Annotated in this window: 109 protein-coding genes, 10 pseudogenes and 1 riboswitch (2 of these 120 cut by a window edge); of the genes and pseudogenes, 87 read left to right on the top strand and 32 right to left on the bottom strand. The window is 54.3% G+C overall.

Annotated elements, in window-relative coordinates; all coding sequences use genetic code 11:
* From SP99_RS13670 to rlmA, 5 genes and pseudogenes are all read left to right on the top strand, one after another.
* Positions 1–444: the final stretch of an MBL fold hydrolase gene (locus tag SP99_RS13670; RefSeq protein WP_047959828.1), read on the top strand. Its footprint begins 546 nt before the window's first position; 444 of the gene's 990 nt are visible here — the last part of the coding sequence; its start codon lies off the left edge, out of view; its stop codon occupies positions 442–444.
* Positions 445–969: 525 nt separating this feature from the next.
* Positions 970–1,114: pseudogene (locus SP99_RS23195) on the top strand (DUF2627 domain-containing protein).
* Between the two features lie 12 nt (positions 1,115–1,126).
* Positions 1,127–1,336: a transcription antiterminator/RNA stability regulator CspE gene (gene cspE, locus SP99_RS13665; RefSeq protein ID WP_001062678.1), complete on the top strand. Its 210-nt coding sequence runs from the start codon at positions 1,127–1,129 to the stop codon at positions 1,334–1,336.
* A 219-nt stretch (positions 1,337–1,555) separates the two neighbouring features.
* Complete coding sequence (gene ftsI, locus SP99_RS13660; protein WP_047958941.1) at positions 1,556–3,274, top strand: peptidoglycan glycosyltransferase FtsI; 1,719 nt, start codon at positions 1,556–1,558, stop codon at positions 3,272–3,274.
* Between the two features lie 65 nt (positions 3,275–3,339).
* A complete protein-coding gene (rlmA, locus tag SP99_RS13655; protein ID WP_047958940.1) occupies positions 3,340–4,155 on the top strand; it encodes a 23S rRNA (guanine(745)-N(1))-methyltransferase in 816 nt (271 codons plus the stop codon).
* On the opposite strand, the gene mntP is transcribed toward rlmA, so the two are convergent.
* From mntP to manX, 5 genes are all read right to left on the bottom strand, one after another.
* On the bottom strand, positions 4,152–4,718 hold the full coding sequence (gene mntP / locus SP99_RS13650) for a manganese efflux pump MntP (RefSeq protein WP_025756892.1): 567 nt from the start codon (positions 4,716–4,718) through the stop codon (positions 4,152–4,154). The two genes, rlmA and mntP, sit on opposite strands and share 4 nt — an antisense overlap.
* Positions 4,719–4,728: 10 nt before the next feature.
* Positions 4,729–4,918, bottom strand: a riboswitch (yybP-ykoY riboswitch).
* Positions 4,919–5,115: 197 nt separating this feature from the next.
* Positions 5,116–5,574: a DUF986 family protein gene (locus SP99_RS13645; protein WP_047958939.1), complete on the bottom strand. Its 459-nt coding sequence runs from the start codon at positions 5,572–5,574 to the stop codon at positions 5,116–5,118.
* A 55-nt stretch (positions 5,575–5,629) separates the two neighbouring features.
* A complete protein-coding gene (locus SP99_RS13640; RefSeq protein ID WP_047958938.1) occupies positions 5,630–6,481 on the bottom strand; it encodes a PTS mannose transporter subunit IID in 852 nt (283 codons plus the stop codon).
* A 12-nt stretch (positions 6,482–6,493) separates the two neighbouring features.
* The gene (gene manY, locus SP99_RS13635; protein WP_003859914.1) at positions 6,494–7,294 is read right to left on the bottom strand and encodes a PTS mannose transporter subunit IIC; all 801 of its coding nucleotides are present in this window, start codon (positions 7,292–7,294) and stop codon (positions 6,494–6,496) included.
* Between the two features lie 47 nt (positions 7,295–7,341).
* Entirely contained in the window at positions 7,342–8,307 is a 966-nt protein-coding gene (gene manX, locus SP99_RS13630; RefSeq protein ID WP_025756890.1) for a PTS mannose transporter subunit IIAB, read from the bottom strand.
* A gap of 460 nt (positions 8,308–8,767) precedes the next feature.
* Here manX and yoaE point away from each other — a divergent pair, with 460 nt between their 5' ends.
* A complete protein-coding gene (gene yoaE / locus SP99_RS13625) occupies positions 8,768–10,327 on the top strand; it encodes a CNNM family cation transport protein YoaE (RefSeq protein ID WP_047958937.1) in 1,560 nt (519 codons plus the stop codon).
* 6 nt (positions 10,328–10,333) lie between these two features.
* On the opposite strand, the gene SP99_RS13620 is transcribed toward yoaE, so the two are convergent.
* The 4 genes from SP99_RS13620 to pabB all read right to left on the bottom strand — a co-directional run bounded on the left by SP99_RS13620 (position 10,334) and on the right by pabB (position 15,523).
* Positions 10,334–11,932 carry an EAL domain-containing protein gene (locus SP99_RS13620; protein WP_047958936.1) on the bottom strand — a complete coding sequence of 533 codons (1,599 nt, stop codon included), beginning with the start codon at positions 11,930–11,932 and terminating at the stop codon, positions 10,334–10,336.
* A 130-nt stretch (positions 11,933–12,062) separates the two neighbouring features.
* The gene (sdaA, locus tag SP99_RS13615; protein ID WP_025756887.1) at positions 12,063–13,427 is read right to left on the bottom strand and encodes an L-serine ammonia-lyase; all 1,365 of its coding nucleotides are present in this window, start codon (positions 13,425–13,427) and stop codon (positions 12,063–12,065) included.
* A gap of 185 nt (positions 13,428–13,612) precedes the next feature.
* Positions 13,613–14,191, bottom strand: coding sequence for a CoA pyrophosphatase (locus SP99_RS13610; protein ID WP_025756886.1), 579 nt, complete (start codon positions 14,189–14,191; stop codon positions 13,613–13,615).
* A 6-nt stretch (positions 14,192–14,197) separates the two neighbouring features.
* A complete protein-coding gene (gene pabB, locus SP99_RS13605; RefSeq protein WP_047958935.1) occupies positions 14,198–15,523 on the bottom strand; it encodes an aminodeoxychorismate synthase component 1 in 1,326 nt (441 codons plus the stop codon).
* Positions 15,524–15,584: 61 nt separating this feature from the next.
* Between pabB and SP99_RS13600 the strand changes: the two genes are divergently transcribed.
* On the top strand, positions 15,585–15,767 hold the full coding sequence (locus SP99_RS13600; protein WP_025756884.1) for a YoaH family protein: 183 nt from the start codon (positions 15,585–15,587) through the stop codon (positions 15,765–15,767).
* 5 nt (positions 15,768–15,772) lie between these two features.
* Here the strand turns inward: SP99_RS13600 and SP99_RS13595 are convergent, their stop codons facing one another.
* Positions 15,773–16,117, bottom strand: coding sequence for a RidA family protein (locus SP99_RS13595; protein WP_008500498.1), 345 nt, complete (start codon positions 16,115–16,117; stop codon positions 15,773–15,775).
* 133 nt (positions 16,118–16,250) lie between these two features.
* Between SP99_RS13595 and SP99_RS13590 the strand changes: the two genes are divergently transcribed.
* The 5 genes from SP99_RS13590 (at position 16,251) to rnd (ending at position 22,630) form a co-directional block, all read left to right on the top strand.
* On the top strand, positions 16,251–18,161 hold the full coding sequence (locus SP99_RS13590) for a DNA repair helicase YoaA (protein WP_047958934.1): 1,911 nt from the start codon (positions 16,251–16,253) through the stop codon (positions 18,159–18,161).
* 66 nt (positions 18,162–18,227) lie between these two features.
* The gene (tsaB, locus tag SP99_RS13585; RefSeq protein ID WP_047958933.1) at positions 18,228–18,923 is read left to right on the top strand and encodes a tRNA (adenosine(37)-N6)-threonylcarbamoyltransferase complex dimerization subunit type 1 TsaB; all 696 of its coding nucleotides are present in this window, start codon (positions 18,228–18,230) and stop codon (positions 18,921–18,923) included.
* A 37-nt stretch (positions 18,924–18,960) separates the two neighbouring features.
* Positions 18,961–19,542: a Slp family lipoprotein gene (locus tag SP99_RS13580; protein ID WP_014884269.1), complete on the top strand. Its 582-nt coding sequence runs from the start codon at positions 18,961–18,963 to the stop codon at positions 19,540–19,542.
* 203 nt (positions 19,543–19,745) lie between these two features.
* Positions 19,746–21,431, top strand: coding sequence for a long-chain-fatty-acid--CoA ligase FadD (fadD, locus tag SP99_RS13575; protein WP_123072414.1), 1,686 nt, complete (start codon positions 19,746–19,748; stop codon positions 21,429–21,431).
* A gap of 71 nt (positions 21,432–21,502) precedes the next feature.
* Positions 21,503–22,630, top strand: a complete 1,128-nt coding sequence (gene rnd, locus SP99_RS13570) for a ribonuclease D (protein WP_095441644.1) — start codon at positions 21,503–21,505, stop codon at positions 22,628–22,630.
* Between the two features lie 72 nt (positions 22,631–22,702).
* Here rnd and minE read toward each other — a convergent pair whose 3' ends face one another.
* The 3 genes from minE to minC are packed head-to-tail and all read right to left on the bottom strand — an operon-like array spanning position 22,703 to position 24,519.
* Positions 22,703–22,972 (bottom strand): cell division topological specificity factor MinE, encoded by a 270-nt coding sequence (gene minE / locus SP99_RS13565; protein ID WP_008500504.1) that lies wholly within the window; start codon positions 22,970–22,972, stop codon positions 22,703–22,705.
* A 3-nt stretch (positions 22,973–22,975) separates the two neighbouring features.
* The gene (gene minD, locus SP99_RS13560) at positions 22,976–23,788 is read right to left on the bottom strand and encodes a septum site-determining protein MinD (protein ID WP_013096144.1); all 813 of its coding nucleotides are present in this window, start codon (positions 23,786–23,788) and stop codon (positions 22,976–22,978) included.
* A 23-nt stretch (positions 23,789–23,811) separates the two neighbouring features.
* On the bottom strand, positions 23,812–24,519 hold the full coding sequence (minC, locus tag SP99_RS13555) for a septum site-determining protein MinC (protein WP_025756879.1): 708 nt from the start codon (positions 24,517–24,519) through the stop codon (positions 23,812–23,814).
* Positions 24,520–24,642: 123 nt separating this feature from the next.
* Between minC and SP99_RS13550 the strand changes: the two genes are divergently transcribed.
* From SP99_RS13550 to SP99_RS13540, 3 genes are all read left to right on the top strand, one after another.
* Positions 24,643–24,918: a YcgL domain-containing protein gene (locus SP99_RS13550; protein ID WP_025756878.1), complete on the top strand. Its 276-nt coding sequence runs from the start codon at positions 24,643–24,645 to the stop codon at positions 24,916–24,918.
* 47 nt (positions 24,919–24,965) lie between these two features.
* Positions 24,966–25,625, top strand: coding sequence for a fumarylacetoacetate hydrolase family protein (locus SP99_RS13545; RefSeq protein ID WP_047958931.1), 660 nt, complete (start codon positions 24,966–24,968; stop codon positions 25,623–25,625).
* Positions 25,626–25,718: 93 nt separating this feature from the next.
* On the top strand, positions 25,719–26,159 hold the full coding sequence (locus tag SP99_RS13540) for a YcgN family cysteine cluster protein (protein WP_032672443.1): 441 nt from the start codon (positions 25,719–25,721) through the stop codon (positions 26,157–26,159).
* Between the two features lie 128 nt (positions 26,160–26,287).
* Here SP99_RS13540 and dsbB read toward each other — a convergent pair whose 3' ends face one another.
* Both dsbB and nhaB read right to left on the bottom strand, forming a co-directional pair.
* The gene (gene dsbB / locus SP99_RS13535; protein WP_045285485.1) at positions 26,288–26,818 is read right to left on the bottom strand and encodes a disulfide bond formation protein DsbB; all 531 of its coding nucleotides are present in this window, start codon (positions 26,816–26,818) and stop codon (positions 26,288–26,290) included.
* Positions 26,819–26,890: 72 nt separating this feature from the next.
* A complete protein-coding gene (gene nhaB, locus SP99_RS13530; RefSeq protein WP_047958930.1) occupies positions 26,891–28,429 on the bottom strand; it encodes a Na(+)/H(+) antiporter NhaB in 1,539 nt (512 codons plus the stop codon).
* A 201-nt stretch (positions 28,430–28,630) separates the two neighbouring features.
* Here nhaB and fadR point away from each other — a divergent pair, with 201 nt between their 5' ends.
* Positions 28,631–29,350, top strand: a complete 720-nt coding sequence (gene fadR, locus SP99_RS13525) for a fatty acid metabolism transcriptional regulator FadR (protein WP_025756873.1) — start codon at positions 28,631–28,633, stop codon at positions 29,348–29,350.
* 110 nt (positions 29,351–29,460) lie between these two features.
* Here fadR and SP99_RS13520 read toward each other — a convergent pair whose 3' ends face one another.
* Positions 29,461–30,993, bottom strand: coding sequence for a SpoVR family protein (locus SP99_RS13520; protein WP_025756872.1), 1,533 nt, complete (start codon positions 30,991–30,993; stop codon positions 29,461–29,463).
* A 321-nt stretch (positions 30,994–31,314) separates the two neighbouring features.
* Here SP99_RS13520 and SP99_RS13515 point away from each other — a divergent pair, with 321 nt between their 5' ends.
* From SP99_RS13515 to SP99_RS25370, 3 genes and pseudogenes are all read left to right on the top strand, one after another.
* On the top strand, positions 31,315–32,613 hold the full coding sequence (locus SP99_RS13515) for a D-amino acid dehydrogenase (RefSeq protein WP_025756871.1): 1,299 nt from the start codon (positions 31,315–31,317) through the stop codon (positions 32,611–32,613).
* Positions 32,614–32,622: 9 nt separating this feature from the next.
* Complete coding sequence (gene dadX, locus SP99_RS13510) at positions 32,623–33,693, top strand: catabolic alanine racemase DadX (protein ID WP_025756870.1); 1,071 nt, start codon at positions 32,623–32,625, stop codon at positions 33,691–33,693.
* 14 nt (positions 33,694–33,707) lie between these two features.
* Positions 33,708–33,854: pseudogene (locus SP99_RS25370) on the top strand (hypothetical protein); the annotation flags it as partial.
* Here SP99_RS25370 and SP99_RS13505 read toward each other — a convergent pair.
* Complete coding sequence (locus SP99_RS13505; protein WP_025756869.1) at positions 33,786–35,519, bottom strand: potassium/proton antiporter; 1,734 nt, start codon at positions 35,517–35,519, stop codon at positions 33,786–33,788. The pseudogene SP99_RS25370 and the gene SP99_RS13505 sit on opposite strands and share 69 nt — an antisense overlap.
* A gap of 97 nt (positions 35,520–35,616) precedes the next feature.
* Positions 35,617–36,531 carry a muramoyltetrapeptide carboxypeptidase gene (ldcA, locus tag SP99_RS13500; RefSeq protein WP_047958929.1) on the bottom strand — a complete coding sequence of 305 codons (915 nt, stop codon included), beginning with the start codon at positions 36,529–36,531 and terminating at the stop codon, positions 35,617–35,619.
* 106 nt (positions 36,532–36,637) lie between these two features.
* Here ldcA and emtA point away from each other — a divergent pair, with 106 nt between their 5' ends.
* A complete protein-coding gene (emtA, locus tag SP99_RS13495) occupies positions 36,638–37,249 on the top strand; it encodes a membrane-bound lytic murein transglycosylase EmtA (RefSeq protein WP_025756867.1) in 612 nt (203 codons plus the stop codon).
* A 38-nt stretch (positions 37,250–37,287) separates the two neighbouring features.
* Here emtA and ycgR read toward each other — a convergent pair whose 3' ends face one another.
* Positions 37,288–38,019: a flagellar brake protein YcgR gene (gene ycgR / locus SP99_RS13490; protein WP_025756866.1), complete on the bottom strand. Its 732-nt coding sequence runs from the start codon at positions 38,017–38,019 to the stop codon at positions 37,288–37,290.
* A gap of 206 nt (positions 38,020–38,225) precedes the next feature.
* Between ycgR and SP99_RS13485 the strand changes: the two genes are divergently transcribed.
* Positions 38,226–38,480, top strand: a complete 255-nt coding sequence (locus tag SP99_RS13485; RefSeq protein ID WP_008502662.1) for a GlsB/YeaQ/YmgE family stress response membrane protein — start codon at positions 38,226–38,228, stop codon at positions 38,478–38,480.
* Positions 38,481–38,593: 113 nt separating this feature from the next.
* Entirely contained in the window at positions 38,594–40,696 is a 2,103-nt protein-coding gene (locus SP99_RS13480) for a TonB-dependent siderophore receptor (RefSeq protein WP_047958928.1), read from the top strand.
* A 61-nt stretch (positions 40,697–40,757) separates the two neighbouring features.
* On the opposite strand, the gene SP99_RS13475 is transcribed toward SP99_RS13480, so the two are convergent.
* Complete coding sequence (locus tag SP99_RS13475) at positions 40,758–42,443, bottom strand: alpha,alpha-trehalase (RefSeq protein WP_047958927.1); 1,686 nt, start codon at positions 42,441–42,443, stop codon at positions 40,758–40,760.
* Between the two features lie 366 nt (positions 42,444–42,809).
* Here SP99_RS13475 and SP99_RS13465 point away from each other — a divergent pair, with 366 nt between their 5' ends.
* Both SP99_RS13465 and SP99_RS13460 read left to right on the top strand, forming a co-directional pair.
* On the top strand, positions 42,810–44,168 hold the full coding sequence (locus tag SP99_RS13465; protein WP_047958925.1) for a glycoside-pentoside-hexuronide (GPH):cation symporter: 1,359 nt from the start codon (positions 42,810–42,812) through the stop codon (positions 44,166–44,168).
* A gap of 94 nt (positions 44,169–44,262) precedes the next feature.
* Entirely contained in the window at positions 44,263–45,642 is a 1,380-nt protein-coding gene (locus SP99_RS13460; RefSeq protein WP_047958924.1) for a carbohydrate porin, read from the top strand.
* A gap of 13 nt (positions 45,643–45,655) precedes the next feature.
* On the opposite strand, the gene SP99_RS13455 is transcribed toward SP99_RS13460, so the two are convergent.
* On the bottom strand, positions 45,656–46,612 hold the full coding sequence (locus tag SP99_RS13455) for an AraC family transcriptional regulator (protein WP_047958923.1): 957 nt from the start codon (positions 46,610–46,612) through the stop codon (positions 45,656–45,658).
* Positions 46,613–46,727: 115 nt separating this feature from the next.
* Between SP99_RS13455 and SP99_RS13450 the strand changes: the two genes are divergently transcribed.
* Positions 46,728–47,915 (top strand): MFS transporter, encoded by a 1,188-nt coding sequence (locus SP99_RS13450; protein WP_025756859.1) that lies wholly within the window; start codon positions 46,728–46,730, stop codon positions 47,913–47,915.
* A 47-nt stretch (positions 47,916–47,962) separates the two neighbouring features.
* On the opposite strand, the gene SP99_RS13445 is transcribed toward SP99_RS13450, so the two are convergent.
* The 5 genes from SP99_RS13445 to SP99_RS13425 all read right to left on the bottom strand — a co-directional run bounded on the left by SP99_RS13445 (position 47,963) and on the right by SP99_RS13425 (position 51,718).
* Positions 47,963–48,442, bottom strand: coding sequence for an Hcp family type VI secretion system effector (locus SP99_RS13445; RefSeq protein WP_047958922.1), 480 nt, complete (start codon positions 48,440–48,442; stop codon positions 47,963–47,965).
* A 4-nt stretch (positions 48,443–48,446) separates the two neighbouring features.
* Positions 48,447–48,638: a hypothetical protein gene (locus SP99_RS13440; protein ID WP_231584248.1), complete on the bottom strand. Its 192-nt coding sequence runs from the start codon at positions 48,636–48,638 to the stop codon at positions 48,447–48,449.
* 26 nt (positions 48,639–48,664) lie between these two features.
* On the bottom strand, positions 48,665–49,369 hold the full coding sequence (locus SP99_RS13435) for a hypothetical protein (RefSeq protein ID WP_047958920.1): 705 nt from the start codon (positions 49,367–49,369) through the stop codon (positions 48,665–48,667).
* 279 nt (positions 49,370–49,648) lie between these two features.
* A complete protein-coding gene (gap, locus tag SP99_RS13430) occupies positions 49,649–50,659 on the bottom strand; it encodes a type I glyceraldehyde-3-phosphate dehydrogenase (protein WP_047958919.1) in 1,011 nt (336 codons plus the stop codon).
* 78 nt (positions 50,660–50,737) lie between these two features.
* The gene (locus SP99_RS13425) at positions 50,738–51,718 is read right to left on the bottom strand and encodes a GlxA family transcriptional regulator (RefSeq protein ID WP_045285496.1); all 981 of its coding nucleotides are present in this window, start codon (positions 51,716–51,718) and stop codon (positions 50,738–50,740) included.
* Between the two features lie 148 nt (positions 51,719–51,866).
* On the opposite strand from SP99_RS13425, the gene SP99_RS13420 reads away from it, so the two are divergent.
* Together SP99_RS13420 and SP99_RS13415 are read left to right on the top strand one after the other, a co-directional pair.
* Entirely contained in the window at positions 51,867–52,838 is a 972-nt protein-coding gene (locus SP99_RS13420) for a fatty acid desaturase (protein ID WP_045285497.1), read from the top strand.
* Positions 52,831–53,589 (top strand): phosphate/phosphite/phosphonate ABC transporter substrate-binding protein, encoded by a 759-nt coding sequence (locus SP99_RS13415; protein WP_047958918.1) that lies wholly within the window; start codon positions 52,831–52,833, stop codon positions 53,587–53,589. The genes SP99_RS13420 and SP99_RS13415 overlap by 8 nt, the downstream gene beginning before the upstream one ends.
* On the opposite strand, the gene SP99_RS13410 is transcribed toward SP99_RS13415, so the two are convergent.
* The gene (locus tag SP99_RS13410) at positions 53,568–54,464 is read right to left on the bottom strand and encodes a LysR family transcriptional regulator (protein WP_047958917.1); all 897 of its coding nucleotides are present in this window, start codon (positions 54,462–54,464) and stop codon (positions 53,568–53,570) included. The two genes, SP99_RS13415 and SP99_RS13410, sit on opposite strands and share 22 nt — an antisense overlap.
* A 22-nt stretch (positions 54,465–54,486) precedes the next feature.
* Positions 54,487–56,775 (bottom strand): FdhF/YdeP family oxidoreductase, encoded by a 2,289-nt coding sequence (locus SP99_RS13405; protein ID WP_047958916.1) that lies wholly within the window; start codon positions 56,773–56,775, stop codon positions 54,487–54,489.
* Between the two features lie 1,001 nt (positions 56,776–57,776).
* On the opposite strand from SP99_RS13405, the gene SP99_RS13400 reads away from it, so the two are divergent.
* The 15 genes from SP99_RS13400 (at position 57,777) to SP99_RS13325 (ending at position 72,834) form a co-directional block, all read left to right on the top strand.
* Positions 57,777–58,271 carry a hypothetical protein gene (locus SP99_RS13400; protein WP_025756852.1) on the top strand — a complete coding sequence of 165 codons (495 nt, stop codon included), beginning with the start codon at positions 57,777–57,779 and terminating at the stop codon, positions 58,269–58,271.
* Positions 58,272–58,292: 21 nt separating this feature from the next.
* Positions 58,293–58,796, top strand: a complete 504-nt coding sequence (gene tssJ, locus SP99_RS13395; protein WP_047958915.1) for a type VI secretion system lipoprotein TssJ — start codon at positions 58,293–58,295, stop codon at positions 58,794–58,796.
* A 28-nt stretch (positions 58,797–58,824) separates the two neighbouring features.
* Positions 58,825–60,168 (top strand): type VI secretion system baseplate subunit TssK, encoded by a 1,344-nt coding sequence (tssK, locus tag SP99_RS13390; protein ID WP_047958914.1) that lies wholly within the window; start codon positions 58,825–58,827, stop codon positions 60,166–60,168.
* A 17-nt stretch (positions 60,169–60,185) separates the two neighbouring features.
* A complete protein-coding gene (locus tag SP99_RS13385; RefSeq protein ID WP_025756849.1) occupies positions 60,186–61,424 on the top strand; it encodes a DotU family type VI secretion system protein in 1,239 nt (412 codons plus the stop codon).
* A 2-nt stretch (positions 61,425–61,426) separates the two neighbouring features.
* Entirely contained in the window at positions 61,427–65,047 is a 3,621-nt protein-coding gene (tssM, locus tag SP99_RS13380) for a type VI secretion system membrane subunit TssM (RefSeq protein WP_047958913.1), read from the top strand.
* 16 nt (positions 65,048–65,063) lie between these two features.
* Positions 65,064–65,780 carry a type VI secretion system-associated protein TagF gene (gene tagF / locus SP99_RS13375; RefSeq protein WP_047958912.1) on the top strand — a complete coding sequence of 239 codons (717 nt, stop codon included), beginning with the start codon at positions 65,064–65,066 and terminating at the stop codon, positions 65,778–65,780.
* Between the two features lie 11 nt (positions 65,781–65,791).
* A complete protein-coding gene (tssA, locus tag SP99_RS13370) occupies positions 65,792–66,808 on the top strand; it encodes a type VI secretion system protein TssA (RefSeq protein ID WP_047958911.1) in 1,017 nt (338 codons plus the stop codon).
* A 75-nt stretch (positions 66,809–66,883) separates the two neighbouring features.
* On the top strand, positions 66,884–67,408 hold the full coding sequence (gene tssB / locus SP99_RS13365) for a type VI secretion system contractile sheath small subunit (protein ID WP_008502644.1): 525 nt from the start codon (positions 66,884–66,886) through the stop codon (positions 67,406–67,408).
* Positions 67,409–67,411: 3 nt separating this feature from the next.
* Positions 67,412–68,911, top strand: a complete 1,500-nt coding sequence (gene tssC, locus SP99_RS13360; RefSeq protein WP_047958910.1) for a type VI secretion system contractile sheath large subunit — start codon at positions 67,412–67,414, stop codon at positions 68,909–68,911.
* A 341-nt stretch (positions 68,912–69,252) separates the two neighbouring features.
* The gene (locus SP99_RS13355) at positions 69,253–69,684 is read left to right on the top strand and encodes a Rap1a/Tai family immunity protein (protein ID WP_047959827.1); all 432 of its coding nucleotides are present in this window, start codon (positions 69,253–69,255) and stop codon (positions 69,682–69,684) included.
* A gap of 101 nt (positions 69,685–69,785) precedes the next feature.
* A complete protein-coding gene (locus tag SP99_RS13350; protein WP_047959826.1) occupies positions 69,786–70,175 on the top strand; it encodes a T6SS amidase immunity protein Tai4 family protein in 390 nt (129 codons plus the stop codon).
* Between the two features lie 180 nt (positions 70,176–70,355).
* Entirely contained in the window at positions 70,356–70,838 is a 483-nt protein-coding gene (locus tag SP99_RS13345) for an Hcp family type VI secretion system effector (RefSeq protein ID WP_008502640.1), read from the top strand.
* Positions 70,839–70,896: 58 nt separating this feature from the next.
* Positions 70,897–71,388, top strand: a complete 492-nt coding sequence (locus SP99_RS13340) for a type VI secretion system amidase effector protein Tae4 (protein ID WP_045285507.1) — start codon at positions 70,897–70,899, stop codon at positions 71,386–71,388.
* Positions 71,385–71,738, top strand: coding sequence for a T6SS amidase immunity protein Tai4 family protein (locus SP99_RS13335; protein ID WP_047958909.1), 354 nt, complete (start codon positions 71,385–71,387; stop codon positions 71,736–71,738). Before SP99_RS13340 ends, SP99_RS13335 begins: the two co-directional genes overlap by 4 nt.
* A 697-nt stretch (positions 71,739–72,435) precedes the next feature.
* Positions 72,436–72,834 (top strand): hypothetical protein, encoded by a 399-nt coding sequence (locus SP99_RS13325; RefSeq protein ID WP_047958907.1) that lies wholly within the window; start codon positions 72,436–72,438, stop codon positions 72,832–72,834.
* A 62-nt stretch (positions 72,835–72,896) separates the two neighbouring features.
* Here SP99_RS13325 and SP99_RS25220 read toward each other — a convergent pair whose 3' ends face one another.
* Complete coding sequence (locus SP99_RS25220; RefSeq protein ID WP_269431366.1) at positions 72,897–73,031, bottom strand: hypothetical protein; 135 nt, start codon at positions 73,029–73,031, stop codon at positions 72,897–72,899.
* Between the two features lie 400 nt (positions 73,032–73,431).
* Here SP99_RS25220 and tagH point away from each other — a divergent pair, with 400 nt between their 5' ends.
* The 25 genes from tagH to SP99_RS23850 all read left to right on the top strand — a co-directional run bounded on the left by tagH (position 73,432) and on the right by SP99_RS23850 (position 103,661).
* Entirely contained in the window at positions 73,432–75,192 is a 1,761-nt protein-coding gene (gene tagH / locus SP99_RS13320; protein ID WP_047958906.1) for a type VI secretion system-associated FHA domain protein TagH, read from the top strand.
* Entirely contained in the window at positions 75,189–75,986 is a 798-nt protein-coding gene (locus SP99_RS13315; protein ID WP_025760036.1) for a PP2C family protein-serine/threonine phosphatase, read from the top strand. Before tagH ends, SP99_RS13315 begins: the two co-directional genes overlap by 4 nt.
* A 16-nt stretch (positions 75,987–76,002) precedes the next feature.
* Complete coding sequence (locus SP99_RS13310; protein WP_045285512.1) at positions 76,003–76,995, top strand: hypothetical protein; 993 nt, start codon at positions 76,003–76,005, stop codon at positions 76,993–76,995.
* A 9-nt stretch (positions 76,996–77,004) separates the two neighbouring features.
* Entirely contained in the window at positions 77,005–77,817 is an 813-nt protein-coding gene (locus tag SP99_RS13305) for a type VI secretion system accessory protein TagJ (RefSeq protein WP_047958905.1), read from the top strand.
* Positions 77,810–78,373, top strand: a complete 564-nt coding sequence (tssE, locus tag SP99_RS13300; protein WP_025760034.1) for a type VI secretion system baseplate subunit TssE — start codon at positions 77,810–77,812, stop codon at positions 78,371–78,373. The genes SP99_RS13305 and tssE overlap by 8 nt, the downstream gene beginning before the upstream one ends.
* Positions 78,374–78,375: 2 nt before the next feature.
* Complete coding sequence (gene tssF, locus SP99_RS13295) at positions 78,376–80,247, top strand: type VI secretion system baseplate subunit TssF (RefSeq protein ID WP_047958904.1); 1,872 nt, start codon at positions 78,376–78,378, stop codon at positions 80,245–80,247.
* A complete protein-coding gene (gene tssG, locus SP99_RS13290; RefSeq protein WP_025760031.1) occupies positions 80,244–81,287 on the top strand; it encodes a type VI secretion system baseplate subunit TssG in 1,044 nt (347 codons plus the stop codon). Before tssF ends, tssG begins: the two co-directional genes overlap by 4 nt.
* Positions 81,288–81,325: 38 nt before the next feature.
* The gene (gene tssH, locus SP99_RS13285) at positions 81,326–83,941 is read left to right on the top strand and encodes a type VI secretion system ATPase TssH (protein WP_047958903.1); all 2,616 of its coding nucleotides are present in this window, start codon (positions 81,326–81,328) and stop codon (positions 83,939–83,941) included.
* Positions 83,942–83,965: 24 nt separating this feature from the next.
* A complete protein-coding gene (locus tag SP99_RS13280; RefSeq protein WP_047958902.1) occupies positions 83,966–85,399 on the top strand; it encodes a serine/threonine protein kinase in 1,434 nt (477 codons plus the stop codon).
* A 25-nt stretch (positions 85,400–85,424) separates the two neighbouring features.
* The gene (locus SP99_RS13275; RefSeq protein WP_047958901.1) at positions 85,425–86,843 is read left to right on the top strand and encodes a Tle-like phospholipase domain-containing protein; all 1,419 of its coding nucleotides are present in this window, start codon (positions 85,425–85,427) and stop codon (positions 86,841–86,843) included.
* A 35-nt stretch (positions 86,844–86,878) separates the two neighbouring features.
* On the top strand, positions 86,879–87,604 hold the full coding sequence (locus SP99_RS13270) for an ankyrin repeat domain-containing protein (RefSeq protein WP_402515991.1): 726 nt from the start codon (positions 86,879–86,881) through the stop codon (positions 87,602–87,604).
* A 29-nt stretch (positions 87,605–87,633) separates the two neighbouring features.
* On the top strand, positions 87,634–88,107 hold the full coding sequence (locus tag SP99_RS13265) for a hypothetical protein (RefSeq protein WP_231584246.1): 474 nt from the start codon (positions 87,634–87,636) through the stop codon (positions 88,105–88,107).
* Positions 88,108–88,203: 96 nt separating this feature from the next.
* A complete protein-coding gene (locus SP99_RS13260; RefSeq protein ID WP_047958898.1) occupies positions 88,204–90,132 on the top strand; it encodes a type VI secretion system Vgr family protein in 1,929 nt (642 codons plus the stop codon).
* Positions 90,133–90,393: 261 nt separating this feature from the next.
* A complete protein-coding gene (gene tri1, locus SP99_RS13255) occupies positions 90,394–91,464 on the top strand; it encodes an ADP-ribosylarginine hydrolase Tri1 (protein WP_047958897.1) in 1,071 nt (356 codons plus the stop codon).
* Positions 91,465–91,607: 143 nt separating this feature from the next.
* A complete protein-coding gene (locus SP99_RS13250) occupies positions 91,608–91,955 on the top strand; it encodes an immunity protein Tsi6 family protein (protein WP_080337399.1) in 348 nt (115 codons plus the stop codon).
* A 116-nt stretch (positions 91,956–92,071) separates the two neighbouring features.
* Complete coding sequence (locus tag SP99_RS13245; RefSeq protein WP_047958895.1) at positions 92,072–92,452, top strand: immunity protein Tsi6 family protein; 381 nt, start codon at positions 92,072–92,074, stop codon at positions 92,450–92,452.
* Between the two features lie 35 nt (positions 92,453–92,487).
* The gene (tri1, locus tag SP99_RS13240; protein ID WP_047959825.1) at positions 92,488–93,588 is read left to right on the top strand and encodes an ADP-ribosylarginine hydrolase Tri1; all 1,101 of its coding nucleotides are present in this window, start codon (positions 92,488–92,490) and stop codon (positions 93,586–93,588) included.
* Positions 93,589–93,833: 245 nt separating this feature from the next.
* Positions 93,834–94,271, top strand: a complete 438-nt coding sequence (locus tag SP99_RS13235) for a hypothetical protein (protein ID WP_231584245.1) — start codon at positions 93,834–93,836, stop codon at positions 94,269–94,271.
* Between the two features lie 59 nt (positions 94,272–94,330).
* Positions 94,331–96,253, top strand: coding sequence for a type VI secretion system Vgr family protein (locus tag SP99_RS13230; RefSeq protein ID WP_047958893.1), 1,923 nt, complete (start codon positions 94,331–94,333; stop codon positions 96,251–96,253).
* Positions 96,246–96,740 carry a hypothetical protein gene (locus tag SP99_RS13225; RefSeq protein ID WP_231584244.1) on the top strand — a complete coding sequence of 165 codons (495 nt, stop codon included), beginning with the start codon at positions 96,246–96,248 and terminating at the stop codon, positions 96,738–96,740. Before SP99_RS13230 ends, SP99_RS13225 begins: the two co-directional genes overlap by 8 nt.
* 67 nt (positions 96,741–96,807) lie before the next feature.
* Complete coding sequence (locus SP99_RS13220; protein ID WP_047958891.1) at positions 96,808–97,371, top strand: hypothetical protein; 564 nt, start codon at positions 96,808–96,810, stop codon at positions 97,369–97,371.
* Positions 97,372–97,389: 18 nt separating this feature from the next.
* Complete coding sequence (locus SP99_RS13215; protein WP_231584243.1) at positions 97,390–98,451, top strand: hypothetical protein; 1,062 nt, start codon at positions 97,390–97,392, stop codon at positions 98,449–98,451.
* Between the two features lie 60 nt (positions 98,452–98,511).
* A complete protein-coding gene (locus tag SP99_RS13210) occupies positions 98,512–98,952 on the top strand; it encodes a DcrB-related protein (protein WP_047958889.1) in 441 nt (146 codons plus the stop codon).
* A gap of 3 nt (positions 98,953–98,955) precedes the next feature.
* Positions 98,956–103,287 (top strand): RHS repeat-associated core domain-containing protein, encoded by a 4,332-nt coding sequence (locus SP99_RS13205; RefSeq protein WP_231584242.1) that lies wholly within the window; start codon positions 98,956–98,958, stop codon positions 103,285–103,287.
* Entirely contained in the window at positions 103,284–103,661 is a 378-nt protein-coding gene (locus SP99_RS23850; protein WP_072060276.1) for an Imm8 family immunity protein, read from the top strand. The genes SP99_RS13205 and SP99_RS23850 overlap by 4 nt, the downstream gene beginning before the upstream one ends.
* A gap of 46 nt (positions 103,662–103,707) precedes the next feature.
* On the opposite strand, the gene SP99_RS23845 is transcribed toward SP99_RS23850, so the two are convergent.
* Entirely contained in the window at positions 103,708–104,070 is a 363-nt protein-coding gene (locus SP99_RS23845; RefSeq protein WP_072060275.1) for a SymE family type I addiction module toxin, read from the bottom strand.
* A gap of 99 nt (positions 104,071–104,169) precedes the next feature.
* Here SP99_RS23845 and SP99_RS25365 point away from each other — a divergent pair.
* The 3 genes and pseudogenes from SP99_RS25365 to SP99_RS13195 all read left to right on the top strand — a co-directional run.
* Positions 104,170–104,319 (top strand): annotated as a pseudogene (locus tag SP99_RS25365) (RHS repeat-associated core domain-containing protein); the annotation flags it as partial.
* 33 nt (positions 104,320–104,352) lie between these two features.
* Positions 104,353–104,661 (top strand): hypothetical protein, encoded by a 309-nt coding sequence (locus SP99_RS25100; protein ID WP_231584241.1) that lies wholly within the window; start codon positions 104,353–104,355, stop codon positions 104,659–104,661.
* Position 104,662: 1 nt separating this feature from the next.
* Positions 104,663–105,091: a hypothetical protein gene (locus tag SP99_RS13195; RefSeq protein WP_047958887.1), complete on the top strand. Its 429-nt coding sequence runs from the start codon at positions 104,663–104,665 to the stop codon at positions 105,089–105,091.
* 49 nt (positions 105,092–105,140) lie between these two features.
* Here the strand turns inward: SP99_RS13195 and SP99_RS13190 are convergent.
* Positions 105,141–105,389 (bottom strand): annotated as a pseudogene (locus SP99_RS13190) (SymE family type I addiction module toxin); the annotation flags it as partial.
* Positions 105,390–105,761: 372 nt separating this feature from the next.
* Between SP99_RS13190 and SP99_RS23840 the strand changes: the two are divergent.
* From SP99_RS23840 to SP99_RS13175, 5 genes and pseudogenes are all read left to right on the top strand, one after another.
* The gene (locus tag SP99_RS23840) at positions 105,762–106,019 is read left to right on the top strand and encodes a hypothetical protein (RefSeq protein ID WP_072060274.1); all 258 of its coding nucleotides are present in this window, start codon (positions 105,762–105,764) and stop codon (positions 106,017–106,019) included.
* Between the two features lie 178 nt (positions 106,020–106,197).
* Positions 106,198–106,287 (top strand): annotated as a pseudogene (locus SP99_RS25360) (RHS repeat-associated core domain-containing protein); the annotation flags it as partial.
* Between the two features lie 45 nt (positions 106,288–106,332).
* A complete protein-coding gene (locus tag SP99_RS23835) occupies positions 106,333–106,644 on the top strand; it encodes a NucA/NucB deoxyribonuclease domain-containing protein (RefSeq protein WP_072060273.1) in 312 nt (103 codons plus the stop codon).
* A complete protein-coding gene (gene comJ / locus SP99_RS13180; RefSeq protein ID WP_047958884.1) occupies positions 106,644–107,126 on the top strand; it encodes a competence protein ComJ in 483 nt (160 codons plus the stop codon). Before SP99_RS23835 ends, comJ begins: the two co-directional genes overlap by 1 nt.
* A 368-nt stretch (positions 107,127–107,494) precedes the next feature.
* Positions 107,495–107,782 carry a hypothetical protein gene (locus SP99_RS13175; RefSeq protein WP_082137937.1) on the top strand — a complete coding sequence of 96 codons (288 nt, stop codon included), beginning with the start codon at positions 107,495–107,497 and terminating at the stop codon, positions 107,780–107,782.
* A 75-nt stretch (positions 107,783–107,857) separates the two neighbouring features.
* Here the strand turns inward: SP99_RS13175 and SP99_RS23830 are convergent.
* Positions 107,858–108,083 (bottom strand): annotated as a pseudogene (locus tag SP99_RS23830) (IS5/IS1182 family transposase); the annotation flags it as partial.
* A 7-nt stretch (positions 108,084–108,090) separates the two neighbouring features.
* Between SP99_RS23830 and SP99_RS25095 the strand changes: the two are divergent.
* The 12 genes and pseudogenes from SP99_RS25095 to SP99_RS25080 form a co-directional block, all read left to right on the top strand.
* Positions 108,091–109,033: pseudogene (locus tag SP99_RS25095) on the top strand (RHS repeat-associated core domain-containing protein); the annotation flags it as partial.
* Positions 109,030–109,386: a hypothetical protein gene (locus tag SP99_RS13165; RefSeq protein ID WP_047958882.1), complete on the top strand. Its 357-nt coding sequence runs from the start codon at positions 109,030–109,032 to the stop codon at positions 109,384–109,386. The pseudogene SP99_RS25095 and the gene SP99_RS13165, both read left to right, overlap by 4 nt.
* A 223-nt stretch (positions 109,387–109,609) precedes the next feature.
* Positions 109,610–109,904, top strand: a pseudogene (locus SP99_RS13160) (YciI family protein).
* Between the two features lie 102 nt (positions 109,905–110,006).
* A pseudogene (locus SP99_RS25090) lies at positions 110,007–110,615 on the top strand (RHS repeat-associated core domain-containing protein); the annotation flags it as partial.
* Between the two features lie 510 nt (positions 110,616–111,125).
* Positions 111,126–111,479 (top strand): hypothetical protein, encoded by a 354-nt coding sequence (locus SP99_RS13150; RefSeq protein WP_231584240.1) that lies wholly within the window; start codon positions 111,126–111,128, stop codon positions 111,477–111,479.
* A 25-nt stretch (positions 111,480–111,504) separates the two neighbouring features.
* Positions 111,505–111,975: pseudogene (locus tag SP99_RS13145) on the top strand (type IV secretion protein Rhs); the annotation flags it as partial.
* Between the two features lie 26 nt (positions 111,976–112,001).
* Positions 112,002–112,199: a hypothetical protein gene (locus SP99_RS23810; RefSeq protein ID WP_072060271.1), complete on the top strand. Its 198-nt coding sequence runs from the start codon at positions 112,002–112,004 to the stop codon at positions 112,197–112,199.
* A 91-nt stretch (positions 112,200–112,290) separates the two neighbouring features.
* Positions 112,291–112,983 (top strand): Imm43 family immunity protein, encoded by a 693-nt coding sequence (locus SP99_RS13140; protein ID WP_231584239.1) that lies wholly within the window; start codon positions 112,291–112,293, stop codon positions 112,981–112,983.
* Positions 112,984–113,128: 145 nt separating this feature from the next.
* On the top strand, positions 113,129–113,692 hold the full coding sequence (locus SP99_RS13135) for a hypothetical protein (protein WP_047958878.1): 564 nt from the start codon (positions 113,129–113,131) through the stop codon (positions 113,690–113,692).
* 229 nt (positions 113,693–113,921) lie between these two features.
* Positions 113,922–114,242: a DUF7660 family protein gene (locus SP99_RS13130; protein ID WP_231584238.1), complete on the top strand. Its 321-nt coding sequence runs from the start codon at positions 113,922–113,924 to the stop codon at positions 114,240–114,242.
* 98 nt (positions 114,243–114,340) lie between these two features.
* The gene (locus tag SP99_RS25085; RefSeq protein ID WP_269431374.1) at positions 114,341–114,442 is read left to right on the top strand and encodes an RHS repeat-associated core domain-containing protein; all 102 of its coding nucleotides are present in this window, start codon (positions 114,341–114,343) and stop codon (positions 114,440–114,442) included.
* An 81-nt stretch (positions 114,443–114,523) separates the two neighbouring features.
* Positions 114,524–114,754, top strand: the 5' portion of a protein-coding gene (locus SP99_RS25080) for a hypothetical protein (RefSeq protein ID WP_231584237.1). 87 nt of this gene lie beyond the right edge of the window; 231 of the gene's 318 nt are visible here — the first part of the coding sequence; the start codon lies at positions 114,524–114,526; its stop codon lies off the right edge, out of view.

Genomic DNA, 114,754 nt, shown 5'->3' with positions numbered 1-114,754 from the left:
ACCTGGCAGGGAATGACGCTTACCGCTGTACCGGCGCAGCACTGGAGTATGCGCACGCCGTGGAACCGCAATCGCTCGTTATGGTGCGGCTGGGTCATGGAAGGACGGCACCACCGTTTCTGGTTCAGCGGTGACACCGGGTATTCTCCTGAACTGCTGTTGATACCGGAACGTCTGGGGCCGGTTGATGTGGCCGCATTACCGATTGGTGCCTATGCCCCAAGATGGTTCATGGCTGTCCATCATATGGATCCGCAATCGGCAGTGGCGTTATGGCAGCAGCTGGGGTCTCCACTGGCGTTTCCCATTCATTGGGGCGTGTTTGAACTGGCGGATGAAGCGCTGGATGAACCCGTGCAGGAGTTAATTACTGTGCTGGATAATTTAGCACCAGTTAACCATTCCTTCAGAATATTGAAAATTGGTGAATATTTATCCTTATAAACGAAGCGACAGGTTTGAGCATATATTCTGTATAAACGGGTGCGTGAGATTGTTTTATTTTTATCGAAACGTTTTGCTTGCCTTCTTTTGATGCAGCGTCATAAAAATTTCATTATTTTGGTGCATAACACTGTTTATAACCTGGTGCATTTTAATACAGCAGCGGGCAGATTATTAACACGGTTTTTTCCCTGAAACAATTTTGTCGCGTTACAATGATTTAAGCATAACTTTTCACAATTTGTTCTAACTCAATCATTGCGTAAGATTTCTTTTCCCGTTCGCTGGACGCTTTGGAATGATTGAGCTATGTTAAAAATGTCTTAGATAACAGCGACTGTGAGAGCGGCGCTGGGGCTTTGTAACGTAGCAGGGCTGTCTGTTCGCGATGCGCATAATTGTGCAGAACCTGGCAGGCACTGTTCGAATTTGTGCGGCGGATCGAGACATGTTTAAAAATGGCTTGCCATATTAAACATTGTGTGTGATAACACGTTTTGGGTCAAACGAGGTACAGTTCTGTTTATGTGTGGCATTTTCAGTAAAGAAGTCCTGAGTAAACACGTTGTCGTTGAATACCGCTTCTCTGCCGAACCTTATATTAGTGCCTCATGCAGTAATGTCTCAGTTTTATCTCAGTTAATGCCTGCGGGCTAAGAAAACACTCTAAGGAATTTTGCAAATGGCAAAGATTAAAGGTCAAGTTAAGTGGTTCAACGAGTCTAAAGGTTTTGGTTTCATTACTCCTGCTGACGGCAGCAAAGACGTGTTCGTACACTTCTCTGCAATCCAGGGTAACGGCTTCAAAACTCTGGCTGAAGGCCAGAACGTTGAGTTCGAAATTCAGGATGGCCAGAAAGGCCCTGCTGCAGTTAACGTAACTGCTATCTGATCGAACCGCTGCTGACTGAAACGCGCCGCGTTTCAATCTCAGATATAAAGCCTCGCATCACGCGGGGCTTTTTTATGTCCCTTATCTTTCAAAATATTACGATCTGCGGCCTTGTTAGTAACTTGTTGCAAAGCTGCGAGGTTCGTAGCACTGTTTTGCCACCTTCTTACCGGCTTTTCCCGTTAAATCAGGGCGTTGTTTTACAGCCCTGGGGTACAGGTGAAAAAGAAATTGATAACGGCCGCCGGAAATTTCACCCCGGCGCGTTTTGCTCTGCTCTGTCTGGCGATTTTTTGTAGTCTGGCGTTTCTGTTGGGCCGCGTTGCCTGGCTGCAAATCGTCAAGCCTGACAATCTGGTGAAGCAGGAAGATATGCGCTCCCTCCGTCAGCTGGCGATTGATGCGCCGCGCGGCATGATAATGGATCGTGAAGGTCGCCCGCTGGCGGTGAGTGTGCCCGTCAGGGCCGTCTGGGCCGATCCCAAAACGGTGCTGGCAAAAGGAGGCGTCGGCGTTGATGAACGCTGGCAGGCGTTAGCGAACGCGCTACATCTCTCGCTGGATACCCTCTCGGCTCGCATCAACGCCAATCCCCAGGGGCGTTTCATTTACCTTGCCCGCCAGGTGGATCCCGCGCAGGCAAAGTGGATCGACAAACTGAATTTGCCCGGCATCAATTTACGCGATGAGTCCCGCCGTTTTTATCCGGCTGGCCATGTGGCTGCGAACCTGATTGGTTTCACCAATATCGACGGGCAGGGCATTGAAGGCGTAGAGAAGAGCTTCAATACGCAACTGACGGGCAAGGCGGGGGTGCGGCAGGTGAGGGAGGACCGTTATGGTCGCGTGGTTGAAAACCTGACCGAAGTTGCCCCCGTACCGGCGCATAACATCCAGTTGAGTATTGACGAGCGGCTGCAAACTATCACCGAAGATGCACTCGATAACGCCGTGGCCTGGAATAAGGCCGAGTCGGGCGCCTCCGTGTTAATTAATATCCCCACCGGGGAAATACTCGCCATGGCCAGCTATCCGGATTTCAATCCCAATAATCGGGAAGGGGCGACAATAAACGATTTCCGTAATCGCGCAATCAGCGATACGTTCGAACCTGGTTCGACCGTCAAACCGCTGGTGCTGATGACCGCCCTGCAGCAGGGGCTGGTCAAGCCGGACAGTGTGATTGACACGCACCCGTACACCCTTGACGGGCATCGTATCCGCGACGTCGGTTATTATCCCGAACTGACCATGACAGGCATTCTGCAAAAATCGAGCGACACAGGCGTGTCCCGCCTCTCCCTGGCAATGCCGGTCCAGCATCTTCTCGACACCTACCGAAACTTTGGTTTTGGCACCCCAACCGAGCTTGGCCTGACGGGGGAGAGCGCGGGACTGTTGCCGCAGCGTAAATACTGGAGCCAGCTCGACCGCGCGACCTTTGCTTTCGGCTACGGGCTGATGGTCACGCCGCTGCAGCTGGCGCACGTCTACGCCACCATTGGTGGCTTCGGGCTTGAGCGTCCTCTTTCCATTACCCGTATTGATCCCCCCGTTATGGGCCACCGCGTTATGCCAGAAGAGATTGCGCATGAGGTAGAGCACATGATGGAGAGCGTCGCGCTACCCGGCGGCGGCGGGGTGAAGGCCGCCGTGCGCGATTACAGGGTAGCGGTGAAAACCGGTACGGCAAAGAAAATTGATGATAGCGGAAAATATGTCGATAAATACGTCGCCTACACCGCGGGCGTTGCTCCTGCCAGCGATCCGCGCTTTGCCCTGGTGGTGGTGATTAACGACCCGCAAAACGGGGCATACTATGGGGGGGCCGTCTCTGCTCCCGTGTTCAGCGAGATTATGGGTAACGTGCTACGTCTGGAAAATGTGAAACCTGACGGCTTACCGGCGGGCTCCGATCACCTGATCGTTATGCGCTAACCGGGCGTTTATAACCAGGGCGAATAGCGGTACACTTCGCCCTTTGATTATGCTCCGGAGTCACCATGTCCTTCAGTTGTCCCCTTTGCCACGCGGCCCTGACGCGTTCAGATAAAAGTTATACCTGTCCGCAGGGGCATCAGTTTGATATGGCGAAAGAAGGCTACGTAAATCTTCTGCCGGTGCAGCACAAGCGCTCCCGCGATCCAGGCGACAGCGCAGAGATGATGCAGGCGCGCCGTGCGTTTCTTGATGCCGGGCATTATCTGCCGCTGCGTGAGACGGTCGCACATACACTGAATGACATCCTCGCTGGCTCAGCAACCGCCCTGCTCGATATCGGCTGTGGGGAAGGGTACTACACCGCACGGTTTGCGGAGATTGCACGTGAGAAGGGCGCGCAGACCTTCGGTCTGGATGTATCGAAAGTGGCGATTCGCGCGGCGGCAAAGCGTTACGCTGACGTGACGTTCTGTGTGGCGTCCAGCCACCGGCTGCCGTTTGACGATGCCAGCATGGACGCGGTTGTGCGCATTTACGCGCCCTGTAAGGCCGAGGAACTGGCGCGCGTAGTGAAGCCTGGCGGATGGGTGGTTACCGTGACGCCAGGACCGCGTCATCTGATAGAGCTGAAGGGGCTAATCTACGATGAGGTGCGTCTGCATGCTCCCCATTCAGAACAGCTGGCCGGTTTTGCCCTGAAGCAGGCGCAAACCGTCGCGTATGAGATGACGCTGAAGGGAGAAGAGGCCAGCGCGCTGTTGCAGATGACGCCGTTCGCGTGGCGGGCAAAACCGGAGGTGTGGGAAACGCTAGCGGCGCAGTCCACATTCCGCTGCCAGACGGATTTCAGTATCCACATCTGGCAGCGCGAAGATTAACCAGCGAAGTGTGCCCAGAGGATCTGGGCGCCAATGCCAATTAACACAATCCCCCCCAGGATCTCGGCGCGTTTACCCAGCAGCGGGCCGATAAACCGTCCGACCATCATGCCCAGCGTGGACATAATCAGCGTGGCACAGCCAATGGCCAGCGCGGTGGCGATAATATTGACCTGCAGGAATGCCAGACCGACGCCGACGGCCATCGCATCCAGGCTGGTGGCGATGGCCGTCGTGACCAGCAGCCAGAATCCGTGGCGGTGCTGAGGCTCCTCGGCGTCATCATCACTACCGCGAAAACCTTCAATCACCATTCGACCGCCGAGAAATACCAGCAGGACAAACGCAATCCAGTGGTTCCACTCTAATATAAACTGGCTTGCGAGCATGCCCAGGCCCCAGCCGATAAGCGGAGTCAGCGTTTCGATAGCGCCAAAAATGAGACCGGTACGCAGGGCTTCTGAGAATTTAGGTTTGTGAAGCGTGGCGCCTTTTCCGATGGAAGCAGCAAACGCGTCCATGGACATGCCAAAAGCGAGAAGGATCGTAGCGGAGATATTCATAACAGCGTCCAGACCGGGGATATCCATATGACACATCACTGCCCCCAGTAAACAGCAGTTGATGTATCTATGGTCTCGCCTGATCGCACTGCACAGAAAATGTGCTGATAGCGATCCGTACGTGCCACGTTTTTCAACGAGTATGTTGACACGCACATTTCCTGCGCACAGGAAATCGGCTACTCCCCAACGACGGGCGCAACCTTAACATATTTTGAGAATATAAAACAACAATGAAGAAGCATTATTTAGACTGATGATTGATAACGATTTTCATTTGTCTTTAAGCGTGAAAATAACGTTAAAAAAAGCGATCAAATTAACGGTTGGGATATAGCTCAGGCTATATTTCGTGTGCGAATCAGACACAGAATATAGCCGATGCTATATATCTAACTCACTGAGTTTTAACAAGTAAGTGGTATATCTTTTCCAGGTCGTCAATATTCTTCACCCGAATAAGCAGGCGGCGCTGTTCTAATTGCATCACCAGCACACCGTCTTCGGATAAATTCATCTCTTTAATACGGTTATATTCTATCCAGACATTGGCGAAGAAAAACCCACGGGATTTAAAAATGATTTTTGGCGTGCGGATCCAGAACAGATAAATCGCCATTAATGCCAGCGCACATAATAACCATGTGGTTAATATTGCACCATGGCTGGTAACGTTATTGTAAATCAGAATGACGATCAGACCCGCGAAGATAAACGCATCCACGCGTCCGCGTCGCAGAAGGGGAAGGGAGAGCAGCGTCTCGCCGTGGCGGCGGGGCATGATGAACTCGTCATAGATCGCGTAAGCCAGAAGGGCAACAATAAATAAAACCAGTACGATGTCCGTGACAGCCATTCATCCTCCAGATAAAAAAAGCCGGGGGCATGCCCCCGGCGGTTAACGCATTGTATTACAGACCCAGCAGACCGACAGCGTAGCCCGCGATACCGATGACGAAGAAGCCAACGATAATCCACAACGGGTTCACTTTTTTACGCAGCAGCCACATACAGGCGAAGGTTAACAGCAGCGGCACCAGGCCAGGCATCAGCTGGTCGAGGATGGTCTGCACGGTGGTCACACGGATTTGACCATCCTGGCCCGTGATGGTCGACACCACCAGCGGGATGTTCACGTGCGTCCACTTGTTGACCAGCGCCCCCATGACAAACAGGCCGAGGATGGATGCCCCCTCAGTCAGTTTCTGCAGGAAGCCGCCGCCCATGTCCTTAACAATGTCCACCCCTTTACGGTAGCCGTAGGCCACGCCGTAATAACGGGTCAGCAGACGCACGGCGTTGAACAGAATGAAGAATAGCAGTGGGCCAAGCAGGCTGCCGCTCATCGCGATACCGGCACCCAGCGCCGCGAAGACCGGACGAACGGTACCCCAGAAGATAGGGTCACCCACGCCTGCCAGCGGACCCATCAGACCGACTTTGATACCGTTGATGGCACCATCGTCAATCTCTGCGCCGTTCGCACGCTGCTCTTCCATCGCAAGCGTTACGCCCAGAACGGGAGCCGCGACATAGGGATGAGTGTTAAAAAATTCCAGGTGACGCTTAATCGCCTGACGGCGGGCTTCGTTATTTTCCGGGTACAGGCGTTTGATCGCCGGCACCATGGAGAAGCAGAAACCGAGCGCCTGCATACGTTCGAAGTTCCATGAACCCTGAAACAGGTTAGAACGGATGAACACGCCACGAATATCACCCGGAGTGAGTTTTTTCTCGGTGGTAGTTTTTGTCATATCAACCATTTCGCTCACCTGTTAGTCCAGTTCGTTATCGAGATCGTTGTTACCAGCAGCCTGCGCTGGGGCACCCGCGACGCGGTTATATTTCGGGCTGAGCTGGATGTAGAGAATCGCCATCACTGCACCAATCACACCCAGTGCAACCAGGTTGAAGTTGGTGAATGCCGCAGTCACGAAGCCGAGGTAGAAGAACGGCATCAGGTAGCCTGCGCGCATCATGTTGATGACCATCGCATAACCGACAACCACGATCATACCGCCCGCGATGTTCAGACCGCTGGTGACCACTTCAGGGATGGCGTTGAGCATGCCCTGAACTTCGCTGGTCCCCACAGAAATCGCGACGATCACGGCCGGAATGGCGATACGCATCGCCTGCAGGAACAGGGACGATACGTGGATCCAGGAGAGCGCCGTGAGGTTGCCGTTTTCGGCCGCCTTATCCGCTGCGTGCTGGAAGGCTACGGTGATAGTACGCACTATAATGGTCAGTACCTGGCCTGCTGCGGCCAGCGGGATCGCCAGGGCGATACCGGCACCGATACTCTGATGACCGGCAATAACCAGAACGGTAGAAATAATGGACGCCAGTGCGGCATCAGGCGCAACCGCCGCACCGATGTTCATCCAGCCCAGGGCGATCATTTCCAGGGTACCACCGATGATGATACCGGTTTTCATGTCACCCAGAACGGCACCAATCAACGTACAGGCCACCAGAGGGCGGTGGAACTGAAATTCATCAAGTACGGACTCCATACCCGCAATACACGCGACGATGAACACCAGCACAATCTGAAGAGTGGTAATCTCCATTGTACTTCTCCTATTACATAAGCATTATGTGAAAAACCGGCGCGGGCTTATTTCCCAACTTTGCCGATCAAATCCATCATTTTCAGTTTCGGGTCCGTGGAAACCTTACGGGCTTCCAGTTCAATACCGCGCGCATTCAGCTTGTTAAATGCCTCGATATCTTTCGCATCGACTGAAATGGCGTTGTTGACCTGCGTTTTGCCCTGACGGAATGCCATCCCCCCAATGTTCACGGAAGTGATTTTCACGCCGCCTTCAACAATGCGCTCAACGTCTGTCGGGTTAGTGAACAGGAGCATCACGCGTTCGCCCGCGTATTTCGGGTTGTTGTAAACGCGAATCATCTTGGCGACATCCACGACGTGCGCGGTAACGCCAGGAGGAGCAACCTGCGTGAGAAGGGTTTTACGAACGGTGTCGGCGGCCACTTCGTCACTGACCACGATAATGCGACGAACGTTGGTCTCCTTGGTCCAGCGTGTTGCCACCTGGCCATGGATTAAACGGTCATCAATACGCGCCAGGCCGATGACCATGTAATCGTTCGGTCCCATCGGTTTTGCTGGCGCTGCCGCTTTCGGTGCCGCAGCAGGCGCAGGGGCGGGTTTTTCAACCGGCTGTGCTTTCAGGGCTTTCACCCCTTCGCGGCCGGTTTCAACGGCCAGAGCCACCAGTTCATCGAAAGATGGATTGTCGTCGCGTGCCATGAAGGTTTCCACCAGCATCGGGATATTGACCCCGGCGACAACTTCATAATGCTCTTTATCGACGACAATGCGGCTGGCAGCGTTGAACGGGCTGCCGCCCCATGTATCAACGAGAAACAGCACCCCTTTGCTGGTATCCAGCTTCTCGAGTTGAGCATTGTACTTCTCAATCAGCGTCTCGGCGTTTTCACCGGGAACGAAATCGATCCAGCCGACGTTTTCCTGCTCGCCCAACAGCATCTCTGCCGTTTTGAGTAGCTGCTCAGCAGCCCAACCATGTGTGCCTATGACAATAGCAATGGTCACTTGCTACCTCCTTTTATTATCATTAATACGCCTGCCGGGCAGACGTACTGAGAATCGTATTGGCGAACCGAATCGATTCAGATAAGGGTTAGAGTTAAAAGACTAAGACTTCCGCGAATTATTTTAGATAGTGAAAAAATAATTTATGTGATGAAGATCCGTAATTTAGGTTTCGAAAATCAGAAATTACTCAACACATATTTCGTCTTTTCGCGTTTTTGCAAAGGAACGTAAATCTTTGCTAAAAACATATTGTCTCTGATATGTTTAGCCTCCGTTTACTTGTTCAGGAGTATAGGGCTACAGCCCACTATATGGACCGTCACCGACGTCAGTCATCTTTCAGGCCATCTCGCGCCTTTTTCATCGGCGATCCTCGCCACGTATCAACGCTGTCTGCCTCTGTTTTGCCCACATTGCGTGGGGCACCGTTTCGTCATTCCTTTAGCAGGAGCTTTACATGGAATTCTTAATGGACCCGTCAATCTGGGTGGGATTGCTCACGCTGGTGGTGCTGGAGATTGTTCTCGGCATCGATAACCTGGTGTTTATCGCCATCCTCGCGGACAAACTGCCGCCAAAACAGCGTGATAAAGCGCGTCTGATTGGACTCTCGCTGGCGCTGGTCATGCGACTGGGCCTGCTGTCCGTCATCTCCTGGATGGTCACGCTGACCAAACCGCTCTTCTCCGTCATGGATTACACCTTCTCCGGCCGTGATTTGATCATGCTGATCGGGGGGATATTCCTGCTCTTTAAAGCGACAACAGAGCTCCATGAGCGGCTGGAAAACCGCCAGCATGATGATGGGCACGGTAAAGGCTACGCCAGCTTCTGGGTGGTAGTGCTGCAGATCGTGGTGCTTGATGCAGTGTTCTCGCTGGATGCGGTGATCACGGCGGTCGGCATGGTGAATCATCTGCCGGTGATGATGGCCGCGGTGGTCATTGCGATGGCGGTCATGCTTCTGGCCTCGAAACCGCTGACGCGTTTCGTGAACCAGCATCCGACGGTGGTGGTACTGTGTCTTAGCTTCCTGCTGATGATTGGTCTGAGTCTGGTGGCCGAAGGCTTTGGCTTCCATATTCCGAAAGGCTACCTGTACGCCGCGATTGGCTTCTCGATCCTGATAGAGCTGTTCAACCAGATTGCGCGCCGTAACTTTATTAAGCAGCAGTCCAGTCAGCCGCTGCGCGCCCGTACCGCAGATGCCATTCTGCGTCTGATGGGCGGCCGTCGCCAGGTGAACGTTCAGTCTGATTCCGAAAACCATAACCCGGTTCCGGTCCCGGAAGGGGCGTTTGTGGAACAGGAACGTTACATGATTAACGGCGTGCTCTCCCTGGCCTCGCGGTCTCTGCGCGGGATCATGACTCCGCGCGGAGAGATCAGCTGGGTCGATGCTAACCTGAGTGTGGATGAAATTCGCCAGCAGCTCCTCTCTTCCCCGCACAGCCTGTTCCCGGTGTGTCGTGGTGAGCTGGACGAGATCATCGGCGTCGTACGGGCGAAAGAGATGCTGGTTGCCCTGGAAGAGGGCGTCAATGTCGAAGCCGTTGCGGCGGCATCGCCGGCGATTGTCGTGCCGGAAACGCTTGACCCGATCAACCTGCTCGGGGTGCTTCGCCGCGCGCGTGGCAGCTTTGTTATCGTCACCAACGAGTTTGGGGTGGTGCAGGGGCTGGTCACGCCGCTGGACGTGCTGGAAGCCATAGCCGGTGAATTCCCGGACGAGGACGAAACCCCGGAGATCGTCGCCGATTGCGATGGCTGGCTGGTGAAAGGGACCACCGATCTGCACGCGCTCTCGCACACGCTGGGGCTGGAAAACGTGGTCAACGATGAAGAAGACATCGCGACCGTTGCCGGTCTGGTTATCGCCGTTAACGGGCAAATCCCGCGTGTCGGCGATGTGATTGAGCTGCCGCCGTTGCACATCACGATTGTCGAAGCCAACGACTATCGCGTTGATATGGTCCGCATTGTTAAAGAACAATCTGCCCACGACGAAGATGAGTAAGCCTGCTTAACGCAGCGGCATTAAGGGCACAATGTGCCCGTTATGGCGGGCTGGCGGGGGAGATCTTCCCGCCAGCCAGTCCGGAAAGTCCCGTAGCGGCATCGGCCGCGCATAGAAAAACCCCTGCAGGACAGGAACGCCATGGCGGCGTAAATATCGTGCCTGCTCCTCCGTCTCAACCCCTTCTGCAACCAGTTCGATATTCAGCCGCTGACCCAGCGCAATAATGATATCCGTCACCGTTGAATTCACGGCATCAGTACCGATGGCGGTGGTAAAGGACTGGTCAATTTTCAGCACGTCCGGGTGGAGCTTCTCAAGCCAGGAGAGGGAGCTGTTTCCGGTACCAAAATCGTCAATGGCGAGCTTCACCCCTTTGCGATGCAGCTCGCGCACGATGCGATAGTCCGCATCCAGCAGCGCGTCCCGTTCCGTTAATTCGATCACCAGCTGCTGTTGAGGGTTGGCGCTGAACCACAGACGGTTCAGGTCCTGCAGCAATACCGCGCGACGAAAATGGCTGGCGGCGACGTTAATGCCGATGTGAAAACCCGCGCTTGCCGGGAAGTAACCTATCTGGCGTACGGTTTCGGCGATCACATAACGGGTCAGGGGGACAATCTGGTTATGTTCTTCTGCCAGCGGAATAAACACTTCCGGGGAGATCCACCCCTGACGGGGATTGTTCCAGCGCAGCAGGATCTCAACGCCGGTGCACTTCTGGGTACGGGCATCCATCAGCGGCTGGCAGAAAAGTTCAAATTCCCGCGAGGCAATCCCCATATCGATCTCCCACGTGAAGCTCATCCGGTTTGCCGTGGCCAGCCAGGCGAGATAGCCCAACAGCAGGCTAAGTATGAGCCCCAGCGGCAGCTGGGCGGGGAGACTTTTCAGGGCCAGTTCTCCGGGACCCGGCCCGCTGATCGTGATGGTGAAAGGATGTCGGGATGAGGACTGCTGGACAATCGAGCCCTCCTCATCAAATGACAGGCTGTCGGTGACGCGCTGGCCGTAACGCAAAAAACGATCGCCCACGGTCAGCGCCACGTCATTGATAAGCGGGCGCTGGGGCTCGAGGATCATTTTAGTGATCAGGTCGATATTGATGATCTCCATGATGCCATCTTCCCCGTCCTGAGAGACAGGAAACCACTGGATCAGTATCGGGCTGCCCTTAAGCAGCCACTGGTCAGTCGATAAAATGAGCTTCGCCGCGCTGGCGGGGAGTTCCCTCAGGAAATCACGCACGGGCACATTGCGGCTGCCGAAAATACTCGAGCAGTAGAGGATACCGTCTTTAACCAGGGCGATAGAGCGTACTGTCTGCAAAATGGCGGCCTGCTTTCTCAGGGCCAGGTGCGCCTGCTGACAAGGCTGACCCACCAGCGGCTGCAGCACGTTGCGGCGCTTATCTAAAGCGAGCAGCACGTTATCAAGGGCGCGAACGGTATGGCTGGTAAAGGCGAGGATCTGCTGTTGGTTAACATTGCGCTGTGAAATAAAGCGAACGCCCAACGTCAGGATGAGCGTCAGGAGCGCAATCGTCACGCAGACGATAACGCGTTTTCGGCGATAGTGTTTAATGATCGTCTGCGCAGTTTGCATGAACGAACGCCTGATAAGCCACCAGCCACAAAAGCCGGACGCAACTGTGAAAGTGTAGTGGGGAAAGCGGGAGGAGACGAGAATGAAGAGGAAATTTCGCCCATCCGTTGCAGATGGGCGAAAGGCAGTATTAGTCGCACTGCACCTTAATGGCCAGGCCACCACGGGACGTCTCGCGGTATTTCGCGTTCATGTCTTTGCCCGTTTCGTACATAGTTTCAATCACCTTATCCAGCGATACGCGAGGTTCGCTGGTACGGCGCATCGCCATACGTGAGGCGTTGATGGCCTTCACCGACGCAATCGCGTTACGCTCGATACACGGCACCTGCACCTGGCCCGCGACCGGGTCACAGGTCAGACCGAGGTTGTGTTCCATACCGATTTCTGCCGCCACGCAGACCTGCTCAGGGCTTGCACCCAGCAGCTCTGCAAGACCCGCCGCCGCCATAGAACAGGCGACACCCACTTCACCCTGACAGCCGACTTCAGCGCCAGAGATAGACGCGTTCATCTTGTACAGGGCACCGATGGCACCTGCCGCCAGGAAATAACGGATATAGATGTCTGGCGTCACGGGTTCAATAAAGTGGTCGTAATAGGCCAGCACGGCCGGAACAATTCCGCACGCGCCGTTGGTCGGCGCCGTCACGACGCGGCCACCGGCGGCGTTCTCTTCATTAACCGCCAGGGCAAACATATTCACCCAGTCGACCACGTTCATCGGGTCGTTGGAGAACTTGTCGGTGGTCACCAGCATACGGCGCAGGGCAGAGGCACGACGTGGTACGCGCAGTGGACCCGGCAGCACGCCTTCGGTGTTCATCCCGCGATCGATACAGGCGCGCATGGTTTGCCATACGTTCGCAAAATAGTCTTCAATCTCTTTTTTGCTGTGCAACGCCAGTTCGTTCTGCATCACCATGCCGGACAGCGACAGACCGGTCTGTTTGCAGTAACCGAGCATCTCGGTTGCGGATTTGAAAGGATACGGAACGCTGACGTCGCCGACGCTGTCTTTGCCAAAATGCTCTTCATCCACGATGAAACCACCGCCGATGGAGTAGTACGTTTTGCTGTAAATCTCTTTTTCACCGCTAAATGCGTGAATGGTCATGCCGTTTTCATGCAGCGGCAGGTTGTCGCTGCGAAAACGCATGCCGTCATCCTGCGGGAAGTCAACTTCCTGCTGGCCGTTTGCCAGCAGCAGACGGCCACGCGTTTCCACGTCGCGGATGAATGCCGGGATGGCATCAATATCCACGGTATCCGGCATATTGCCTGCCAGACCCATAATAATGGCGATATCGGTGTGGTGGCCTTTACCCGTCAATGACAGTGAGCCGTAAACATCCACGGCGACACGGGTAACGCTTTCCAGTAATCCTTTTTCGACCAGATCATCGACGAACTGTTTACCGGCCTTCATCGGGCCAACAGTATGGGAAGACGAAGGGCCAATTCCCACTTTGAACATGTCGAATATACTAATCACTTTCACACTCCTGACAGGGTTACCGGGGTTCCAGTAACGATGTTATAACTGCGCATAGTGTAAGAGGGAACACCGACCTCGGCTTAACTATTCACATGAATTAAACTAATGGTTGACGATGGGTTTTGCTAATAGCGCGACGCAGATCGCAAACCAGGAAAAAGAAGGTGGAATGTAAAGTATAGTCAAGGCTTCAGGCCGATTTGCAACGCCAGTTCACGAATAATGCCCGCCGTCATGCCCCAGACAAAATAATGCTGATACCAGGACAACCACACCCGATGGTCATGACCCCGGCGGTGGATATCCAGCGGGTGATAACGGCTCAACCGAAGGGCTTCTTCCAGCGGCATCTCAAACACGGCGGAGACTTCATCCACGCTGGCATGATACTGCAGGTCCGGCGGGATAATGCCCACCACCGGCGTGACCTGAAAGCCAGTGACGCTGTCGACAGGCGGCAGCACGCCAATGACCTCTACCGCCTCCGGCGGAATCGCCACCTCTTCCTGCGCTTCCCGCAGCGCGGCGGCAATCAGCGAGGCATCGGAACTGTCGACGGCGCCGCCAGGAAAAGCAACCTGACCGGCGTGTTTGCGCAGATGGGCAGAGCGCTGGGTGAGCAGCAGGCCCGGCTGTGCACGCCGCACGACCGGGATCAGCACCGCCGCCTGGCGCTGATTCAGCGCTTCGCGGTTGACCTGGGGCCGTAGTAGCTGAAAGCGCGATAAAAAGGCATCCAGCGTCAGGTTCTCTTTTTCCACCCGTGGTTACTCCAGTTGTTTCAGAATACGGTTAACTTTATCAAAGGTTTCCTGATATTCCGCATCGACCTGGCTGTCGGCCACGATGCCGCCGCCAGCCGAACAGTAAAGGTTTCCGTTACAGGCAGTCAGCGTGCGGATGGTAATGCTGGTATCCAGGGTGCCGCACAGGCTGATGTAGCCAATACTCCCGCACCAGGCGTTGCGGCGGTGGGGCTCCAGCTCATCGATAATCTCCATCGCCCGCACTTTCGGTGCGCCGGTTATCGAGCCGCCCGGGAAGGCGGCGCGCAGAAGATCGCAGGCCGTCCGCGCGGCCGGCAGCCGCGCGGTAATGGTGCTGACCAGATGATGGACCGCCGGGAAAGGCTCGACGACGAACAGTTCCGGCACCCGCACGCTGCCCGGCACGGCCACCCGGCCAATATCGTTGCGCATCAGATCGACAATCATCAGGTTTTCAGCGCGGTCCTTCGGTGAGGCGGCCAGTTTTTCCGCCTGCTGGCGGTCAGCATCGGGATCGGCAAGGCGTGGCAATGTGCCCTTAATCGGCCGCGTCTGAATGTTGCCCTCCGCAAGATGGATAAAGCGCTCAGGCGACAGGCTGACAATGGCCCCCTGTTCGAGACGGATAAAGGCGCTGAACGGTGCCCGGTTAGTGGCGTTAAGGCGGGTAAAAGCCTGCCATTCATCGCCCTCATAGGTTGTCTGGAAACGCTGGGCGAGATTTACCTGATAGCAGTCGCCGCTTTGCAGATACGCCTGCACGCGGGCGAATTTTTCTGCATATGCCTCGGGTGTCATGTTTGAACGCCAGTCAGAGGTCAGGCGGAAATCCGGCGCGGCGGCAGGCTGCTGCGCTTCCAGCCAGGCCAGGCGCGCGTCGACATCCGAATGGCTGAGCAAAGAGACCACCTGCTTATGGTGGTCGACAATCAGCGCCCAGTCATAAAGCCCTACGGCCATATCCGGCAGCGGAATATCCGCTTTCGCCACCGAGGGCAGCGTTTCAAAGCGACGGCCCAGATCGTAGCCAAACAGGCCCAGCGCACCGCCCTGGAAGGGGAGATCGGGATTCGGCATAGTAGCCAGGCCCAGCGCATCGATAGCCTCCTGAAGCCGCAGCAGCGGATCGTCCGTGGACGGCAGGTCATGGGTCGTCAGCGTCTTTAGCGGATCGGCGACCAGGATATCAAAGCGGCTATAGGGATGATCCGCATGGCCGGAATGCAGCAACATCGCAAAAGGAAGATGGCTCAGACGGGCAAACCAGAACTCAGCGGCGTCAGTACGCCAGGGCAGGGTAATAACAGTGGGCAAGCGCATGTTCATGTGTGGCATACTACCGGGCAGCGTGAAATAATTAGCGCGAATAATTTAGCAGGAGTTGACGATGTTTGCAGGTTTACCTTCTCTGAGCCACGAGCAACAGCAGAAAGCGGTTGAGCGAATTCAGGAACTGATGTCCCAGGGGATGAGCAGCGGGCAGGCCATTTCCCAGGTGGCGGAAGAACTTCGCGCCACCCATACCGGCGAGCGGATCGTGGCGCGTTTCGAGGATGAAGAGGAAGAGTAACCGGCCTACACTGCCGCGATAATCTTAATCTCTACCTTGTATTCCGGCTTCATCAGCGTGGCCTGTACGGTACAACGTACAGGCGCGTGACCCGCCACCACCCAGGCATCCCAGGCTTTGTTCATGGCCGCGAAATCGTCTTTGTTTGCCAGAAAAATCGTCGCATCCAGAATGCGCGATTTATCGCTACCTTGCTTTTCAAGCACCGCATCGATCTGCGCCAGGGTGTTCGCCGTTTGCTCGAACGCATCCGCGTCCAGATTCGCCGGTACGCCGGTGTAGTAGAGCGTCTGGTTATGAATGACTACATCAGACCAGCGGGCTTCGGCATCAATGCGCACAATTGTCATAAACGTTTCCTCGTTATTTTTCGTCATCAGGCCGCAAGACTGCCATATTGTTCCGTCGTCGTCACTATTTGGGGTGGCACTTGAGAGGATGGGCTGACATAATCCCTGTGCAAAAATACAGTGAGAGAGCACCGTGGCAGACGATTTTTCCCCTGAAGGTCAGTTAGCACAAGCCATTCCCGGCTTCAAACCGCGTGAACCTCAGCGGCAGATGGCACACGCCGTGGCGCGGGCCATTGATAAGGCGCAGCCGCTGGTGGTGGAGGCTGGAACCGGCACGGGGAAAACTTACGCCTACCTTGCCCCGGCGCTGCGGGCGAAAAAAAAGGTGATCATCTCGACCGGCTCGAAAGCGCTGCAGGATCAGCTCTACAGCCGGGATTTGCCGACGGTGGCAAAAGCGCTGAAATACAAAGGCCGGCTGGCGCTGCTGAAGGGGCGCTCTAACTATCTCTGCCTCGAGCGTCTTGAGCAACAGGCGCTGGCGGGCGGCGATTTGCCGGTGCAGACCCTGAGCGACGTCATTATCCTTCGCGCCTGGGCCAACCAGACGGAAGAGGGGGATATCAGCACCTGCGCGAGCGTGCCGGAAGACTCGCCGGCCTGGCCGCTGGTGACCAGTACCAACGACAACTGCCTCGGCAGCGACTGCCCGCTGTACAAAGACTGCTTTGTGGTGAAAGCGCGCAAAACGGCGATGGATGCCGATGTGGTGGTGGTCAACCATCACCTGTTCCTTGCGGATATGGTGGTCAAGGACAGCGGCTTTGGTGAGCTGATCCCGGAGGCGGAGGTCATGATCTTTGATGAAGCCCACCAGCTCCCGGATATCGCCAGCCAGTATTTTGGCCAGTCGCTCTCCAGCCGCCAGCTGCTGGATCTGGCGAAAGATTTCACCATCGCTTACCGCACCGAATTAAAAGATACCCAGCAGTTGCAGAAGTGTGCCGATCGCCTGGCCCAAAGCGCGCAGGACTTCCGGTTACAGCTCGGCGAGCCGGGCTATCGCGGGAACCTGCGCGAGCTGCTGGCAGATAAAAATATCCAGCGCGCGCTGCTGCTGCTCGATGACGCCCTGGAGCTCTGCTACGACGTCGCGAAACTGTCGCTTGGCCGTTCCGCGCTGCTGGATGCCGCATTCGAGCGCGCCACGCTCTATCGCGGGCGGCTCAAACGGCTAAAAGAGATTAACCAGCCGGGGTTCAGCTACTGGTATGAATGTACCTCGCGCCATTTCACGCTGGCGCTCACGCCGCTGACGGTGGCGGATAAATTTAAAGAGGTGATGGCGCAAAAGCCTGGCAGCTGGATCTTCACGTCGGCAACCCTGTCGGTGAATGACGATCTGCATCACTTCACGGAACGGCTTGGCATTGAACAGGCGGAGTCGCTGCTGCTACCCAGCCCGTTTGATTACGAAAAACAGGCGCTGCTTTGCGTGCCGCGTAATCTTCCGCTGCCAAACCAGCCGGGTGCGGCGCGACACCTGGCGGCAATGCTAAAACCGATGATCGAGGCCAACAACGGCCGCTGCTTTATGCTTTGCACCTCTCACGCCATGATGCGCGACCTCGCTGAGCAGTTCCGTGCCACCATGACCCTGCCGGTACTGCTGCAGGGAGAAACCAGCAAAGGGCAATTGCTGCAGCAGTTCGTCAGCGCCGGTAATGCTCTGCTGGTGGCCACCAGCAGTTTCTGGGAAGGGGTGGATGTACGCGGAGACACCCTGTCGCTTGTGATCATCGATAAGCTGCCGTTTACCTCCCCGGACGACCCGTTGCTGAAGGCGCGGATGGAAGACTGCCGCCTGCGCGGCGGCGATCCGTTTGACGAGGTACAGCTGCCGGACGCGGTGATCACCCTTAAGCAAGGGGTAGGGCGATTGATCCGCGACGTCACCGATCGCGGCGTGCTGGTCATCTGTGATAACCGACTGGTGATGCGCCCGTACGGCGCAACCTTCCTCGCCAGCCTGCCGCCCGCACCACGGACGCGGGACATAAAACGCGCGGTGCGTTTCCTGGCAAACCCAACGGCGGAGTAATTTACCCCGGAGTGTGCTAAGATGCGCGCCATTTTGTGACTGACCCTTGCGAGAGCGCGACGACTGATGCGAATTCTGGCTATTGATACCGCAACAGAGGCTTGCTCTGTTGCTCTGTTGAACGACGGTGCTGTTTCTGCTCATTTCGAAGAGTGCCCACGGGAACACACCCAGCGCATTCTGCCCCTGGTTAAAGCGATCTTAACCCGGAGCAATACCGCCTTAACTGACCTCGACGCGCTGGCCTTTGGCCGTGGCCCGGGCAGCTTTACCGGCGTGCGTATTGGCATTGGCATTGCGCAGGGGCTGGCGCTGGGCGCTGAGCTGCCGATGATTGGCGTCTCTACCCTCGCCACCATGGCGCAGGGCGCCTGGCGTATGACCGGGGCCACCCGGGTCCTGGCCGCGATTGACGCCCGTATGGGCGAAGTCTACTGGGCTGAATACACCCGCGACGCGCAGGGCGTGTGGCACGGTGAAGAGACGGAAGCCGTACTTAAGCCACAATCGGTGACCGAACGACTGAAACAGCTCTCCGGTGAGTGGGCGACCGTCGGCACGGGCTGGCCTGCGTGGCCTGAGATGGCGAAGGATACCGGGGTGACGCTGGTGGACGGCAACATGCTATTGCCTGCGGCAGAAGATATGCTTCCCATTGCCAGCCAGCTGCTTGCAGCAGGAAAAACCGTTGCCGTGGAACACGCGGAGCCGGTTTATTTGCGAAACACCGTCGCATGGAAGAAACTTCCGGGCCGCGAGTGAATCTCAGTAACAGGAACTGAGAAAAAGGAGTCGCATCATGGCAGTTCAGACTAAAGTAGTACGCCTTTTTATGGCAGGCGCTGTTGCCATAGCACTGAGCGGATGTGTTTCCGTTCCTGATGCGATTAAGGGCTCCAGCCCGACACCACAGCAGGATCTGGTGCGGGTGATGAATGCCCCTGAGCTCTACGTCGGCCAGGAAGCGCGCTTCGGCGGGAAAGTGATTGAAGTGCAAAACCAGCAGGGAAAAACCCGTCTGGAGATCGCGACCGTTCCCCTGGACAGCGGCGCACGCCCTGTGCTGGGTGAGGCCTCCCGCGGACGTATCTATGCCGACGTCAGTGGTTTCCTCGATCCGGTCGATTTTCGCGGACAGCTGGTGACCGTCGTCGGGCCGATAACCGGCGCGGTGCAGGGCAAAATCGGTAATACGCCGTATAAATTTATGACCATGCAGGTTAACGGCTATAAACGCTGGCGGCTGGCACAGCAGGTGATCATGCCGCCTCAGCCGATCGATCCGTGGATGTGGGGTCCACACCCTTACCGTTACGGCTACCCGGGCTGGGGCTGGTATAACCCGGGACCTGCACAGGTACAGACCATCGTTACTGAGTAACTTACTGTTATTGTTAGAAAAGAGACAGCGGCTCAGCCGCTGTCTCTGTTTTTTTACGGCTACAACGAAAAAAAAGAGTGACGCGCTTCGCAACCTTAAATCTGGACAATTAATAAACTGGTACGCTGAGTTAATATAATGTTAACAAACTGTTTATTATCGGGGTTGTGATGACGACGAACACTCAGTTCAGAGGTGATGCATTGAAAAAGGTTTGGCTTAACCGTTATCCCGCAGATGTGCCTGCGGAGATCAATCCTGACCGTTATCAATCCCTGGTGGAATTATTTGAGCATTCGGTAAGGCGCTACGCGGACCAGCCCGCATTTGTGAATATGGGCGAGGTGATGACGTTCCGTAAGCTTGAGGAGCGTAGCCGGGCGTTTGCGGCTTATCTGCAGGAAGGACTGGGGCTGCAAAAAGGGGACCGCGTCGCGCTGATGATGCCAAACCTGCTGCAATATCCGGTGGCGCTGTTTGGTATCCTGCGTGCCGGGATGATTGTCGTCAACGTCAACCCGCTATACACCCCGCGCGAGCTGGAGCATCAGCTGAACGACAGCGGCGCGGCCGCGATTGTGATTGTCTCCAACTTTGCCCATACCCTGGAAAAAGTGGTCGACAGAACCCAGGTTAAACACGTCATCCTGACGCGCATGGGGGATCAACTCTCCACCGCCAAAGGCACGCTGGTTAACTTTGTCGTTAAATACATCAAACGTCTGGTGCCAAAATACCACCTGCCGGATGCCATCTCTTTCCGCCGAGCCCTGCATGCGGGCTACCGTATGCAGTACGTTAAGCCGGAGTTGGTATCGGAAGACCTGGCGTTCCTGCAATACACCGGCGGTACCACCGGCGTGGCCAAAGGGGCGATGCTGACCCACCGCAACATGCTGGCAAACCTTGAGCAGGTGAATGCCACTTACGGGCCGCTGCTGCATCCTGGCAAAGAGCTGGTCATTACCGCGCTGCCGCTGTATCACATTTTCGCACTGACCATGAACTGCCTGCTGTTTATTGAGCTCGGTGGCCAGAACGTTCTGATTACGAACCCGCGCGATATTCCGGGGCTGGTGAAAGAGCTGGCGAAATACCCGTTCACCGCCATGACCGGGGTAAACACCCTGTTTAACGCGCTGCTGAACAACAAAGAGTTCCAGCAGCTGGACTTCTCTACGCTGCACCTCTCTGCGGGCGGCGGCATGCCGGTTCAGCAGGCGGTCGCTGAGCGCTGGGTAAAGCTCACCGGGCAGTATTTGCTGGAGGGCTACGGTCTGACGGAATGTGCGCCGCTGGTCAGCGTGAACCCGCATGATATCGACTATCACAGCGGCAGCATTGGTCTGCCGGTGCCGTCCACGGAGGCCAAACTGGTCGATGATAACGATAATGAAGTCGCGCCGGGTGAACCGGGCGAACTGTGCGTCAAAGGTCCACAGGTCATGCTGGGGTACTGGCAGCGTCCTGATGCCACCGACGAAATCATCAAAGACGGCTGGCTCCACACCGGCGATATCGCGGTGATGGACGAAGAGGGCTTCCTGCGCATTGTCGATCGTAAGAAAGACATGATCCTGGTCTCCGGCTTCAACGTCTATCCGAATGAGATCGAAGACGTGGTGATGCAGCACAGCGGCGTACTCGAAGTGGCGGCCGTCGGGGTGCCTTCCGGTAGCAGCGGTGAAGCGGTCAAAATATTTGTGGTCAAGAAAGATCCTTCTCTCACCGAGGAGGAGCTGGTCACGTTCTGTCGTCGTCAGCTGACGGGCTACAAAGTGCCGAAACTGGTTGAATTCCGCGATGAGCTGCCGAAATCCAACGTCGGAAAGATATTACGACGAGAATTACGTGACGAAGCCCGTGGCAAAGTAGACAATAAGGCCTGAGCTTCACGCTAATCGCCCAGACGCCGGTTAAGCCGGCGTTTTTTATGGGCGCAAACAAAAGAGAACCCGTTTTGAATTACCAGATGATCACGACCAATGACGAGCTGGCTTCGCTGTGCGAAGTGACGCGCGACTTTCCTGCCATTGCCCTGGATACCGAGTTTGTCCGTACCCGGACATACTATCCGCAGCTGGGGTTGATACAGATGTACGACGGTAAACACGTGTCGCTGATTGACCCTCTTGGTATTACCGACTGGACGCCGATGCGCGACCTGCTGCTCGATACCGCCGTGACGAAATACCTGCACGCAGGCAGTGAAGATCTGGAAGTCTTTCTGAACACCTTTGGCATCATGCCCCAGCCGCTGATTGATACGCAGATCCTTGCCGCGTTCAGCAATCGTCCTCTCTCATGGGGCTTTGCCGCCATGGTGGAGGAGTACACGGGGCTGACGCTGGATAAAAGCGAATCCCGTACCGACTGGCTGGCGCGTCCGCTTACCGAGCGTCAGCTGGAATATGCGGCCGCAGATGTGTTTTACCTGCTGCCGATTGCCGGACAGCTGATGAAAGAGGCGGAAGCCTCTGGCTGGCTGCCTGCCGCGCTGGATGAGTGCCGTATGACCCAGCAGCGTCGCCAGGAAGTGGTGGACCCTAAAGAGGCCTGGCGCGATATCAGCAACGCATGGCAACTGCGTACGCGTCAGCTGGCCTGCCTGCAGCTGTTAGCGGACTGGCGTCTGCGTAAAGCGCGCGAGCGCGATCTGGCGGTTAACTTTGTGGTGCGTGAAGAGCATCTCTGGGCGGTGGCACGCTATATGCCGGGCAGCCTGGGCGAACTGGACAGCATTGGGCTTTCGGGCAGTGAGATCCGTTTCCACGGTAAAACCCTGCTGGCGCTGGTTGCGAAAGCGCAGGAATTGCCTGATGACAAGCTGCCGGAACCGCTGCTGAATCTGATGGATATGCCGGGCTACCGCAAGGCGTTCAAGGACATTAAAGCCCTGGTTCAGGCCGTTGCTACGGAAAGCAAGCTGAGTGCTGAACTGCTCGCATCACGCCGACAGATTAATCAGCTGCTGAACTGGCACTGGAAGCTGAAGCCGCAGACTGGCTTACCGGAAATGATGGCGGGCTGGCGTGGGGAATTGATGGCCGATCGCCTGAATACGCTGCTGGAAGGTTATCCGAGATAAAAATATGCCGGGTGATAACCCGGCATATTCCCCCGGTGGCGCTGCGCTTACCGGGGCTATGAAATCACAAACCTACGGACGGGACTCTTCCGCTTCCGGGAGCGTCACGTTCAGCTCCAGAATCGAAATATCCCCGTCTTTTTGTTCCAGCTGCACCGTCACCATCTCCGGGTCAATCTGCACATACTTACAGATCACTTCCAGGATGTCCTTACGCAGCTGCGGCAGGTAGTGAGGCTCGGCGTCGCTACGACGACGCTCCGCAACGATAATTTGCAGACGTTCTTTTGCGATGTTGGCGGTGTTCTTTTTCCGCGAGAGAAAAAAGTCCAGTAATGCCATAACTTATCCTCCGAACAGGCGTTTGAGGAAACCTTTCTTCTCTTCTTCAATGAAGCGGAAAGGACGTTCTTCTCCCAGCAGACGGTCAACAGTATCAGCATACGCTTTACCTGCATCTGCCGTTGTATCCAGGATCACGGGCTCACCCTGGTTAGAGGCGCGTAACACGGACTGATCTTCCGGGATAACGCCCACCAGTTTAATGCGCAGGATCTCCAGCACGTCTTCCATGCTCAGCATATCACCTTTGTTCACGCGACCCGGGTTATAGCGGGTAAGCAGCAGGTGTTCTTTAATCGGGTCTTCGCCATTTTCCGCACGACGGGATTTAGAGGCGAGGATCCCCAGAATGCGGTCTGAGTCACGCACGGATGACACTTCAGGGTTGGTGGTGATGATCGCTTCATCGGCGAAGTAGAGCGCCATCAGGGCACCGGTTTCGATGCCGGCAGGGGAGTCGCAGACAATGAAGTCGAACTCCATTTTTTTCAGCTCGTCGAGCACCTTTTCCACCCCTTCGCGGGTCAGGGCGTCTTTGTCACGCGTCTGAGAAGCCGGGAGAATGTAGAGGTTCTCGGTGCGTTTGTCTTTAATCAGCGCCTGGTTCAGCGTGGCATCGCCCTGAATGACGTTAACGAAGTCATACACGACGCGACGCTCACATCCCATGATGAGGTCGAGGTTACGCAGACCGATATCGAAGTCGATAACGACGGTTTTCTTTCCCTTCTGGGCCAAACCAGTAGCGATGGCCGCGCTGGAGGTGGTCTTGCCAACGCCTCCTTTACCCGAAGTAACAACAATAATGCGTGCCATAGAAATTCCTTGTTAAAAAGGGATCAATTCAACGGTTGAACGGTCAACGCGTCGTCTGCCAGAAGCAGGCGAGCCGCTTTGCCATAAAATTCGGCTGGGATCTTGTCGCTCAGCCAATATTCACCTGCGATGGAGACCAGTTCCGCCGTCAGATGAGTACAAAAAATTTGCGCGTCCCGATCGCCACTTGCCCCGGCGAGCGCACGTCCACGCATCATACCGTAAACGTGAATATTGCCATCTGCAATCAGCTCAGCGCCAGCGCTGACGTGGCTTGTAACAATTAGATCACAGTTTGGCGCATAAATGCGCTGACCGGAACGAACCGGCACATCAATCATTCGCGTTTTTGTGATGGTTGTAACGTTTTGCACCGCAGGAGGGGGCGTTTCGACGGCAACGGGGGCCGCTCGCGGGGTTTTTTCTTTGCCTTCATTCAGAAGCGGCAGCCCCGCACGGTCGATTTCCGCTTTCAGCTCGGGATCTTTACAGCCGCTGATGCCCACAATACGCAGTCCGGTAGAGGAGACCGCCTGCTGGAGAAGCTTCCAGTTAACCGGCGCCTCAAGACCGCTGACATTGATCACAACAGGGGCATGTTTCAGAAAGGCGGGAGCCTGGGCGATTTTGTCTTCTAACGCCTGACGAATAACCTCGGGTTTTGCATCATGCAAATGTACCACTGATAAGGTGAAGCTACTGCCTTTAAGCTCGATGGGCGTGTTTGACATCCTGGCCTTACTCAATTTGCTATTAACCGCAACCACTCGCTGCGATATTCCGAAGAGTATCAGGCATGTTATAGTCAGGAGTATATTGAGGCAAGCAACCACCCATTAATTCAGAGTAAAAACATGTTTTGTGTGATCTACAGAAGTACAAGCCGTGACCAGACCTATCTTTATGTCGAAAAGAAAGACGATTTTTCACGCGTGCCTGAAGAATTAATGAAGAACTTTGGCCGACCACAGCTGGTGATGCTGCTGCCGCTCGATGGTCGTAAGAAACTGGTGAATGCCGATCTGGATAAAGTGAAAACGGCATTAGCCGAACAAGGCTATTATTTACAGCTTCCACCGCCACCCGAGAATTTATTAAAACAGCATCTTGAGGCGAACGGGAAAAAATAGCCTCAACTGTTTTCGGGCACAACACATCAACCGTTTAGGGGTCGACCATGTATCAACATCATAACTGGCAAGGGGCATTACTGGATTATCCCGTCAGCAAAGTGGTTTGCGTGGGCAGCAACTATGCCAAACATATCCAGGAGATGGGCAGCGCGACGCCAGAAGAGCCGGTCCTGTTCATCAAGCCAGAAACGGCGCTGTGCGATATCCGCCAGCCGCTGGCGCTGCCGCAGGGGCTTGGTTCGGTGCATCACGAGGTTGAACTCGCCGTGCTGATTGGCGCGACGCTGCGACAGGCCTCTGAAGAGCATGTGCAGAAAGCGATTGCCGGATACGGCGTGGCGCTGGATCTGACCCTGCGCGATGTCCAGGGCAAGCTGAAGAAAGCCGGGCAGCCGTGGGAAAAAGCCAAAGGGTTTGATAATTCCTGCCCCATCTCGGCGTTTATTCCGGTGAGCGAATTTACCAACGATCCGCAGAACACAGAGCTCAGCCTGAAGATTAACGGCGAGATCCGCCAGCAGGGCACCACGGCAGACATGATCCATAAGATTGTGCCACTGATTGCCTACATGAGCCGCTTCTTTACCCTGAAGCCGGGGGATGTGATCCTGACCGGTACCCCTGAAGGCGTGGGCCCGCTGGCGAGCGGTGATGAACTGGAAGTCGGTTTTAACGGCCTGGCGCTGAAAACCCGCGTGCTGTAATCCCACTTTGCCGCCTGAAGAGGGCGGCAAAACTTGCAACAACGTGCCAGACTCGTTATAAGGTGCGCTTTCTTTTGACGTGTGGACATCCCGATGAACGACATCCCTTTCTGGCAAAGCAAAACTCTCGACGACATGACTGACGCGGAATGGGAATCATTGTGCGACGGCTGCGGGCAGTGCTGCCTGCACAAGCTGATGGATGAAGACACGGACGAAATTTACTTCACCAACGTGGCCTGCAAGCAGTTAAACATTAAAACCTGCCAGTGCCGCAACTATGAGCGCCGCTTCGAGTTCGAGCCAGACTGCATCAAGTTAACCCGTGAGAACTTGCCCACCTTTGAATGGCTGCCGCATACCTGCGCGTATCGCCTGCTGGCGGAGGGGAAAGATCTGCCGGCATGGCATCCGCTGCTCACCGGTTCAAAAGCGGCGATGCACGGCGAACGTATCTCAGTACGCCACATTGCGGTGAAAGAGTCCGAGGTGCGTGACTGGGAAGACCACATCATGAATCACCCGACCCGTTGAGAATAAAAAAAAACCGCCGAGGCGGTTTTTTTATTTGTGTTTGTGCTGCCTGATGCCCTCAGCCCAACCTTCTCCCACGGGAGAGGGCGCAAACACTAAAAACGGCAACCGAGGTTGCCGTTTTGCGTTTACCTTCCAAAAAGATCGCGTTTCTTCGGTTTGAACGGCTGAGCAATCAACACCAGCAGCGCCACGACGAAGTAGGCGGCAAAAATACCCACCAGCCACTGCGGCATCTCCAGGGTCAGGAATTCCCACTGACGAACGGAGCAGTCACCGGATGCAACAAAAACCTGTGGCAGCCATTTATCCAGCGGCAGCCAGCTCGGGAAGCGGGCGGCAAAATCACAGGTCATAAACGGTGACGGATGCAGCTGCATCATGGTGTGCTGCCAGGAGAGTTCAAGCCCTTTCCAGGCGCTGTACAGCCAGATCGCAATCGCGGCATAACGAAGCGGCGATTTCGGCGCAATGGCGCCGACCAGGCCTGCACCCATAATGCCAAATAGCGCGCAGCGTTCGTAAATACAAAGCACGCAAGGCTTGAGCCCCATAACATGCTGGAACCACAGCGCGACCATTTCCAGCGCAAAGGCGGTCAGGGCCATTAACAACCACGCTCCGCGACCGCGGGAGCACTGGTTTAAAAATCTCAACATAATCATTTCCCTGGAACATGCTTAGAAAGCGCATTGTAAACTAATTCATTTATCGCGCCACCGATACCTGTTTTACTGCGCCGCAAGTATACCCGCTTGTATCATCCACTGCGTACAGGGAATGAGGGTAATTTTGACGCAAAGCAATCCCACGAACGTGAGCACCAGCGTATAGGGCAGCGCCATCCATACCATCCTTCCATAAGAAAGCCGTATGAGTGGCGCGAGGGCAGAGGTCAACAGGAACAGGAAAGCGGCCTGGCCATTGGGCGTTGCCACCGACGGCAGGTTGGTGCCGGTATTGATCGCCACGGCCAGCAGCTCAAACTGACCGGCGCTGATGACGCCTTGCTCCATGGCGGCTTTGGCTTCGTTGATGTAGACCGTCCCGACAAAGACGTTATCGGAGATCGACGAGAGCAGGCCATTAAACAGATAAAACAGCGAGAGCTGCGCGTCCGGTGCGGCCTGTAAAACAAAGGCTATAATCGGCGCGAACAGGTGCTGGTCGATAATCACCGCCACGACGGCGAAGAATACCGCCAGCAGGGCGGTAAACGGCAAGGCTTCGGTAAAGGCTTTACCGATGGCATGTTCATCGGTCACGCCGGTAAAGGTGGTGGCGAGAATAATGACCGACAGGCCAATCAGCCCCACTTCGGCAAGATGGAGCGCCAGCGCCGCAATCAGCCAGACGCCGATAATCCCCTGGGCAATCAGACGCAGCGTCTCCTGGCGCGTCCGCTGGCTTCGGCTCTGCAGATCGAATTTATGCAGCTCCTGGCGCACCGGCTCCGGGAGTTGCGCCCCATAACCAAAGAGGCGAAATTTCTCCACCAGCAGACAGGTCGCCAGACCGCAGAAAAGCACCGGTACGCTCACCGGTGCCATTCTCAGGAAGAAATCGCCGAAGTGCCAGCCTGCCGCTTTGGCAATGATCAGGTTTTGCGGCTCACCCACCATCGTCATAACGCCCCCCAGGGCGGTACCGACGCCGGCATGCATCATCAGGCTGCGCAGGAAGGCGCGAAACTGTTCCAGGACTTCACGGTTATGCGCTTCGACGTGGCTGTCATCCTGCAGATCCTCGCCCGGACGAGATGAAGCGACACGGTGATAGATTCCGTAGAATCCCACCGCGACGCTTATCACCACCGCGACAACCGTCAGCGCGTCCAGGAAGGCTGACAGGAAGGCAGCCGCCAGGCAAAACGCCAGCGAGAGGAACATTTTCGACGGAATGCTGAGCAGCAGACGCGTGAAGATAAACAGCAGCAGCTGTTTCATAAAGTAGATGCCCGCCACCATAAACATCAGCAGCAGAAGCACTTCAAGATTTGACGCCAGCTCCGCTTTGACGTGCTCCGCGCGGGTCATGCCGATAACCACGGCTTCAAACGCCAGCAAGCCGCCGGGCAACAGAGGATAACATTTCAGCGCCATCGCCAGGGTGAAGATAAATTCCGCCACCAGCAGCCACCCGGCAACGAACGGGTTCACATAAAAGAGGAGAGGGTTAACAACCAGGAACACCAGAAGTATCAGTTTGTACCAGTCAGGAGACTGGCCTAAAAAATTGCGCCACAGTGCGCGACCAAAAGAAATTTCCACGACAGACGTCCTTCCCCGTCAAGTAAGACAAAACATCAGTATACGCAAAAATCACGGCCCGGACGCGGATCAGCGCGCATTGTAAATTTCACAAAAATGAAACGGTGATCCCTCTTTTCTCTCGTTGCCGCGCTACCTGCCACTGCGTGCCTCTGGTATGATGAGTCCAATTTGCTAAAGCTGTGTAATGGAAATCTCACTATGGTCATTAAGGCGCAGAGCCCGGCGGGTTTCGCGGAAGAGTACATCATTGAAAGCATCTGGAATAATCGTTTCCCTGCGGGGTCCATTCTTCCTGCTGAACGCGAACTCTCTGAACTGATTGGCGTCACTCGCACCACGCTGCGTGAAGTGCTCCAGCGGCTGGCGCGCGATGGCTGGTTGACGATCCAGCACGGTAAGCCAACAAAAGTAAACAATTTCTGGGAAACCTCCGGGCTGAATATTCTTGAAACGCTGGCGCGCCTCGATCATGAAAGCGTGCCGCAGCTCATTGATAATCTGCTCTCCGTTCGCACCAACATCGCGACGATCTTTATTCGCACGGCTTTTCGTCAGCACCCGGACGATGCCCTTGCGGTGCTGGCCAGCGCGAACGAGGTGGAAGATCACGCCGACGCGTTTGCCACCCTCGATTACAACGTGTTTCGCGGTCTGGCGTTCGCCTCCGGCAACCCGGTATACGGTCTTATCCTCAACGGTATGAAAGGGCTCTATACCCGCATCGGCCGCCACTACTTTGCCAACCCTGAGGCGCGTAGCCTGGCGCTGGGCTTCTACCATAAGCTGAGCAAGCTCTGTTCCGAAGGCCTGCACGATCAGGTTTATGAAACGGTGCGTCGCTACGGCCACGATTCCGGTGAAATCTGGCACCGGATGCAGAAAACCCTGCCGGGCGATTTAGCGATTCAGAGTCGCTGAAATAAAAAACCTCTCCTATGAGAGGTTTTTTTTCGCCCGATGGCGCTTCGCTTACCGGGCCTACAAAATCCGTAGGCCGGGTAAGGCGTAGCCGCCACCCGGCAAAAAAACTACAGCGTATTCAACCGCGCCGGGCAACGCTCCAGTAGCTCGACGCTCCCGTCTTCATTCTGCTGCTCCAGCAGCACGTCAAAGCCCCACAGGCGATGCACATGCTTCAGCACCTCTTTTCGTCCTTTATCCAGCGGCGCACGGTTGTGCGGAATATAGCGCAGCGTCAGGGAACGGTCTCCGCGCAAATCCACATTCCATACCTGAATATTCGGTTCAAGGTTGCTCAGGTTGTACTGGGAAGAGAGGCGAGAGCGGATCTCCCGGTAACCCTCTTCGTTGTGGATCGCTGAAATCTCCAGGTAGTTGTTACGGTCATCATCCAGCACGGTGAAGAAGCGGAAATCACGCATGATCTTCGGCGACATAAACTGGCTGATAAAGCTCTCATCCTTAAAGTCACGCATCGCAAAATGCAGCGTTTCCAGCCAGTCAGAGCCGGCGATATCCGGGAACCAGTACTTGTCTTCTTCGGTTGGCGACTGACAAATACGTTTAATGTCCTGGAACATGGCAAAACCAAGCGCATACGGGTTGATACCGCTATACCATGGGCTGTTATAGGGCGGCTGGAACACCACGTTGGTGTGGCTGTGGAGGAATTCCATCATAAACCGCTCGGTGACTTTTCCCTCGTCGTAAAGATGGTTGAGAATGGTGTAGTGCCAGAATGTCGCCCAGCCTTCGTTCATCACCTGGGTCTGCTTTTGCGGGTAGAAATACTGGCTCACCTTGCGCACGATGCGCAGGATCTCACGCTGCCACGACTCCAGCAGCGGGGCGTTCTTCTCCATAAAATAGAGCAGGTTTTCCTGCGGTTCAGACGGATAACGACGCGCTTCGGCAACCGCTTTCTCCTCCTCACGCTTCGGCAGGGTACGCCACAGCATATTCACCTGGCTTTGCAGATACTCTTCGCGGCTTTTCTGCCGGGCTTTCTCCTCCTGCAGGGAGATTTTCTGCGGGCGTTTGTAGCGGTCAACGCCGTAGTTCATCAGCGCGTGACAGGAGTCGAGCAGTTTTTCCACTTCGTCCACGCCGTAGCGCTCTTCGCAGTCGGTAATGTATTTACGCGCGAAGATGAGGTAATCGACGATGGAGCTGGCGTCCGTCCAGCTGCGGAACAGGTAGTTGTTCTTGAAAAAAGAGTTATGCCCGTAGCAGGCGTGTGCCATCACCAGTGCCTGCATGGTAATGGTGTTCTCTTCCATTAAATAGGCGATACACGGATTGGAGTTTATAACAATCTCATACGCCAGCCCCTGCTGGCCATGCTTATACAGCCGCTCCGTTTCAATGAATTTTTTACCGAACGACCAGTGCGGATAGTTAATTGGCATCCCGACGCTGGAGTAGGCGTCCATCATCTGTTCGGACGTAATGACTTCAATCTGATGGGGATAGGTATCCAGGCGATACAGCTTCGCGACCCGGTCGATTTCGGCGAGGTAGACATCCAGCAGCTCGAAGGTCCAGTCGGGTCCATCGCTCAGACGTGTGTTGTCCTTGTTCAGGGAATCAATAGTAGCCATTAGCGCGCCCTCGTTGTGGGTGCTCTCTCTGTCTGGAGAGCCTCCTTTCAAGCATAGATCAACGTGTTAAAAAGCGTGCTGGGGCAGAAATTTTTTCTTTGCGATTTCGCGTTTTTGATACGGCAAAAAAACGGTATCTCTCAGCATATTATGCTGGCTAAAAATAACGCGCAGCAGGAGATCCCAAATTAGCCCTATCCCCTGATGCTGGGGGATGTGTGAGGCAAGTCACCATAAAAAAGTCGTATGTTGAATAATATTTTCAACTAGGTTATCAATCTGTAATTAGAAGATTGTTCTTTTGCACATAATGGAGTGGCTATGCGTGTTGTCATACTGGGAAGTGGTGTCGTTGGGGTAACCAGCGCCTGGTATTTAAGTCAGGCGGGACATGACGTCACCGTTATCGATCGTGAGCCAGGCCCTGCGCTGGAAACCAGCGCGGCGAACGCCGGGCAAATCTCCCCGGGCTATGCGGCGCCGTGGGCGGCTCCGGGTGTTCCGCTGAAAGCGATTAAATGGATGTTCCAGCGCCATGCGCCGCTGGCCATCAGCCTTGACGGCACGCAGTTCCAGCTCAAGTGGATGTGGCAGATGCTGCGCAACTGCGACACCCGCCACTATATGGAGAACAAAGGGCGCATGGTGCGCCTGGCCGAATACAGCCGCGACTGCCTGAAAGCGCTGCGCGCATCGACCGGGATCGAGTATGAAGGTCGACAGGGCGGGACGCTGCAGCTGTTCCGCACGGCGCAACAGTACGAAAATGCGACCCGTGACATCGCCGTGCTGGAAGATGCCGGCGTACCGTATCAGCTGCTGGAAGCCAGCCAGCTCGGACAGGTTGAACCGGCCCTGGCGGAAGTGGCGCATAAACTGACGGGCGGTCTGCGTCTGCCGAATGACGAAACCGGTGACTGCCAGCTCTTTACGCAGCGTCTGGCGCAAATGTGCGAGCAGGCGGGTGTGAAGTTCCGCTTCAACACCTCTGTCGACAAACTGCTGTCGGAAGGGGAAAAAATTTATGGCGTGAAATGTGGTGAAGAGGTGATCAAAGCCGATGCCTACGTCATGGCGTTTGGCTCGTACTCCACCGCGATGCTGAAAGGCATTCTCGATATTCCGGTTTATCCGCTGAAGGGCTACTCGCTGACCATTCCGGTGAAAGAGGAGAGCGGGGCGCCGGTCTCGACCATTCTGGATGAGACCTACAAAATTGCCATTACCCGCTTTGATAACCGCATTCGCGTAGGCGGCATGGCGGAGATTGTCGGCTTTAACACCGAACTGCTGCAGCCGCGCCGTGAGACGCTGGAGATGGTGGTGGGCGACCTCTTCCCGCGCGGCGGTTTTGTCGAGCAGGCCACCTTCTGGACCGGTCTGCGTCCAATGACGCCTGACGGCACGCCGATTGTCGGGCGCACGCCGTACAAAAACCTGTGGACCAATACCGGACACGGTACGCTTGGCTGGACGATGGCCTGCGGCTCGGGCCAGCTGCTGAGCGATCTGATCTCCGGGCGCACGCCGGCAATTCCGTTTGACGATTTAAGTGCAGCACGCTATCAGTCGGGGTTTACGCCTTCGCGTCCACAGCACCTGCACGGCGCGCATAACTAAGGAGCTGTCATGTCCCGTCCTGTTCTCGCTCAGCTGAACCTGCAGGCCCTGAAGGATAACCTGCAGATTGTTCGCCGGGCAGCACCTGGCGCCCGCGTGTGGTCGGTGGTGAAAGCCAATGCCTACGGCCACGGCATTGACCGTATCTGGAGCGCGCTGAGCGCCACCGACGGCTTCGCGTTACTGAATCTGGAAGAGGCCATTCTGCTGCGCGAGCGCGGCTGGAAAGGGCCCATTCTGCTGCTGGAGGGGTTCTTCCATGCCGACGACCTGCCGCTGCTGGATAAGTACCGGCTGACCACCAGCGTTCACAGCAACTGGCAGATTAAGGCGATTCAGGATGCGAAGCTCCATGCGCCGCTGGATATTTATCTCAAGGTGAACAGCGGCATGAACCGCCTGGGCTTCCAGCCTGAGCGGGTACATACCGTCTGGCAGCAGCTGCGCGCCCTGAAGAACGTGGGTGAAATGACGCTGATGGCCCATTTTGCCGATGCGGAAAAACCGGACGGTATTGCTGATGCCATGGTCCGTATTGAGCAGGCGGCAGAGGGGCTGGACTGCCCGCGCTCGCTGTCTAACTCCGCGGCGACGCTGTGGCATCCTGAGGCGCATTACAACTGGGTGCGTCCGGGGATTGTACTGTACGGTGCGTCACCCTCAGGCCAGTGGCAGGATATTGCCAACAGCGGCCTGAAGCCGGTGATGACGTTGCGCAGTGAAATCATTGGCGTACAGACACTGAAGGCCGGCGACACGGTGGGCTACGGCAGCCGCTACCGGGCGACGGGTGAGCAGCGGATTGGTATTGTGGCAGGCGGCTATGCTGACGGCTACCCGCGCATCGCCCCGACCGGGACGCCGGTATGGGTGGATGGCGTCCGCACGGGAACGGTGGGCACCGTATCGATGGATATGCTGGCCGTTGACCTGACGCCATGCCCGCAGGCGGGCATCGGCTCACCGGTTGAACTGTGGGGTAACGAAATCAAAATTGATGACGTGGCCGCCGCGGCGGGGACGGTAGGGTATGAACTGATGTGCGCGCTGGCACCGAGAGTGCCTGTTGTGACGGTGTGACTTGAGTTCGCCGGGTGGCGCTAACGCTTACCCGGCCTACGTTCGAGGGTTTTGTAGGCCGGGTAAGGCGAAGCCGTCACCCGGCAAAAAAACTACTCCACGTCCTCTTCCCTCGGCCTCAAGCCGACTTTCCGTACCGCGTTATCTTCTTTTTCGGCAACTGTCCAGATCATCCCGGCAAACTCCACCTGGTCACCCACTACCGGGGCCGCGCCAAGCCGCTGCTGGATGATTTCGCCCAGCGTTTGCTGGTTATCACCGTCTTCAGCCCCCTCATCCAGACCGTAAATCAGGGCCACATCCGCAAATTTGGCGCTGGCTTCCAGAATAAAATCGCCGAAGAAACGCTGGTCCAGCGCCACCGGCGGCGACTGGCTGAACAGCTTGCCCAGCGCGGGCAGGTCGCGCTCGCGGCCTATCACGCACAGAATGTCCCCTTCGCGCAGACGGGTGCTGCCGGTCGGGTGCAGCAGGACATTATCGCGGAACAGGGCTGCAATCCGCGTGTCGGCGGGCATGTGCAAATCGCGCAGTGAGGCGCCCACGCACCATTTGTCGGCGCTGAGCTGATAGACAAACTGTTCCCACGGGTTTTCCGGGTGGATGTCCAGCCCGACGCGGGATACCGGCCAGCCCACAGGCGGTACCACCACTTTGGCTTTTTTCGCCGCCCACCCGAGGGACGTTCCCTGGAAGAGCAGCGAAATCAGCACCACGAAGAACGCCACGTTAAAGAACAGCCGGGCGTTATCCAGACCGGCCATCATCGGGAAGACGGCAAGGATAATCGGCACCGCGCCGCGCAGGCCCACCCAGCTGATAAAGACGCGCTCGCGCAGGTTGAAACCGCGAAACGGCAGCAGCCCCGCAAACACCGACAGCGGACGGGCGAAGAAGATCATCCACGCCGACAGCAGCAGCGCCGGAATGGCGATGGGAAGCAGGTCCGAGGGCGTCACCAGAAGCCCCAGCACCAGGAACATGCCGATCTGCGCCAGCCAGGCCAGTCCGTCGAAGTTTTGCAAAATGGCATGACGGTTGCGGATAGGGCGGTTGCCCATCAGGAACCCGCACAGATAAACGGCGAGAATGCCGCTACCGTCCAGCGCTGTGGTGACGGCGAAAATAAGAATGCCGCCGCTCAGCGCCAGCAGCGGGTAGAGTCCCAGCGGCAGCGATATGCGGTTGATGGTCTGCTGTAACAGATACCCTCCCGCCAGGCCGATGAGTATCCCCAGGCCGAACTGCTGCAGGATATGCCACGCAAACATCCAGCTCAGCCCGCTTTCGTGCTGCTGAATCATCTCGATAAGCGTGATGGTGAGAAACACCGCCATCGGATCGTTACTGCCGGATTCAATCTCAAGCGTGGAGCCCACGCGTTCGTTAAGCCCTTTACCGCCGAGCAGGGAGAACACGGCTGCCGCATCGGTTGAGCCGACGATAGCGCCAATCAACAGTCCTTCCATGATATTGAGATGGAAAAGCCAGGCGGCCATCATCCCGGTGAGGCCTGAGGTTATCAACACGCCGACGGTTGCCAGCGACAGTGCAGGCCCTAAGGCCACGCGGAAGGAGCTCGCCTGGGTGCGCATCCCGCCGTCAAGCAGGATCACGGCCAGCGCAAGGTTACTCACCATATAGGCGAAAGGGTAGTTATCGAAAGGAATACCACCGATGCCATCAATGCCAGCCAGCATGCCGATGGCAAGGAAAATAACAAGAATAGGTATGCCGAGACGCGATGAAAATGAACTTAATAAAATACTGCTGGTTACAAGGACCGAACCCAGAATGAAAAGACTGATTATCGCTGCGGCATCCAATGTTCTCTTACTCCCACCTCAATGTTAACGCTGTTACTAAAACCCTAACATATTAACCACGGCAACAGCGTTTTATTAAGCGGGTTTGACGGCTTTTTTATGCCTTTATGACAGGATGGCCGCTGAGGGTGAGCCGGCTGCCCGAATCATTATGAATCAGGGAGGCGTGCGCCCCCAGCGGCAGGGTGACGGTTTGCTGCTCATGACCGAAATCCAGACCGGTAATGACCGGAATATCCAGCCGCGAGCGAACAAAGTCGATCATGGTCTCAAGGGTGTAACCCGCGTCATAATCATTAGGCGCAGCGCCGCTAAAGCTGCCCAGAATAATGGCGGACTGGCGCTCAAGAATACCGGCATGATAAAGCTGCAACAGCATGCGCTCGACGCGGAACGGATGTTCGTTGATATCTTCCAGCACCAGAATGCCGTCCTCGATGTGCGGCAGCCACGGCGTGCCAATGAGCGAGACCAGCATCGCCAGATTGCCGCCCCAGAGCTGGCCTTCACACTCCCAGTGCGGTCCATTGCCTTGCCATTCCACGCTGTAGGTCGGATTGCGCAGCGCGCGCCAGAAATGGTCCATGGTAAACGTATCCAGCTCCGGCGCGCCGATGTTACCGGCCAGCATCGGGCCGCTGAAGGTGATGACGTTATGCAGGGCCAGCAGCCCAAGCTGGATGACGGTGAAATCGCTGTGGCCGCAGATCAGCAGCGGATCCTGCTGCTGACGCTGTGCCAGACCCTGCCAGTCAATGCTCTCCAGCAGACGGCTCGCGCCATATCCGCCGCGTACTGCCAGAACGATCTGGTTTGCACCCTTCAGGTTCACCAGGCTGTTGATATCATTCAGCCTCTGCGCCTCCGTGCCGGCAAAACGCTGCTGGCGGCGGGGGATAATCGTCTGATTTTCTACCTGATGGCCGGACGCCAGCAAACGCTGAACGCCCCGCTGTGCCGCGTCCTGGTTAATGCAGTAGCCGGATGGCGCGATGAGATGAAACTGAGACATGGCAATTCCTTGCTGAATGAGAAACTAATTGTCTATATCATGCCGCTTATACGCTGCCTGCTTCAAGGGCGGCGCACCGCGATGACCGGCTATAAGGATAGATGACGTGAAATTAAGATGGTTTGCTTTTTTGATTGTGTTGCTCGCTGGCTGTAGTTCAAAGCATGATTATCAAAATCCGCCGTGGAACCCGGAAGTGCCTGTGAAGCGGGCGATGCAGTGGATGCCGATCAGTGAACAAGCCGGGAAGGCCTGGGGCGTCAGCCCGCGTCTGATCACGGCGATTATTGCGGTGGAGTCCGGAGGTAACCCCACGCTTGTCAGCAAGTCCAACGCGGTAGGGCTGATGCAGCTTAAAGCGTCAACGGCGGGGAGAGAAGTGTACCGCTATATGGGCTGGAGCGGCCAGCCGTCAACCAGCGAGCTGAAGAACCCGGAGCGCAACATTTCAATGGGCACAGCCTATCTGAGCATTATGGAACATGGCGTGCTGAAGGGCATTGAGGATCCGGATGTGATGCAGTACGCGCTGGTGGTCTCTTACGTCAACGGTGCCGGCGCGTTGCTCAGGACCTTCTCATCAGACCGCAAAGAGGCAATAGAAGAGATTAACGGCATGGACAAAGACGAATTCTTTGAGCATGTGGTGAAAAATCATCCGGCACCACAGGCGCCTCGTTATATCTGGAAAGTACAGAAAGCGATGGATGCCATGTAATGCCGCAGACGGGCGGCGGTCACGCTGCCCGATTTTCCTTACAGAATTTTATTGGCGCGCTCCCGCGCCTCTCGCTCCAGTGAGTAGATAATGCGCTGCAGCTCACGCTCTGCACCGGGGCCGACGTTGAGGAAACGGAAACTCAGACGCGGGGTGGTGATGGTTTCATTTTTGCTGTCCACAACGGTGCGATCGCTGATAGCAATCAACTGCGCGTCGAAATAAAAACGGCCCCAGCCACCCATATCCAGTTCGATTTGTGTAAACCGCATGCCTTCTACCAGTCCGTCAGGTTTCGGCGTATCCATCAGTGCGCCCATACCGCCGAGCGACAGATCGAAGAGACGGAAGCGGATCTCTTTTTTGTCCGGCATTTTGGCCTTACAAAAATAGGCGGGATGAAGCGGGGCGTTGATGCGGAAATATTCACGACGCTGAACAAACCAGAGATTGGAGGGAAGCGGGGTCACAAAGGCCGGAAGTCCCTGGTATTCGCGCAGTTCCAGTCGCGACAGGACAAACTCCACTTTAGCTCCCTGGGTTTCGGCCATCACCGCGAGATTCTCTGCTTTCAGCGCCGCACGGTTTTCATACTCCTGACTGCCTAAATCAATCACCAGCCGCTCCTGCGAGGCGTCCAGGATCTTGCTGATGAACTGATTATTCGACCAGCTGATGCGCAGCGGCACTTCGCCTTTTTGCAGGTCGCGTAATACCCCTAATACAGCCAGCGGATTTTGCTTGAGGAACTGCTCACTGTAATGACTCACGCCGGATGGCTCCTTGATAAATGACAGACTGTCTTAGCGTTATCGGCACGCCGCAATGAAACTTAATACAAACCGGTGAGTTTTTTTTCGGCTTAAGCAAAGATAAGTCGGTGAGATGAAAATGGTTTTCTGGCGATGACCTATACTTAAGTTAGCTGCGCAGAAGGTTTTCTGCGCATGCGTTAAACCTGCAAGAGGGCATCGCTATGGGTATCATCGCCTGGATTATCTTCGGTCTTATTGCTGGCGCTATCGCGAAATTGATCATGCCGGGAAACGACGGCGGCGGCTTTATTTTGACCTGCGTACTCGGGGTCGTTGGTGCGGTTGTGGGCGGCTGGCTGGCGACGATGTTTGGCTTTGGCGGCAACATAAGTGGTTTTGACCTGCACAGTTTTCTGGTCGCTGTTGTGGGCGCCATTGTGGTGCTGGGCATATTCAGGTTACTGCGACGAGCATAAATTAACGGAAACGGCTCTCTGCGGAGGGCCGTTTTTTTTGCCTGAATATTGATTTGTTAATCTAAATGATAATAATTGTCGTTCCGAATTACATTCAACAACAAGACGACATTATGCATACCTCACGTTTTACGCTATGCGCCCTGGCGGGCGCTATCACGCTGGCATTACAGGTTCAGGCGTTCGCCGAAGAATCAACCCTCGTCGTCACGGGCTCAGAGCAGGGCAGCGCGCTGCCGGCCTGGACAAACAGCGCCACGAAATCGGCCGTGGCAGAAAGTAAAACGCCGCAGGTCATCACGACCCTCTCTGCCCCGGAAATTGAAAAGCGTCACGCGAATTCGGTGAATGAAATTCTGCGCTATGCGCCGGGCGTCTCGACGGAGGTGAGGGGGAATACCTCCTATTTGAGCGAATATAAAATTCGTGGCTTTACCGTCGACCAGGAGTTCTACAACGGGCTGCAGTTGCCCTACAACGTGACCGGCAATACCCAGGCCCGTATCGATCCGCTGTTGATTGACAGCGTGGATATCTTGAAAGGCCCTTCATCGGTGCTCTACGGCGGCGCCTCGCCGGGCGGGCTGGTGAATATTCAAAGTAAAAAGCCGCAGCGGGAGGCCCGAACCGAGTTCGGCTTCAACACCGGCAACCGCAATCTGAAAGAGGGTTATCTTGACTCAACCGGGCAGATTGCCGGCAGCGACTGGAACTACCGACTGCTGGGCAAAGCGACGGAAAATGACGATCAGCCGCACACCACCCGCTATGAAAACTACCTGGTTGCCCCGTCCGTCACCTGGCAACCTGACAGCAAAACCCGCCTCACCGTGGATGCGCTGGCGCAGAACAGCCCAGGCCTGACGCCGTCGAACCCGCTGCCGCTCTCTTACCTGCGCTCGAAATACGCGGGCAAGCGCGATTACGCCGGGGATGAGTGGAGCGGGTTTAAGCAGCGGCAGTGGATGCTGGGCTACAGCTTTGAACACGCGTTTGACAGCGGCTGGGGCTTTAACCAGAAGGCACGCTATTTCGACGTCGACACACATCAGCGCAGCGTCTATGCAACGGGCACGGGAAGCGAGGTCTATCAGCTCAACCGCTTTGCCTATACCACGGATGAAGATCTGCAGAGCTTCAACATCGATAACCAGGTCACTAAAACCGTGGCGCTGGGCGACTGGGAACATCACTTGCTGGCCGGGTTTGACTATCAGAAGCTGAACTCCCACTTCCACTACCGGTATGCGACGGACACGCCGGGTATCGATATGCGCGATCCTGACTATTCGCAGATCCATGAAAACGCGCTGGGGCTTTATACCGCCCAGAAAAACCGTCTGAGCTATCAGCAGAATGGCTATTACCTGCAGGATCAGGTCGCGTTTGGCGGCTTAAATCTGCTGGCCAGCCTGCGCTACGATGATTATCGCTCCGTTACCACAAACTACCTGCAGAACGGCGACAAGGCATGGGTATCCCAGGATCGCGTCACTAAACGTCTGGGCGCGCTTTACGCTTTCGATAACGGAATTTCACCGTTTATCAGCTATTCCGAAGGTTTTGCGCCGGTGTCGCCGAAGGGAACGCTCACGGCGAAAGAGGTGAAACCGACCACCAGTAAACAGGTGGAAGGTGGGGTGAAATACCTGCTGGCCGATTATGCCACCACCCTGACGGCGTCGGTGTTTAAGATCCGTCAGAAAAATGTCGTCACCTCCGATCCGGGGTTCCTGAATTACAGCCAGACCGGTGAGGTGGAATCCAAAGGGGCAGAGCTCTCGGTCGTCAGCCGTCCGACGGATAATCTGACGCTCATTGCCAACTATGCTTACACCCACGCAATCAATACCGAAGATGATAAGTACCAGGGCAAACGCCCGACGCAGGTGCCAGAGAATGCTTTTAACCTCTGGGGAGATTACACCTTTGAAAACACGCCGCTGAAAGGGCTGATGCTGGGTGCGGGGGCGCGTTACACTGGCTCCATGGAGATTTCACCAGCTAACGATGCGGGTAAACTGGGCGGGACCACGCAGTACGATCTGTCGGCCTCTTACCGGATGGGCGAAATCCTGCCGTCGCTTGCGGGGCTAACGCTTAAAGCCAGCGCGCAGAACATCACCAACAAAGAGACGCTTACCTGTTACGACGCAACAAACTGCTGGATTGGGCGTGACCGGACGTATCAGTTAGGGGCGAGTTACAGTTTCTGAGCACAGCCCTTTGAGGGCAAAATGTAGGCCGGGCGGCGTAGCCACCACCCGGCAATACACGTTACTGCGCCGTAGCTTTCACCGGCGCAACCTCGTCATTCGCTGCAGGCCGGTTCTCCGGCACGCTGTCGCACGGTTTCTCTTGCGGGCATACCAGGTCCAGCATCTTCAGCGTCACGCCGTTGCTCCAGCCGAAGCCATCCTGAAGCGGATACTCTCCACCGCCGCCGCCAGTACCGGTAGTCGACACGTCATACTTCTCGACCAGTTTCTTTTCGCGGTCGTACGTATGCTGAACGTTCTTCAGGAAGCGCCAGGTCACGTCCATCGCGACCTTATCTTGTCCGTAATTCTGCAATCCTTCCGTGGCCACCCACTGTAGCGGAGCCCAGCCGTTTGGTGCATCCCACTGCTGGCCGCTGTTGACGGTGGTGGTCGCAATCCCGCCCGGTTGTAACAGGCGCGATGAGGTTGCCGCTGCGACTTTATCGGCACGATCCTGCGCCGCGGCCTTCACGTAAAGCGGGAACAGGGCCGCGGCGGTGAGCTGATTACGTACCTTTTTGCTCTTCAGATCGTAATCAGCGTACCAGCCCTCTTTATCATTCCACAGGTGGCTCTCGATGGCTTTCTGGCGTGCCGTTGCCAGCGCCTCATATTTGCTTGCGCTGGCGGCATCGCCACTCTCCTGGCTTGCCCGGGCCAGAAGTTTTTCCATTTTGAACATCAGGGCGTTCAGATCCACGGGCACGATGCTGGTGGTCCGGATAGTGGCGAGCTTTTGCGGGTCATCCATCCAGCGGGAGCTAAAGTCCCAGCCCGAGGCCGCAGCGGAACGCAAATCACGGTAGATCTCGGTCGCAGGACGGTTCGGGTTACTTTTGGCGGTATTCACATCATCAAGCCAGGATTCCGGGCGCGGCGTATCGCGGTCATCCCAGTAGCGATTGAGGATAGCGCCATCATCCAGCTTCACCACGCGTTTGTTGGCCTGCCCGGGTTGCAGGGCGTCGACGCCATCCATCCAGTAGGCATACTCTTTTTCCATCTGCGGACGATATTTCTTCAGCGCATCGCTGTCGTGGGTCGCCAGCAGTTCAACCATCAGCGAGAAGAACGGCGGCTGGGAGCGGCTCAGGTAATAGCTGCGGTTGCCGTTGGGAATATGCCCGAAAGTGTCAATTTCATACGCAAAGTTGTCCACCATATCGCTGATTTTGTCCCAGTGGTCGCTCTCCGCCAGGCCCAGCATGGTGAAATAGCTGTCCCAGTAGTAGACCTCACGGAAACGTCCGCCAGGCACAACGTACGGCTTCGGTAACGGCAGAAGGGAATCCCATTTATTGCTGGCTTTGTCGGTGGTGCGCGTCAGCACCGGCCAGAGATCGTCAATGTGCTCACGTAAACTTTGTCCTGCGGGCGGAACATATTTTTCTCCTTCACCCGGCAGCGTAAAGTTCACCTCGACGAAATGGCGTAAGTCAAACCCGGACTGACGACGTTGCATACGGTAGTCGGCAAGGATTGTCAGGGGATCGCTGTTTGGCACCGCGTCGGCAAAGGTTTTTTGATCGGGAAAGAGTTTGGCGCTCTGAACGTCGCTGAAGAGGGGCCCGAGCAAAATATCCGGTGAATTCGTCTGGCCTGCGTTCATCTCTTCCGCGTAGCCAGAAGCGGCCACCGCGAGCAGCGCACTGCCCAGAACCACAGGTAAGAGGCGAGGGCGCAGCTTTTGTGGGATTATCATTGGTGCTTCTCCTTATTTCACTGAGCAGCAGTTACGCTGTCATCAATCACCAGAAAACCTTAGTCGAATATGCCGCGCTTCGCGTGCCGAACATCGCATTTTGCACAAATCCAGACTATTTACCGTTGCGTTTCATGCCCGGTATGACGCGCTGGAATATTGATTTTGTGAATATCTAACGGCACAGAAAATAAAGTGCGATCCGTTGCACAGAATGTGTCCGATGAACGCTTTCTTTTAATTATCACGATCACATAAAGCAAAAAACATAAGTTCGAGGTGAAAAAACATAATGGATCGCCGCATGGCTCTCAGGCGAAATTGTCGCTACGAAAGAAACCGGTTTCATAAATGAGGAGTCACGCGATGTCAATTGCAGAGAAAATTCCGGTCAAAGAGAAAATAGGCTATAGCCTGGGCGATGCAGCGAGTCATATTGTATTTGACTCATCGGTGGCCATTCTGGCTTATTACTATACGGATATCTATGGATTACCCCCGGCCGTCATGGGAACCATGTTTCTTCTGGTGCGTTTATTAGATGCGATTACCGACCCGATTATGGGCGCAATTGCTGATGCAACCTCCACGCGCTGGGGCCGTTTTCGGCCCTGGCTGCTGGCAATATGCGTTCCTTTTGCGGTGAGTTGCGTGCTGGTTTATTCCATTCCGGATTTTACCGAAACCGGAAAAATTTATTATGCCGTCGGCGCATATATATTTATGACCCTGATGTATACCGCCATTAATATCCCGTATTGCTCCCTGGGGGCGGCGTTAACGTCCGACCCACGCGAAAACCTCTCGTTGCAGTCCTGGCGTTTTGCCATCACCCCGATTGGCGGGGCGCTTGGCACCGCCCTCATTCTGCCCCTGGCTGATTACCTCTACCCGGGCGACAGAGCAACAGGTATTCAGGTGGCGATGGCGCTCTTCGGCGCGATCGGCTGCCTGATGTTTATCGTCTGTTTTGTCACCACCAAAGAGCGGGTGCAGCCCATCAAAGAGGAGAATCTCAACATTGCCCGTGACGTTAAGATCCTCTTTCGTAACGATCAGTGGCGCATTCTCTCCATCTACAACTTTATGATGCTGGTAGCGGTGGTGATCCGTGGCGGCGCGGTGGTCTATTACGTTAATACCGTTCTGAACAAAGGAGCCGACATCATCTCGTACTTTATGCTGGGCGGGATGCTGGCCTCGATGTTAGGCTCCGTACTGGCACAGCCATTTGGCACCCGTTTTTGCAAGGTCAAACTCTCGTTCTGGATCAATATTCTGAATGCGGTGTTAGGCGTGGCCTGTTTCTGGCTGCCGCTGGAATTTTGGGTTATTCCCTTAATTGCCCACATTCTTATTCAGATTGTTCAGGGCGGTAACGGTGCGCTGCAGTGGTCGATGATCACCGATGCAAATAATTACGGTGAATGGAAAACCCAGCGTCGAATTACAGGTATGAATGTTGCGGCCAATATATTCGTCATTAAATTAGGGGTGGCGGTCGGCGGTGCTATTCTGGGCTGGGTACTGGCCTGGTACAATTATGAATCCAGCAGCACGGTACAATCGGAATCCGCCGTTCAGGGCGTCATTCTGCTGTTTACCTTGATTCCCTCTCTCTTTTATTTACTCACTGCTTTCTCCATTAAGTTTTATAAATTAACGGAAAACGTCATGAATGGCGTGGTGAATGATTTAAATAAAGGCGAATTCGCTAACTCTTAATGCTTTCAGTAGTAAGCCGATAATTCATGCGAATTATCGGTGAGGTTCTCTGTGTCCGTCAGGAAATAATGATTAACTCACGAGGATGGAGTCGATGAAAGTGAAAACCCTTGCACTCATTGTCAGTGCGTTTTGTACTACCGGAGCAATGGCAGCAAACGATACCCAGCGTCTGGAAGATAAACTGGCGCAACTGGAGGCGCGTCTCGAAAAAGCCGAAAGCCGGGCGGCAAAGGCGGAGGCACAAATTCAGGTGCTGGAAAAACAGCAGCAGACGGCCGCCGTCGCAAATCCTGTTGTGGTGGAAGCGAAGGAGCCTGCGACAGCACAAGCGGCACCGAAGCTGACGTTATCCGGCTACGGTGATATTAAGTTTTATGGCGACGTTGAATTTAATATGGACGCAGCCAGCAAGACCGGCAGTTTAACCTCCATGAAAACGACGGCCAACAAAGACTGGGCGCCCGGCAGCCATGAACGCTGGGATATTAACGGGCGTCTGCTGTTAGGTTTTGACGGCTATAAACGGATGGCAAACGGCAATTTCGCCGGCTTCTCCGTGCAGCCGCTGGCTGACTTAACGGGCAAAATGAACCTCGATGATGCCGTTTTCTTCTTTGGCACAGAAAACGACTGGAAGGTGAAAGTGGGCCGCTTCGAAGCCTATGACATGTTCCCGCTTAATCAGGATACCTTCGTTGAATATTCCGGCAACACCGCCAACGATCTCTACAGCGATGGCTACGGCTACATCTACATGATGAAAGAGGGGCGCGGGCGTAGCGACAGCGGCGGTAACTTCCTGCTCAGCAAAACGCTGGGTAACTGGTATCTCGAGGTAAACACCCTGCTGGAAGATGGCAGTTCGCTGTTTGTGGACCAGCAGTATCACGGTGTGGACCTGGATAACGATAAAAACGTCGCCTATGTCCGGCCGGTCATTGCCTGGCAGGAAGGGAACTTCTCGACGGCCATCGCGATGGAGAGCAACCTCGTCAACAACGCCTATGGCTACCGTGATGCGTCAGGAAAATGGATAGACCAGTCTGAACGCACCGGCTACGGTTTCACCATGACGTGGAATGGGCAAAAAACCGATCCGGATGACGGGATCGTGGCGAACCTGAATACCGCCTACATGGATGCCACAGATGAGACGGATTTCACCGCGGGTGTGAATGGCTTATGGCGCAATTTCGAACTGGGCTATATCTACGCGCATAACCAGATCGACAATTTCAACACCGCAAACTTCGACGCGGACTGCGACGGCTACTGCTGGGTGACCGATCCCGGGGATTATGATATTCACACCATTCATGCGTCATACCTGATCCCTAACGTGATGCAGATGAAGAATTTCAACATCTATCTTGGCGCGTATGCTTCTTGGGTGGAAGCACATCCGAACGATGGCGATGACCGAAGCGACGATCGCTACGGCGGGCGCGTGCGCTTTAAATACTATTTCTGATGCCGTACGCCGGTCAGGCCTCTTCCGGGGTCTGGCTGGCTTCCCGCAGTATCCCCGGCGCATGGCCGATAATCCGCTTAAACGCCCGGCTGAACGCCGCGAGCGATCCATACCCCAGCCGCAGCGCTACCGTTTCAATGGGCTGATTCTCATGGCGAATATACTGAATGGCCAGCCGCATTCTCAGCTCGCTGAGATATCTGGCCGGCGTCGTTCCCGTCGCCGCAAGAAAGCGTTCTGCAAACACGGAGCGGGAAGTGCCGGCTTCTTTCGCCAGATCCGCCACGCTCCAGTTCAGCCCCGGCTGCTGGTGCATGGCGTAGATCGCCCGGCTCAGACGTGGGTCGCGCAGAACCTGCACCCAGCCGGTGGCTTTCCCACAGCCGCCTTCCACCCAGCCGCGCACGATTAATGCCGCCACCACGTCGGCCAGGCGCGCGAGGATCCCGGCGAAACCGGCCTGGCGCGTCAGGGATTCACGCTCCATCGCCGCCAGCAGCGGGTGGATCTCCGGCCACGTGGACATCAGTCGGCTGACCATCATCACCTCCGGCATCGCTTTGATCAGCGGCTGCATCCCGCCCAGTTCAAAATCCATACAGCCGCTAAAGATGATGGTGTTCTCGCTGTCCGGACACGGCTCGCAGGTGATCGCGCAAACTGAGCTGCAGATGGGCTCGCTGGGAAACGCGGTGACCGGGGTGAGGGTGGCCTGTTCGTCCGACAGCAGGGCGTGTGCGTCGCCATTCGGAATAAAGAGGGCATCACCGCTGCTTAAGGTGAACGTTGCGCCACTCTCCATACGCAGCAGGGCGCTGCCGCGGCTGACGAAATGAAACTGCGCTCGGCCGGGGGCCTGGTTGAACGCCACTCCGAACGGCGCGCTGGCTTCAATGCGACGATATTTCACGCCCGACAAGCGCATGCCGTGCAAAAGTTCGCTGATCAGATCGGGGGACTGAGCGGTCATGGCAAAACTTCGGACGAATAATCAATAAGTGGAGATTATATGTCATAGATCGTCCACGGTGAACCCTCTATGCTTTTGCGACAGTTGTCACATTTTCATAACGGGAGATCAACAGATGAGTTCATGTGTCGCGGCGAGAGAGGCTGTTGCGCCTGCAAAACCCGCCTGGCGGGCCGTCTATTCACTGGGGCTGGGGGTGTTTGGTTTGATCACGGCAGAATTTCTGCCCGCCAGTTTGTTAACGCCAATGGCCGCAAGCCTGGGCGTCACCGAGGGGATGGCCGGGCAGGCGGTAACCGCCACCGCGCTGGTGGCGCTGGTCACCGGGTTGCTGATTACTCCGGCGACCAAGAGTATCGACCGCCGCTGGGTGCTGATGTTTTTCTCGGTGCTGCAAATCATCTCCAGTCTGCTGGTAGCCTTTGCGCCCACGCTGCACGTTCTGCTGATGGGACGCCTGCTGCTGGGGATTGCCATCGGGGGATTCTGGGCAATGTCGACGGCCACGACGATGCGTCTGGTTCCTGCCGATAAAGTGCCGAAGGCGCTGGCGGTGATCTTCTCCAGCGTATCGATTGCCACGGTGGTCGCGGCGCCGCTGGGCAGCTATCTTGGCAGCCTGATTGGCTGGCGCAACGTGTTTATTCTCTGCATTCTGCCGAGCATGCTGGCGCTGCTGTGGCAGCTGTGGGTGCTGCCCTCCATGAAACCTGAGAGCAGCGGCAGTCTTGGAACGCTGTTCCGCGTGCTGCGTCGTCCGGGGATGATCGGCGGCATGCTGGCGACCATCCTGATCTTCAGCGGCCACTTTGCCTTCTTTACCTACCTGCGTCCATTCCTGGAAACGGTTGGTCAGGTGGGCGTGGAGAGTATCTCGCTGATCCTGCTGGGCTTTGGTATCGCCAACTTTGTGGGAACGTCGGTTGCCGGTCATTTGCTGTCACGCAATCTGCATCTGACGCTCGCGCTGGTGCCGTTCGCCATGGGCGTACTGGCGCTGACCATGGTGGCGTTTGGTCATCTGGCCATGCTGGACGGCTTACTGGTTGCGCTGTGGGGCTTTGCCTTTGGTCTGGTTCCGGTGGGCTGGTCAACCTGGCTCGCCACCACCGTACCGGATGAAGCCGAAAGTGCGGGTGGGCTGCTGGTGGCCTCAATCCAGCTGGCGATAAGCGCTGGCGCTGCCGGTGGCGGGGCGGTGTTTGATCTCAACGGTGCCACAGGCGTCTTCGCCGGCAGCGGTTTCCTGCTGGTGACGGCGATGGTGATTGTATTTATGGGCGTGAAGGTTAAGGCGGAGTGATTTTTTCCCTCTCCTTCGGGAGAGGGTATTTATAGATATCCATTATTCTAGGCAGTCGCTCTTTCATTCCAGGTGTCTTTAAACACTATATTTCCGTCACAATATTTCCATTCGATTGATTCATATCGCAGTTCGACTTCTTCCATATGAGCACTTGCGATACCTAACGGGTGCAGTAAAGGGGAGATCCTTGTTATCTTGACATTTTCCAGAATGATATTGAAATATTCACGCTCGATCCCGGCGTCATTAATCTTATACATTTTGATTAATGCTGTTTTGAAGATTTTACCTGTACAGACGGCACGAAATAGATAGGGTGTGATGCGATCTATTTCTTTTTCAAAGGTAATTGGCACATGAAGTCGTGTTCCTGTCAGTTTTCCTGTGTTGGAATCGGTGGGGATCCACACAGAGTGGTTAAACGATTTTAGTTCGGTAGAGCCCAATCTCGTAGGCATTAAACACTCCCCTGTAATCGGGGCGTTATTTTCATCTGTGAGCCATATATGTGCTGGTGTAGACATTTATTTACCCTTTGTTTTTGTAGCGAAATGCAATGAAGTAAACAACTAATAAAATAATCCCAAAAACCCTTAGTGCAATTTCTTCATCTTCTATAAAACTCACTGCGACAGCACCTAGAATGACAGCGAATATTCCAGTGCCATACCAAAAAAAATCATCCATAATATCTTTTAAAAAACTTTTTAAAAATTGCATCAAAAATTCTTTTATAGATTCCCACATTATCGCATCATTTTATTTATCGCATCAGCAATTTCACCATCGGATGCAGTGTTTAAGTTAAGATATCCGGTCTTCATTATCACGGGTTCAATAAGAAAATACATCATTTCCAGCTTTTCAACATACAGCGCATGGTAAAACAACGGTTGGAATTTTTTCAGTGTATTTGCGCTGTCTGCCGCATGCTGGACTATAGCGTAAAGGTTTAATACGCTAATTACACCTCCTGTGCCCCAACCAATCTTTTTCACAAATGCACTTTGTACGGCCGCGTTCATGTTATTACCATAACAGATGTATGACGTGACGGCATAAATCAACCCATTTTTAGAGACCTGCTTTACTGAGTAGTTTGTTGTAAATGGTATTATACTTTCAAGAATGCTTTTTCTTTGGCTATTGGATTTGTTATGAAGCATCGTTTCAATATAAATCCTAACCATTCTAAAAATTATATCTCTATGCTTAACGAGTTGTGCTACTCCTGCTAAAAACCTTAAATCTTCATAACCTAATCGCTTACATACATCCTGGTAATTATCCGTGAAGCAAGACGTATAATAGAGTAAGCGTGTTGTAGCATCGCCAAGATTATTTAAATATTCAATAGCTCCGTCTCTCACTCCAGCTATGGCGCGATCAAGCCTTAAAGCAAGTTCTTTATCGGACCCTATTTTTTCGATAATCGATTTACTGTAATACATAGCCTGTCCCTGTTGTGTACAGAGTTTATCATGGGCTACGTTGTCACCTGTGGACAGCGATCGCACTCGCATTTTTAAAAGTAAAATAAAGAATATCCACTAACCTATTTTCTAAGTCAATGGATGCTTTTTTATAATTGATGTGATGAATTAGCAGCCGTTGAATAGGCTTAGGATAATCTTAATTTATTAATTCTGCGAGGGGGGAGAGATATTTTGAATAATGACATAATGTGTAGGCCGGGTAAGCGCAGGCGCCACCCGGCAGTAAAGTAAGAATTACAGCCCTTTCTTATCCATAAATACCGCCAGATCCACCAGACGGTTTGAGAATCCCCATTCGTTGTCATACCACGCGAGGATTTTCACCATGTTCCCGCCAATCACCAGCGTGGAAAGCCCGTCAATAATTGAGGAGCGCGGGTCGCCCTGGTAATCGCTGGAGACCAGCGGTTCATCGCTGTACCCCAGAATACCTTTCAGCGGGCCACTGGCGGCCGCGTGGCGGAAGGCCTCATTTACCTCTTCGACGGTCACGTTACGGCTCAGCGTCACCGTTAAGTCGACAATCGACACCACCGGAACCGGCACGCGCAGGGAATACCCGGTCAGCTTACCGTCCAGGGAGGGGATCACTTTCCCCAGCGCTTTCGCCGCGCCGCTGGAGTAAGGCACAATCGACAGCGCCGCCGCGCGCGCGCCACGCAGATCCTTCTCCGGCTGGTCGTGCAGCGCCTGGCTGTTGGTGTAGGCATGCGTCGTGTTCATCAGGCCATGCTCGATCCCGAACTGCTGATGCAGTACCTGAGCCGCAGGTGCCAGACCGTTGGTGGTGCAACTCCCGTTACTCACAACAACGTGCCGGGCGGGATCGTACTGGTCATGATTGACGCCCATGACGGTCGTCAGGTCATCGTTCTTTCCGGGGGCGGAGATAATGACGCGTTTTGCGCCACCGTGGGTGATATGTACCGCCGCTTTTTCCCGTTCAGTAAAGAAGCCGGTGGCCTCAATCACCACGTCCACGCCGACATCACGCCACGGGATATTCGCCGGATCGCGTTCGCTGAATACGGTGATCCGCTGTCCGTCGACCTGCAGCGCGCCGTCGGCCGCTTCAACGGGAGCGGGCAGTTTCCCCAGCAGGGAGTCATGTTTCAGCAGATGGGCGAGGGTCTTGCTGTCCGTCAGATCGTTAATAGCCACAATCTGCAGATCCGGGTTGCCCAGCGCCGCGCGCAGGAAATTACGTCCGATACGGCCGAAACCGTTAATACCGACCTTAACCATGGTGCACTCCTTATCTCTGTTGTCTGGAGTCACTGTAGGCCTCAGGCGGGATGGCGTAAACGACAAAAAAGGATCAGATTACGCCATTTTCCGGCAGTGAAATCGCTGGCGATACTCGCCCGGGGTGAGGTGGAGCTGTTTCTCGAACACGCGCCGCAAATTGATACTGGTGCCAAACCCGCTTTGCTCAGCAATGCGCTCAAGGGGATCGCTGGTCTGCTCAAGCAGCTGGCGGGCCGCGGCCAGACGCGCTTCGGTCACGTAGCGGGCAGGCGAGACGCCCGTCTCACGGGTAAATACGCGGGTGAAATTGCGCGGGCTCATCGCCGCTTTTTCAGCCAGAGTTTCCACACACAGGTCGGCGGTGAGGTTCTGCAGCATCCAGGCCTGCAGCTCGCTTATCGGACCCGATGTGCCGGGCTGCTGCAGGTTGTAGCGACTGAACTGCAGCTGCCCTCCGGGGCGGCGCAGATACATCACCATATCCTGCGCCACGTCGCGGGCGAGGGTAAATCCGTAGTCGTCTTCCACCAGCGCCAGGGTCAGATCAAACCCGGAACTCACGCCGCCGGAGGTCCAGATGGGACCGTCCTGAATATACAGCGGGCCGCCTTCGACCCGGATTGACGGGTACTGAGCCTGCATGGTCTCCAGCAGCCGCCAGTGGGTGGTCGCGCGACGACCGTCCAGCAAGCCGCTCTGGGCCAGCAGCATCGCACCGCCGCAAATGGAGGCGATCCGCCGCGCATGGGGGGCGGCGAGATGCAGCCAGTCCACCACGGCGAGGCTCTCCTGCTCGTTCACCCCGCGACCGGTAATGATGATGGTATCCAGCGGCTCACGGGGATCCAGGTCCGGCAGGCGATAGTCCGCCAGCAGATTGAGGCCGGACTGGCCGTGGATCACCTGGTGCGGTTGGGTGGTCGCAATGATGATGCGATAGCAGGGCTTCGCCAGTCCTTCCGGGTGCAGCCGGTTGGCCTGCATCAGAATGTCGGCGATACCGGCGGCTTCAAACAGCATGCCGCCGTCAGGAACAATAATCAGGATCTTCTTCATGTCCTGAAAAGTACCTTTATTACAAAATAAGTCAAGTGCGCCCGCACTTCACGTTTCTGGCAAAGCAAAGCGATTTAAGTTGTTTGTGATTTCAGATGTTATCCCCGATCGTCAGGGCACTGTCTCTGGCGAAACGGCGTCTGAAGGAATGGGTAAACGAAGCTCCCTCTATTTACATCCGCAACAACGCAATCAAATCCACCATCTCGCATCGGGATTTCTGTGGCGAAGCGAACTGCCCACCTGGCTGTTGATCGTGACGATTTATGCGGGCTGGTTTGCCACGCTGGCGTTCTGGCAAACGCTCGGCCTGCTGCCCGCCACGCTGCTGCTGACAGGGTTTACCGCCTGGTACATGTCCCTGCAGCATGAACTGATCCACGGACACCCCACGCGTTTTGCCTGGCTTAACCAGCTGTTTGGCACGCTCCCGCTGGCGGTGTGGTACCCGTATGGCCTGTACCGGGATTCTCATCTGGCCCACCACCGGTACGATAGCCTGACCCATCCGGTGGATGATCCGGAGTCGTACTATTTTACCGAGGAGAGCTGGGCGCGCTTTTCCCCCTGGCAGAAGCGTGCGATCCGCGCCCGAAATACCTTTGCCGGACGGCTGCTGCTGGCGCCGCTGCTGGATATTCTGCAGACACTGGGCAGCGCCGTCGCGGCGTTTCGTTATCTACAGCTGCGGGCGATGACGATGTGGCTGGTTCACATCACGCTGCTGGCGGCACTCTTCGCCTGGATGACGCACGTCGGTTTTTCCCCCGTCTGGTTTGTGCTGGCGGTCAGTTATCCGGCGCTGGCGCTGACCAAGGTCCGATCGTTCTACGAACACCGTGCGGCCGATGACCCGTTCGCGCGCTCCGTCATCAACGAGGCCGGGCTGTTCTGGCGGATACTGTTTTTAAATCTCAACTACCATTCAGTACACCATGATTTACCCGGCGTTCCCTGGTACGCGCTGAAGCGTATCTACCAGCAGAACCGGGAGGCGTACCGGGAGCGAAACCACGGTTTTCTCGTCAGGGGCTATGGCGAATGGTTACGCCAGTTCTGGGCTGCGCCCGTCGATGTCACCGTTCATCCCGGAGCTCAACAAGGGGAGAAGTATGAGTAACCTGCTGGCGTTTCCCATGTACGCGGTAGATCGCGCTGACACCCGCGCGCTCAGGCGGACGGTAAAAGGTTTGCTGGCCGCGCGCGGTGTGCCCGTCGAGGGTGACCCTGACTGGCCGGAGTCTGAACTGCTGACGCACTGGCAACAGCCCGGGCTTATTCTCAGCCAGACCTGTGGTTATCCGCTGATCACGCGGCTCCCGGACGTGCAGGTGGTCGGCTGTTTTCACTACACGGCACCCGGTTGTGAAGGGTATCAGTACCGCAGCGTGCTGGCGGTGCGCGAGGAGGATCAGCATCTCTCGTTGGCCGATTTTCGCGGACGCCGGGCGGTCTGTAATTCTGCCGACTCGCAGTCCGGCTATCATGCGCTGCGAAAAAAAGTGGCTCCCCTGGTGAAGGACGGCCCGTTTTTCGCACAAACGTCCTTTAGCGGTAGTCATCGCCAGTCGCTGATTGATTTGAAGCGCGGGGCGGGGGATATTGCGGCCATCGACTGCGTTACCTGGGCATTGCTGCAGCGTCACGAGCCGGAGCGGCTTGCGGGGCTGGCGGTCATTGACCGCACCCCCCTGACGCCAGGGTTGCCGTTCATCACCTCGCATCAGACCTCGCCTGAAACCCTGAACGCCATTCGCGATGCGCTCCACGCGCTGGTGAGTTCACCGGCACACCGGGCCGTTTGCGACGCGGTGCTGATCGGCGGTTTTAGCGTGGTGACGCGTCAGGCTTACGCCGTACTGTCCGAATGATAAATTCCCTGCGCGTCGTTAAAGCAGCGCAGCGCCAGCGAGGAGACGGGTTTCTGTCGGCGCATAATCAGGCCGACAGGGGCCTCGATATCCGCGTCGGCAATCGGGACTATCCTGAAATGGCTGTTCAACTCTTCCAGCCCGTTGTTCAGCGGCATCACGGCACAGCACACGCCGCTCTGAACCGCCTGAATGATCTGGTACGTGGAGTCGCTTTCAAACACCGACGTCGGTTCGATGCCGGCAGACTGGAAGCTGGCCTCCATATGCGCCCGGTAGTGCATCCCCTTCGTCAGAAACCCCAGCGGAAACGCCGTCAAATCGGGCCAGGTCAGTCTCTCCTGGCTTAACCGGAAATGGCGGGTGTCGTGCAGCAGGCCCATCTTCGTTTTGGGCAACTGGATAATATCGAACAGGCTGGTGTCGATGCTGTTCAGGTAGCAAATCCCCAGTTCGAGCTGGTTGCGGCTGACGCCATCGGCAATCTGCGCCGAGGACATGGAATAGAGGCTGTAGGTCAGCTCCGGGTATTTTTGCGTCAGCAGGCGAATGAAGATCATCGGATCCACGCTCGCCAGCGGCACCATTCCCAGGCGTAATTCACCCACCACCTGGCCTTTGCACAGCGACGCTTCCGCCTGTAACCCGTCGTGCGCGGCCAACAGCGCGCGAGCCCACGCGAGAATGCGTTCCCCCTCCGGCGTAAACCCTTCAAAGCGCTGTCCGCGCACAATCAGCACCAGCCCCAGCTCCTCCTCCAGGCTGCGGATACGCATGGAGAGGGTCGGCTGGGTGATGTTGCACTGGGAGGCCGCTTTACCAAAGTGCCGGGTCTCGTCGAGTGCGATTAAATATTTTAACTGTTTAATATCCATCTTTTTCTCTGCGCAAACGGCGTTACAGCATGCGGATCTCTTTTGAGCGCAGGGTGATGCGAACCGGAACCGATTTATAAGACGGCGTACCGCTGTCCTTGTCCAGATAATCGAGCGGCACCAGTACGTTGGCCTCCGGGTAGTAGGCGCCGACAGAGCCCGGGGCGATGCTGTACGCCACCACGGTGATGTCTTCCAGACGCTGTACGCTGCCGGGCAGGGCGGTTTCGATATCCACCCGGTCGCCGTGTTCCAGCCCTGATTGCGCCATATCCTCTTCGTTCATAAATAGCACGTCGCGGCGACCAAACACGCCACGATAGCGGTCGTCGAGGGCGTAAATGGTGGTGTTGTACTGGTCGTGACTGCGCAGGGTGATCAGGCGCAGAACGTGCTCACCCTCACCGCTGACGTTCTCGTGAACACCGTCGAATACCGAGAACATCGCTTTTCCCGTCGCCGTTGGCCAGATACGTTGCGTTGGCGGCAGCGGCATCCGAAAACCGCCGGGAACGCGGATCCGCGCGTTATAGTGCTCAAAGCCTGGAATGGTCTGCTCGATCAGATCGCGGATGCGGTCGTAATCCTCAACCAGCGTCATCCAGTCCACGCGCGTGGCCGGCAGGGTCGCTTTCGCCATACCGGCGACGATAGCCGGTTCAGACCGGAGCAACGGTGAGGCGGGTTTCAGCTTGCCGGAAGAGGCATGCACCATCGACATCGAGTCTTCAACGGTGATGGACTGACGGCCGGTTGCCTGCATATCCAGCTCGGTACGACCCAGACAAGGCAGGATAAACGTCTCTTTACCCACCAGCAGATGCGTACGGTTCAGCTTGGTGCCGATGTGGACGCTCAGATCCAGAGTGCCCATCGCCGGAAAACCGCGTTCATGGTCGGGCATCGCCACCGCAAAATTACCGCCGAGGCAGATAAGCGCTTTTGCCCTGCCGTCGATCATCGCCTGCGTCGCCTGCACCGCGTCATGCCCATGGTGAGATGGCGGCTCAAAACCGAACACCTCCTTCAGACGGTTCAGGAAGGCCGGTGTGGGCTTCTCGCTAATCCCGACGGTGCGGTTTCCCTGCACGTTTGAATGGCCGCGCAGCGGGCATATTCCCGCGCCGGGCTTGCCAATATTGCCGCGCAGCAGCAGCACGTCAGCGATCAGGCGGACATTGGCCGTCCCTTTATTGTGCTGGGTAATCCCCATCCCGTAGGTAATGATGGTGGCATTCGATTTCGCATAGGCCTCGGCTACCTTTTTGAGCGCTGCCTGGCTCAGACCCGACTCGCGCTCAATATCCTCCCAGCGGGTTTGTGCGATATCCGCGGCAAACGCCTCAAAGCCCTGGGTGTGTTCCGCAATAAAGGCATGGTCGAGCACGCCGCCGCGTTCGGCCTCCATTTCCAGCAGATGTTTGGCAAGACCTTTCAGCGCGGCGGCATCGCCCCCGGCCTTCACCTGGAAATAGGTTGAAGCGATATCCGTGGAGCCGTAGGTCGCCATTTCAATCACGCTCTGCGGATCCGCAAAACGTTCCAGCGCGCGCTCGCGTAACGGGTTAAAAACGATGATTGGCACATTGCGCCGGGACAGCTCATGAAGGGTGCCCATCATGCGCGGATGGTTGGTGCCGGGGTTATGGCCGATGGAGATCACCAGTTCAGTCTTGTCGAAATCGTCCAGCGAGACGGTGCCTTTGCCGATGCCAATCGAACGTGGCAAACCGACGCTGGTGGCTTCATGACACATATTCGAGCAGTCGGGGAAGTTATTGGTGCCGTATTCCCGGGCAAACAGCTGGAACAGATACGCCGCTTCGTTCGACGCCCGTCCGGAGGTATAGAACTCAACCTGGTCCGGGTCGAGCCCGCGCATCACCTCGCCAATGCGTTGAAACGCCTCGTCCCATTCCACAGGCCTGAAGGTGTCGCTTTCCCTGTCATAGCGCAGGGGATGCGTCAGCCGACCGTATCCTTCCAGTTCAAAGTCCGATTTTGCCAGCAGCGAGGTGACGCTGTTTTCGGCCAGAAACGCCGGGGTCACGCGTTTGGTGGTCGCTTCCCAGGTCACTGCTTTGGCACCGTTCTCACAAAACTGGAACGTTGATTTGTGTTCTTTATCAGGCCACGCGCAGCCCGGGCAGTCAAAACCGTCAGGTTGATTGGTGCGCAGCAGCGTCGCCGGGGCATCAAAGGTATCCATTTGGGTACGTACCGCGATGGCCGTGGCCTTCAACGCGCCCCAGCCTCCGGCAGGACCCGCATAATTTCTGATACCGGGTACAGAGCGTCTTTTCTTGTTCATACCAACTCCTGATGTGTTCAGTCTTACAACGGCGGCATCACGAAAACCACTGAAATGGCAATAAGTAACAGCAATGACGCCCGGCTCACGCAGGTGAGGCGGCACTGCAAAATGACTTATCTAAAATGTTATTTAATTCAGTGGATTATCTGACGTGTTGCTTAAAGATTTAAAGAAATTATAACGAAATTTTATCATTTTAATAATAAATCTTATCTATCAAGCGGTAGGTGCGATAAATGGCAACGAGCAGGGCGGATGTAGCATCATTAAAATTTCGAATGAAACAGATGAGGGTAGGGAAAAGCCATTCATCACGCCCGGCCTGGGATGAAGCGCATTTTTCACTGGAGATAAAGCCGTAAAGGTTTACTCGGGCTTAATGATTAATGGATATAATTTATGTCTAAGTGGTGAATTATCACAACATGAAATATAACTTATTTTGAGCTGTGAAATTAACGCCGCGCAGCATAAAGGAAATGTCTGAATGGCGATCGCGAATGGCGTTAAATATTAAAGATGCCCTGTTAGTGCAACAAATAATTCATCGTCGATATATTTTTCTGACATCACGAATACGGGAATTCTACTAATTATGGTAGTGGCGATAATAGCCGTATTGGGTTAATGAAACTGGTTCTCTTTTGGTGTTTTTCCTTTTTAAAACAGTGTATTAGAATGAGCGTTGGTGGGGAAATAAGCGCATGTAAGACATTTCACGCCATTTGATCAGATTAATCCTATAATTTTCCGACTGCTTCATTAACCACCACTTCCGTGGCGGTAAATATTGAATTGATGCGAAGCTCATGTAAACTTGTTTACCGTTTGTCAAAATATGTCAGGAAGACACAGGGCCTTATTCTGAAGGGCTCGTGCGGTAGCTATGCCCGTAAACCAGTAACGCCCCGAAATTATCCTGGCTATTTTAACAATAGCACTTAAGTCAAACTCCATCCCCTTTTCTCCATCATCGAAATATCGCTACGGAAAAGCATATGAAAATGCGCGTACTGTTTTCACTTCTGTTTGTAATGGCGGTGGCGGGCTGTAAAGCGCCGCAGAAACCTGTGATCAATGACGATACGATCGAGACCAGCCAGGTCAACGGCGTGACCTTAACCCACCGTCATGCGGTGACGCCGCCGACGGAGTTCACGCCGGTCAACGCACCGTATCGTGCCATGTATCCGGCCTCCCTGATGAGCCGTCCTGACTTTGGCGGCAAGGTTATCCGCACGCTCGATACCGGAAAAACGTACGTGGTGCTGGGGCAGGTTGAACACTACTGGATGGCGCTTGCCGATGAAGGTAACGATCAGCTGATTGGTTACGTCCCGATGCGTGCCGTGATTAAAGCCGATCAGTATGAAGCTGCCGTGCGTAAACAGGCCATTCGTCCTAAGGTGCGTAAAAAAGCGACCTGTGTTGATGTCGATGGTAACAGCAAAGCCTGCAAAGACAGCGCTAACGGTACCTGGATCCTGAACTAACGGCGTCATGAGCGCATTTTTATGAATAATAAAAATTTTCATACGCTGTGGTTACTCTTTTACGCGGTGGTTTTCGCCCTTGTCAGTGGTTGTACGTCGTCTTCACACAGCGACCCTTCCCGCTACAATCTGCAGTTTCAGGCCCATCCACAAATCAATGAATCTGCGCCGCTTAAGGTTCGGGTGTTGTTGCTGAAATCCGATGCGGATTTTATGTCCAGCGACTTCTACTCCCTGCAAAACAACGCGTCAGCCACGCTTGGCGCGAATTTGCTGAACAGCGATGTTTTCTTCCTGATGCCGGGACAACTGTCTAAAACCCTCAGCGGGCAAAGCTCTCCGGAGGCCCGCTACATCGGTGTGATGGCGGAATATCAGATGCTGGATGGCAAAAAATGGCGCGTTTCACTCCCTCTGCCTGTGCCTGGCGAAAATCATATCTACCAGTTCTGGAAATGGTCCGCAGATGAGCTTCAGGCCAACGTCTTTCTCGACGTGAACGGCATTCGGGTCATCAGCCAGTAACGCGCTTCATAACAGGAAACACATCATCATGACCAAAGCAGAAAAGGTCGTCTGGACCGAAGGCATGTTCCTGCGTCCACACCATTTTCAGCGGACTGAAAGTTATCTGCTCAACCATGTTCGTGAATGGGGTGCGCTGCAGCGTTCTTATCTGTGGGGCTTTCTCGACGTTGAACTGGATGAAGCGATGCTTCGCCAGGGATGCATTGCCCTGAGCTACTGCAGCGGGTTGCTGCCGGACGGCACCTTTTTCCAGGTCCGTAACGGGCGCAACGGTCCTGTACCGCTGAAAATTCCTGACAACCTCACCAATGAAAAGGTGGTGCTCGCGCTGCCGGTTCGTCGTGGCGAGAAAGAAGAGGTGATTTTTAGCGAAGAGCCAGCCTCACTGGCGCGCTTTATCGCGTTCGAGCAAGAGGTGGAAGACGATAACGCCATGTCGGTGGGAGATGCCACCGTCCAGTTTGGCCGTCTGCGTCTGACCCTGATGCTGGAAAAAGATCTCACCGCCGAATGGACCGCCATCGGCGTGGCGTTTGTGGCTGAGAAACGTAACGACAACCACGTGCGGCTCGATAACAGCTACATCCCGCCGATGCTGAACGCCAACAACAGCCCGCAGATCTACAGCATGATTAACGATCTGCACGGCTTGCTGGTGCAGCGCAGCCAGCAGATTGGCGGTCGTCTGCGCCAGCCCGGCCGCTTCAACACCTCTGAAATGATCGAGTTTACGCTGCTGTCGCTTGTTAACCGTCATCTGGGTGAGGTGTCTCATTTAAAAACCCTCCCGCTGGTGCACCCGGAAACGCTGTGGCGCAGTTGGCTGCCGTTTGCCACCGAGCTCACCACCTGGACGTCGCAACGTACCGCCGAAAGCGTGCTGCCGATTTACGATCATGACGATCTGGCAAACTGCTTCAGCAAGCTGATGCTGATGCTGCGTCAGGGCCTGTCGCTGGTGATGGAAGACCACGCGATCCAGCTGCCGCTTAACGAGCGCTCTCATGGCCTGAACATCGCCACGGTGCCTGAAACCAGCATGGTGCGTGAGTTTGGCTTCGTGCTGGCGGTAAAAGCCAACGTGCCAGGCGAACACCTGCAAACCCATTTCCCGGCCCAGATGAAGATCGCACCGGTCTCAAAAATCCGCGATCTGGTCCAGCTGCAGCTGCCGGGCATAATGCTGCGCGCCATGCCGGTCGCGCCGCCGCAGATCCCGTGGCATGCCGGCTACAGCTACTTCGAGCTCGAGAAGGGCAGCGAGCTGTGGCACGAGATGGATAAGTCCGGCGCATTCGCCCTGCATCTTGCAGGGGAGTTCCCCGGGCTGGATATGGAGTTTTGGGCCATCCGTAGCCCGACAGAATAATAAAGCGAGCGCTTAATATGCAGGAACGACAGGACACCGGCAGTGATGCCGCGTTTACCGGAGCCAGTAGCAACAATCAGCTGGTGGCGGCCGCCAACCCGCTGCTTAATGCGATCCCGCAGATCCGTCATTCGGTGTCGCATGACGATCAGGTGGCGTTGCGCCAGCGTCTGATCGATGAGATTCGCCGTTTCGAAGTCCGCTGCCAGCAGGCGGGGCTGCCCTACGAAGTGATCGTCGGGGCGCGTTACTGCCTGTGCACAGCGCTCGATGAGGCCGCCGCGCTCACCCCCTGGGGCAGCAGCGGCGTCTGGTCAAGCAATGGGCTGCTGGTGACGTTCCATAACGAAACGTGGGGCGGCGAGAAGTTCTTCCAGCTGCTGGCGCGCCTGTCGCAAAACCCGCGCGAGCATATCCTGCTGCTGGAGATGATCAACTACTGTCTGCTGCTTGGCTTCGAAGGACGCTACCGGGTGCTGGATAACGGCCGCACCCAGCTTGACACCATCAAGCAGCGTCTGTGGCAGATGATCCGAGGCGTGCGCGGCAGTTACCCGCCGCCGCTCTCGCCCCATCCGGAAGATCGCCCGGTGCTGCGTAAACTGTGGCGGCCGATGGTGCCCCTGTGGGCCTGCGTGGCGCTGGCCGGGTTTATCGCCTGCCTGTTCTACATCATTCTCAACTGGCGTCTTGGCGACAACACCAACCCGGTGCTGGCGAAGATTTACCAGTCCCAGCTGCCGGAAACCACCATCCAGCAACCGGCACGCCAGATGCCCGCGGTGCTCAATCTGCGTGGCTTCCTGAAGCCGGAAATCGAGGCGGGTCTGGTGGCGGTGAAGGACGAAGCGGACCGCAGCGTCGTTATCCTGAAGGGGGATGGTCTGTTTGCCTCCGCCTCGACCGTCGTGCGCGACCGCTATGAACCGGTCATCAACCGCATTGCACAGGCGATGAATAACGTCAGCGGCAAAATTCTGGTGGTGGGCTACAGCGACAACGTGCCGATTCGCAGCGCGCGCTTTGCCTCTAACTATGAACTCTCTCTGGAACGTGCCCGCTCGGTACAGAAAATGCTGCAGGGAAGCCTCTCTCAGCCTGGCCGCGTGAAAGCGGAAGGGCGGGGCGAGATTAACCCGGTAGCGCCGAACACGACGCCAGAAAACCGCGCCCGTAACCGCCGTGTGGAAATTACTCTGCTGGTGTCGCCTGAAAATACGCAGGCTGAGCTGAACGGATTGCCGCAAGGAAACTAAGGATGCTGACTACACTTCTTTCCATTTTGACCAATCGCATTCTGTGGAGCTTCCTCGGCGTAACGGCGCTTGCGGCGGTGATCTGGATGATTGGTCCCCTGTTGTCCATCGTGGACACCCGACCGCTCGAATCTGAGCAGAACCGTATTATCAGCATCGCCGTGGTCTATCTGCTCTGGGCGCAGGGCCACATTCTGCCGCGGCTGTACAATGCCTGGCTGAACCGCAAGCTGATGGACAAGCTCAATGAGAACACCACCAGCCCGGAAGCGGCGGATCCGCAGAAACGGCTGAACAACGAGGAGCAGATCCTCGCCAGCCGCTTTGATGAAGCCGCGCAGATGCTGAAAAAAGCGCACTTCAGCAAAGCGGGACAAGGTGCCCAATGGACGCAGCGTTTTAGCACGCAATATCTCTATCAGCTGCCGTGGTACGTCATTATTGGCGCGCCAGGTTCGGGGAAAACCACGGCGCTGGTGAATTCCGGCCTGCAGTTCCCGCTGGCCGACCGGTTCGGTAAGACCGCGCTGCGGGGCATTGGCGGTACGCGTAACTGCGACTGGTGGTTCACCAACGAGGCGGTGCTGCTGGACACGGCGGGTCGCTACACCACGCAGGAGAGTGAGCAGGTGCAGGACGCCGGCGAATGGCTGCAGTTCATGGGGCTACTGCGCAAGTATCGCCGCCGCCAGCCGATCAACGGCGTCATCATTACCATCAGCATTTCTGACCTGCTTACCCAGTCTGCCGAGGCGTCCCGCCAGCAGGCGGTGAACCTGCGTCAGCGTCTGTCTGAACTGCATGAACAGCTGGGTATTCGCTTCCCGGTCTACGTGATGGTAACCAAGGCCGACCTGCTTAAAGGCTTCCGCGCCTGGTTTGCCGACTACGACAAAGCGCAGCGCGACCAGATCTGGGGCTTTACCCTGCCATGGGAGCAGACCAAGCACGCCGATTTCGACCTGATGGGCAACTTCCACCAGGAGTTTTCGCTTTTACAGCAACGCCTGGATGCCGGGCTGCCGGAAACCATGCTCAAAGAGCATGACGCGAAAACCCGTGCCGAAGCGTACCTCTTCCCACAGGAGTTCGCTGCCCTGCGTCCGCTGCTGGCGGATTACCTGAGCACGGTCTTCGCCCGCTCCAACTTTGAAACCGAGTTCTCCCCACGCGGGATTTACTTCGCCAGCGGTACTCAGGAAGGGATGCCGTTCGACCGGGTGATGGGCGAACTGAACCGTGCGCTGTCGCTGCCGGAAGGGGATGAGTCAGCACACTGGGATTCGGTCAGCAAAGAAGCGCCTATTCCGGGCGCAAAAGGCCAGAGTTTCTTCATTAAAAACCTGCTGCAAAACGTCATTTTCCAGGAAGCCGGCATCGCCGGTGAAAACCGCTGGTGGGAACTGCGCAACCGGGCGGTGATCTGGTCTGGCTACGCGGCGCTGCTGGCCCTGCTGGTGATCCTGGGTGGCCTGTGGCTGACCAGCTATGCCAAAAACAAGGCTTATCTGGACGAGGTGGATGCGAAGGTGCCCCTGCTGGACCAGCAGAGCAAAGCGTTGCAGAACCAGCCTCAGCGCGATCTGTTCGATTTGCTGCCGCTGCTGAACGGGCTGGTTGACCTGCCGAAAAGCGACGCTTTTGACGTCAACGACCCACCTGTCTCCCGCCGTATGGGGCTCTACCGTGGGGATGACGTCAGCGACGCCGCCCAGTCGCTGTACCAGAAAGCGCTGGATCAGATGCTGCTGCCTGCCGTCGCCATGCACATCACCACCTGGCTTCGTAACGACAACGGCAGCGATGTGGAATACAGCTATGAAGCGCTGAAGGCTTACCAGATGCTCTACCAGCCGAAGCACTATGACGGTAAATTCCTGCACTCTTGGGTGATGCTCAACCTGCAGCGTAACCTGCCGCAGAACGTGACGAAGGCGCAGCTGCAGCAGCTTGAATGGCACCTGACGCAGCTGCTGGAGCCAAAAATTCAGGCCTCCCCGTACGCGCAGGACGAGTCCCTGGTGGCGCGCGAAAGAGCGATGATCAACCAGCAGCCGCTCTCCACGCGCGTGTACGGTCGTCTCAAGCGCCTGCTGGAGCATGATGAAAACCTCAAGCCGGTCTCCCTTTCCGACCTGGGCGGACCGCAGAGCGAGCTGGTCTTTTCCCGCAAAAGCGGTAAGCCGGTGAGTGAAGGTGTGCCGGGCCTCTATACGCCGGACGGCTACTGGAAAAGCTTTAACAGCCAGATTGACAGCGTCACTACGGCACTGCACGAGGACGACGCCTGGGTGCTGGGGGCCAGCACCGCGCAGGAGGATAAACAGCAGATCGATAACGCCGTGCGCCAGCTCTACATGCGCGACTTTATCGCTAACTGGGATAGCTTTCTTGCCGACATTCAGCTGAATAACAGCGCCGATCTTTCCCAGCGCATCAACACCGCGCGCCTGCTCTCGGGTGCAAACTCGCCGCTGCGCCGTCTGGTGCAGAACCTGAGCCAGGTACTGACGCTGTCGCGTAATGCACCGGCGCCAGAAGAGGCGGGTAAAGCACAGGAGCAGAGCAACCGGGCGACCCGCACCCTGGAAGCGCTGTTCAGCAATAATGACAATGCCCCGACGCAGGCTGCGGTGGTTACCCAGGCGCCGGAGCAGCTGGTGACCGACCACTATGCGCCGATGATTGAGCTGGCCCAGCCGCTGGAGAAGGGCGGGAAAACCATCGTCTTTGATGATTTTCTCAAGCAGGTGGATGAGCTGTATCGTTACCTGACCGCCGTACAGGACGCCGCCAACAGCGGCATGCCGGCCCCGGGCGGCGAGGCGATCAGCCGCCTGCAGGCCAGCGCCGGTCGTCTGCCGGGCGGGCTGCAAACCATGTTCAGCAATATGGCGGTAGGCGCCAGCAGCGACACCCAGCGCCGTGACCTGGAAAACGTGCGTAAGCGAATCAGCGTAGAGGTGGGTGGTTTCTGCCGTCAGGCCATTGCTGGTCGCTACCCGCTGGTGCGCAGCGCCAGCACCGAGGTGACCCCTGACGATCTGGCGCGCATGTTTGCGCCGGGCACCGGACTGATGGACGCCTTCTTCCGCGACAACCTGACCAACAAGGTAGACACCACCCAGGCGAACTGGCGCTTTATGCCGGGCATCGACGGTAAAACGCTGCCGGGCAGCGAAGGGCTGCTGAGACCGTTCCAGCAGGCCCAGTCTATTCGCGATGCCTTCTTTGCTAACGGGGCAACCACGCCGTCCTTCAAGGTGACGGTACGCACCGTGCGAATGGATAACACCATTCTGAACCTGACCCTGGACGTTGACGGCCAGCTGCTGCGCTACAGCCATGGCCCGCAGGCCGTGCAGATCATGAACTGGCCGGGGCCGGGCGGTACCAACCAGGTGCGTATGCAGCTGGGCCTGGCGAACGGCAGCACGGCAACGCTGGTGACCAACGGCGCCTGGGCACTGAACCGCTTCTTCGATAAAGCGAGCACCAGCCCGGGGGCGGGGAGCCTGAGCCGTCAGGCCACCTTCAACGTTGACGGACATCAGGTTACGCTGGAGTTTGCGCCAAACAGCATTCGCAACCCGTTCCAGCTTCCTCGTTTCTCATGCCCATAACCGCAAGGACAGCCGTATGACGAATACCCCTGTGATGAACCGCTACAGCTGGTATGGCAAATTACCCAGCGCCGGAGATTTTTTGCAGCGCCGCTTTCCTGACACCTTACAGCGCCAGTGGTCGCACTGGTTTCAGGTCGGTCTGCTGGCCTGGCAACAGGAAGAGCAGCGCAGCGGCGAGCGCCAGTTTCACAAAGCCCCGGTCTGGAATTTTGTTGTACCGCCGATGCTGGGCAGCCAGATGATCCAGATGGGCTGTCTGCTGCCCGGCCGCGACAGCGTTGGCCGCCAGTACCCGGTGTGCCTGCAGCTGAGCTTCGCCCCGTCTGAATGGTCGACCAGCCTGCTCAGCCAGGCTGAGAGCTGGTACCAGCAGATTGGGCGCCTGGGTCTGCACGCGGTGCGCAACAGTTTTTCCGCCTCGCAGCTGGATGAAATGCTGATGACCATTCCGGCGCCGCAGCCCGTCGAGCCGCAAAAGCGTTCCGACATCCTTGACGTGATCGGTTATGACGAGGACGGTCAGAACACCCTGGGCTGGCCACAGGCGGCAGAATGTTTTGATCCCCTTCGGCAGACCAGCTACTGGTGGACCAACCGCTGCGACGGTTACCCGCTGTACACCCACGTTCACAGCGGTAACTTTACCGGGCAGCTTTTCACCCTGCTGTTCGATCCGGCAGGGGGGGCCCGCCCGGGCCGTCACGGTCTCTATCCGCCCATGTTTGAATAAGCAGGGATCTTATGAATATCGAAGAATTTCTCGCGCCAATAAGCCCCGACAAGCCCTGCGGCGAAAACCTGGAGTACGACGCTGATTTTCAGAGCATGAACCAGGCAAGCCTCGGGAAAGCGGAACAACAGTTTGGCGACACCATTATCCCGGCAGAGCCAGCGGACTGGAACACGGTGGAAAAATTCGCCACCAGCCTGCTGACCCGCACCAAAGATCTTCGCGTGCTGCTGGCGTTAACCCATGCCTGGACACGCCGTCGCGGGCTGGCCGGTTACGCTGACGGATTACTGCTGGTGCAGGAGGCGATCACCCGTTACTGGGAGCCGCTCTATCCGCTGCTGGAAGAGTATGGCGAAACCGATCCGTTTTACCGCATTAACGCCCTGGCGGGGCTGAGCGACAAGTCTGAGCTCACCGTCGCGGTGCGCAACGCCTTGCTGCTGCGTTCAAACGGCGATGAAATTTCGCTGCGTGATGCCCAGGCGCTGCTGGACGGCAGTAAGACGGAGTGTCCGGACTATCCCGGTGGCCGTCCAAGGCTGATTGACGAGCTCTCCCGCGGCGACCAGCCAGGAACCGCAGCGGTTATCGTCATTAACGAACGGCTGCTGGCGATCCGCGAGCTGCTCACCGGCTATCTCGGCGAGAGCGGAGTGCCGGAGATGGAGCAGTTGCTGAAAACCGTGGGGCTGGTGGCCAGCGCCTGTCAGGTGACCGATATCAGCAAGCTGCTGCCAAACCGTGAGGCGCAGGCTGAACAGCCCGCCGCCTCGCAGCCGATGGCCGCGCAGCCTGTCCAGCAGGTCACCGACTGGCGCAGCGTGCAGGTCACCAGCCGCGCCGATGCCCAGCTGATGCTGGAAAAAGCGAAGCAGTATTTTGCACAGTACGAACCGAGCCACCCCGCACCGCTGATGATTGAACGGGTGCAGCGGCTGTCAGAACTTAACTTTATGGACATTATTCGCGACCTGGCGCCAGACGGCGTTAACCAACTGGAAAACATCTTTGGACGCCGCGAATAACGCGTCCAGGCATTATGACGACAGGCATGGAGCCTGCCGTTTCACCTTCACCGCGCATCTTTGATGGAGAACATCATGGCAATGAGTAACAGTGGGCAGAAATTCATCGCACGTAACCGTGCCCCCCGCGTGCAGATCGAGTACGACGTAGAGATCTACGGTGCAGAACGTAAAATTCAGCTGCCGTTCGTGATGGGCGTTATGGCCGATCTGGTCGGCAAACCGGTGGAAAACCTGCCGGCCGTGGATGAGCGCAAATTCCTCGAAATTGACATCGATAACTTTGACGAACGCATGAAGGCGCTGAAGCCGCGCGTGGCGTTCCAGGTGGACAACACCCTGACCGGCGAAGGTAAGCTCAACGTCGATCTGACCTTCGACAGCATGGACGACTTCCTGCCGGATGCGGTGGCCCGCAAGGTCGAGCCGCTGAACAAGCTGCTGGAAGCGCGTACTCAGCTCTCCAACCTGCTGACCTATATGGACGGCAAAAACGGTGCGGAAGAGCTGATCGCTAAAATTCTGCAGGATCCGACACTGCTCAAATCCCTGAGCCAGTTGCCGAAAAATGACGAAAGCGCGAAAGGTAGCGAGGAATAATCGATGAGCAACCAGACTCAACAACATGAGCAGCAGACGGGTCAGGCGTTCAGCCAGGATGAATTCAGCGCGCTGCTGAACAAAGAGTTCCGCCCGAAAACCGACCAGGCGCGTTCCGCCGTAGAAAGCGCGGTGAAAACCCTGGCGCAACAGGCGCTGGAAAATACCGTCACCTTCTCAAACGATACTTACCGCACCATTCAGAACCTGATTGCGGGTATCGATGAGCAGCTGTCACAGCAGGTAAACCAGATTATTCACCACGAAGAGTTTCAGAAGCTGGAGAGCGCCTGGCGCGGTCTGAGCTACCTGGTGAACAACACTGAAACCGACGAGATGCTGAAGATCCGCTTTATGAGCATCTCCAAGCAGGAGCTGGGCCGTACCCTGAAACGCTACAAAGGCGTAGGCTGGGACCAGAGCCCAATCTTCAAGAAAATCTACGAGCAGGAGTACGGTCAGTTTGGTGGTGAGCCGTTTGGCTGCATCGTCGGCGACTACTACTTCGACCACAGCCCGCAGGACGTTGAGCTGCTGGGTGAAATGGCGCGCATCGGTTCGGCGGCCCACTGTCCGTTCATCACCGGTACCGCACCGGGCGTGATGCAGATGGAGTCCTGGCAGGAGCTGGCCAACCCGCGCGACCTGACCAAAATCTTCCAGAACACCGAGTACGCCGCCTGGCGTTCACTGCGTGAATCTGAAGATGCCCGCTATCTGGGCCTGGTGATGCCGCGCTTCCTGTCGCGCCTGCCGTACGGGATTCGCACTAACCCGGTCGACAGCTTTGACTTTGAAGAGCAGACCGACGGCGCGAACCACAACAGCTACGCGTGGGCGAACGCCGCGTATGCGATGGCAGCCAACATCAACCGCTCCTTCAAAGAGTACGGCTGGTGCACCTCGATTCGCGGCGTGGAGTCCGGCGGGGCGGTGGAAAACCTGCCGTGCCACACCTTCCCGAGCGATGACGGCGGCGTGGACATGAAATGTCCAACCGAGATCGCCATCAGCGACCGTCGTGAAGCCGAGCTGGCGAAAAACGGCTTTATGCCGCTGGTTCACCGCAAAAACTCTGACTTCGCTGCCTTCATCGGCGCACAGTCTCTGCAAAAACCGGCGGAGTACCATGACCCGGATGCGACCGCTAACGCGCGCCTGGCGTCTCGTCTGCCGTACCTGTTCGCCTGCTGCCGTTTTGCTCACTACCTGAAGTGCATCGTGCGTGACAAAATCGGCTCCTTCCGCGAGCGCGAGGAGATGGAACGCTGGCTGAACGACTGGGTAATGAACTACGTGGACGGCGACCCGGCGAACTCCTCCCAGGAGACCAAGTCCCGCAAACCGCTGGCGGCTGCGGAAGTGCAGGTGCAGGAAATTGAAGACAACCCGGGCTACTACGCCGCGAAGTTCTTCCTGCGTCCACACTACCAGCTGGAGGGGCTGACTGTGTCCCTGCGTCTGGTGTCAAAACTGCCGTCGCTGAAGACGAAAGACGCGTGATAATGAGTGCCGGCCCTGGAGGGCCGGCAACATTTCGGTGAATACGAGATAGCTAATGAATTTGACTGTGAAAGCGTTAATACGAAAATCCATCAGCTATTTAACCGTTTATATATTGCTAATAATTTCGTTCATGCTGTTTGTGACGGTATCCGGCTACTATCTGTTTATCTTTGACTGGCCGGAAGATGTCCCGCGAATCGCAATGCATGGATTTTTATGTGTTGGACTTAATGCATTAGCGACAGGAATATACGTTGTCGCAGAGAAATGGAAAGAGAAACGTTAGAAATTCACGCTGGCTTATATTTTATATAGATAGTCCACTACGCGATCTTACTATGAATAAAATAACCCTGTTGACTATCGCGATGCTGTTCATCGCCCCTCTGGCTGAGGCACAAACGGAAAATTATTCTTATCCTGACGCAACAGCATTACCGCAGGATGATACGTCAAATTTGCTTCGCGATCCGGGCTTATTAACGGGGTACGATTTGAATCTCAGTGCCGCGCGCTTCGCCAGGGCCTGGCTTTCAAAAACGAATGAACGCGAGCGCATTAAAGCGGATATGTATATGTTAGGCGTGGTGGATGCATCAGAGGGGAAGGCATGGTGTAAAGGTCATCCCATTTTGCCCAATACGATTTATGAGTTTCTTTATTCTCGCTTTGCTCATTTATCTGAGCAGGAGGGCAAACGGCGGGCTTCTGAAATCATTACTGATGGAATGGGAGAATTAAGCCCCTGTCAGCATCGGACTGGTTTATAGAACGATCCATTGTTGAACCGGCTGGAATTGGATGGCTGATGCGCTGTGGAACCTATGGCAAAGGATATAAGGTGAAACATTTCTGTTTTTTCCTCGCGTTTATGACTTTTTATGTGTGTGCCGGAAATAACCATCCTGATTTTTATCAGAAGCAAACATACCGGCAGGTTTTAAAAGATTTAGTTCTGGCGCGCTGTCTTGCGCAGGTGGCAGATAAAGGCAGCCAGTTTTCTGTTGATGCGGCCCGAAGTGCGAGCGCATTCATTGAGTGGATACCTTTTGATGCCGAAAATGGTACTGATAAAGTGAACGCACTTATTGGGAAATATAAAAATCAAATTAATGGTTTTCATTCAGAGCGAAAACCCGATGTCAAAGGCGTAACCTTAAACTGTTTACGTCTTTATCATAGCGACGAACTGAACAAACTGGTTCCGCAAGTCATCATTGGCGATCCTGAACGTACCTGGATTCAGGATAACCCGCAGTAGTAAAAGACTTCACATTCTTTCCGTTCATTCAGGGGGAATGTAAGACTGTCAAATGACACGGGTCATTTGATATGAGGCAGAGGTAAAATATGGACGGTTTTATTCAGCCCCATGCTTTCCTGTTTGCCATATAAGTGCTTTTTCGAAAGCAATATTGTTCATCCACGAAGAGTAGATATTATGGCTATTGATATGTTTCTGAAGGTCGAGGGTGTTACTGGCGAATCGAAAGATTCTAACCACACCGGCTGGACTGATATTACCTCCTTCTCCTGGGGCGCTTCCCAGCCCGGTAATATGAGCGTTGGCGGTGGCGGCGGTGCCGGTAAAGTTAACTTTAACGATTTGCACGTTAACGCCCTGATCGACAAATCCACCACAGCAATCCTGAAACACTGCGCCAGCGGTAAACACCTGACCAAAGTTGAGCTGTCCGTCTGTAAAGCCGGTGGCCAGCAGGTGGAATACTCCCGCATCACCCTGGAAGATGTGCTGGTCACGTCTGTTCAGTACACCGGTGCAGACAACGGCGATACCGTTGGTGTGACCTATGCATTCCAGGCTGCGAAAGTGAAACAGCAGTACTGGGAGCAGACCACGTCTGGTGGTAAAGGTGCTGAAAGCAGCGCTGGCTGGAACATCAAAGAGAACAAAGAAGCGTAATAGTAGTGGGCCCGAAAGGGCTCACTTTACCCTAAGCTTCTTATCAAGGAGAAACAAGATGTCTCACATGCGTCCTGCTTTTGGTGCCGCCTGGAACCGATTCAGAGAAGTGAACGTAAACGTAGTACAGGTTGGCAAGTTATTGGGTGGGAAAGTTCAGCATAATATTGATGCCGGTATTTTTAAAAATGCCTGCCCCATTCGTATGAGCTACGTTTTAAATTATTGTGGTATTCCGATTCCATCTAATAGTAAATATGCAACAGTGACCGGGAACGACAAAAAGCGATATATGTTCCGTGTCAAAGATATGATTGCATTTCTACCCACAGTACTGGGCAGTGCAGATATGTCAGTCTCTTCACCAACTCCTGCACAATTTGCAGGCAAGCAGGGCATTATCATCTTTACCGGACATGGCTGGTATGATGCAACCGGACATGTAACACTCTGGAATGGAAATATTTGCTCTGATGATTGTCATTTTCTTGGCTCTCCTGGCAATGGTTCATTTATTCCGACCAACGCAACATTCTGGAGCCTGAAATGAAACGTTTATTGCTGATTGTATTGGCCTTAAATACTTCTGCTGTTTATGCTCAAACACTTCCTGATGTGAGTGTTTTTTCTCAGCAACAAATTTTTGAAAACTGGGTGCAAAATCGATGCATCGGCAAGATTGCAGAGAGTAAAAGCCTGAAGGATGATGCAGAGGCCAGTGCCGCTGCATGGCTCGAAGCAAGCGATCTGCCTGCTGAGAATTTTGAAAAAGCTGACAAGATGATTATTTCTTTGCTGAAAGAGAAAGTAGGCGGTACTGCACCGGGTCATTATCAGGTATTGAAATGTAGCTTAATCGCCAAAAGCGACGCGATTCGTCTGCTCAATGTCCAAAAATAGCGTTTCACCGATATTACCAGGATATTTGACTGCACCATCTCGCGTCTTCAAGTCACCACTCGTAATGATGCTCAAGACGAGTGCAGATTCGTCAGCCTCGGTAGTAAATTATGGTGTATATGGACTGTTTACTATTGTTTCTTATTGTGGACTTGTTTCTGATTGTTGTAATCATGGACCTATTCAGCTCTCGTTTTTTTAAAAAGCACGAGAATGATTATAATCAGCTACTTTCTGACTACCGGCGCAAAGGATATGATCTGGATCTTGTGACAAACTACGCTTCATTTTTTGGTTCACTGGCTAATTACCAAAAAATAATCTGGTTTGTACGCCTTTATAAAGGCGTCAGAATGAAGTTTACCCATGAAAGGTTTGTGCAGGAAGAAGCTTATAAATACGTACAGTCGTTACCGGACGAAAGAATTGACTGGATGCTAAAGTTACATCGTCGTTATAAAATACAGGCGTTAATATTCACTCTGTGGCTGATTGTTGGATTATATTTTATAACCTTCATTAAATAGTTTTTGTATTCACTTTCTCAACGGATAACAATCATTAGGTGTCCCGACTGCCGGGGCTGGAGCGCTTGTTTACGGATTAATCATAGGTGCTGCTGGCGCTGCTGGAGGTACGAAAGTAGATGGGTTTGTTGGCGAGAAGATCGGTATCTTAATATTCAGTGGAGAAAGAGATGATTGCTAATGATATTTTCTCCATTTTTGTGATGTCTCTTTTTGCTCTGTTCTTAATCCTGATGGTTACTTTTTATATTGATTATCGAAAGCACTCGGGTGAAGTTTCGGCAGTATATAATGCATTAACGCAAGCCAGATTATTAAGGAAGGAAGATTATCAAGTTTGGGAAGGCTTGGGGTTCTGGGGTTTCGGTTTCCGTATCACAATTTTATCAAGGTTATTACGGGGAAAAAGCGTTAAGCTAACCGACTCTCGAAAACTTCAATCTCATGCATGTCATGGTGTTTTGTCCGGCTTTGAACTCTCCTGGGTTTATTCATATGACAAGAAAATAAAATTTACGGCTGCTGTTTTTATACTGCTTTTAGTCATGGCAAGTGTTGGTAGTGTATAAACGTTTATTGCTATGTGAATTTTTTTTGTGTTAATCATGCCGGCGCAATTAAGTCATGTAATTTATTTTTTTTTCGGGGTAGGTGTACGAATCAATGCGCCTGATACTGCTTTCTTTTGTATTTTTAAGTTTGTTTGTTTCTTTGGTTTTATACGTTTATTTTTATCGGAAACACTCTCAGGAACTTTCAAAAGCATTTCATCTTCTGAATAGTAAACAATACTTAGATATAAATGATTATCTTTTCTATGAGCAGCTTGGATTACCTGGGTTTGCGCATCGCGTATTCTTAATGAGAAAAATAATGGCGTGCAAGCCGATAAACTCAGGTAGCAGAAGGCAAATCTCTCCTGAAGCAGGAAGATTTATACTTTCAATATACCGTTTTCCCTGGATTACAACGTTCCATAAATTAACGGTTTTTGTCGTGTTTTTAATGTTATTGTTAATTGTGCTAGTTGCTACCGGGCGATAAAAGAACCGTTTCAAATGATGCCCGATATTTAAACTGTCCTTTGCCTTAACCCCCAAACGCCGCCGTTCTCACCCCCGAGAGCGGCAGCGTTTGAGCGCTAATCATACCAGCAGGAATACGCCATGCGATTCACGATTATTTCTACGAAACCCGGTCATCAGCCGCCGCAGAGCAGCTGTGATTTTTACGCCCCGGGCGGCACCATTGGGCGCGGTACGGATAACAATCTGGTCTTGCCGGACAATGACCGCACCATCTCGCGTCTGCAGGCCATTGTTCACGTTGACGCCCAGGGCGAATGCCGCGTCACCAACCGTGGCAGCGTCACCCGCGTGGTATTAAATGACATTCCGCTGGAGCGGGGCCGTCAGGTTGAGCTGCAGGATGGCGACATTCTCGGCATTGATGACTACCGCATCGAAGTGACCGAGCTTATCCACGACACCCAGCCGGTGAGCCGCATGGCCGCCAGCATGCAGCAGCAGGCTCGTCCGACCGTTGCGCCAGCACCGGTTGCGCAGCCGAAACCGGCAAGCGCCGCACCGCGCGGTAAGGCTGAGCCAACTGCCGTGCCGTCGGAAATCTGGGACAGCCTGATGCAGGAGTTTTCCATCTCCGACAGCATCTCCCGCAACCGGACGAAACCGCAGCCTGCGGCGTCTCACGATCCCTTCTCCCAGCCCGCCGCACCGGAGCGTAACGCCGAAGATCCGCTGGCGATGTTCAATGACAGCGATCCGAAGCTTGAGCGTAAGAACGTCGATCCAGATACCTTGTTCAGCGATGAAGCGTTGTTCAAAAAAGAGAGCATCTTTGATGACGTCACCCCTTCAACCCTGGTGCCACCGGTAGAGAGCAAACCCGCGCCAGCAGAAGAGGCGACGGATGAACTCGACCCGCTGGCCCTGTTTGGGGGGGCGGCCAGCGCGCCAGCCGCACGCAATGATGACCCGCTCGGGCTGATGGGCGGGGCGCCGTTAACTCATCCGGACGAGATTGCCGACCAGCAGCCGGAGCCAAAGCCGGAACCTGAGCCGGAGGAGGACGTGCTGGCCGGGTCCCCGCTGTTCGCCCCTGAACCGCAGGAAGCCCCGCGAGCTGAAGAAGCCCCCCCGCGACAGGATTACGCAGGCTTCACTATGCCTACACCGCAGGCCGTTGCGCGCAGTAGCAGTCAGGCGCCCAAGGGACGGCTGCGTATCGATCCGGTCAATAACGCCGCCTCACCCGGCGCCACGGCGAACAACGGTGAGAAGGGCGAAGTGCTGCAGGGCGAGCTGCTGGAGGCGCTGCTGGAAGGTATGGGCCTGAGCGAAATGCAGCCGGTGCCGCAGTTTGACCGGGAAAACATGCGTCAGCTGGGGCAGATCCTCGGTATGTTCTCCCAGGGAACCGTGGCGCTGCTCTCCTCGCGCTCTATCCTCAAGCGTGGCGTCAAAGCCGACATGACCATGGTGCTGGACGACGCTAACAACCCGTTCAAGCTGTTGCCGACCGGGAAAACCGTCCTCATCCAGATGTTCGGTACCCCCATGCCGGGCTTTATGCCGCCGACGAAATCCGTGCGCGACGCGCTGATCGATCTGCAGGCGCACCAGCTGGGGATGATCTCCGGTATTCGCGCCATTATTGCCGCGATGCTCCAGTCCTTTAACCCGGAACAGCTGGAAGAGCAGGCGAAACAGAACGGCATGACCTCTCGCCTGGCGCTGCCGGGAAGCCGCAAAGCCGCCCTGTGGGACTATTTTGTTCGCAGCTACGGCGAGACGGCAGGTGAGATCGAGGATGACTTCCACACCCTGTTTGGCGAAGCTTTCCTTCATGCCTATGACATGGAGGTGAATCAGTACAAAGACTCACAGAGCGGATCGGAAGACAAATGAATATCGCAACGGCTTCTCTCTCCCGCCAGGGGACGCGCGCCAGTAACCAGGATCAGACGGGAGAAACCATTGGGGAACGCTCAGCCTGCTTTGTCGTCTGCGACGGCATCGCTGGCCTGCCGGGCGGGGAGGTGGCCGCTGAACTGGCCCGCAACAGCATAATCTCCCGCTTCGATGGCAACAAACACCTTAATGCGCAGCATATCCGCGACTACGTGCAGACCGCGAATCGCACCATTCTCAGCGAACAGCAGGCCGTGCAGGACTACCGCCGGATGGGCACGACGCTGGTCAGCCTGTTCATTGACCGGGATTATGGGCTGGCCTACTGGGCGCACGCCGGGGACAGCCGCCTGTACCTGTTTCGTCGCGGCTGGCTGTGGCACGTCACCACCGACCACAGCCTGGTGCAGCAGATGAAAGATGCCGGGCACCAGACCGATAACCTGAACAGCAACCTGCTGTATCTGGCGCTGGGGATTGAAAACGGTGGGCCAGAAGCGAGCTATAGCGACGTAGTGCAGGTTGAAGACGGCGATGCGTTTTTACTGTGCACCGACGGCTTCTGGCACGGCGTCAGCGAAGAGCAAATGAAGCAGTCGCTGCATATGGTCAATACGCCGCAGGAGTGGCTGACCTTAATGAACCAAATCATTCAAAAGAATGGCGAACAGGAGGGGAATGCTCAGGATAACTATACCGCCCTGGCGGTATGGATGGGCAACCCTCAGGATACAACATTGCTGCACACCCTCTCTGATGCAGCACAATTTCTTCCCTGCGGAACTGATTAGACACACAAGGAACGCTATGAAACTTTGGCTATCGGGTTTGGCACTTCTGGTGGTGACCTCCACCGCTCAGGCTGAGAATTTCCGCATCGTGCAGTCTCCTGCGCAGAAGCTGGATATCTGGATCGACAACATCAAAGACAACACCCCGCAAAGCTGGTGTAAGCCAGAGGTGGCGTTGCGTATCGTGGCGAACGGCAAGAAAGACGTCTCTGTGCTGGAAAACTTTGTCCCGCGTCTTGGCTCGCTGCTGGAGCACCAGTGCAGCAAACTCAATAAACTCAGCTGGACGCTCAACGATCCGGCGGGCACGACGCTGGCACAGGGCACGGCAGGCAAAGCGCAGGATTGGGCGCTGGTGGTGAAACAGGCGCAGGCTGCGACTGCCGCGACCGAAACCGCTGCCAGCGGCGCATTACTCCCGCCAGACCAGAATGTGGCTACCCAGACTGCGCCCGCCGACCGCACGCCGTGGCAGGAGTTTACCCTACAGGACGGCTGCCATCTGCGCACCTTCTGGGAAGGTGGTGCATCCGCACCGGCGCTCTTCATTCCGGATTCTGAGACCACCCGCTGCGGTAACGGCAGCTGGCTGAGCGGACACACTGTTATCTCCCAGTCCCGCAACGGCGGGCAGAAAGAGATGGCCGTGACCTACATTCACGGCTTCCCGGTGACCGGGTTGAACCAAAACGCCGACCCGGAAAACGCCCTGATCACCTCCGTCAACAAAGAGCGCATGGTCTTCAGCACGTCTGACAGCGACCAGAGCTGGATGATCCTGCCTTACGATGACGCCCTGAACAGCTGGAAGAGCAACGGCACGGTGGCGGTAGAAATTTCGCGCGAAGTCGCCAGCGACGATGCAAAACTGCAGGCGCGTATCGCCGCGGTGAAAAAAACGTGGAGCGCCTGGGTTGCGCCCGGCACCCCGCTGAATATTGTGCTGATTGACACCCTGCGTCCTCAGCTGCGGGATCCGGCAGTTGGCGCATGGCGCGCGGCGAATTAAGGAATGGCTATGAATACGCTCTATCAACACCTGGCGGGTGAGTCGCTCAACGAGGCGCTGGCGCGTCTGGAGGCCGAAATCAAAGCCCGTCCGGCAGACGCCGATCTCCGCGCCGCGTTCGTGCAGTTTTTAACCCTCAGCGGCAACTGGTCACGGGCCCTGACCCAGCTGAAGAGCTGGCTGGCGCTGAAGCCTCAGGCGAAGCCCACCGTCACGCTGCTGGAGCAGGCCATTCAGGGCGAACTGCAGCGCGCGCAGGTGATGGCGGGTGCGCTGCGTCCTGCCATGCCTGAAACCCAGTGGCCGTGGCTCGCGACGCTTGCCGCAGCGCTTAACGAAAGCGACGAACGCGCCCACGCGCTGCGTCTGGAAGCCCTTGAACAGGCACAGGCGAACGCCGGTCAGTTGACCTTCGAAAACGAAGAGACGCAGGCGTTCGAATGGCTGATGGACGGTGATGCCCGTCTGGGCCCCGTCTGCGAAACCCTGGTGAACGGCCGCTATTTCTGGCTGCCGTTTAACGCTATCGCGGAGATCCGTTTCCAGGCGCCGGCCAGCGTAACTGACCTGGTCTGGCGTCATGCGCTGGTGCGTTTGACCGACGGTACGGAACAGGTGTGTCAGATCCCGGCGCGCTATCCGTTTGCGGCCGATGCCTCCGATGCGGTCAAGCTGGGGCGCACCACCGACTGGCGCCCGCTCGACGATGACGGCACCCTGTACGAAGGAATGGGGCAGAAGGCCTGGCTGAGCGAGCAAAGCGAAAGCCCGCTGCTGTCGTTAAGCCTCGTGACGTTTGCAACGGATGGAGCCGATGAGTAATCCCGCTGGCGAAGGCGATCTGCTGCGCAGCGGCTGGCAAGCCCGCAGCAAGCAGGAGAAGGTGGGGGCGCGCGACAAAATGCAGCCCTCGCTGCTCGATCGTCTCACCGATAACGACCCGGAGAAAAAACGCGAGCCGGCTAACAGCAACCTGATTACCCACGCCGCGCTGCGTCGCAACGTGTTGCGGGATCTGCAGTGGCTGTTTAACACCATCAACCATGACGCCTCCGGCGATTTGAGCGCCTTGCCGCACGTGAGCCGCTCGGTGGTGAACTTCGGCGTTGCACCGCTGGCCGGGAAGCGCATGTCGGATATCGAATGGCATGACATTCAGCGCAAACTCACCGAGGCCATCATCAATTTTGAACCGCGTATTTTGCCGCAGGGGCTGCAGGTCCGCTGCGTGTCGGATACCTCCTCGCTGGATCTGCACAACGTGCTCTCCATCGAGATAAAAGGGCGTTTGTGGTGTGTGCCGTACCCGCTGGAGTTCCTGTTTCGCACCGATGTCGATCTGGAAAACGGCCACTTTGAACTGAAAGATGCGGGGTAATCATGGAAAGTAAACTGCTCGACTATTACAACCGTGAGCTGGCTTACCTGCGCGAAATGGGGGCCGAGTTTGCCGAACGCTACCCGAAAGTCGCCGGAAGGCTGGGCATGCGCGGCATCGAAGTGGCGGATCCGTATACTGAACGCCTGATGGAAGGGTTCGCGTTTCTGACCTCCCGCGTGCAGATGAAAATGGATGCGGAGTTTCCGCGTTTCTCCCAGCGTCTGCTGGAGATGATTGCGCCGAACTACCTTGCGCCGACCCCCTCGATAGCGATTGCACAAATTGAACCTGACAGCAGCCGTGGCGATCTGAGCAACGGCTTCATTGTGCCGCGCGGCACCATGATGGACAGCCTGGCGCTGAAGAAAACCGGCGTGACCTGCAGCTACACCACGGCGCACGAGGTCAATCTGCTGCCGTTGAAAATCGACAAGGTTGAGCTGGGCGGCGTGCCGGCGGATCTGCCGCTGGCGCAGCTGGGTCTGAGCCAGCGCGGTATCAACAGCGCGTTACGCATCCGTATTGCCTGCGACGGCCCGCAAAACCTTGGGCACCTGGATTTCGACCGGCTGGAGCTTTTTCTCAGCGGCCCGGACATTGAAGCGCTGAAGCTGCTGGAGCTGGTGATGGAGCATCATGCCGGGATCGTCTGCCAGACGGTCAGCCCGCATCCGCAGCGGCAACTGCTCCCGTCGGATGCGCTGCGCCAGGAGGGCTTTGAGCCGGATCAGGCGCTGCTCCCGGACGATCTGCGCAACTTTGACGGTTACCGTCTGCTGCAGGAGTATTTCGCCTTCCCGGCCCGTTTCCGCTTTATCAGCCTCAGCGGACTGAACTCGCTTGTGCAGCGTTGTGACAGCGAAAAAGCGTTCGATATCTTCATTCTGCTGGATAAGTCGGATGAACAGCTGGAGCGCGTGGTCGACACCAGCCATCTAACCCTGCACTGCACGCCGGTGATCAACCTGTTCCCGAAGGTCGCGGCCCGGCAGAAGCTGAATGAAGGCCAGCATGAATATCATCTGGTGGTCGATAACATTCGCCCGCTGGACTATGAAATTTACGCGGTGAATAAAATCTACGGCAGCGCCGACGGGCAGCGCGACGACCAGACGTTTCGTCCTTTCTGGAGCACCTGGAGCGGGGACGCGGGCAACTACGGAGCCTATTTTTCACTGCGCCGGGAACAGCGCGTGCTCTCTGAACATGCCCTGCGTTACGGCACCCGTACCGGCTATATCGGTTCTGAGGTGTTTGTGTCGCTGGTGGATGAACAGCACGCGCCGTGGCAGGAGAACCTGCGCTACATCTCTGCCGAGGTGCTCTGCACCAGCCGTGACCTGCCGCTGATGCTGCAGCAGGAGCTCGGGCAGTTCATTATGGCTGACTCCATGCCGGTGAAATCCCTGACCCTGCGTAAAGGCCCGACGCCGCCGCGTCCGGCGCTGGCTGAAGGGTTCAGCACCTGGCGCCTCATCAGCCAGCTGCAGATGAACTACCTCAGCCTGATGGACAGCGATAACGAAGACGGCGCAGCCGCGCTGCGTCAGCTGTTAGGGCTGTATGCCAACCTGGCTGAGACGCCAGTTGCGCGTCAGGTGGAAGGGGTTCGACACTGCGTGCTGGAGCCGGTTCACCGCCGCGTACCGGAGCCTGGCCCGGTCGTTTTCGCCCGCGGGATTGGCATTACCCTGACGGTAGATGAGCGGGCGTTCTCCGGTGCCAGCCCCTGGCTTTTCGGCAGCGTGCTGGAGCGTCTCTTTGCCCGGCTGGTGTCCATTAACAGCTTCACGGAATTTACCCTCAAGAGCCAGCAGCGCGGCGAGATCGGCTACTGGGCACCGCGGATGGGTAAAAGGGCGCTGCTATGAGTGACGTTGCTGCCGCACCGCTGCGCGTACACCGCCTCACGCCGCTGCCGGACAGTTTCTGGCGCGGCGTTCGCGAAACGCCGTGGCGCTACGATCTGTTCCAGTTGTTAAGACGTATTGATGCCCAGGGCGGCGAGCGCTATCCGCTGGGGCGCGCGCCGCTGCCGAAATTTGAGCCATTACGCATCGGCCAGCAGCCGTCGATGAGCTTTGCGCCTTCCACGGTGGCGCAGGTGCGTCAGCGCGAAGGGAGCGGGCTGCATGAGGTGTCTATCCTCAGCTTCGGCCTGTTTGGCCCGAACGGCCCGCTGCCGGTCCACATGACGGAGTACGCCCGCGAGCGTATTCATCATCATCAGGACAGCAGCCTGAGTGCCTTTGCCGATCTGTTCCATCATCGCCTGACGCTGCTGTTTTATCGCGCCTGGGCGGATGCACAGCCCGCCGTCTCCCTTGATCGCGCCGACAACAGGCGCTTTGAGAGGTATCTGGCGTCGCTGATTGGGATGGGACAGCCGGGTCAGATGAACAAAGGCAGCCTCAGCGCGCATGCCCGCTTTACCCACGCCGGGCACCTGACCCGTCACGGGCGGGATCCGGAGGGGCTGGAAAAGATCCTGCGTCATTACTTTAAGGCACCGGTCAAACTGGTGAGCAACGTCCCGCAGTGGATGCCGCTCTCCGCGCGCGAGCAGGCGCAGCTGGGAGCCGGTCGGCGCATGCCGCGCCTGGGGGAATCCGCTTTTCTGGGCATTGCGGTACGCGACGTGCAGCATAAGTTTCGCATCGAGATTGGCCCGCTGAGCGCGGAGGAGTACAACCGCTTCCTGCCGGGCGAAGCCTGGGTCACCGAACTGCGCGACTGGGTGCGCCAGTATGCCGGGGTGGAATTTGAATGGGAAACACGGGTGATCCTGCGCGAAGACGCGGTGCAGGGCACCTCGCTCGGCGGTACCGGGCGATTAGGCTATAACACCTGGCTGGGTCATCAACCTCAGCCTGTCCCGCGTGGCGATCTGGTGTATCGCGCAGAGCGGTAATCCTTCCGTATACCGAATCATTGTTAATGGAAACTAACATGTCAGAAATTAGCCGTGCCGTGCTTTTCGGCAAACTGGATACGCTGTTATTTACCTCTCTGGAAAGCGCCACCGCCTTCTGCAAGCTGCGCGGCAACCCGTATGTGGAGCTGGTGCACTGGCTGCATCAGCTGATGCAGCAGCAGGATGGCGATCTGCAGCAGGTTATCCGCCACTTTGCCCTCGACGAACAGCAGCTGACGCGCGATATCGTTGCCGCGCTGGACGCTCTGCCGCGCGGAGCGAGCTCTGTTTCCGATCTCTCCGAACATATCGACAGCGCCGTGGAGCGCGCCTGGGTCTACGGGTCGCTGAAGTTTGGCGTCAGCCGTATTCGCGGCGGCCATTTGCTGATTGGCCTGCTGAAAACCTGGAATCTGGCCAACGTGCTGAAAAGCATCTCGGCGCAGTTTACCCGTCTTAACGTCGAGGTGCTGATTGAGCAGTTCGACGCCATTTGCGCCAACAGCAAAGAGACGCAGCAGGCCGCTGCCGCGGTTGACGCACCGGCGGGGGCGGTTCCGGCCGCTCAGGGGACGCTGGCCCAGTACGGCCAGGATCTGACCGCTCGCGCCCGTGAAGGGAAGATTGACCCGGTTGTCGGGCGTGATGAAGAGATCCGCCAGATGGTCGATATTCTGATGCGTCGCCGCCAGAACAACCCGCTGCTGACCGGGGAGGCCGGGGTCGGTAAAACGGCGGTGGTGGAAGGGCTGGCGCTGCGTATCGCTGACGGCGACGTACCGGAGCCGCTGCAAAATATACAGCTGTGGCTGCTGGATATCGGCATGCTTCAGGCCGGCGCGGGCATGAAGGGCGAATTTGAGGCCCGTCTGCAGGCGTTAATCAATGAAGTGCAATCCAGCGCTACGCCGATCATTCTGTTTATCGATGAGATCCACACTCTGATTGGCGCAGGCGGCCAGCAGGGCACCGGCGACGCCGCCAACCTGCTGAAGCCCGCCCTGGCGCGCGGTCAGTTGCGCACCATCGGGGCGACCACCTGGGCGGAATACAAAAAATACATCGAGAAAGATCCGGCGCTGACCCGTCGTTTCCAGACGGTGCAGGTTCATGAGCCGGACGAAGCGAAAGCCGTTCTGATGCTGCGCAGTACCGTATCGCCGCTGGAGACGCACCACCAGGTTCTGCTGCTCGACGAAGCGGTGAGCGCCGCGGTGAAACTCTCCCATCGCTATATTCCTGCGCGTCAGCTGCCGGATAAAGCCGTTGCGCTGCTCGATACCGCCTGTGCCCGCGTCGCGGTCAGCCAGAGCGCGCCGCCGGCGCAGCTTGAAGACTGCCTGCGCCATCTTGCCGCGCTGGACGTAGAAATCGGGATTGCCGAACGCGAAGCGCGGGTGGGGGCTGGTGACGCCGGGCGCGTAACGGCCTTACGCGCAGAGCGTGACGCGTATGAGACAAAACGCGACGCTCTGGCCCAGCGCTGGGAGGAAGAACGCAGCCTGGTGCAGGAAATTATCCGCCTGCGTGCTGCGCTGTTTGCGGCCGGTGATGAAGAGAGCGCCGGGCTGCACGACCAACTGGCGGAGCAGCAGCAGGCGCTGAAAACCTTACAGGGTGACGAACCGCTGTTGTTCGCCGCGGTGGATGAAAACGTGGTTGCGGCAGTGGTTTCTGACTGGACCGGTATCCCGCTGGGCCGGATGGTGAAAAATGAGATCGATGCGGTGCTGAACCTTGCCGACACGCTGAACCAGCGGGTCATCGGCCAGCGTCACGGGCTGGATCTGATTGCCCGCCGGGTGAAAACCTCCCGTGCGAAGCTGGACGACCCGAACAAACCGGTGGGCGTCTTTATGCTGTGCGGCCCGTCCGGCGTCGGCAAAACGGAAACCGCGCTGGCGCTCGCGGAGTCGCTGTACGGCGGCGAGCAGAACGTCATTACCATCAATATGAGTGAATTCCAGGAAGCACACACCGTCTCTACCTTAAAAGGTGCACCGCCGGGATACGTAGGGTATGGTGAGGGCGGTGTGTTAACCGAGGCCGTGCGTCGCCGCCCGTATAGCGTGGTGCTGCTGGACGAAATTGAAAAAGCGCACCCGGACGTGCATGAGATCTTCTTCCAGGTCTTCGACAAAGGCTGGATGGAAGACGGCGAAGGGCGCCATATTGATTTCCGCAACACCATTATTATTCTGACGTCTAACGTGGGCACCGAACTGATCAGCGCCATGTGTGCCGACCCGGAGCTGATGCCGGAGCCGGAGGCGTTAAGCGGCGCGCTGCGCCAGCCGTTGCTGGAGGTGTTCCCACCGGCGCTGTTGGGCCGTCTGCTGGTGGTGCCGTATTACCCGCTCAGCGACGAGATGCTGGGGCAGATTGTTCGCCTGCAGCTCAGGCGCATCCAGCGTCGTCTGGAAGAGAATCACAACATCATTTCTGAGTTTGACGACAGCGTGGTGGAACAGATTGTTCAGCGCTGTACCGAGGTGGAGTCCGGCGGCCGCATGGTGGATGCGATCCTGACCAATACCTTGCTGCCTCAGATGAGCCAGATTTTACTTACCGCCAGCCGCAGCGACGAGCAGTTCCGACGTCTGCATGTGACCTGTGAGCAGGGCGAGTTTCACTGTCAGTTTGCCGCGTAATAATCATCAAGAGAACTGTAAAAGATGACGGATAATGATAACAATCGGACTGTCCCAAACGCGCTCCCGGTCGGGTACCGCTTCAATGAGTTTGAAATCAAAGAGGTGATCGGCGGCGGCGGTTTCGGCATCGTTTATCGCGCGTGGGATCACCAGCTCGAACGCACTATCGCTATCAAAGAATTTATGCCTTCCTCGCTCGCCGTGCGCGGCGACGACATGACCCTGGTGCTGCGCAGCGAGCGCTTTGGCAAAGCCTTTTCCGCCGGGCTGAACAGCTTTATTCAGGAGGCGCGTCTGCTGGCGCGCTTTAACCACCCGAACCTGCTGCACGTTCTGCGCTTTTGGGTGCAAAACGACACGGCCTACATGGGCACGCTGTTTTACAGCGGCACCACGCTGTCGCGCCTGCGTGAAGAAAAGCCGGAGCTGATTAACGAAGCCTGGATCCGCCGTACGCTGCCGATGCTGTTTGGCGCCATCAAGACCATCCACGACGAAGGTTACCTGCATCGCGACATCTCTCTGGATAATATCCAGATCCAGGATAACGGCCTGCCGGTGCTGCTCGATTTCGGCTCCGCGCGTCGCACCATCGGTAACCTCTCCGATGAAACCGAAACCATGCTGCGCCCGGGCTTTGCGCCAATTGAGCAGTACACCGACGACAACGAAAGCGAGCAGGGCCCGTGGACCGACATTTACGCCCTCGGCGCCGTGCTGCGTACCCTGATCGTGGGATCGCCACCGCCGGTCAGCGTGGTGCGCTCCATTCAGGACACCTGTAAGCCGCTGGTGGAAATCATGCCGCAGGGCTACTCCATTCCGCTGCTGCAGGCCATTGACCGCGCGCTGGCGCTGCACATGGAGGACCGTCCTCAGTCTATTGACGAATTCGCCGCGCTGATTGAGATGCCGGTTGCCGGTATTAACGACGTGCTGACGGCGAAAAAGCCCGGCACGATGCTGGTCCCGGTGGAAGAGGAAAAACCGGCGTCGGCACTCGACTGGCGTCGTTACAAGATCCCAGGCATGGTTGCCGCGGGCGTGCTGGTGGGCGTTGTCGCCGGAGCCATGCTGTTTAGCGGCGGCGGTCAGGATGCGCCCGAGCAGGCTGCGCAGGCACCGGCAGAAACGCGTCCGGCTGAAACCGCCGCAAACGCGCCAGAGGTGAAGCCAGAAACGGCGACGGTGAGCGAGCAGGCCACTGCGCCAGCAGCGGCGCAGCAGACGCCACCGCCTGTCGCGAGCCCGGTTGCGTTGGTCTATATCCGTATTCTCGACGGCGAAACGCTGAAGGTGAACGGCGAGCCTAAAGCGCTGCGTCCGGCAAATAACGGCTATGCGTCGCTCAAACTGCCGGCCGGTGAGACGAAGATTGAACTGCAGGGCAACGGAAGAACGCGTAGCCAGACGCTGGATATCGTGAAGCCGGGCACCTGGCTGGTGAATCCGTAAGTCAGGCCGGTACAGGACGGAGCGAATGTATAACATTAAGTTTGTCTATCTATTCAGCGAGAACGTTGCGCCAGCGCTTTTTGCGAAAATTATCCGCCCGTCTGTCGCCGGGCAGTGGATTATGTCGGTGCCAGACCATTCGCTGCGCTCGCTGTTCACGCGCTACGATTTGCTGCGAACCATCACCGGTGCGAATCCCTATCAGTCCGGGCGCGATACGCGCAAGCTGATTGCGCAGGATCTTGATATGGGCAGAATCGTTGCAATTGACGAAAGTTTTCGCAACTGGTCGTCGGTAACGGAAATCTTTTACATCAACGCAAAGGGGCGGCTTCAGGCCGCCTCGCTCACCGGGCTGGGCTGGTACCCGGTAAGCAATATCGTCGATCGTTACGAAACGATGGTGCGCACCTATGGTTCCCGCCCTGCGCCAACGGAGCTGCCGACGCAGGTGGTGAAATCCAAAGCGGCGCAGGTGCCTGACCAGCCGACGCCGGGCAAAGACGGTAAAACCTATGCCTCTCAGTTGCAGAATATGACCAAAGCCGAACGCTGGCAGGCCCGTAAGGACCTGATTGCGAAGGGCAGCAACAGTCTCTATCCGGATGCGCAGATCGCGGCTAAGCGGTTAGCGGCGAATAACATTGCGGTGGAGAAAGCGAAGCTTGCGGAAAATGTTTATAAAACCGTAAACCCGCTGGAAACCACGCCGGGGGTACCGGAGGGGTGGAAGGATATCAGTAATGATGCCGCCGCGCTGAAGAAGCTTGGGCTAAACCGCAAAGCCCTTTTTGACAATACAGCCTCGCCTGATTTTCTTGCCCGCGTATATCAACCCGATCCTGAGGTGTTTGGTCGTGATATGAACCCAACGTTGGTTTTCAGAGGATCACGGCAACCCGAATTTTTCCCCATGAAGAACATGGCTGACTGGAAAAATAACGGTGCGCAAGGGCTTGGCATGGCGTCAGATTATTACAAAAGAGCGGTGGGGCTAGGCGAACAACTCTCTAAATCCGGACAACAAGTGGACATCGCGGGTCACTCGCTGGGGGGCGGATTAGCCTCTGCGACCTCGATGGCCAGCGGTATGCCGGGATGGACCTTCAACGCGGCCGGACTGCATCCTGGGACCGTAGAGAAATACGGCGGAAGTTTGCTGGGCAGTACGGAAAATATTCAGGCTTACCGGGTTGAAGGTGAACTGCTGACAAAAATTCAGGAAGTTAACCTTTGGGAAGATTTCAAAACGGTTAAAGGACACGTGCCGGCATTGATAGCCAAAGAAGAGCTTTCTGCCGTCATGCCTGACGCTGCCGGAATTGCACACGACCTTCCGGGGGGAACGGGAGGTGCTCTCGATCGCCATGGCATCGATCAGGCGATTAACTGTATTGAGCAACAGAAAGATGAAGACATCGCCATTATCGGGAGTCGCGCGTGAAATCATTGATTACTGGCTGGATAGCGCTTTGTTTAATGTTTATGGTTCAAGGGTGCAAGCAAAATATGGATTTAAAACCAGACAATTACTTCAGCGGACAGCAGCTCACCTTAGCGCGTGCCATTGAGGTCGGTGAGGTGAATGAAGTTGTTAAGCTCGCTTCGCAAACCGACCTTAATACGCCCGGTAAAGAGGACATGACGCTGCTGTTTTGGGCGGTGATGAATTCAATTAACGATAAGAAAACACCGGATCAATTAAAGATTATTACCGCGCTGGTCAAATCGGGGGCAGATCCACTGCAGCCACGACCTCGGGGGGAGAGCAGTCCTGCAGAATTTGTCCTGAAAGCGGACAGCGGCGTCTGGATAAAGGCGATGCTGGAGGGCGGATTACCGCCGGATGCGAAGGACAAAACGTTTGGGGAACCGATTATCTTCGAAACCCTCGAAGCAAAAAACACCGATACGCTCCAGGCGATGCTTGATGGCGGAGCGGACATCAATATTACCAATTCACTGGGTAATACGTTGCTGATCGCCGCGCTGGATTTTCACTCTTACGACCATGTCCTGCTTTTGCTGGAGCGTGGCGCAAACGCTGAGATCAAGGCGGATAATGGCTGGACAATGGCCAACCAGCTCCAGCGTTATCTGAACCGGGCGAAAGAGGGCAGTGACGAATATCAAAAACTGACTGAAATTAAGGACGCGCTTATTCAGCATGGTGGTAAATGGCCTCCCGCGCCGGTGAGTCAGTGATGTCGTTAAACCGTGAGCTTCCTTAAGCAATGATGACTGTTAAAAAGCAGGTTTTCATTTTCTGGGGAACGATGGATGCGCTGGCTGTTGCGATCTACTGTGCGCAGTCTGTACGCCATGACAGAGTCCCCTTTGTATCCGATATCTTCTCCTTCATTGCGACAGGAAACGGGCCTTCTGGTGGTGGGTATAGCGTTCTGCTGCTGTTCTTTATTCTCGATTTCCTGTTGCTGTTGTCGCTTTTTGCCTCAGCATGGTGCTTTCTGACAGGGAAGCCTTTTGCGAGCAGACTGGCGCTCTGCCAGGAAGTTTTCCGCCTGATCTCTTTCCGGTGTTCGGTGACCCTTTTTCCGCTGTTGTTGAACCTCATGGGGGCCCAGAACGTCTGGCTGAATAGTGTTTTGTTTATATTCTCAGAGTTTCTAAAGATCTACTCCCTGTGGATATATCAATATGAACAAGACAATGAAGCTTTGAAAAGGCAAAAGCGGTATCGAAATTAAGCAGACGGTGACTTGTGCATATCCCAAAACGTCTTGTCAGAAATCTCGTCTTTGTTGATACATTTATTTAGCATAAAACATTACGGAATATCGATTATGCTCAACCGAATTACCGTCCAGCTCCCGGTCGAGGGGCTGCTCTTCTGGAAACTTTCCGGCCGCGAGGCGATGTCCGAGTCGTTCGCCCTGACGCTGACCCTGCTTGGCACGGATGCGCGCATTGACCGCAGCAAACTGCTGGGTCAGCCGGTCACGGTGACCATCCCGACGCAGAACCTGCTCACCTCCCGCTATATCAACGGTAAAGTCACGCGCGTGGCGGTGAGCGCCGTTGAGCTGTCGGGGACCCGCTACGCGGTGTACCAGCTGACGGTGGAACCGGACCTGTGGCCGATGAAGCGCGACCGTAACCTGCGCATCTTCCAGGGGCAGACGGTGCCGCAGATTGTGAAAACCCTGCTGGGCGAGCATCAGGTCAACGTCGAGGACAAACTCACCGGCAGCTACCGGGTGTGGGACTACTGCGTGCAGTATCAGGAGTCGAGCCTGGACTTCATCAGCCGCCTGATGGAGCTGGAGGGGATTGCGTATCACTTCAGCCATGAGGCCGACAAACACACCCTCGTGCTGACCGACGCCGCCACCCAGCATCAGCCGTTCAGCGGCTACGAGGTGATTCCGTATCACCAGACGCCGTCCGGCGGCAGCACGGATGAAGAGGGTATCGGCCAGTGGGCGCTGGAGGACAGCGTCACGCCGGGGATTTACAGCCTCGACGATTACGATTTCCGCAAGCCGAACGCGTGGCTGTTCCAGGCCCAGCAGAACCCGGCGTCGCCGAAGCCGGGCAGCATTGACGTCTACGACTGGCCGGGACGCTTTGTGGAGACCGGGCATGCGGAGTTCTACGCCCGCATTCGTCAGGAGCGCTGGCAGGTGGAGCACCAGCAGATTCAGGCCACTGCCACGGCGGCAGGCATTGCGCCGGGCCACACCTTCACCCTGACTAACGCGCCGTTCTTCAGCGATAACGGCGACTATCTGGTGACGGCGGCGGGGTATCACTTCGAGGAGAACCGCTACGCCAGCGGCGAGGGTGAAACTATTCACCGGACTGATTTCACGGTTATCCCGGCGTCGGTCTCTTATCGCCCGGCGCAGAGTACGCCCTGGCCGCGCACCTACGGCCCGCAGACGGCAAAAGTGGTGGGTCCGCAGGGGGAGAGCATCTGGACGGACAAATACGGCCGTGTGAAGGTGAAGTTCCACTGGGACCGTCTGGCGAAGGGCGACGACACCAGCTCCTGCTGGGTGCGCGTGTCGAGCGCCTGGGCGGGCCAGGGCTACGGCGGGGTGCAAATTCCGCGTGTGGGCGATGAGGTGGTGGTGGACTTTATCAACGGTGATCCGGACCGTCCGATCATTACCGGGCGGGTGTACAACGACGCGAGCATGCCGCCGTGGGCGCTGCCGGCGGCGGCGACGCAGATGGGCTTTATGAGCCGGACGAAAGACGGCTCGGTCGACAACGCCAACGCCCTGCGGTTCGAGGACAAGGCGGGCGCGGAGCAGGTGTGGCTCCAGGCCGAGCGCAATTTGGATATTAACGTCAAAAATGATGAATCGCATGCCACGGAAAAAAATCGTACCCAGTTTGTAGGTGAAAATGAAATCTTACGGGTGGTGAAAAATCAGCAGGCGGGCGTTAAAGGGGACGTCATTTGCCTGACGGGTAACAGTCGCAGCGATAAAGTGGTTAACAACTTTATTATCTCAGCGGGCAATACGTTGAGGCTGGAGTGTGGTGAAAGCGCCATTGAATTATCGAAAGATGGCAGCGTTAATATCATTGGTAATAACTTTAACTTTACCGCAAAACAGAACGCGCAGATAAACACGCTTGGCGGTGAACTGCATCTGAATCCTGCCGGTGGAAGCAATGCCATCGATCCTCCTGGGGCATCCCATCAGAGTGAAATCCAGCAGGAAGTGGATAGTTTTTTTGTTATTAATGCCAACAAATAAAAGTAACTCGTATGGCGGAATATACTCTCCAGGAAGCTACGCTGGCGTTACCAGATGTCTAAAAGACAGAACCATGAATTTACTTTCCCTGAGCGAAAATGGTGCCAGTGAGTTTACTTTTGTTGTGTCTCGTGCCAGTAAAAAATAATGAAGGACTGCATGACGTGATATCGCGTCTGGTGCTAAGCCGAATACATCGTTTGAGGTTATCAGCAGGTCAGATGAACCTTGAATAATGAATATGGAATTAAAGGAAATACCATGATCGACCTTCATTTCGAAGACACAGTAATCAATCATTATGCTAATCGCTATCATACATACCTGCCAGTTAATGTCCGTAAGGCAATTAGAAGCAACAGTATTGATAATTTGAGTTCTTCACAAGCCTGGGATGCAACTTTACCTTTAATTACGACTGAAGATGTTTCACGTGATAATGCGCTTGGGGCGTTTGTGGGACTGGCTGTTGGGGACGCCGTCGGCACCACTCTTGAGTTTAAGAAAAGAGACAGTGAACATGTAGCGGATATGATTGGTGGCGGACCTTTTCAATTAAAACCTGGTGAATGGACAGATGATACGTCCATGGCATTATGTCTGGCCGAGACTTATCTTTCAGAAAACAGAATGCACACCGATGTGCTTAGAAAATATCTCCTGAAATGGTATCTTGACGGAGAGAATAGCAGTAATGGTCGGTGCTTCGATATCGGGAATACGACGCAATTCGCACTTGAACAGTATATGCGTGTCGGACCTTCCTGGTATGGTAATACAGAGAAACACACTGCTGGTAATGCTGGGGTTATTCGTCAGGCACCGGTGTCTATCTTTCGTCGAAAATCGCTGCGTGCGATTTACTTCGAATCCCAGGCTCAGAGTCGAGCAACGCATGGCGCGGTAGAGTCAATTAATGCATGCCAATTTCTCGGATTGGTATTGCACTATTTAATTAACGGTTATCAAAAAGAAGAAACTTTTTCGCCTCATGTTTTCCCACTGTGCGCGCGTGTAATGATCATTAATGCGGGCGAGTATAAGCAAAAAACTCGCGACCAGATTCGTTCAAGTGGTTACGTTATTGATACGCTTGAGGCCGCGATGTGGTCCGTATGGAATACGGATAATTTCCGTGATGCCATTCTACTGGCAGCTAACCTTGCCGATGATGCTGACAGCGTTGCCGCGACGGCGGGACAAATCGCGGGAGCATTATATGGTTACTCCGGTATTCCGCAGGAATGGAAAAACAGACTCGTACAGCACGAACGTATCGCCAAAATGGCAGGTGAACTGTTCGATAGAGCTCCTGAGGATAATTTCTTATAATTATATTAGCCATCTGGCACGGGTATTGTACCGTGCCTTTTTCTTAGTCTGTACCTAATGGTTTGTTAGTTAAAAGCATCCCTACGTGATAAAAATTGGAAAATACAGATTCTTCGACAAGAGAAGATGTGGTGACCATGGTTGTGGATAAAGAAAATTACACCGCGCTGGATTATATCAATGATGCTATTGATGCAATCAATCATCGATTGGAACAAAATCCTACATTTTCTTTATATATTATGGCAAAGAATCAGTTGGATTATATAAGATCCATTCTAACTGGTGCTGAAAAGGATAAAAGTAAATTACACACATTGAATCTTGGAGTGCTTGCGTCCAAAGAGTTTGATACTACCGATGCCGAGCTTGCTCAGCATTTGTCCAATGCTAATTATATAGCTTCTCAGATGGGGCAAGGATTGAAGGTTATTCTCCCCCATGAGCAAGACGTAGAGTACTTGAAAAGGCAAAAGAGATATCGCAAGTGATGAGCAACTTTTGATTAAAGTTTTAAATGTAATCATCCTGGTTAGAGTTACCACGGAAAAATGGGGACATAACTTGCTATCATGTGTAATATTTTAAGACAATTCGATTCACTGCAATGAATGAAATAACAATCTTTGGTTATGTTGAAAGAGCATTGGTTATAGCACAAAAGAGATATGCTGAGGTCAAAAATCTTAACCCTCATAACCCGCTTTTACAAATGTACGACTCTATTGTACAACAATTATTATTTTTACGGGATTTAATAGAAGGTAAGGAAAAGGATAAGGCAAAATTATGGAAAATGACGTTCGGTATGTATGCAGTGAAGGAGTTTGAAAATTCTGATGAGTTGTTTTTTGAAAGGTTGTCGGATGCTTGGTTTATTGTGGATCAAATCCGCCGAGGATTAAAGGTTAGGTTGCCGCATGAGGTTGACGCCAATTACATAACAAAGCAACAAAAGCTCAATAAGAAATATCCTGATGAGTTTTAGTGCTGGGTGTTAAATATTTTTATTATGGGTGAATGGTGATTGATTTACATGCTAATTTGAATGTATTGTTAAAATATGTAGATAGATATCGTAAGTACTTACCTATTAGCAGTCCTTCAGTCCAGCGGAGGATGCAGTATGAATATAATGATAAACCATTAGCATCATCTTTTGATTGCGATGCACAACAAAAATGGGATTTAACACCATTATGTAACATCTCGCTTGAGGAATCACGGGATCGCGCGATAGGTGCGCTTATTGGTCTTGCGGTCGGGGATGCTGTAGGCACCACACTCGAATTTCTACCACGTGACAGAGCACACGTTAAGGATATGACAGGGGGTGGGCCATTTCGACTGCGCGCAGGCGAATGGACGGATGATACTTCCATGGCATTATGCCTTGCGGAAACTCTTCTTGAGAAAGGTGATGCTGATACTATATTCTTTAGGAATAAACTTCTGGCATGGTATCAGCATGGTTATAACAGTTCAAATGGTGTCTGTTTTGATATAGGGAATACAACTCGATTTGCTTTAGAACAATATTTGGCTATTGGTCCTGGCTGGAGCGGTAATACTTCACCAGAAACTGCAGGTAATGCATCCATTATCAGGCAAGCACCTGTCTCTATTTTTTTTAGAAAGTCATTAAGCAAATCATTTTATGAATCCAAAAAACAAAGTATTGCTACACATGGTGCATCGGAAGCAATAAATAGCACACAGTATTTAAACTATTTACTTGTATATATGATTAATGGGAGCAACAAAGAATTTGTTTTCGCTCCACATATTATGCCGCTCCAGCCACGTGTAATGATTATTAATGCGGGCGAGTATAAGCAAAAAACTCGTGACCAGATTCGTTCAAGTGGTTACGTTATTGATACGCTTGAGGCCGCGATGTGGTCCGTATGGAATACGGATAATTTCCGTGATGCCATTCTACTGGCAGCTAACCTTGCCGATGATGCTGACAGCGTTGCCGCGACGGCGGGACAAATCGCGGGGGCATTATATGGTTATTCCGGTATTCCGCAGGAGTGGAAAAACAGACTCGTACAGCACGAACGTATCGCCAAAATGGCAGGTGAACTGTTCGATAGAGCTCCAGAGGATAATTTCTTATAATTATATTAGTCATCTGGTACGGGTATTGTACTGTGCCTTTTTCTTAGTCTGTACCTAATGGTTTGTTAGTTAAAAGCATCCCTGCGTGATAAAAATTGGAAAATACAGATTCTTCGACAAGAGAAGATAGTCAATCAACGGTTCGGGCCAATATTACGCCTGGTAGTAAAATCTCTCGCCGCGTTAAGCTGTATCTTGTTGTTTTGACAATGCCTGGAGATCAATATGTATAAATGTGGTACGTTATGATTCATTGGCTTTTCTTTATTCTCTTCATGATTTGGACGCTAGCGCTTATCTGGAATGGAAAAGACTTATTCAGTAAAAAACAGTGGTGCCTTACCGGGTTGATGTTCGTTCTGGTGCTAGTGGCTACGGTTGTTATTGGTTTTACGTTGAAATGGTTTGCTCAGTCAATGTCATTATTCTCCGTCGCAACGGCGAAACACTATTCGATTATCTTTTCCATGTCTTTCCTGTGCGTATGGGGACTAAAAGTTACCGTTGTGCTGCTCTGTACGATCTTTTCCGCGATTACTGGAGGGCACAAAAAATACAATGCTGAAAATTATGAAGCATTATCGTCTATAACACGCGTCGTTGCGCCTGGCTTACTTATCGTTGCTAAAAGCGTAGTTTCCCTGGGTAGCGTCCTTATGTTTTCAGGTTTATGGCTTAAATAATCACGATTTAAAAAATATCTCAATGAATACCGAGATTAGTCCATAGTGGAATAACGATTATGCTCAACCGAATTACCGTCCAGCTCCCGGTCGAGGGGCTGCTCTTCTGGAAACTCTCCGGCCGCGAGGCGATGTCCGAGTCGTTCGCCCTGACGCTGACCCTGCTCGGCACGGATGCGCGCATTGACCGCAGCAAACTGCTGGGCCAGCCGGTCACGGTGACCATCCCGACGCAGAACCTGCTCACCTCCCGCTATATCAACGGTAAAGTCACGCGCGTGGCGGTGAGCGCCGTTGAGCTGTCGGGGACCCGCTACGCGGTGTACCAGCTGACGGTGGAGCCGGACCTGTGGCCGATGAAGCGCGACCGTAATCTGCGCATCTTCCAGGGGCAGACGGTGCCGCAGATTGTGAAAACCCTGCTGGGTGAGCATCAGGTCAACGTCGAGGACAAGCTCACCGGCAGCTACCGGGTGTGGGACTACTGCGTGCAGTATCAGGAGTCGAGCCTGGACTTCATCAGCCGCCTGATGGAGCTGGAGGGGATTGCGTATCACTTCAGCCATGAGGCGGACAAACACACCCTCGTGCTCACCGACGCCGCCACCCAGCATCAGCCGTTCAGCGGCTACGAGGTGATTCCGTATCACCAGACGCCGTCCGGCGGCAGCACGGATGAAGAGGGTATCGGCCAGTGGGCGCTGGAGGACAGCGTCACGCCGGGGATTTACAGCCTCGACGATTACGATTTCCGCAAGCCGAACGCGTGGCTGTTCCAGGCCCAGCAGAACCCGGCGTCGCCGAAGCCGGGCAGCATTGACGTCTACGACTGGCCGGGACGCTTTGTGGAGACCGGGCATGCGGAGTTCTACGCCCGCATTCGCCAGGAGCGCTGGCAGGTGGAGCACCAGCAGATTCAGGCCACTGCCACGGCGGCAGGCATTGCGCCGGGCCACACCTTCACCCTGACTAACGCACCGTTCTTCAGCGATAACGGCGACTATCTGGTGACGGCGGCGGGGTATCACTTCGAGGAGAACCGTTACGCCAGCGGCGAGGGTGAAACTATTCACCGGACTGATTTCACGGTTATCCCGGCGTCGGTCTCTTATCGCCCGGCGCAGAGTACGCCCTGGCCGCGTACCTACGGCCCGCAGACGGCAAAAGTGGTGGGACCGCAGGGGGAGAGCATCTGGACGGACAAATACGGCCGCGTGAAGGTGAAGTTCCACTGGGACCGTCTGGCGAAGGGCGACGACACCAGCTCCTGCTGGGTGCGCGTGTCGAGCGCCTGGGCGGGCCAGGGCTACGGCGGGGTGCAGATCCCGCGGGTGGGCGATGAGGTGGTGGTGGACTTTATCAACGGTGATCCGGACCGTCCGATCATTACCGGGCGCGTGTACAACGACGCGAGCATGCCGCCGTGGGCGCTGCCGGCGGCGGCGACGCAGATGGGCTTTATGAGCCGGACGAAAGACGGCTCGGTCGACAACGCCAACGCCCTGCGGTTCGAGGACAAGGCGGGCGCGGAGCAGGTATGGATCCAGGCCGAGCGGAATATGGATACCAGCATCAAGAATGATGAAACGCACAGCGTCGGCGGCGAGCGTAGCCATTACGTGAAGAAAAATGAGCTGCATCGCGTGGAGGCGAATCAGATCCAGGCGGTGAAAGGCGGGACCGAGATCCTGACGGGGAAAGGCAAGCTGGACGCGGCGGTGGAGCAGTACGTTATCGCTTCCGGAACAAAGCTGAGGCTGGTCTCCGGTGAAAGCGCCATTGAGCTTAACGCGAACGGCAAAATTAGTCTGATCGGCAAAGAGTTTAATTTCTTTGTGGAAGGGGATGGCCATATTACGACGGGCGGTAAGCTACACCTGAATACCTCTGGCACAAAACCGGGTACCACGGCACCGGGCGCGGGACACAAAGGAGACATTGATGCGGCCGTTCAGGCGAAATTCACGACCAAAGGTGAGTAAAGCGGGAGCGGTGCTTGTCGCGTTATTAACGACGGGGATGGGTGGCGGAGACGCAAAAATAAACGATCTTTGGATCTTCGTTTCCAGGATGAGTGCTTCACTCAAAACGTTATCCGTTAGGAATCTGAGCGACGCGCCGCTGCCGTTTAAAATGATCAAAAACAATGAATATATTAACTTCTACAATACTGAGGATATCACTCTCGCTGACGGAACGAACATAACCGCGATTGACTTACGTTTAAGTAAAGATCGCGACGGCGCGGCACCATTTCTCAGTTTTTCGCCCTCCGGCCGGTGCATAACGCTTGATGCCGTTAAACAGCACTACCCGCATCTGGAATTAACTGACTATCCCCGAGGCCGCTCCGGGAATGAAGTGACCAGCTACACCGCGTCAAAAGACAAAAATGGAAAGAAAATAAGCTTTAGTTTCACCGTAAATAAACCTGATTGTCTGGACTCGGTTGTCATTAGTGCCGACTAAGACATCTCATTGTCATAAAAGGCCTTTTTCTCCTTCGGAGAACCGGGTAATAAAAACTCGATGAAAAATGATTAACGTGAAAATTCACATCCCAACATTTCTCGCTTTTACCGTGATATCTCTGTCTCTGAACAGCTATGAGGTGCTTGCACACGATATACCGCAGGTTTTAGTTAAACAGGATTTTACTGTGCAGCTGAAAGACCGGACGGTCTCATTGGGCGAAAGATGGACAGATGACGTTGCGCGTAAATTTGAGCTGCCGGTAGAGGGCCATTTTGTCGGTGAGGTTCCTTTTGACGAAACCCGCTATAAATTCTACCAGCATCAAAAGACGGGGTTCGGCATTTATGTTTCCAATCTCTGGTGGGATAAAGCCGAACGCAGTATTGATGACTATATCGTGTCGCAGATTACGCTGACCGCAGGGGAGGGGAAAACGCCGCGCGGTATTCATGTGGGTTCATCTGCCGGGGAACTCAGCAGGGCATATGGCCATGGTCAAATTGAAAATGATGCCGGGGAACAATGGTGTTTTTATCAATTGGGTAACAGGCTGCTCTCTTTCGAGATTAAAGACGACAAGGTTGTGACAATAACAATGAATTACGACAATGGCACACGGGAGTAATTTGTGACCAGGAGATATTTGGCATGCGCATTGTTCACAGCGCTATTACTGGGCTCAGTTGCAACATCAGCCGCGCCTGAGCTATCGCAATATAATGCGCTCGATACCGTAAGCCGTATCGTGAACGACAGCGAAGTGAAAGAGACGCTCAGGAAGACGCTGGGTAGCGATTACGAGACGTTTATTAGCAACTTCGATGTCTTTGGCGAACCCCATGCCACCTCAGACGGAGGGCTGTTTGTTGAAGGCTGGCTAAAAGATCTTTATCTGGAAAATGCGTCCGCTTTGGTCGTTGAACCTGACGGCAAAATCTATACGGCCTGGGTCGTTCCTGAGTCAGACATTGTTCATTATCAGTCATCCGATCGTAGTCAGGTGGTGAATCCCGATATTCAGCAGTGGGCGACCAGATTCAAAGCGATGCATTTTGCAACGAACAGCCCGGCAAGACGCGCATTTGACGGGGTATGGACAGGCGAATCGGGAACCGACTCGACGTTAACCCTGCGGTTAGTGGAATCAGGCGACCGTATTTCCGGGTCTTATTGCTATATCTCTCAGAGAGGAAACCGCATCGATTGTCCGGCAGAGGATGAACGCAACCTAAGCGGTACGATTGCAGGCAATCGGGCGAACGTTAAGTTCGACTCCACGTTTGGCGGCGTAGATGGACAAGCAGTTCTGGAAATTAACGCAAGCAAAATGGAATGGCGTTTAGTGACGCCTCCTCAGAAAGGGAATTATTATGCGCCACTGCGTTATACGTTAAATAAAGCGGATCCCGTTCGTAACGCTGAAACCAGAAAGCTCGATACCGATAAGTTCACTATTTCTCTGGTAAATAAATGTGGGCGTTTCGAGAGTGAATGTAGCCAGATGTATTATCTCGGTGTACGTAAAAGTGATAACAGTACGATCGCCTTAAAAGGAAAAACACTGCAGGATCCCACAGGTAAAATAATCGGCTCAAGCTATAAGAATAGTGAAGTTACCTATACCGTGACCTATGCACCACTGAAACTGGTTGTCAGCAAAGGCAGCCATATTTTAGTTGAGCAGCAAGGTCACTGGCTTAAATAATAAAATAGCCAGTCAAAAGTCCAACGTATCTCTCTCAATATCAATTATCCCGGATCCCCTATGAAATACACCCTCCAGGAAGGTTCATTTTCCCTTTTTCCTGCTGCCTGGCAGGATAACAGCATGAACATTATTCGCGATGACGAAAGCGGGCTGTCCGTGGTGGTCAGTCGCGGCGCTATCCCGGATGGCAGCGATTATGAGAAAGAGTTTCACCGCCAGTGGGATGTCCTGCGACCTCAAATGGGAGAGGTCGCCCAGAGCGAATTCCGGCACGTGAAAGCCGGGCCTGACGGCAAAATCACCGGTCTGGAAGTTGAAACCCACTTTGACCATAACGGGCAGCGCCTGTGGCAAAAACAGCTGGCCGTGCAGACGCCGGGCAAACCGGTATTGATGATTTTCACTCTCTCAGCACTCAGAGCATTTTCCGAAGAGGACGAGGGGCGCTGGAGCGCGCTTAAGCAGAGTCTGACGCTAAACGACAACCGGAATGTGTAAGGCATGAGCGATAACAACGCGGCCCGTAAGGGCGACGAGATTATTCACTCCAGCATTTTTGCGGATATCACCAGCATTGTGGCGGAAGGTGCCGCTTATGCGGTGATCGGCGCGGCGGTGGGGGCAGCAGCTACCGTGGCGGCGCCATTGCTGGGAGCCGGTGCGGCAGCCGCAGGCGTGGCGGCGATTGGCTCCAGCTGTTTGCTCAGCGGCATCATTGGCGGCGTTCTGGCAAACGTGGCGGGGATCACAGACGATATCAGCAACGCCGCAGAGGGGTTAGGCAACGCGCTTTTCCCGCCGTCGCCTGCGGGTAAAATCACCACCGGCTCCAGCAACGTTCTGACCAATGCGCTCCCTGCCGCGCGCGCGGCAGGCACGCTGACGCCAGCAGATACCCCGTCACCTGAGCCGCAGTCACCGGGCAGCTTTGCCGATTACGCAGGCATGCTGCTTTCCGCTGCCGGACAGTTTGGCAGCGAAATTTGGCAGCCGAGCGTGGCGTCAGCCGCCGCGGGGACCTCGCCGCTGGAAGAAGACAAGGTGGCGTGCGAAAAGCACTCCGGACCGCAGTACCTGGCGGAAGGTTCAAAAAGCGTTTTCATCAACGGCCAGCCTGCGGTGCGTGCGAAAGATCGCACCACCTGTGAAGGGACCGTTTCCGATGACGTCTCCCCGAACGTGATTATTGGCGGCGACACGCTCACGGTTCGCGATATCAAAAGCGGCAAAACCCCAGGCCTGGCGCTGGGGATGATTGCGCTCTCGTTGCTGCGCGGCCGTCCGGGCAAGATTTTGAAAAACATGCCCTGCGCGCTGGCGGCAGCCGGCGGCGGGATGCTGGCCGATATGGCCATCAATGCCGTGTTTGGCTCTTCGCACCCGGTTCACGCCGCCACCGGCGTGAAGGTGCTGAACGACGATGATGAACTCGATTTCTCGCTGCCGGGGCGCTTCCCGCTTCGCTGGCAGCGCAGCTACAACAGCCTGACCACCCGCGAAGGGCTGTTTGGCCTGGGCTGGGCTACCTCTTTTGACAGCTATCTGAGGCTGGAAGAGAACAGCGCGACCTGGTTCGACGAAACCGGACGCGAGCTGAGCTTTGAACTGCCTCCTGTCGACCGGGCGTTTTACAGCATCAGCGAAGGCATTATTATCCGCCGCAATGAGAGCGGCGACGTGGCAATTGCCGACGATGACGGCGCGGTGTGGCGTCTGTACAAACCGACCCGCGCCAACCCCTCCATCCTGCGTCTGGCCTCGCTGAGCGATGAATACGGCAACGCCCTGCTGACCGAGTGGGACGAGCACGGACGTCTGGTTGGTCTTCACGATGAGCCACGGGCGATAGATGTCACCCTGCGCTATGAGGACGAACGGTTCCCGCAGCGCGTGACCGCAGCCAGCCATTTCGACGGCGACCGTACCTGGCCGCTGATGCAGTGGGGTTACGACGCACGCGGTCAGCTGGCGAGCGCGACGGATGCCTCTGGCGTCGTCACCCGCGAATACCGCTATAACGATCACGGCCTGATGGTCTGGCACCGCCTGCCGGGTGGGCTGGAGAGCGAGTACCGCTGGCAAAAATTTGACCACTGGCGCGTGGTGGAAAACCGCACCAGCACCGGCGACGGCTGCCGCTTTAGCTACGATTTGGCCGCCGGGCTGACGACCGTCGAGCACTATGATGGTCAGAAGCGTCAGCACTACTGGAATGCGCAGAGCCTGATCGTCCGCTACGTAGACGAGCGCGGTGAAAACTGGCGCTACGAGTGGGATGACAACGAACTTCTGACGCGTCGCATCGATCCGCTGGGTAACGCCGTCACCTTTGTTTATGACGAGATGGGCAACCGGGTGCAGGAGATCGACGCCGACGGTAATGCCCGCACCACCACCTGGCTGGAACATCGCGCGTTGCCGTCAGCCATCATTGAAGCCGACGGCAGCGCTACCCGGTTCTGGTACGACGAACATCACGGCCTGCAGCGCGTGGTGGACCCGATGGGGCAGACGACGCTGCTGCACCGGGACGCGTTTGGTCAGGTCGTTGAGGAGGTCGATGCCGCCGGCAACAGCCGCCACCAGGAGTACAACGAGGCGGGACAGGTGGTGCGCGCGACGGACTGCTCTGGCCGCACAACCCGCTATCGCTATCATCCGCTGGGCTGGCTGGAGAGCGAGACGGGTGCTGACGGCGAAGAGACGCGCTATCGCTACGACGCCGCAGGGCGCCCGGTGCAGCTCGATCGTCCCGAAGGCTGGACGGAGTCACTCAAATGGAACGCACGCGGCCTGCCGGTGAAGCATGCCGGCGCTGATGGTAAAGAAAGCGAGTTCAGATACGATGAGGCAGGACGCTTAACCACCACGCGTAATACGCAGGGTGAGGAAGTTCGCCGCCGCTGGGACAGTCGCGGGCGTCTGATTGCCCTTGAAAACGAAAACGGCGAAGCGTATCAGTTCCGCTGGGGGCCAGACTCGCTGCTGCTGGAAGAGGTGGGGCTGGATGGCGTGGCCTCGCAATATCGCTATGACGCCTGCGGACGCACGATTTCGCGCACCTTTGCCGCCGGGCATCCGGAGGCCATCACCCACGCCTTCGCCTGGAGCGCGAGTGGCCAGCTGGTCGCCCGCACCACGCCGGAAGGACAGACCCGCTACCACTACACTCCGTCCGGGCTGTTAAGCCGGATTGGGCTGCATCCTGCGCTTGCAGCCGACGCGTGGAGCACCGAGGCAGAGCAGGAGCTTGCCTTCGAATATGACGCACTCGGTCGCGTGACGCGCGAAGCGGGCGAGCACGGTGAGCTGGCGTGGGAGTATGACGCGCTGGGCAACCGCACCTCCGTCACGCTGCCCGATGGCCGCGAGCTAAAGCAGTTCTACTACGGTAGCGGGCATCTGCTCAGCATTGCTCTCGACAAGCTGTCGGTCTCCGATTTTACCCGCGACGAACTCCACCGTGAGACCAGCCGCACCCAGGGGCTGTTGACCACCCGCAGCGAGTACGACCGCCTCGGCCGACTGCACCGCCGGGACGTCTTTACCGGCAATGCCCAGCGCCCGTCGCCGCGCCGCTGGTCCCGCCGCTGGGATTACGACTACCGTAATAACCTGGTGCGGGAAGAGCGGGACGATAACCCGTTCAGCTGGTATCGCTGGCAGTACGACAGCGCCGGGCGCCTGCTGGTTCAGGACGGCACGCTGCCCGGTCAGGAGCAGTGGCGCTGGGATGCGGCTGGTAACCCGTTAGAGGTCGCTGGAGAGAAGATTGCCCATAACCGGGTCACGCAACTGAACGGTATTCGCTGGCGCTATGACATCCACGGCCGCACCGTGGAGAAGGATAATGGCCAGATCCGCTGGCACTACCGGTACGACGGCGAACACCGCCTGACGGAGGTTATCAGCCAGCCGCGGGATCGCAACAGGCCGCAGACGCAGGTCAGCTTCCGCTACGACCCGCTCGGACGCCGCATCAGCAAAACGCGCCGCCAGATGCTGGGCGGTCAGCCAACCGGCAAGCCGGTGACCACCCGGTTTGTCTGGGAAGGGTTCCGTCTGCTGCAGGAGCTGCACGGAGACGTGCCTCTGACCTATGTCTACAGCGACCAGGACAGCTACGACCCGCTGGCGCGAATTGACGGCGTGGAAGCGCCGGAGATCTTCTGGTTCCACTGTCAGCCCAACGGCACGCCGGAGCGGATGACGGATAGCGAAGGGCAGGTGCGCTGGGAAGGGGTGAACAGCGCCTGGGGCAAGCTGCTGCGGGAAAGCGAGACGCAGATATCAGGATATTCTCAGAACCTGCGGATGCAGGGGCAATACCTGGACCGAGAGACAGGCCTGCACTACAATCTGTTCCGGTATTACGACCCGGACTGCGGACGGTTTACGCAGCAGGACCCGATAGGGCTGGCGGGGGGCATAAACTTATATGCTTATGCACCGAATCCGCTGTCATGGATCGATACGCTTGGTTTAACCTGCAAGTTAACAAACCAGCAGTTTAAGAATAAACTTAAACGAATTAGAAATCAGACCGCCGCAGGTGGTAATCGGGGAATTACTGGCGTTGTATCACAGAATGATGCTTTCAGATTAGGTGAAGCATTTGTAGGCCCTAATTATAGAGTTATGTCCAGCGGTAAAGGACTTGTGTCAGAAGATGGTTTGAGAACATTCAGATTCCCTGCTGATAAAAGGGGATTTGATCGTGTTAACGGTCGTCCATGGTCGAAGACGGGAAAACAAGTAAATTTTGAAACCAAAAATGGTGATGGTGATGTTATTGCCAATGTTCACTTAGACGTAGAGAGTTTTCAGCCATGAAGAAAAATAAACCACAACTTATTTTATACGATATGTCTTCAACAATGTTCGATCCGCTTAGTGAGTGGGAGCCTGCTTCTCTTGAAGATACATATGTGGCTGTTGATTTATGCATTGGGATGAATGATGGTGAAAAAGGAAGCAACTATTTCTATGTAAAAATCGCCACTCCAGAAGCTTTGAGAAAGCGATCAAAGAATTTTCTCATATCTGATAACAGAGTTATTGTAATTGATTATTTTGATTATCATTTGCTTAGGAAAGTAATCGAAAATATTCTAAAAAAATGCACAAGAGAAAATTGGGACGAATCTTGTCTTGTATTACAACGCTATTTTTCATGGGAATATGAAGATTATCATTATGAAAAATAGATAGTTAATTTTGTGAGCAACAAATGATTATATATTGCCGGGAATATTAACTCTTCCCGGCTTTTATTATGTAATTCCCGTTCAGTACACTAAACACGCCGTCCTTAATCCCCTTAACCGCCTGTTTAGCCTGATAAAGCTGCTCGCACAGCGCCTGCACCTCGTCATTATCCGCCATTAGCACAATACACCCCTGTGAAATCTTCACCGTTACGCCGCGCCCGGTCTCAAAACCCGCTTCTGCCAGCCAGTTACCCTTAAGGTGCAGGCTGGGACTGCGCGAATATCCGGTGGGGATTTTGGTTTTACGGTGGGTGCGGGAGATACCGGCATAATCGATTTTAAGACTGTATTGGGTTCTGGAAATCGCGACTTCTGGCTTAGAATAGCGCGGTGCAGATGAGGGAATATCAGGGTGTGGCGGTAGCGTATGAACGATGACGCAATGAGTTTGATGATTTACATACGAAACTGACTGTACGATCCACCTTTCGGTTAGATTGCGTGCTCTGACCCGATAGGGCTAAGAGGCGGGTTAAACTTATACAGTTATGTATCAAATCCTCTTAAATATATTGATCCGCTTGGGTTAAATCCTTTAGCTTTACCTGCACCTACGTCTTTAGATCCATGGGGAACTGGTGCTACTTTAAATTCTATTCCAGTACCGAAGGGTGGAATAATAGTTGAAATGGCTATGTCACCAGGGCAATCTACCCCAGGTGGATGGGCTACATTAGATCATATACCTAATGTGAATTATGTTAGAAATGAGTTGGCTGTAATTCCCGAATTTAAACCAGAAATATCGCATGTTCAAAAATTCTATATACCTGAAGGTGTTCAAATTCAAACGGGTCCTGTAGGACCCCAAGTTTCTGGCGGTAAGATTTACCCTGGAGGAGGAACTCAGGTACAAATACTTAATTATAAAGATAGAGCAAAGCTTGTACCTGTTGGCAAACCAAGAAAAATCTATAGTGGTAAATGTGGTGGCTGATATGAATACTATTGTCAATTTTAGTGTGTTAGATGAGCTTGGTAAATATGATAAAGAGTCAAATCCCAATAAGTTGAGCGTATTTGATTTATTGCCAACAGGAGTATCATGGTTGTATGGTACTAAAAAGATAGAAATCAGAGATGACAATAAAATAATTCCACTTTTATTGTTGGGTGATACTGGAGTAGCCTTAGTTAGAGCGCCGTTTGATAAAGATAAATCTCAGGCTTATATTTTAAATCCGGCAGGTGATATTATGTGGAATGTTAAAGGTATTATTGATAAAAAAATAAAAGATATCATTTTCCATGATGTTTATTATATATCTGATATTCTTTTCTTTTTTATTAATGTAAATGGTTGTGATTATCGGTTTTCATTCGATGTAGACACGGGTATAGCTGGAGAAATAATTCAAAGTTATTAGAAGTTACCAAGCCGGGCAAGAACTTAAATCTTCCCGGCACTTTTATTATTTAATTCCCGTTCAGTACGCTAAACATTCCGTCTTTAATTCCCCTGACCACCTGTTTAGCCTGATAAAGCTGCTCGCGCAGCTCCTGCATCTCGTTATTATCCGCCATCAGCACAATGCACCCCTCCGAAATCTTCACCGTCACGCCCCGCCCTGTCTCAAATCCCGCCTCTGCGAGCCAGTTACCCTTAAGGTGCAGGCTGGGGCTGCGCGAATATCCGGTAGGGACTTTGGTTTTACGGTTGGTGTGCGCGGGGGTAAATGCCCGCGTCCCGGCAGTGGCTGCGGTGGCATATGGAAGTGCGGTGCGGCCGGGCCCCGGTCATTAAACATAATGCAGGAGATTATGCGCACTCTCGCCGGGCGGCCACAAAGGCGAACCCGACCCGCTGTGCGCGGCTCGTGTTCGCATAATCTGCATTATGTCGGGCGCCCCCGCGTTCGGCCCCGCAGCCCGGAGCTGCGCACAGCTCACTGACGTTCGCTCTGCTGTCGGCGGCGGCGTTGTTCTTCGGCAGGTCGCCGCCTTCCCTGGCGGCTCCGGTGCGGTTCTGCGGCGGCGGTGTCGTGTGAAAGCCTGCTGAAAAGGGTTGTCGGCCTGCGGCCTCCGCTGAAGGGCTTAATGCCCGCCCGGCGTCGTCTGGCTGCGGCGGCTCGTGCCGCGCAAAAGACCGCGCGTCACTCGTTCCCGCCTCGCCAGCTTCCGCCACCCGCCCTGGTTCTGTGTGGTCATGCAGGGTCAACCCCCGGTCAGGCAGCGGTGCCACAGGGCGCCGTGCCGTCGCCTGCGGGCTCTGTGCCGCCCGCCCCCGCAGAACCCGCGCCAGCCACGCAGCAAGCTGCGCGTCTGTCACGGGTTGCCGTGGGAGGCACAGTGTGATCCCGGAGCAGAACCGGTAATGACAGGGAGTAACGGCGGTGGTATGGTGAACGGGCTTCAAAAGGCGCGTCGGGAAAGTTGAGTTAACGTGCTATTAAATAAGTAAAAGGTGATAGCCGGGAAGCCAGAAACGGCGCGGGCGGTAGCGTGTTAAAAAGTATGATGGCGTCGGGATCGTTCCGATGACCCGATAGGGCTGGCGGGGGGGATAAACTTATATAAATATACTGTTAACCCTCTTACCTGGATAGATCCTCTGGGTTTAGCTGGTTGCACTTTAACAAAATCGAAGTCAAAAAATTACGAATACGTTTTGAAATTGAAACGATCTGAATATCCTGCAACGTTTGGTCACATATCAGATGCGATCGATTTAGGACATGCAAAGGTTGTAACAATCCAACGAGGCACTGCAAAAGCTAACAGGAAAACGTGTCTTAAAAAAATCAAAACTAAGCCTGGATATGATCGTGATGAATGGCCTATGGCGATGTTTAAAGAAGGCGGCGATGGTGCTAGTGTAAGATATATAGACCCTAGCGATAATCGTGGTGCAGGTTCAAGTATTGGTAATGTTTTATCAGAACTTCCAGATGGAACAAGAATAAAAGTTGAGGTAATTTAATGAGTGATAAGAATATACAAACAGTAGATCTACTGATTTCGCATAGTCAAATATTGTTACGATCTAGAGACTATGACGAAAAGCTTAGTCAGTGGGGGAAAGGTAATGTTTCTCAAGGTGCTGTCCTTCACAAGGATTATGTTATATTCGATCCATTGCCAGAGGATGCGTTTGGAGCAAACGTCAATATTAAACTAGAGAACGTTTTCAAATTAGATGAAAATGCTCAACGCTGCATTGTCGTGCCATTTACCGTTACGGATCAACATAAGCTGCAAGTCGCTTCAGCTACTGAGAAGTTTGATTTAAGCTTGGATTTAAATGATCAAACTTATTCACTCTTTTATGAGATTTGTGAAGGGGATGAAATTTACTATAATTTCACTCTTGTACCGACAAAAGAAGCAATTGCTGCGAAGTTTTTGCTGGATGATCCTTGGGGAGGGGTAAAAGATCATCCTCTCAAGGAAGGTATTTTTTAAATTTAATACTTACTAGTGAAAATTTCTCGGAATAAAAGTCCACGCCAAAGTGTGGATTTTTTTTCGTTAAATCAAATCAGATATTAAAAAAAAGTTCATTACATATCATCTTTAGCGATTTAATCTATCGCTTCTGCATGCATCTTATCTGCTTCTTTCGCATCCTGCTCAACTTGCTCTCGCAGGGGCTGCCGACCAACCGCAGCGAATACGACCGTCTCGGCCGCCTGCATCGCCGGGACGTATTCAAAAGTAAAACCGGGTTCTGTTATTCTTGAGGGAAATGTCTCCGCGCAAGGAACCGGACTACCTGGCGACCAAGTGCAGAAATATATTACTGATCTTAATAATCTAATAGATTTATGAATATGAACAATAAAGGCAGGGCAGTAGCAAAAATAAAAAGAGTGATCAACGAACTTGAGTTGGTTCTTACTACAAAAAATATGGACGTGTTATCTGTGAGTTCATCGGAGCAAATATCTAAATTTATTGAGATATTCGAGCTTGCGCTGAATAATATAATTACAGACAATATTCCTCCTAGAAATAATAGAGTTTTAGGAATGGCAAGAGTAGTAATAGATCAGTGGCCTTTTGAGCTTGCTTTAGGTGGTTTAATTGTTGAAGCCGAACAAGCTTATAAAGAGATATAATTCATCCGGAAGATGTTTTAAATCTCCAGGCTTTTTTATTATTTAACCCTCGTTCAATACGTTAGGCTGTGTCCCTTAATTGCATAATCTTTGGTAAAACAGTCGGATACAACCCAGTTTTAACCATCGCCAGATAATTCCTCGCTGTTTTGTCATAGCGTGTGGCGATGCGACGATATTCTTTCCGGCGACCAAAGCAACGTTCAACAACATTGCGATGACGGTAAGCATCGAGATCGAGCTAAGAACGACCATCTGACGCCATTTTCTCATTTGATTTTGGGGGGATGACGGTTTTTATAACCTTCTCGCGCCAGCAGATGCTGGGCGGACAGCCAACCGGCAAGCCGGAGACCACCCGGTTTGTCTGGGAAGGGTCCCGCCTGCTGCAGGAGCTGCACGGAGACGTACCGCTGACCTACGTCTACAGCGACCAGGACAGCTACGACCCGCTGGCGCGTATTGACGGCGCTGATGCCGAGGAGATCTTCTGGTTCCACTGCCAACCCAACGGCACGCCGGAGCGGATGACGGATAGCGAAGGGCAGGTGCGCTGGGAAGGGGTGAACAGCGCCTGGGGCAAGCTGCTGCGGGAAAGTGAGACGCAGCTATCAGGATATTCCCAGAACCTGCGGATGGATGCAGGGGCAATACCTGGACCGAGAGACAGGGCTGCACTACAATCTGTTCCGGTATTACGACCCGGACTGCGGACGGTTTACGCAGCAGGACCCGTTAGGGGTGGCGGGGGGGATAAACCTTTACCAGTATGCGCCGAATGCGCTGAAATATATTGATCCTCTTGGCTTATCATCAACGACTTTCTATCATGCTGGTGATATTCGGGGCGAGATTAATCCTTCTATGGGGAGGCATGGATTAGATTTTAATCCTTCTAATCAAGGTGGTTTTTACGTAACTACTGATAAATCACAGGCTATTAAATGGGCAGAGCTGAGAGGACATCCAACTATAACGCAATTTGATATACCGAATTCAGAACTCGATAAACTAAATATAAAAGTATTTGAGTCTGCTGATAATGAATGGGCTAAATTTGTAACTCAGGGTAGAGCCAACACACTTGCACATAGTTATGATGCTGTAAGTGGACCAATGTTAGCAAACCCAGGTGCTGTAAAAAAAGGAGGAAAGGCTAAGCCCATAGGTTCACAGCATGCTATTTTCTCAAATAAAGCAGCAGCCGTGTTTGAACGTTATAAAGTAAAAAAAAGGTGTAAAGGTCAATGAATATTATCGATGGTATTCAATTCAGTAATTCTAATGAAAGTGTTATTTTTAATTACTATAGTTGGGTTGAGTTGATTAAAGCGATTATTGTTAAATATGCGAATAAAACAGAGAGTGAGGCTGAACGTATAGTATTAGCCTCTCCACTTGTTCGTATTAAGGAAAATGATTACATGTCTGTCGCTTTGCGCAGTCATGAAAGTGAGTATCATTGGGCAATGTTAATTGCTTATGGTGATCAATATTGGACAAAGGGAGTTTCTCCAGATGAACCTGACGGATACTTTGAGTGGGAAAAAGAATACAGAGAAAAAAATAATCTGGCAGAAGATAACTTTATTTTTAGTGATTAAGTTAAATAAAAAAAATTTAAGAAGTAATATCTTGTCAGTTTTATTGTATGTTATGGCATTATTATGTTGAGGCATATAGTAATATCTCGTAGCGATCCCTTTTTAAGACTTAAAGCTCCGCTAAGAATTATAATGTAATCATATGCTATAAGTGGATTCGTCTCTGTAAAACCAACGGAAGATTTAATTATTACTTGCGATAAGACAAACTGAGAGGCAAAGGATGAGCACAGTTTACGAAGTTATTTTAGCCCTATATAAAACCACTCGAAGAAATCGACGAAGCGATACCTGCTCATGTGGAGTGGCTTAAAAAGGGGTACGCAGAGGGGATTTTCCTGACATCCGGTAGAGGGATCCCAAGAAACGGTAGTGTCATTCTCGCTAAATGCGAGAGTCTTGCTTCTCTTGAAGAGCTCTTACGTGAGGATCCTTTTCAGAGGTTAAAGCTTGCGACTGTTGAGATCATTCCCTTTGAACCCAGTATGAAGACAGAACTCTTAGACAATGTGTTTTGACCCCGCAATAAAAAAAACACGCCAGGGCGTGGTTTTTTTCATTAAAGACGACTCAGACGTTGAACAGGAAGTTCATCACGTCGCCATCTTTAACGATGTAATCTTTATCGACGGGACATCTTTACCGGCAATGCCCAACGCCCGTCGCCGCGCCGCTGGTCCCGCCGCTGGGATTACGACTACCGTAATAACCTGGTGCGGGAAGTACGGAACGGTAACCCGTTTAACTGGTACCGCTGGCAGTACGACAGAGCCGGGCGCCTGCTCGTTAAGTACGGCATGCTGCCAGGTCAAGAGCAGTGGCGCTGGGATGCAGCTGGTAACCCGTTAGAGGGCGCTGGAGAGAAGATTGCCCATAACCGGGTCACGCAACTGAACGGTATTCGCTGGCGCTATGACATCCACGGCCGTACCGTAGAGAAGGATAACGGCCAGATCCGGCACTACCGGTACGATGGCGAACACCGCCTGGGGCAAGCTGTGCGGGAAAGCGAGACGCAGGGATCAGGATATTCTCAGAACCTGCGGATGCAGGGGCAATACCTGGATCGTGAGACAGGACTGCACGACAATCTGTTCCGGTATTACGACCCGGACTGCGGACGGTTTACGCAGCAGGACCCGATAGGGCTGGCGGGGGGGATAAACCTTTACCAGTATGCGCCGAATGCGCTGGGGTGGGTGGATCCGTGGGGGTTGAGCCGTAAATGTAAGGATCCATCTAAAGAAGCTACGAGATGGCAAGGTCAAGGTGATTACAAAGTATAGATGTCTACAAAAACAGGAAACTGAAAAAAGGCACGATTCTGTATGCATTATATCCAAACGGTGATACTCCTCCATCATATGCAGTGACTTATCCAACCGTTAGGCAAAATAAAGGAAATGCTATAGGCTTCCATGAAGCACTTCAGGTTAAAATAGATCCTCATCGTACATTAAGAACGCAAGTTAGAGCTTATTATGTAAGTGAGGATATCGATGTAGCATATGGAAGAGCATTGGCTAATGAGATATTGGTCGAGGGAGTGGGATGCAATTCATTATCCCTGAGGAAGTTAGAAATCTATTGATACCGGGGAAGCTCATTAGCATATGATTAATTTTAAAATTAACGTGGTAAATGGTAAGGTTGAGTTAGACAATAAATGTCTTTTAATACAAAGGGAGGATGAATTTATAACTTCTGATCTTTACAAATATCTTGAATCAGAAAACAAAATGCAGAAATTAATTCCCCATCATTATACAGTTAATACCGTTCTTTGGTCGGGAAAGGAATTCGAGATTATAATACAACCATTATGCTTCAGTAATTTGCCATTTACGGTGCAATTAATTTATAAAGAGGGAGGGTATTATAAGGCAATAAATGATTGGAATAAGGTTTCTAACATTGATATGCTAAATAAAGAAGTCGAATTTTTATATCAATGGGTGTCGGGTGAATATGATCCTGGCAAACCAGATGAAAAAGAAAAACATAGTATAATGTGGCACTTGGAATGGGGTGATATAACTATTTGCTATGATATTAAATCATTTAATTGCGGTATTTATTTAACGTGGAATTAACTATTAAATAAGGTTGTCATATTGTGCTGATAACCCGCTTGAAGGTTCCGCTGATAAGGTCACGCACAACCGCCTGACGCAGCTGAACGGCATTCGCTGGCGTTATGACATCCACGGCCGCACCGTGGAGAAGGATAACGGCCAGACCCGCTGGCACTACCGCTACGACGGCGAACACCGCCTGACGGAAGTCATCAGCCAGCCGCGGGATCGCAACAAACCGCAGACGCAGGTCAGCTTCCGCTACGATCCGCTCGGTCGCCGCATCAGCAAAACGCGCCGCCAGATGCTGGGCGGACAGCCAACCGGTAAGCCGGTTACCACCCGGTTTGTCTGGGAAGGGTTCCGGCTGCTGCAGGAAGTGCACGGGGATGTGCCGCTGACCTACGTTTACAGCGATCAGGACAGCTACGACCCGCTGGCGCGTATTGACGGCGTTGATGCCCCGGAGATTTTCTGGTTCCACTTCCAGCCGAACGGCACGCCGGAGCGAATTCTGCTCACCATGTTATACCCGTTGAGGTGTGGAAAGAGGAGCAATCATTCTTCAATAATATTGGCATCGGAAAAGACATGAACTCTGCGTTTAATGGTATTAATTTTCCAGGTAGCGCATCAGCGATGAAACAAGATGCAGGGAAAGGTATGGATATCTTCCATAGCAGTAATCATCATAACTATAGTGACATTCTCCGTCGGCGCATTGCTCGTGTTGAGTAACGATATATTTCTGGAAGATTAGATGCTAAAGGGGCGAGGATAGCTATAAGGCGGATCCAGATTGATATGAAGAATAAAATTTGGATGGGTTATGTTCCCACAAAAAAATCAGGGGAATGAATTAATGTCCTATTATGTGATCATGAATGACTTTGAATCATCACTCATGCCAAGAAATTTACAGGGCATGGTTGATGAAAGATTACAGGTTAATGAAAACTGGGAAATAGAAGGCTCTGCCTTTTCCTTCCCTTATCGAATAACAGACGATGCATGCCCAGACCATATTTATTTGTTGTGCAATAAAAATGTTGGGGCTTTGAAATTTGACTATTATAAAAAAGACTTTGGACACTTGATGGATAAGTCTTTATTTTCAATTTTTGAAAATTATAAGCACAATGTTTTTTTTGGCCGAGATATAACACCAGTTTCGATTGGGAATGGTCAAGTTCTTCGGGATGATTTTAAATATGTATATTTTCCAGGCGGCGATGTTATAGATAAGGATAAATCTATTCTCGAAGAGGATAAGTTCGGAGATACTATACCTTTTAAAATAGAATTCAAGGATGATGCGCTAGAAAATGATATACTTTCGTTGAACGACACATTGTTAGGTGGTTTTATCATTGTTAAACAAGAGGTCAAGGAAGTTATAGACAGTAAAGGATTCCGGGGGTTGAAACTTGTTCCACTGGAAAATGCTTTAGACGTTTTCTGTGAAGATTATTTCTACGAAATAGACTCAAATCGTAAAAGAAAGGGCAATAAACTACCTTAATATTGAAGGGTGTCGTGACATTATTGATTCTTTGTTTTTCTTTTTTAATGGCGCGAAGAAGTTCTTTGGATTATGAGTACATTTTTCAACTATGGATATAGTAATTTTCAGAGTAGCCAATAATGTTAACTCTTAAAGAGGAATAATGCATATAAAAAATACTATCCAAGACTTTGTCAACAAATTCAAAATGAATGATTTAAATATGGGAGAGATAGACTATGCAGACGATGAAAATGAAACTTCTTTTCCTGTAAATTTAAATGGTGAAATTCGATTTTTTTATAGCCATTTGATTTTAAATGGCCACCCAACATTTGATGGTGCATTCATTATACAGATTGTTGAGCCCCAAGAGCTTAATAAAATTTTATCAGGCTGGCGAGTTCAAAATGACACGACCTGGCGCGATGAATATATAATCTTTGCTGAACGAAATGGAGATGTTCTTTTTTGTGATACCCAAAATATCACATCTCCTGTTTATGGTAGTATTCAAAAAAGAAATTTCATTATTTCCAATTCGTTAGCCGACTTTTTGGATGCTTTTTGTTCTGCCATTGAGATCGAACAAAGTAAATATGATGGTGATGCTACAGATGATGATTTTAATTTCAGAGAGGACTTTCTGGAAGATATCGATTTAATGCTAAAAAGCAAGCTTAAGGATGTTGAGGCAGAAGGTTTTAAGCAATTCTTTTTTGGCTAGGTTAATAATAAAAACTAACACTTTTAGAACCCTCCTTACTTCTGACAACATTTTTCGCTTAAAACCACTTTTATATAGGCAAGGAGGTCTCTTTTCGATTGATAATGAATAAGCATATGAAAAACGGTTTCGATAAATTTGATGAAAAAGTTACATCTCTTGTAGAAAAAGGAAACGAGTTCCATTTAAATGGGCCTCACCTAGTGAAGTTGCTGATCAGATGTGGAAAATGACAACAAAAACAGATGGTAAGTCGATTATTCTCAATTTGGGTGATGGAATAAAAAAGCACTGGAGTAATATTGTTATGAATACTAAAGGAATAAATACTAGAGACGATTTTATTAAATTTCTTGTGAATTTATCTTCAAATGTCAGAAAAAATCTAAGTGAGTGGGAGAGCAAAGACTTACCCTCATATTTTGAATCGATGGCATCTTGGGTTGAAGATATGAATGGATATTATTTAAATCAAAAATTACCTGTTCCAGAAAATGTTAACTGGACATTTATTGCAGATATTTTAATGGCTGCGAGAGTTTATGAATAATATTCAATAATTGGCCGGAAGAGCATCAAATCTTCCCGGCTTTTTATTATTTAACGTGTTAAAAAGTATGATGGCGTCCGAATCGTTCCGATGACCCGATAGGTTTAAGTGGCGGTATAAATACTTACGTTTACGTCACTAATCCGTTGAATTGGGTTGATCCATTAGGATTGAAAGCGAAGTGTGCACCGACTCGATAAAATGACCATAACCAGGCGGCATTTGGTAGGCAGTGGCAAGGAAGAGGGATTTATCAAGGCCGTTATTCTTGGTCAAACACAATGCTTAAAGAAGGCGATATTGTTTATGGTGGAGCACCTGGGCAGTCAGGATTTTATTTCGACAAAGCCACTTTAGAAGCTGCTAATGGTAGTCGACAAAAATTATGGGAAAGTTTACAAGTTCTACTTCATGAAAAATATGGGTTTAGAAGTAAGATTCAGATGTATAGAGTCAAACGAGATGCTATTGCTGGTACGGGACAAGCTTTGTCACCAGATACTGAAATGTTA

The organism is Enterobacter sp. BIDMC92 (assembly GCF_001030225.1).
Lineage (GTDB): Bacteria > Pseudomonadota > Gammaproteobacteria > Enterobacterales > Enterobacteriaceae > Enterobacter > Enterobacter sichuanensis.
This window is presented reverse-complemented; position numbering and strand designations above follow the sequence as displayed.

What these genes read in the sequence shown, in the direction of transcription:
- cspE (WP_001062678.1), top strand. Translation starts at nt 1,127, where the DNA reads ATGGCAAAGATTAAAGGTCAAGTTAAGTGGTTCAACGAGTCTAAAGGT.
- rlmA (WP_047958940.1), top strand. Translation starts at nt 3,340, where the DNA reads ATGTCCTTCAGTTGTCCCCTTTGCCACGCGGCCCTGACGCGTTCAGAT.
- mntP (WP_025756892.1), bottom strand. Translation starts at nt 4,718, where the DNA reads ATGAATATCTCCGCTACGATCCTTCTCGCTTTTGGCATGTCCATGGAC.
- SP99_RS13645 (WP_047958939.1), bottom strand. Translation starts at nt 5,574, where the DNA reads ATGGCTGTCACGGACATCGTACTGGTTTTATTTATTGTTGCCCTTCTG.
- SP99_RS13640 (WP_047958938.1), bottom strand. Translation starts at nt 6,481, where the DNA reads ATGGTTGATATGACAAAAACTACCACCGAGAAAAAACTCACTCCGGGT.
- manY (WP_003859914.1), bottom strand. Translation starts at nt 7,294, where the DNA reads ATGGAGATTACCACTCTTCAGATTGTGCTGGTGTTCATCGTCGCGTGT.
- yoaE (WP_047958937.1), top strand. Translation starts at nt 8,768, where the DNA reads ATGGAATTCTTAATGGACCCGTCAATCTGGGTGGGATTGCTCACGCTG.
- SP99_RS13620 (WP_047958936.1), bottom strand. Translation starts at nt 11,932, where the DNA reads ATGCAAACTGCGCAGACGATCATTAAACACTATCGCCGAAAACGCGTT.
- pabB (WP_047958935.1), bottom strand. Translation starts at nt 15,523, where the DNA reads ATGAACATGCGCTTGCCCACTGTTATTACCCTGCCCTGGCGTACTGAC.
- SP99_RS13600 (WP_025756884.1), top strand. Translation starts at nt 15,585, where the DNA reads ATGTTTGCAGGTTTACCTTCTCTGAGCCACGAGCAACAGCAGAAAGCG.
- SP99_RS13595 (WP_008500498.1), bottom strand. Translation starts at nt 16,117, where the DNA reads ATGACAATTGTGCGCATTGATGCCGAAGCCCGCTGGTCTGATGTAGTC.
- tsaB (WP_047958933.1), top strand. Translation starts at nt 18,228, where the DNA reads ATGCGAATTCTGGCTATTGATACCGCAACAGAGGCTTGCTCTGTTGCT.
- SP99_RS13580 (WP_014884269.1), top strand. Translation starts at nt 18,961, where the DNA reads ATGGCAGTTCAGACTAAAGTAGTACGCCTTTTTATGGCAGGCGCTGTT.
- minE (WP_008500504.1), bottom strand. Translation starts at nt 22,972, where the DNA reads ATGGCATTACTGGACTTTTTTCTCTCGCGGAAAAAGAACACCGCCAAC.
- minD (WP_013096144.1), bottom strand. Translation starts at nt 23,788, where the DNA reads ATGGCACGCATTATTGTTGTTACTTCGGGTAAAGGAGGCGTTGGCAAG.
- minC (WP_025756879.1), bottom strand. Translation starts at nt 24,519, where the DNA reads ATGTCAAACACGCCCATCGAGCTTAAAGGCAGTAGCTTCACCTTATCA.
- SP99_RS13550 (WP_025756878.1), top strand. Translation starts at nt 24,643, where the DNA reads ATGTTTTGTGTGATCTACAGAAGTACAAGCCGTGACCAGACCTATCTT.
- SP99_RS13545 (WP_047958931.1), top strand. Translation starts at nt 24,966, where the DNA reads ATGTATCAACATCATAACTGGCAAGGGGCATTACTGGATTATCCCGTC.
- SP99_RS13540 (WP_032672443.1), top strand. Translation starts at nt 25,719, where the DNA reads ATGAACGACATCCCTTTCTGGCAAAGCAAAACTCTCGACGACATGACT.
- dsbB (WP_045285485.1), bottom strand. Translation starts at nt 26,818, where the DNA reads ATGTTGAGATTTTTAAACCAGTGCTCCCGCGGTCGCGGAGCGTGGTTG.
- fadR (WP_025756873.1), top strand. Translation starts at nt 28,631, where the DNA reads ATGGTCATTAAGGCGCAGAGCCCGGCGGGTTTCGCGGAAGAGTACATC.
- SP99_RS13520 (WP_025756872.1), bottom strand. Translation starts at nt 30,993, where the DNA reads ATGGCTACTATTGATTCCCTGAACAAGGACAACACACGTCTGAGCGAT.
- SP99_RS13515 (WP_025756871.1), top strand. Translation starts at nt 31,315, where the DNA reads ATGCGTGTTGTCATACTGGGAAGTGGTGTCGTTGGGGTAACCAGCGCC.
- dadX (WP_025756870.1), top strand. Translation starts at nt 32,623, where the DNA reads ATGTCCCGTCCTGTTCTCGCTCAGCTGAACCTGCAGGCCCTGAAGGAT.
- ldcA (WP_047958929.1), bottom strand. Translation starts at nt 36,531, where the DNA reads ATGTCTCAGTTTCATCTCATCGCGCCATCCGGCTACTGCATTAACCAG.
- SP99_RS13485 (WP_008502662.1), top strand. Translation starts at nt 38,226, where the DNA reads ATGGGTATCATCGCCTGGATTATCTTCGGTCTTATTGCTGGCGCTATC.
- SP99_RS13480 (WP_047958928.1), top strand. Translation starts at nt 38,594, where the DNA reads ATGCATACCTCACGTTTTACGCTATGCGCCCTGGCGGGCGCTATCACG.
- SP99_RS13475 (WP_047958927.1), bottom strand. Translation starts at nt 42,443, where the DNA reads ATGATAATCCCACAAAAGCTGCGCCCTCGCCTCTTACCTGTGGTTCTG.
- SP99_RS13465 (WP_047958925.1), top strand. Translation starts at nt 42,810, where the DNA reads ATGTCAATTGCAGAGAAAATTCCGGTCAAAGAGAAAATAGGCTATAGC.
- SP99_RS13460 (WP_047958924.1), top strand. Translation starts at nt 44,263, where the DNA reads ATGAAAGTGAAAACCCTTGCACTCATTGTCAGTGCGTTTTGTACTACC.
- SP99_RS13455 (WP_047958923.1), bottom strand. Translation starts at nt 46,612, where the DNA reads ATGACCGCTCAGTCCCCCGATCTGATCAGCGAACTTTTGCACGGCATG.
- SP99_RS13450 (WP_025756859.1), top strand. Translation starts at nt 46,728, where the DNA reads ATGAGTTCATGTGTCGCGGCGAGAGAGGCTGTTGCGCCTGCAAAACCC.
- SP99_RS13445 (WP_047958922.1), bottom strand. Translation starts at nt 48,442, where the DNA reads ATGTCTACACCAGCACATATATGGCTCACAGATGAAAATAACGCCCCG.
- SP99_RS13440 (WP_231584248.1), bottom strand. Translation starts at nt 48,638, where the DNA reads ATGCAATTTTTAAAAAGTTTTTTAAAAGATATTATGGATGATTTTTTT.
- SP99_RS13435 (WP_047958920.1), bottom strand. Translation starts at nt 49,369, where the DNA reads ATGTATTACAGTAAATCGATTATCGAAAAAATAGGGTCCGATAAAGAA.
- gap (WP_047958919.1), bottom strand. Translation starts at nt 50,659, where the DNA reads ATGGTTAAGGTCGGTATTAACGGTTTCGGCCGTATCGGACGTAATTTC.
- SP99_RS13425 (WP_045285496.1), bottom strand. Translation starts at nt 51,718, where the DNA reads ATGAAGAAGATCCTGATTATTGTTCCTGACGGCGGCATGCTGTTTGAA.
- SP99_RS13420 (WP_045285497.1), top strand. Translation starts at nt 51,867, where the DNA reads ATGGGTAAACGAAGCTCCCTCTATTTACATCCGCAACAACGCAATCAA.
- SP99_RS13415 (WP_047958918.1), top strand. Translation starts at nt 52,831, where the DNA reads ATGAGTAACCTGCTGGCGTTTCCCATGTACGCGGTAGATCGCGCTGAC.
- SP99_RS13410 (WP_047958917.1), bottom strand. Translation starts at nt 54,464, where the DNA reads ATGGATATTAAACAGTTAAAATATTTAATCGCACTCGACGAGACCCGG.
- SP99_RS13405 (WP_047958916.1), bottom strand. Translation starts at nt 56,775, where the DNA reads ATGAACAAGAAAAGACGCTCTGTACCCGGTATCAGAAATTATGCGGGT.
- SP99_RS13400 (WP_025756852.1), top strand. Translation starts at nt 57,777, where the DNA reads ATGAAAATGCGCGTACTGTTTTCACTTCTGTTTGTAATGGCGGTGGCG.
- tssJ (WP_047958915.1), top strand. Translation starts at nt 58,293, where the DNA reads ATGAATAATAAAAATTTTCATACGCTGTGGTTACTCTTTTACGCGGTG.
- tssK (WP_047958914.1), top strand. Translation starts at nt 58,825, where the DNA reads ATGACCAAAGCAGAAAAGGTCGTCTGGACCGAAGGCATGTTCCTGCGT.
- SP99_RS13385 (WP_025756849.1), top strand. Translation starts at nt 60,186, where the DNA reads ATGCAGGAACGACAGGACACCGGCAGTGATGCCGCGTTTACCGGAGCC.
- tssM (WP_047958913.1), top strand. Translation starts at nt 61,427, where the DNA reads ATGCTGACTACACTTCTTTCCATTTTGACCAATCGCATTCTGTGGAGC.
- tagF (WP_047958912.1), top strand. Translation starts at nt 65,064, where the DNA reads ATGACGAATACCCCTGTGATGAACCGCTACAGCTGGTATGGCAAATTA.
- tssA (WP_047958911.1), top strand. Translation starts at nt 65,792, where the DNA reads ATGAATATCGAAGAATTTCTCGCGCCAATAAGCCCCGACAAGCCCTGC.
- tssB (WP_008502644.1), top strand. Translation starts at nt 66,884, where the DNA reads ATGGCAATGAGTAACAGTGGGCAGAAATTCATCGCACGTAACCGTGCC.
- tssC (WP_047958910.1), top strand. Translation starts at nt 67,412, where the DNA reads ATGAGCAACCAGACTCAACAACATGAGCAGCAGACGGGTCAGGCGTTC.
- SP99_RS13355 (WP_047959827.1), top strand. Translation starts at nt 69,253, where the DNA reads ATGAATAAAATAACCCTGTTGACTATCGCGATGCTGTTCATCGCCCCT.
- SP99_RS13350 (WP_047959826.1), top strand. Translation starts at nt 69,786, where the DNA reads ATGACTTTTTATGTGTGTGCCGGAAATAACCATCCTGATTTTTATCAG.
- SP99_RS13345 (WP_008502640.1), top strand. Translation starts at nt 70,356, where the DNA reads ATGGCTATTGATATGTTTCTGAAGGTCGAGGGTGTTACTGGCGAATCG.
- SP99_RS13340 (WP_045285507.1), top strand. Translation starts at nt 70,897, where the DNA reads ATGTCTCACATGCGTCCTGCTTTTGGTGCCGCCTGGAACCGATTCAGA.
- SP99_RS13335 (WP_047958909.1), top strand. Translation starts at nt 71,385, where the DNA reads ATGAAACGTTTATTGCTGATTGTATTGGCCTTAAATACTTCTGCTGTT.
- SP99_RS13325 (WP_047958907.1), top strand. Translation starts at nt 72,436, where the DNA reads ATGATTGCTAATGATATTTTCTCCATTTTTGTGATGTCTCTTTTTGCT.
- SP99_RS25220 (WP_269431366.1), bottom strand. Translation starts at nt 73,031, where the DNA reads ATGCTTTTGAAAGTTCCTGAGAGTGTTTCCGATAAAAATAAACGTATA.
- tagH (WP_047958906.1), top strand. Translation starts at nt 73,432, where the DNA reads ATGCGATTCACGATTATTTCTACGAAACCCGGTCATCAGCCGCCGCAG.
- SP99_RS13315 (WP_025760036.1), top strand. Translation starts at nt 75,189, where the DNA reads ATGAATATCGCAACGGCTTCTCTCTCCCGCCAGGGGACGCGCGCCAGT.
- SP99_RS13310 (WP_045285512.1), top strand. Translation starts at nt 76,003, where the DNA reads ATGAAACTTTGGCTATCGGGTTTGGCACTTCTGGTGGTGACCTCCACC.
- SP99_RS13305 (WP_047958905.1), top strand. Translation starts at nt 77,005, where the DNA reads ATGAATACGCTCTATCAACACCTGGCGGGTGAGTCGCTCAACGAGGCG.
- tssE (WP_025760034.1), top strand. Translation starts at nt 77,810, where the DNA reads ATGAGTAATCCCGCTGGCGAAGGCGATCTGCTGCGCAGCGGCTGGCAA.
- tssF (WP_047958904.1), top strand. Translation starts at nt 78,376, where the DNA reads ATGGAAAGTAAACTGCTCGACTATTACAACCGTGAGCTGGCTTACCTG.
- tssG (WP_025760031.1), top strand. Translation starts at nt 80,244, where the DNA reads ATGAGTGACGTTGCTGCCGCACCGCTGCGCGTACACCGCCTCACGCCG.
- tssH (WP_047958903.1), top strand. Translation starts at nt 81,326, where the DNA reads ATGTCAGAAATTAGCCGTGCCGTGCTTTTCGGCAAACTGGATACGCTG.
- SP99_RS13280 (WP_047958902.1), top strand. Translation starts at nt 83,966, where the DNA reads ATGACGGATAATGATAACAATCGGACTGTCCCAAACGCGCTCCCGGTC.
- SP99_RS13275 (WP_047958901.1), top strand. Translation starts at nt 85,425, where the DNA reads ATGTATAACATTAAGTTTGTCTATCTATTCAGCGAGAACGTTGCGCCA.
- SP99_RS13270 (WP_402515991.1), top strand. Translation starts at nt 86,879, where the DNA reads ATGTTTATGGTTCAAGGGTGCAAGCAAAATATGGATTTAAAACCAGAC.
- SP99_RS13265 (WP_231584246.1), top strand. Translation starts at nt 87,634, where the DNA reads ATGATGACTGTTAAAAAGCAGGTTTTCATTTTCTGGGGAACGATGGAT.
- SP99_RS13260 (WP_047958898.1), top strand. Translation starts at nt 88,204, where the DNA reads ATGCTCAACCGAATTACCGTCCAGCTCCCGGTCGAGGGGCTGCTCTTC.
- tri1 (WP_047958897.1), top strand. Translation starts at nt 90,394, where the DNA reads ATGATCGACCTTCATTTCGAAGACACAGTAATCAATCATTATGCTAAT.
- SP99_RS13245 (WP_047958895.1), top strand. Translation starts at nt 92,072, where the DNA reads ATGAATGAAATAACAATCTTTGGTTATGTTGAAAGAGCATTGGTTATA.
- SP99_RS13235 (WP_231584245.1), top strand. Translation starts at nt 93,834, where the DNA reads ATGATTCATTGGCTTTTCTTTATTCTCTTCATGATTTGGACGCTAGCG.
- SP99_RS13230 (WP_047958893.1), top strand. Translation starts at nt 94,331, where the DNA reads ATGCTCAACCGAATTACCGTCCAGCTCCCGGTCGAGGGGCTGCTCTTC.
- SP99_RS13220 (WP_047958891.1), top strand. Translation starts at nt 96,808, where the DNA reads ATGATTAACGTGAAAATTCACATCCCAACATTTCTCGCTTTTACCGTG.
- SP99_RS13210 (WP_047958889.1), top strand. Translation starts at nt 98,512, where the DNA reads ATGAAATACACCCTCCAGGAAGGTTCATTTTCCCTTTTTCCTGCTGCC.
- SP99_RS13205 (WP_231584242.1), top strand. Translation starts at nt 98,956, where the DNA reads ATGAGCGATAACAACGCGGCCCGTAAGGGCGACGAGATTATTCACTCC.
- SP99_RS23850 (WP_072060276.1), top strand. Translation starts at nt 103,284, where the DNA reads ATGAAGAAAAATAAACCACAACTTATTTTATACGATATGTCTTCAACA.
- SP99_RS25100 (WP_231584241.1), top strand. Translation starts at nt 104,353, where the DNA reads ATGGCTATGTCACCAGGGCAATCTACCCCAGGTGGATGGGCTACATTA.
- SP99_RS13195 (WP_047958887.1), top strand. Translation starts at nt 104,663, where the DNA reads ATGAATACTATTGTCAATTTTAGTGTGTTAGATGAGCTTGGTAAATAT.
- SP99_RS23840 (WP_072060274.1), top strand. Translation starts at nt 105,762, where the DNA reads ATGCCCGCCCGGCGTCGTCTGGCTGCGGCGGCTCGTGCCGCGCAAAAG.
- comJ (WP_047958884.1), top strand. Translation starts at nt 106,644, where the DNA reads ATGAGTGATAAGAATATACAAACAGTAGATCTACTGATTTCGCATAGT.
- SP99_RS13175 (WP_082137937.1), top strand. Translation starts at nt 107,495, where the DNA reads ATGAACAATAAAGGCAGGGCAGTAGCAAAAATAAAAAGAGTGATCAAC.
- SP99_RS13165 (WP_047958882.1), top strand. Translation starts at nt 109,030, where the DNA reads ATGAATATTATCGATGGTATTCAATTCAGTAATTCTAATGAAAGTGTT.
- SP99_RS13150 (WP_231584240.1), top strand. Translation starts at nt 111,126, where the DNA reads ATGCAGAAATTAATTCCCCATCATTATACAGTTAATACCGTTCTTTGG.
- SP99_RS13140 (WP_231584239.1), top strand. Translation starts at nt 112,291, where the DNA reads ATGTTCCCACAAAAAAATCAGGGGAATGAATTAATGTCCTATTATGTG.
- SP99_RS13135 (WP_047958878.1), top strand. Translation starts at nt 113,129, where the DNA reads ATGCATATAAAAAATACTATCCAAGACTTTGTCAACAAATTCAAAATG.
- SP99_RS13130 (WP_231584238.1), top strand. Translation starts at nt 113,922, where the DNA reads ATGACAACAAAAACAGATGGTAAGTCGATTATTCTCAATTTGGGTGAT.